Here is a 104,172-nt window from a genome sequence, read left to right as displayed (position 1 = left end):
GGCTCGGCGAAGAGCACCCGCGCGAGCACGGCGACCAGCGCGACCCCACAGGCCGACCAGACCCCGTAGGCGATCCCGACCGGCATGCCCAGCGACAGGGTCACCCAGAGCAGGGCGAAGGATGCGGAGTAGCCGACCACTGACACCAGGATCCACAGCGGCTTGCGGAACCCCTCGGAGGCGCGCAGGGCCAATGTCGCGCACACCTCCACCAGGATCGCCCCGCCCAGGGCCGCCCACGTCACGGCTCGGTCCGATGCGCTGCGTGCGAGCCGAGCTCGACCAGGAGCACGCCGGCGATGATCAAGCCGATCCCGACCACCACCGCACCGGTGAACGGGTCACCGAAGATCACCGCGGCGACCACCGCGGTGATCGCGGTTCCCAGTGCTCCCCAAATGCCGTAGGCCACGCCGACCGGCATTCCGGCCCGGAACACCTGGCTCAGGAAAACGAAGGCCGCGAGGTAGCCGGCGACGACCACCACCAGCCAGGCGCGGTGGTCGTGGGAGGCCCGCAGGGACAGGGTGCCGGCCACTTCGGTCACGATCGCGCCGAGCAGCAGTGCCCATCTCCGCATCGGCTGTGTCCCCTCATCTCGTGCCGGACCCGCTCGCGCCCGACTCCGGAGGATATCCAGAGCGGCGATCCGCCTGGCTAGACTCGGCGGCGGAGGTTCCTGTGAGTCTGCCCGCGAGTATCAGCGAGTTGGTGTCGGTGCTCCCGCCGCCGATGCGGGATCCGGTGATGTTCGCGATCCCGTTCTTCCTCGTGCTGCTTGGCATCGAGTGGACCGCGGCGCGCACCCTCGAGCATCGCCCCCGGCGTCCGGTCCGCGGGGCCTACCTGGCGCCCGATGCGCGGGCATCGATCGGCATGGGCCTGGTTTCGGTGGCGACCATGGGGGCCTGGAAGTTCCTGGGCCTGCTGATCTATGCGGGCCTGTTCGCCTACGTCGCTCCCTGGCAACTCTCGGCCAACCGCTGGTACACCTGGGTGATCGCCCTGGTGGGCGTTGATGTGCTGTTCTACGCCTACCACCGCGTGGCGCACCGGGTTCGGCTGATCTGGGCCACGCATCAGGCCCACCATTCGAGTCGCTACTTCAATTTCGCCACCGCGCTGCGCCAGAAGTGGAACAACAGCGGCGAGATCATCGCCTGGATGCCGCTGCCGCTGCTCGGCCTTCCGCCGTGGATGGTGTTCACGAGTTTCTCGATCAGCCTGGTCTATCAGTTCTGGATCCATACCGAGCGGATCGGCACCCTGCCGCGCCCGATCGAATTCGTGTTCAACACCCCCTCCCACCACCGGGTGCACCACGGAACGGATCCGCAATACCTGGACAAGAACTACGGGGGAATCCTGATCATCTGGGACCGCCTGTTCGGAACGTTCCAGCCGGAGCTGTTCCGGCCGCACTACGGCTTGAAGGACAGCCCCGCCGGGGCGAACTCCTTCAATATCTGGACGCTGCAGACTCACGAGTACGTGGCCATCGTGCGCGACGTCCGCTTGGCCGGGTGCTGGCGCGACCGGCTCGGCTACGTCTTCGGCCCACCCGGCTGGAGGCCCAACGGCCGCGGCACACACACCCGTAATCCTCTTTCCTCCAACGCGATCGGTTAGCACATGGACGTCAAAGAGACCCTGCTGCCCGGCGTGGGCCTTCGCTACGAGTTCGACAACACCGACGGCGACCGGATCGGCGTGATCGCCCACCGCGGAGGTGACGTCGAGGTCTTCGTCTGCTCGGCGGACACCGACCCAGACCGCGCCCGACGTGTCTTTCGGCTCTCCGAACGCGAGGCCGAGGCGCTGGCCCAGATACTGGGCGCCCCGCGCATGGTCGAGCGATTCGCCGACCTCACCAAGGAGGTCCCGGGACTCGACGCCGGCCAGATCGAGATCGGACCTCAGTCGCCGTATGCGGGGCGGCCGCTGGGTGAGACCAAGGCCAGAACCCGCACCGGCGCCTCCATCGTGGCGATCGTGCGCGGCGAGCAGGTACTGGCGTCACCCGGTCCCGACGAGATCCTGCGCGCCCACGACGTACTCGTGGTGATCGGCACCGACGACGGTATCGCCGGAGTGCGGCAGCTCGTCGACCGGGCTTGAGGCTGTGGCCGTCGCGTCGGGGCTGCTCCTCGAACTCGGCCTGATCCTCGTCGCGCTGACCGTTCTGGGGGCGGCTGCCCGCCGCCTCGGACTGTCCCCGATTCCGCTGTATCTGCTCGCCGGTCTCTTCCTCGGCGAGGGCGGCGTCGCGCCGATGCCCGCGGCGGCCGACTTCGTGGAGACCGGGGCGTCCATCGGAGTGGTGCTGCTGCTGCTCACTCTCGGGCTGGAGTTCTCGGTGGGCGAGTTCACCGAGAGCCTGCGCCGTCATCTGCCGTCGGCCGGCGTCGACCTCGTGCTCAACGCGACTCCCGGCGCGGTTGCGGGCTGGCTGGTCGGGCTCGACGCGACCGGCATCGTGGCGATGGCCGGTGTCACCTACATCTCGTCCTCGGGAGTGATCGCCCGGCTGCTGGGCGACCTCGGCCGGCTCGGCAATCGCGAGACCCCGGCGGTGCTGTCGGTGCTGGTGCTCGAGGACTTCGCGATGGCCGCCTACCTTCCGGTCCTCTCGGTGATGGCCAGTGGCGGCACCTGGCAGCAGGCGGTGCTGTGGACCTCGGTCGCTCTCGGCGCCCTGTGTGTGGCCTTCCTGGTTTCCTACCGCTGGGGCGATGAGGTCGGCCGGGTCCTGGGCCACCCGGAAGACGAACAGTTACTGCTGCGGATCCTGGGACTGACCCTCATCGTCGCGGCAGTCGCCGAACATCTGCACGCGTCGGCTGCGGTGGGCGCGTTCCTGGTGGGGTTGACCCTGACCGGCACGACCGCCGACCGCGCCCGCGCGGTGCTGGGCCCCCTCCGGGATCTGTTCGCGGCGGTGTTCTTCGTCGCTATCGGGTTCTCGGTGGACCCTGCGGATCTGCTTCCCATGCTGCCCTTCGCGCTGGGCCTGGCTGCGGTGACGGCCGCCACCAAGGTGCTCGCCGGCGCCTACGCCGCCCGGCGCGAAGGCGCGGGCCGCCCCGGTCGGCTCCGGGCCGGCACGGCCCTGATCGCCCGCGGCGAGTTCTCCCTGGTGATCATCGGCCTCGCCAGCGCCGGCACCGGCCTGCTGGCATCGGTGGCGACGCCCTACGTTTTCGTCCTGGCCATCGCCGGACCCCTGATCGCCAGGCTCGCCCGCTGAGGATCCCGCCCCGCGGCGTGGCAGCATGAGAACGGTGCGGACGGTATTCGATCGCGATGTCGACCCCGACCTGATCAGTCGCGCTCTGGCCCCGGCGGCGGAGGGATCGATGTGGCTGGACCCCGCGGTCGTCGGAGCCCGCCCCGAGTTCGCGCCGATGACCGGATCGGCCGACTGCGACCTGCTGGTGGTCGGCGGCGGCTACGCGGGGCTGTGGACGGCACTGCGCGCCGCCGAGCGACATCCGGGAGCGTCGGTGATGCTCATCGAGGCCGAGCGGCTGGGCTGGGCCGCCTCCGGACGCAACGGGGGATTCGTCGATGCCAGCCTGACCCACGGCGTGGCGAACGGCAAGGCCCGCTGGCCCGACGAATTCGACCAGCTGCAGCGGCTGGGCGTGGCCAACTTCAGCGCGATGGAAGCCGACATCGACCGCTACGGAATGAAAGCCGAGTGGGAACGCACCGGCATGCTCACCGTCGCGACCGAACCGCACCAGATCGAATGGCTGCAGGAATCGGCAGCCGAAGGCCACGGGCAGTACCTGGATCACGCGGCGGCGCGCACGCAGGTGGACTCACCGACCTTCCTGGCCGCTCTGCTCGACGCCGACGGGTGCGCGATCGTGCATCCGGCACGGCTGGTCTACGAGTTAGCCCGGGTTTGCGCCGAGAAGGGGGTGCGCATCCATGAGGGCACCCGCGCGGTGGGGATCCGCCGCAACCGCAGCGCGGTATCGGATAAGGCCGTCGCCGTCTCGACGTCGGCCGGAGTTATCACCGCCGCGCGGGTTGTGCTGGCCACCAACGTCTTCCGCAGTCTGCTGCGGCGAAATCGGTTCTACACGGTGCCGGTCTACGACTACGTTCTGGCCACCGAACCGCTCTCCGACGATCAACTCGATCGTATCGGTTGGCGGGGTCGCCAAGGGATCAGTGACAGCGCAAACCAGTTCCACTACTACCGGCTGTCGGCCGACAACCGGATCGTGTGGGGCGGTTACGACGCGGTCTATCACTTCGGCCGCCGCGTCGATCCCCGCTACGAGAACCGGCCCGAATCGTTCCGCCGGCTTGCCGCGCACTTCTTCGTCACCTTCCCGCAACTGTCCGACGTCCGCTTCAGTCACCGCTGGGCCGGACCGATCGATACCAACACCCGCTTCTGTGCGCACTGGGGACTCGCCGGAGGGGGACGCATCGCTTACACCAACGGCTTCACCGGCCTGGGACTGTCCGCCACCCGGTTTGCCGCCGACGTCTGCCTGGACCTGCTCGACGGTCGCCCGACCGAACGCACCGACCTGGGGATGGTGCGCTCGCGGCCGTGGCCATTCCCCCCGGAGCCGTTCGCCAGCCTGGGAATCCAGGCCACCCGGTGGTCGCTGGACCGCGCCGACCACAACGGCGGCCGACGCAACCTCCTGCTGCGCGCCCTGGACCGGCTCGGCCTGGGTTTCGACTCCTGAGGGCGGGGTTTTCCCGTAGGCCACCGCGGACCCGCGTTTCCAGTAGGCTCGCGGACGCCCGCCGGAGTGGCCGGGCGACTACATGAAGCCCAGGAGGATGGAACAGTCGTGGGAGACACACTCACCGCAGGACAGAAGCTCAGCAAGGGTGATTCGTTGACGTCGGCCAACGGGGCCTACACCCTGACCATGCAGGACGACGGCAACCTGGTCCTGGCCGCGCGCGGGGAGGCCGTCTGGGCGACCGGGACCGACGGTCAGGGCGTTGTGCGCGCCGAACTGCAGACCGACGGCAACTTCGTGCTCTACACCGCCCAGAAGCCGATCTGGCACAGCGACACCAAGGGCAAGAAGAACGTGAAGCTGGTCTTGCAGGACGACCGCAACCTGGTGCTCTACGCCGCTGACGGCCCGGCCTGGTCGTCGCGGACCGACACCGACGCCCCGCCGCCGGCGGCGGAGGCCGAGGTCGTGGAGGTCGCCCCGGTCAGCGCCGAGGAACCCGCACCGGCCCCGCGCACGCACACCGTCGTCTCTGGCGACACGTTGTTCAACATCGCCAAGCAGTACCTGGGTGACGGCAACCGCTACATGGAGCTGGCCCGGGCCAACAACATCGCCAACCCCGATCACATCGAGGTCGGTCAGGTCATCACGATCCCCTGACCAGGCCTGACCTGCCCTGATCTGTCCTGATCGGCCCCGTCCGGGTCGCCGATGCGGGCCTGTAACGATCGGCGCCGCCAGCCGATACACGGTCGACGCACAATTGCGACCGCGTCGCTGACCGGTCGCCGACCGATCGGGGTATACGGTGACCGCTTTCCGGCGATCCGTCGCAGCCGCCGCGGCGGCCGGGGCAGCCCTCTCGGCGCTCGCGCTGGCTCCCACCGCCGCCGCCCAGTCCGGCGTGCTGGTCTATCCGGGCATGGAGATCCGGCAGAACGCGACCGTGTGCACCCTCGGATTCGTGGACGTGGCGGCGCGAATCGGGTACTCCGCGGGGCACTGCCGGGGCGAGGGCCCGGTCACCGACCGCAACGGCAGGGTCATCGGTGTCGTCACCAACGCCCGCGACAACACCCCCGACGGGGCCGTGGTCCGCACCGACCAGGTGATCGCCGATTACGAGATGATCAAGCTGAACAACTCGGTGACGCTGAGCGATTTCCTGCCCGGCGGCCGGCAACTCATCGCCGCCTCCGCCGCCCCCCTCGCTGCGGGCCATCCGGTGTGCCACTTCGGCATCATGACCGGTGAGAGCTGCGGATCGGTCGAGCGGATCAACAACGGCTGGTTCACCATGGCCAACGGAGTGATCAGCCAGAAGGGTGACTCCGGCGGGCCGGTCTACGCTCTCGGGGCGGACGGCCGCGCGGTGATCGTGGGCCTGTTCAACAGCACGTGGGGCAACCTGCCCGCCGCGGTGGGCTGGAACGAGACCCGGCAGCACCTGCAGGAGGACATGCTCGCCGGCGGCCCCGGGACCGACGCGACCGACGGTAACGAGGTCATCAACGTCGCCGCCACCCAGACCGACTGACCGGCTACGTTCTGGCGGCGCTGCCGACCCGCCGATATCCTCGGGGTATGCCCCGGACGCCAGCATGAGCGGCCTGGACCTTCCCGCAGTCCTCAACAGCGCGGACGTCCGCGAGTGGTCCGACGACGTCGATGTCGTCGTCGTGGGCTTCGGGATCGGCGGTGGTTGCGCTGCGGTCACCGCCGCGGCCGCCGGAGCCAGGGTGCTGGTGCTCGAGCGCGCAGCCGTCGCCGGCGGCACCACAGCGCTGGCCGGCGGCCACTTCTACCTCGGCGGCGGCACGGCCGTGCAGCAGGCCACCGGTCATTCCGACAGCGCTGAGGAGATGTACAAGTACCTGGTCGCGATGTCGCGCGAACCCGAGCACGACAAGATCCGGGCCTACTGCGAGGGCAGTGTGGAGCACTTCGACTGGCTCGAGGACCTGGGTATCGGTTTCGAGCGCAGCTACTACCCGGACAAGGCGGTGATCCAGCCCAACACCGAAGGGCTGATGTACACCGGCAACGAGAAGGTCTGGCCGTTCAAGGACATGGCCGATCCGGCCCCGCGCGGGCACAAGGTCCCGGTGCCCGGAGACACCCAGGGCGCGGCGATGGTGATCGACCTGCTGCTGAAACGCGCCGCCGAACTCGGCGTGCAGATCCGCTACGAGACCGCCGCGACCAATTTGGTGCTCGACGGCGACGCCGTGACCGGAGTGTCGTGGAAACATTTCGACCGGACCGGCGCGATCCGGGCGAAGTCGGTCGTGATCGCCGCCGGCGGGTTCGTGATGAACCCCGACATGGTTGCCAAGTTCACTCCCGAGCTTGCTGAGAAACCCTTTGTTCTGGGCAACACCTACGACGACGGGCTGGGCATCCGATTGGGCGTGTCAGTAGGGGCCGCGACCAAGCACATGGACCAGTCCTTCATCACCGCACCGGTCTATCCGCCGGCGATCCTGCTGACCGGGATCATCGTCAACAAACTCGGTAAACGGTTCGTCGCCGAGGATTCCTACCACTCGCGCACCTCGGGTTTCGTGATGGAGCAGCCCGACCGGGTCGCATTCCTGATCGTCGACGAGGAACATCTGCAGCGCCCGGTCTTTCCTCTGATCAAGTTCATCGACGGCTGGGAGACCGTGGCGGAGATGGAGTCCGATCTGGGCATTCCGGCGGGCAACCTGGTCGCCACCCTCGAGCGCTACAACAGCAACGCGGCCAAGGGGGAGGACCCGGACTTCCACAAGCAGCCCGAATTCCTCGCGCCGCAGGATCATGGGCCGTGGGCGGCTTTCGACCTGTCGCTCGGCAAGGCGATGTACTCGGGTTTCACTGTCGGAGGTCTGGCCACCAGCGTCGACGGGCAGGTCCTGCGCGAGGACGGCAGCCCGATTGCCGGCCTGTACGCGGCGGGAGCCTGCGCGTCGAACATCGCCCAGGACGGCAAGGGCTACTCCAGCGGTACCCAGTTAGGGGAGGGGTCGTTCTTCGGCCGTCGCGCCGGCGCGCACGCGGCCGCACGCGCGAAGGCCGGCTAGACCCCGGCTGTTTCGGCGCGGCGGTCCAGTTCCCAGCCGCCGCCACCCAACAGGCGCAGGTGGTGATCGTGATGCTGCTCGACGGTGCTGCGGTGGGTGACCGACACGACGATGCACTGCGGGATGCGCTCGCGCACCAACCGGTAGAGGGCGAACTCCTGGTTCTCGTCGACCGCCGATGTGGACTCGTCGAGGAAGAGCACCTTCGGCTTCTGCAGCAGCACGCGGGCGAACGCGATGCGCTGCTGCTCGCCCGGCGAGAGCACCTTCGCCCAGTCCTGGACGTCGTTGAGCTGACGGCCCAGATGCCCCAGCGCGACGTCGTCGAGGGCGGCGAGCAGGTCCTCGTCGGGGATCGCAGCCTCGACATCGGGATAACTGAGGACCGCACGCAGGTCACCGAGCGGCAGATAGGGAGTCTGCGAGAGGAACATCGCACCGTCGTCCCCGTCGGGTCGGCGCAGCGTGCCCGAACTGCACGGCCACAGTCGGGCGATGCTGCGCAGCAGAGTGGTACGCCCGCAGCCGGATCGACCGGTGATGACCAGCGCCTCACCGGGCTCCAGTCGCAGATTCAGATCGTCGACGAGTTGCTCGCCGTTGGTCTTGCGTACCTCCAAGTCGCGCAGTTCCAGGGCGCCATCGGAACTGGTTTCGGCCGCAAGCCGGGGCAGCCTGCGCGCCTGCGCGTTGGCATCGACCAATCCATCCAGCCGGATGATGGTCGCCCGGTAAGCGGCGAACGAGTCGATGATGAAGCGGAAGAACGCCAGTGAGTCGTGGACGTTACTGAACGCGCTCGCCGACTGGTTGACGTCGCCGAAGTTGATCTGCCCGGCGAACAGCCGGGGTGCCTGCACCACGAGCGGCAGCGGGGTGATGATCTGGGTCATCGCGAGATTCCAGCCCAGCAGCGCCAAGCTTCGCGACACGTAGCCGCGGTAGTTGTCGATGATGGCCATGAATCGTGATCGAAGCACCTTTTTCTCGGCCCGCTCGCCGCGATAGAAACCGATGGCCTCCGCCGCGTCGCGCAGCCGCACCAGGGCGTAGCGGAACGCGGCGTTGGTGAGTTCGTTGCGGAAGCTGTAGCGGATCAGTGGTTTACCGATCCAGAATGCGATCACGGTGGTGGCGGCCACGTACAGCAGACAGATCCAAAACAGCGCGTGACCCAGAGTGAACCCGAACAGGGTCAGGGGTCCGGACAGGTTCCACAAGATGGGTGCGAAGGCGACCACCGAGACCACCGAGTTGATCGACCCGAACAGCAGGGTCGTCGATGTGCCGACCGTGGGCTTGTTCATGTCCGGCCCCACGCCGGCGGTGAAGATGTCGATGTCGAGTTGGATGCGCTGGTCGGGGTTGTCGATCGGTTCGTCGATGAAGCGACCGCGGTAACAGGCCTCCTCATCGACCCAGTCGCCGGTGAGTCGGTCGGTCAGCCATACCCGCCAGCGGATGATGAACCGCTGCGTGAGGTAGATGTCGATGATCTGGCGGGCGATGAACACCGCGGCGATCAGGAAGAAGACCGCGATCGCCGTCCAGAATCCCCCGATGCCAGACTGCCGCACCTCCTCGTTTCCGGCACCTGCCCCCTCGAAGGCCACCTGCAGGGCGGAGTAGAGATCGTTGGCCTGGTAGCTCAGCAGCACCAGCAGGCGCACCGAGATTATGGTGGAGAACAGCAGTACTCCCAGCCAGGCCCACACCGCGACACTGGCGCGGCCGGTGAAGTAGCCGCCGGTGACTCGCCAGAACTGGCGACCCCACGTGGTGTAGCGGGCCAGCAACACCAGCACGATCACCGTGAGCACCGCGGTGATCACCCAGGCCTTCCCCGACCACAGCAGAGAGTTGCGCATCTCGTGTGTCCAGTCCAGCGACGGCTTGTACATCTCCATGGACGTTCTCCTCCGAGTGTTTCCGCCGAGCGCGGGTGTGAGCCGGCCTCAGACGCCGGCGGGTTGGCCTTCTAGTGGCCCGAGTCGCCATGCTCCCTCGCCGAGCAACTCCAGGTGCTTCTGGTGATGGACCTCGACGGTCGGGCGGTGACTGACGCTGACCAGGATGGTGTCCGGCAATTCGGTGCGCACCAGGTCATAGACCGCGTATTCCAGTCCCTCGTCCAGTGCCGAGGTGGCCTCGTCGAGGAAAACCGCCTTCGGCTTGGTGAGCAGGATCCGCGCGAACGCGATCCGCTGTTGCTCGCCGGGAGAGAGCAGCTTGGCCCAGTCCTGCTCCTCGTTGAGCCTGCCGGCCAGATGGGGCAGGGCGACCTTGGACAGCACCTCCTGCAGTTCCTCGTCGGCGATCTCGCCGGATTCGGCCGGGTAGGACACGACCGTGCGCAGATCGCCCAGTGGTACGTAGGGCATCTGCGAGAGGAACATCGTCTCGCGTTCCTCCAGTGGCCGGCGCAGCGTGCCGGACGTGTACGGCCACATCTGGGCGAGGCTGCGCAGCAGGGTGGTCTTGCCCACCCCGGATCGCCCGGTCACCACCAGTCCGTCGCCAGGATCCAGTCGCAGATCCAGCGGATCGAGCAGTTGGCTGCCGCTGGGCGTGCGGACTTCGACCTGGTCGAGTTGCACCGACCCGTCGGCGCTGGCGACGGTTTCCAGGCTGGGCAGTTCGCGGGCGACGTCATTGGCGTCGACAAGTCCGTTGAGCCGGATGATCGCGGCGCGATAGGCGGCGAACTGGTCGTAGGCATTGCGGAAGAACGACAGCGAGTCGCTGATGTTGGAGAACGCACTCGAGGACTGCGTGACGTCACCGAAGTCCATTTCCCCCTTAAACAGCCTCGGCGCCTGCACAATCAGCGGCAGGGGAGTGATGATCTGACTCATCACCAGGTTCCAGCCGGTGAACTGAAGAGTCCGGCGCACGTAGCGCCGATAGTTGGCGATGATGCTGTCGAATCTGCCCCGCAACAGTCGTCGCTCGGTCTTCTCGCCGCGGTAGAAACCGACCGCCTCGGCGGCGTCGCGCAGACGCACCAGGGCGTAACGGAATGCGGCGTTGGTGGACTCGTTGCGGAAACTCAGCCGGATCAGCGGCCTGCCTATCCAGAATGCCACCACGGTCGCGAAGAACACGTAGACGAACGCCACCCAGAACAACGCCCGGTCGAGGGTGAACCCGGCGATGGTGACCGGGCCGGATAGCCGCCACAGAATCGGTACGAACGACACCACGGTGGCGACCGACTGGATCGAGCCGAACAGCAGGGTTGCCGAGGTCCCCACCGTCGGGCTGTTGGCATTACCCCCGACTCCGGTGGTGAAGATGTCGACGTCCTGCTGAAGGCGCTGATCGGGGTTGTCGGTCATGGTGTCGGTGAATCTGGCGCGGTAGTAGGCGCGGCCGCCCAGCCAGTCGCCGGTCAGCCGGTCGGTCAGCCAGGTTCGCCACCGGATGATGAAGCGCTGGGTCAGATAGATGTCGAGCATGGCGCGGCTGATGTAGATCGTGGCCAGGATCGCGAAGATGCCCAGCGCTGTCCAGAATCCGCTGACCGCCACCGACCGGGCTTCCTCGTTGCCGGCGGCGTTGGCCTCGAAGGCCGACTGCAGTGCCGTGTACAGGTCGTTGCCGAAGTAGCTGAGCAGCACATTGATCCGGACCGAGATCATGGTCGACAGCAGCAGCACCGCAAGCCAGATCCAGATGACGACACTGGGGCGCCCGGTGAAGTAGGCGCCGGTGATGCGCCAGTATTGCCGTCCCCAGACCGTGACGCGCGCCAGCAAAGCCAGCACCAGCACGGTGATGACCGCGCAGATCGCCCAGGCCCGCAGGATCCACCACAGCGACGGGACCAGCTCGGCCGACCAGTTCATCGACGGGGCGTACATTTCCACCGCGATCTCCTCCCTGTGGCGCCGCGTGCCGGCGCACACCGGTATCCCGGCGAAAGCTACCGCAGGGGGTTACCGGCCATCCAAGGATCGCGGTTAGGCTCAGCCGATGGGCAGCCAAGCCGCGGTGGACACCGCCTCCGGTGCGTCCGGAGATCTCCTCGGCGCCGGCCGGCTGATCGCCCGCCGGCTGCGTGCCAGCGGGATCGACACCATGTTCACCCTCTCCGGCGGCCATCTGTTCTCGATCTACGACGGGTGCCGGGCCGAGGGGATCCGGTTGATCGACACCCGGCACGAGCAAACGGCGGCCTTCGCGGCCGAAGGCTGGTCGAAGGTGACCCGGGTGCCGGGGGTGGTGGCGCTGACGGCGGGTCCGGGCGTCACCAACGGCATGAGCGCGATGGCGGCCGCCCAGCAGAACCAGTCGCCCCTGCTGGTGCTCGGCGGGCGGGCCCCCGCGCTGCGGTGGGGGATGGGATCGCTGCAGGAGATCGACCACGTGCCGTTCGTGGCGCCGCTGACCCGCTACGCCACCACCGCCCAGTCCGCTGCCGCGGTCGGGGACCGCATCGACGACGCGTTGCGCGCCGCGGTCGGCGTCCCCTCCGGGGTCGCTTTCGTCGACTTTCCGATGGATTACGTGTTCGGCGAGGCACACGATCGCGGGGAGCCCGGCGCTCTCGGCGAGCGCCAGGCCGAGACCGCCGCCGATCCGGCGGCGGTGGACCGCGCGATCGAACTGCTGGCGCGGGCGGCCCGGCCGGTGATCATGGCCGGGACGAACGTGTGGTGGGCGCATGCCGAGGACGCGCTCACCCACCTGGCCGAAAAGCTGCGGATTCCGGTGTTCGCCAACGGGATGGCGCGCGGGATCGTCGGTGCCGACCGTGAGCTGGGATTCGCCCGAGCGCGATCGACCGCTCTGGCTCACGCCGACGTGGCGCTGGTGGTGGGGGTGCCGATGGACTTCCGGCTCGGGTTCGGCGCGGTCTTCGGCGCCGACACCGAACTGATCGTCGCCGACCGGACCGCGCCGGCCGCCGTTCACCCGCGCAGCGTGGCCGCCGGACTCTACGGCGATCTCGCGGCCACCCTGACCACGCTCGCCGGTGGAACCGCCACCGCCCACGAGGAGTGGATCGGGACGCTGCGCACCGGCGAAACCGCGGCCCGGGCAGCCGAGGCCGCCGAGCTCGCCGACGACCGCACGCCACTGCACCCGATGCGGGTGTATGCCGAGTTGCTGCCGCTGCTGGACCGCGACGCGATCATCGTCGTCGACGCCGGGGACTTCGGGTCCTACGCCGGTCGGGTGATCGACAGCTACGTGCCGGGCGCGTGGCTCGACAGCGGGCCCTTCGGGTGTCTGGGCTCGGGACCCGGATACGCGCTCGCGGCCAAACTGGCCCGCCCGGACCGGCAGGTGGTGCTGTTGCAGGGCGACGGCGCGTTCGGGTTCTCCGGGATGGAGTGGGACACCCTGGTCCGGCACGGCGTTCACGTGGTGTCGGTGGTCGGCAACAACGGCATCTGGGCGCTGGAGAAGCATCCGATGGAGATGCTCTACGGCTACTCGGTGGTCGCCGAGTTGCGCCCGGGAACCCGCTACGACGAGGTGGTGCGGGCGCTCGGCGGACACGGCGAGCTGGTGTCCGCGCCCGAGGAGTTGCGACCCGCGCTACGCCGCGCATTCGACAGCGGCCTGCCCGCCGTGGTGAACACCCTGACCGACCCGTCGGTCGCCTACCCGCGCCGGTCGAATCTGGCGTGAGCACCGGCCGCCGGTACGGTTGACGGGTGGCGAAGAAATCACCGACCGAGGGCCAGGGGCGGTTGGCGCGGGGCTTCTGGCGGCTTCTCGGAGCCAGCACCGAGAAGGACACCAACCAGTCGATGACGCAGGTGGAGGCCGCGGCGCAGTTCGACGACAAGGCCCGCGGTCTCGATGACCCGCAGCTGACCAAGGCGGCGCAGCTGCTCGAACTCCGCGAATTGTCCGATGCGGCCGACATCCCGCAGTTCCTGTCCATCGCGCGGGAGGCTTCCGAACGCACCACCGGCCTGCGGCCGTTCGACGTGCAGTTGCTCGGGGCGCTGCGGATGATGGCCGGCGACGTCATCGAGATGGCGACCGGTGAGGGTAAGACGCTGTCGGGTGCGATCGCCGCGGCGGGCTATGCGCTGGCTGGGCGCAGCGTCCACGTCGTGACGATCAACGACTACCTTGCCCGCCGTGACGCCGAATGGATGGGCCCGCTCATCGAGGCGATGGGGCTGACGGTCGGCTGGGTGACCGCCGAGTCCACCGCCGCCGAACGCCGGGCCGCCTACCGCTGCGATGTCACCTACGCCTCGGTCAACGAAATCGGCTTCGACGTTCTGCGCGACCAGCTCGCGGCCGATGTGGCCGACCTGGTCTCGCCGAATCCTGACGTGGCCCTGATCGACGAGGCCGACTCGGTGCTGGTCGATGAAGCCCTGGTGCCGCTGGTCCTGGCCGGCACCACCCACCGCGAGATCCCCAAGCCCGAGATCGTGGCGCTGGTCGGTCAGCTGGTCCCGGCGGTGGACTACGAGACCGACGCCGACAACCGCAATGTCCACCTCACCGAGGAAGGCGCCCGCAAGGTCGAAAAGGCCCTGGGCGGGATCGACCTATACTCCGAGGAACACGTGGGCACCACCCTGACCGAGGTCAACGTCGCCCTGCACGCCCAGGTACTGCTGCTGCGTGACGTGCATTACGTCGTGCGCGACGGTGCCGTGCAGTTGATCAACGCCTCGCGGGGCCGGATCGCCGCGCTGCAGCGCTGGCCGGACGGGCTCCAGGCCGCTGTCGAGGCCAAGGAGGGCATCGAGACCACCGAGACCGGCGAGGTGCTCGACACGATCACGGTCCAGGCGTTGATCAATCGCTACCCGACCGTGTGCGGGATGACCGGCACCGCGCTGGCCGCCGGCGAGCAGCTGCGCCAGTTCTACACACTCGGGGTTTCCCCGATTCCACCGAACACGCCCAACATCCGCGAGGACGAACCCGATCGGGTCTACATCACCGCCGATGCCAAGAACGACGCGATCATCGACCACATCGTCGAGGTGCACGCCAGCGGCCAGCCGATCCTGGTCGGCACCCAGGACGTCGCGGAGTCCGAATACCTGCATGCCCGGCTGGTGCGCCGGGGCGTGCCCGCCGTCGTGCTCAACGCCAAGAACGACGAAGAGGAGGCGAGGGTGATCGCCGAGGCCGGCACGCTCGGCGCGGTGACGGTGTCAACCCAGATGGCCGGGCGCGGAACCGACATCCGGCTCGGCGGATCCGCCGGCGGTGACTCCGCGGAGAGCGGGCGGATCGCCGAGCTCGGCGGGCTGCATGTGGTGGGCACCGGCCGGCATCGCACCGAACGGCTGGACAACCAGCTTCGCGGCCGGGCCGGCCGGCAGGGCGACCCCGGATCCTCGGTGTTCTTCTCCAGCTGGGAGGACGACGTCGCCACCGCCCATCTGGAACCGGCCAAACTCCCGACCGAATGCGACGAGACCGGGCGCATCACCAGCCCGAAGGCCACCGCTCTGCTCGATCACGCCCAGCGGGTGGCCGAGGGCAGGCTGCTCGACGTCCATGCCAACACCTGGCGCTACAACCAGCTGATCGCCCAGCAGCGGGCGATCCTCGTCGAGCGGCGCAACACACTGCTGAGCACACCGGCCGCGCGCGAGGAACTCGAGGAGCTTTCCCCGCAACGGTATGCCGAGCTGTCCGAACGGATTTCCGAGGACGACCTCCAGCGGATCTGCCGGCGCATCATGCTGTTTCATCTCGATCGCGGATGGGCCGATCATCTTGCCTATTTAGCTGACGTCCGGGAGAGCATCCACCTGCGCGCCCTGGGCCGGCAGAATCCGCTCGACGAGTTTCACCGTCTCGCCGTGGATGCGTTCACCCATCTGGCCGCCGATGCGATCGAGGCATCCCAGCAGACGTTCGAAACGTCCGACATCATCGATGACCAGACCCATGGCGAACTCGGCCTCGACCTGTCCAAACTTGCCCGGCCGACGTCGACGTGGACCTACATGGTCCACGACAACCCGTTGCGCGACGACGCACTGTCCGCGCTGAGCCTGCCCGGGATCTTCCGCTGAGCAACGGCGAGGTCGCGCGCATGCAGCAACGGGTGTGGACGATCCCCAACGTCCTGAGCGTGGTCCGGCTGATACTGCTGCCGCTGTTTCTCTACCTGCTGCTGGTTGCGCACTCCTACGGTCCCGCCGTGGCGATCCTGATGTTCAGCGGGGTCTCGGACTGGGCCGACGGCAAGATCGCCCGGCTGGTCGACAACCAGTCCTCGCGGCTGGGCGAACTGCTGGATCCGCTGGTCGACCGGGTGTACATGGTCGCGGTCCCGCTGGGCATGGCGCTGGCCGGCGTGGTGCCCTGGCCGGTGGTGGCGCTGCTGATCGGCCGCGACGCGGTCCTGGCCGCCACCCTGCCCGCACTGCGCAGCCGCGGCCTGACCGCCCTGCCGGTCAGCTACGTCGGCAAGGCGGCCACCTTCGCGTTGATGTCGGGATTCCCGCTGGTGCTGCTGGGCCAGTGGGACAGCCAGTGGAGCCGCATCGTCGGAGCCTGCGGCTGGGCCTTCGTGATCTGGGGCCTGGGCATGTACCTGTGGTCCGCGATGCTCTACCTGGTTCAGGTCCGAATGGTGACCCGGGCGCTGCCGAAGGCGCACCCGGCGTGATGGCCACGGGGCGGACGCCCATTACGCTCAGCCCGTCAGCACCCGATCACGACCGTCGAGGAGCCCCGTGAGCGACATCCCCGCCGAACTGCGCTACACCGCCGAGCACGAGTGGGTCCGCCGCACCGGTGACGAGACCGTTCGGGTCGGGATCACCGACTTCGCCCAGTCATCCCTCGGGGACGTCGTGTTCGTGCAACTGCCTGCCGCCGGGGATCAGATCAGCGCCGGTGACACCTTCGGTGAGGTCGAATCCACGAAGTCGGTGTCGGACCTCTACGCCCCGGTGACCGCGACCGTGGCCGCCGTGAACGCCGATCTGGCCGGTGACCCGGGTTTGGTCAACTCTGACCCCTACGGCCAGGGCTGGCTGGTGGAACTACACGCCGCCAGCGACGAACTCGACCGCCAGTGGTCGGCGCTGCTCGACGCCGAGGCCTACCGGCAGACCGTGGAGTAGCCGCAGCGGACCCCCGGGACCCCACCATTCAGCCGTCACCGGCACAAGGGCGACCCCGGCGCGGTACGGTCTCCGGAGACGCGCAGGGCGTCGGCCAGCAGGCCAGTGAGGAGCGGTGGGTGACCGACAGGGACCGGCAGTCCAGCGATGACGCCTTTGACGAAGTCACGGTGGAGACGACCTCCGTCTTTCGCGCCGACTTCCTCAACGACGTGGACGCCCCTGCCGCCCCCGCCGGCGAGACGGCGGTGTCCGGGGTGGAGAGCCTGCCCCTGGGGTCGGCGCTGCTGGTGGTCAAACGCGGCCCCAACGCCGGTTCGCGTTTCCTGCTCGACCAGCCGACCACCTCGGCCGGCCGTCACCCCGACTCCGACATCTTCCTCGACGACGTCACCGTGAGCCGCCGGCACGCCGAGTTCCGGCTGGAGGGCAACGAATTCCTCGTCGTCGACGTCGGCAGCCTCAACGGCACCTACGTCAACCGGGAGCCCGTCGACGCGGCCACCCTGGCCAACGGCGATGAGGTCCAGATCGGAAAGTTCCGGCTGGTCTTCCTGACCGGCGCCAAGCCCAACCGCGGCGAACCGGGTGCCGGTGGCGCGTAACGGGGCAGCGCAAGCCCGGTGACCGCGCCCGAGAGCCCAGAACCGGTCGGGATGTCGATCGGTGCCGTCCTGGACCTGCTGCGCCCGGATTTCCCGGATGTGACGATCTCCAAGATCCGGTTCCTCGAAACCGAGGGCCTGGTCACCCCGGAGCGCAGCCCGTCGGGCTACCGGAGGTTCACCGCCTACGACTGCGCCCGGCTGCGCTTCATCCTGACCGCGCAGCGCGACCACTATCTGCCACTGAAGGTCATCAAGGCGCACCTCGACCAGCAGCCGGACGGCGAGTTGCCCCGGCAGGACCCCGCCCACGGGGCATACCGCCCGCCGCGGCTGGTACCGGTCGGCAGCACCGACACCGATGCGCCGGCCGAGCCGCTGAATCACATCCGGCTGAGCCGAGAGGATCTGCTCGAGCGGTCCGGGGTGGGCCCGGAGCTGGTGAACGCGCTGTGCAAGGCCGGCGTCATCACCACCGGCGCGGGCGGATTCTTCGACGAGCACGCGGTCGTCATCGCCCAGTGCGCCCAGGCGCTGGGCGAATACGGCGTCGAACCCCGCCACCTGCGCGCGTTCCGGTCGGCCGCCGACCGGCAGTCCGACCTGATCGCCCAGATCGCCGGACCGGTCGGGAAGGCCGGCCGAACCGGCGCCCGCGACCGCGCGGACGACCTGGCCCGCGAGGTCGCCGCCCTGGCGATCACGCTGCACACCTCGCTGATCAAGTCCGCCGTCCGAGACGTTCTGGACCGGTGAGGACTAGACTTACGGCCAGGTTCGCGTGGAGGTCGACTAATGGCTGAGGTTCGAGTGGTGGGCATCCGGATGGAGCAGCCCGCCAACCAACCGGTCCTGTTGCTGCGCGAATCCGAGGGCGATCGCTACCTGCCGATCTGGATCGGCCCCACCGAGGCGAACGCGATCATTCTCGAACAGCAGGGCGTGGAACCTGCGCGACCGCTGACCCACGACTTGTTCCGTGATGTCATTGGTGCCCTTGGTCATTCGCTGAAGGAAGTGCGCATCGTCGATCTCCAGGAGGGCACCTTCTACGCCGACCTGGTCTTCGATCAGGGTGTCCGGGTGTCGGCCCGTCCCTCGGACTCGGTCGCCATCGCGCTGCGGATGGGTGTGCCGATTTTCGTCGAGGAGGCCGTCTTGGACGAGGCCGGCCTGCTGATCCCGGACGAGAACGACGAGGAGTCGGCCGGCGCGGTCCGCGAGGACGAGGTCGAGAAGTTCAAGGAGTTCCTCGACAGCGTCTCCCCGGACGACTTCAAGGCCACCTGAACTCTGCGTCCGGTTTGGCAGATCACGGACGCGTCTCATCTGACGCTCCGGCCTCGACACGCCCGGCGGATACCGGCAAGCCGCCACGTTGGCCGCCATACTGGTTCTGCGCCGACGGACGCGACAGTTCGCCGGTGAGGCGTATGCTCAGACCTCGGCAGAACGCAGTCGGCGGGCCACCGGTTGGAACGGCGGGAGGAATCATCGTGGGCGATGAGCCGCGTGAGGATCAGCTCGGTTTCTCCTTCGGAACCTCCGCAGGCATCCCCGGGGACCACGGGACCGTCGGCAGCGCCCCGGCACCGGTGAGCCAGCCGGTGCAGGCCGGTCTGTTCCCCGACGACTCGGTTCCCGACGAACTGGTCGGCTATCGCGGCCCGAGCGCCTGCCAGATCGCCGGCATCACCTACCGGCAGCTGGACTACTGGGCCCGCACCTCGCTGGTGGTGCCCTCGATCCGCGGTGCGGCGGGCTCGGGCAGCCAGCGGCTGTACTCGTTCAAGGACATCCTCGTCCTCAAGATCGTCAAGCGCCTGCTGGACACCGGCATCTCGCTGCACAACATCCGGGTCGCCGTGGACCATCTGCGCCAGCGCGGCGTCCAGGATCTGGCCAACATCACGCTGTTCTCCGACGGCACCACCGTGTACGAGTGCATGTCGGCCGAGGAAGTGGTCGACCTGCTTCAGGGCGGGCAGGGCGTGTTCGGCATCGCTGTCAGCGGGGCGATGCGCGAGCTCACCGGTGCCATCGCCGACTTCCCCGGCGAACGTGCCGACGGGGGCGAGTCGATCGCCGCCCCCGAGGACGAACTGGCCTCCCGGCGCAAGAGCCGGGACCGCAAAATCGGCTGACACCCGGCCGGTCCATTCGGCGCTCCGGGCACCCAGCGGCTAGACTGAGCCTGCATCGACTCGCCATGGGAGAGTTCCACACCAGCCAGCTGTGGGCGCCGAAGGAGCAACACCTCTCCGTCAACCTCTCAGGCACCAGGACCGTGGCGGGGCACGATGCCTCTGGAAAGCGGCGACCCGTGGTCGCCCGCCCATGGGGAAAGGCGAGTGCCGGCCCGCTGATGCGGAATGGTGGCGCTGAATCTCTCAGGCACCGACGACAGAGGGAGGGGACACGGCCCGCCGCGGCCGCGACCGCCCGAGTCAGGAGTGCCCCGTGACCGTCACTTCCGCTGCCGGCTCTGCCAGCTCTGCCGGCTCTGCCGGCTCTGCCGGCGACTTCGCCACCCGCCACATCGGGCTCGGCGCCGACGCGATCGAGACGATGCTCGGCGTCATCGGCGTGGCGTCGCTCGACGAACTGGCCGCCAAGGCCCTGCCCGCCGGGATCCTCGACGTGCCGGCCGCCGACGCGATTGCACCGGGACTGCAGAACCTGCCCGCCCCGGCCACCGAACATCAGGCGCTGGCCGAGTTACGCGAACTCGCCGAGTCCAACACCGTCGCGGTGTCGATGATCGGCCAGGGCTATTACGACACGCTGACTCCGCCGGTGCTCACGCGCAACATCCTGGAGAACCCGGCGTGGTACACCGCCTACACCCCCTACCAGCCGGAGATCAGCCAGGGCCGGCTGGAGGCGGTGCTGAATTTCCAGACGATGGTCGCCGACCTGACGGCGCTGGACATCGCCAACGCCTCGATGCTCGATGAGGCCACGGCCGCGGCGGAGGCGATGACCCTGATGCACCGCGCGGCGCGCGGTCCGGCCCGCCAACTGGCCGTCGACGCCGATCTGTTCGCCCACACCGCCGCGGTGCTGGCGACCCGCGCCGCCCCGCTGGGTATCGAGATCGTCACCGCCGACCTGCGCGACGGACTGCCCGACGGCGACTTCTTCGGCGTGATCGCCCAGATTCCCGGGGCCAGCGGCCGGATCACCGACTGGGGGGCACTGGCCGAGCAGGCGCACCAGCGCGGGGCCCTGGTTGCCCTGGGTGCCGATCTGCTGGCGCTGACCCTGATCACCCCGCCCGCAGAGATGGGTGCTGACGTCGCGTTCGGCACGACGCAGCGCTTCGGTGTCCCGATGGGTTTCGGCGGACCGCACGCCGGTTACCTCGCGGTACGCGCCAGCCTCGCACGCCAGCTGCCCGGACGGCTCGTCGGCGTCTCAGTGGACGCCGACGGGTCGCCGGCCTACCGGCTGTCGCTGCAAACCAGGGAGCAGCACATCCGTCGCGACAAGGCCACCTCCAACATCTGCACCGCGCAGGTGCTGCTCGCGGTGGTGGCCGCGATGTACGCCAGCTATCACGGTGCCGAGGGCCTGCGCGCGATCGCGCGCCGGGTTCACGGCCACGCCCGCGACCTTGCCCGCGCGCTGCGCGCCGCGGACGTCGATGTCGTGCACGACCTCTTCTTCGACACCGTGCTGGCCAGGGTTCCGAACCGGGCCGCGGCGATCGCCGACGCGGCACGCCAACGCGGGATCAACCTCTGGTGCCCCGACGCGGACCATGTGTCGGTGTCGTGCGACGAGGCGACCACCACCGAGCACGTCGCATCCGTCGCCGCGGTCTTCGGAGCGTCGATCACCCCTGCCGCCGAGCCTGCCGGGACTGAGGAGATCACCACCCGCACCAGTGACTTCCTCACCCACCCCGCGTTCACGCGGTACCGCACCGAGACGGCGATGATGCGCTACCTGCGCTCACTGGCCGACAAGGACCTCGCCCTGGACCGCACCATGATCCCGCTGGGGTCGTGCACGATGAAGCTCAACGCCGCGGCCGAGATGGAGGCGATCACCTGGCCGCAGTTCAGCCGGCTGCACCCGTTCGCTCCGGCCGACGACAGCGCGGGGCTGCGCCGGCTCATCGCCGACCTGCACCGGTGGCTGACCGCGGTGACCGGCTACGACGCGATCTCCCTGCAACCCAACGCCGGGTCACAGGGCGAGTACGCCGGCCTGCTGGCGATCCGCGAGTATCTGACCGCACGCGGGGAGGGCCACCGCGACGTGTGCCTGATCCCGTCCAGCGCCCACGGGACGAACGCCGCCTCGGCTGCGATGGCGGGGATGCGGGTGGTCGTCATCGACTGCCGGGAGAACGGCGACGTCGACCTCGCCGACCTGCGCGCCAAGGTCTCCGACAACGCGGACAACCTTGCCGCGCTGATGATCACCTACCCCTCGACCCACGGGGTCTACGAACACGACATCGCCGAGATCTGCGCGACCGTCCACGACGCGGGCGGGCAGGTCTACGTCGACGGCGCCAACCTCAACGCCCTCGTCGGGCTGGCCCGACCCGGAAAGTTCGGCGGCGATGTCAGCCACCTCAACCTGCACAAGACGTTCTGCATCCCGCACGGCGGGGGCGGCCCCGGAGTGGGGCCGGTCGCGGTGCGCGCGCACCTGGCGGACTACCTGCCCGGTCATCCCTTCGCACCCGAGCTCCCGCACGGGCACCCGGTGTCGGGCGCACCCTACGGTTCGGCGTCGATCCTGCCGATCACGTGGGCCTACATCAGGATGATGGGGCCTCAGGGACTGCGCCAGGCGTCGCTGGCGGCGATCGCCTCGGCCAACTACATCGCCCGCCGCCTCGACGAGTACTACCCGGTGCTGTACACCGGGGAGAACGGCATGGTCGCTCACGAGTGCATTCTGGACCTGCGGCCGATCACCAAGGCCACCGGAGTAACGGTGGATGATGTGGCAAAACGGTTGGCCGACTATGGATTCCACGCTCCGACGATGAGCTTCCCGGTTCCCGGGACACTGATGGTCGAGCCTACCGAGAGCGAGAGCCTCGCCGAGGTCGACGCTTTCTGCGCGGCGATGATCGCCATCCGCGCCGAGATCGACACGGTCGGGTCCGGGCAGTGGCCCGCCGACGACAACCCGCTGTGCAACGCCCCGCACACCGCCGAGTCGCTGACGGCCGACGCCTGGGAGCACCCCTACACCCGCGAGCGGGCGGCCTACCCGCTCGGCCGGGGGTACCGGCCCAAGGTCTGGCCGTCGGTCAGGCGCATCGACGGCGCCTACGGCGACCGCAACCTGACCTGCTCGTGCCCTCCGGTCGCCGCTTTCGCGACCGCCGCGGCACGTCCGGCCCGATGACACCCGCGCTGCCGCCCGCCGTCGCCGCGTGGCAGGCCGGGGGACAGTTGGTGGCGACCGACGCCGGGCGCATCTTCGTTCGCCGCGGGGCCGGGCGCGGCACCCCGACGGTGCTGCTGCTGCACGGGTTTCCCTCGAGCTCGTTTGACTTTCGCGGGGTGACGGAGCGGTTGGGCCGACACCCCTGGCTGACCCTCGACTTTCTCGGGTTCGGCCTCTCCGACAAGCCCCGTCCGCACCGCTACAGCCTCCTTGAGCAGGCCGACATCGTGCAGCGCGTGGTCACCGAATTCGTGTCCGGGCCGGTCGTCCTTCTCGCCCACGACATGGGCACCTCGGTGGCGACCGAGCTGCTGGCCCGCGATCTGGCCGGCGAATTGCCCTTCGACCTGCAGGCGGCGGTGCTCACCAACGGCAGCGTCATCATCGAACGAGCCAGCCTGCGGGTCAGTCAGAAGATGCTGCGCGGTCCGCTGGGGCCGCTGGCGGCTCGCCTGACGAACAGGGCGGGCTTCCTTCGCGGGTTTGCCAAACTCTTCAGCGCGGATCATCCGCTGTCGGCCGAGGAAGCCCAGGCCCAGTGGGCCCTGATGGCCCGCGAGGACGGCCAGCGCATCATCCACCTGCTGTGCGCCTACCTCAACGAGCGCGTCCGCTACGCGGCGCGCTGGCACGGTGCGGTGCGGGACTGGCCCAAGCCGCTCGGGTTCCTCTGGGCCACCGGCGATCCGGTCGCCACCGTCAACGTGTTGGCCGGCCTGCGCGCGCTACGGCCCGGCGCCGAGGTGATCGAATTGGTCGGTATCGGGCACTACCCGCAGATCGAAGTGCCCGACGCCTTCACCGCGGGGGCGGCCCGACTGCTCGGACTCGAGGCGCACTGAGGCAGGGGCAGGGGCAGGGGCAGGGTCAGGAGAGCGTGCGCGACAGCGCCGCCGCCAGGTCCGGGGAGTCTGAACCGGCGACAGAGGTGTAGGTCCCGCCGGTCAGTTGCGCGACCGCCTCCCAGGTGGGCCGGTCCGGGTCGGCGCCGAAGTCGATGACGTTGACCGCGACCGGGCGGGCGGGATCGAGGGCCGAGCGGATGAAGTCCTGCAGGCCGGGTCCGTCGAGCGTCAGGTCGGTGTGCGGCCCCTCGGTGATGACCAGCACCGAGTTCGGCTGACCGGCAACGTAGCCGGCCACCGCCGCGGAGTACACCAGGCGCAGCGTCGTGAACGACACCGAGCCGCCGCCGGCGGGAGTCAGCCCGCCGAGGGTCTGGCTCAACGCATCGAGCCGGTCGGACAGCGGCCCGGGGGGAACCACCGGAGCGCTTCCGGCGCCGTCGAAGGTCCACAACCCGACGGCGGCACGCGGGGGCAGTGTCCGCAGTCGGTTGGTCAGCGCGGCGGTCACGTTCGCCAGCCGGGGCCGGCCACCCTCGTCTCCGGTGAGCGTCTGACTGAGCATGATCGTCGTCGACGCCGGCGCCGCCGGTGACAGGGCACCGGCCACCGCAACCCGGGTGGCGTCGTCACCGACCGGCAGTGGGGCGGCCAGTGCCGGGAAGGTGACGACGGCGTCACCCCGCGACGGCGTGCCCTCGGCCCGGAATCCGGCCTTGGCGAGCAGCTTGAGCTGATCGGGTTCGCGCATGAATCGGGCGAACTCGCTGGCCCCGCTGAGCTGCTCGTCGGCCAGCCACGGCCCGGCCAGCAGTACGGTCGGATAGTCCGCTGAGGCGCTGGCCCCGGCCGGATACCACGCCGCGACGGCGTTCTTCGCATCGGAAAGCGCGGTTGTGCGCTGCAGCAGCTGCTGTTCGGTGGTCGCCACGGCGTGCACCGCGGCAGCGGCCGGATCGCCCGGACTCATCAGGGCATCCCAGGCGGTGGTGGCGGCGGCGTCGGGCAGCCGGGGCGCGCCGGCGAGCATCGCGCCCAGCGCGCCCAGGCCGGCGGTGGCCGGCGCGTCCGGTGGCGCCGAGGTCACCGCGACGGCCTCCGCGGCCAGATAGCCGGCGTCGGCCGCCCCCATGGTGGGCAGCGCCAGCCGAAGTCCGCCCCACCCGGTCAGTCCGGTCGCGTCCAATCCCGCCGGCTCGGCCTGCAGAGCGGGCAGCACCGCCCAGCCCCGATCACTCAGGGCGTCCCGCAGCTCGGGCCGGACCGCCAGCACGACCGGCGTGGTGACCAGCGACCGGGCGTCGGTGACGATCTGCGGGCCGACCGCGACCTGAAGCCGCGCAGCCGGGATCGAACTGGCCGGAACCCACAGCGCGGGACGCTCACCGAGTGCCCCAGGCCAGTCGCCGGACAGCCCGCCGATCACGGCATCGGAATCCGCCTGGGTGACAGTGACTTGCACGCACTTGTCGCCGATCGGCAGGGCCTGTTTGGTGTAGCTCGCGGCGAGTTCGGTCACGCTGGCAACAATGGTCGGGTCGGCGACGACGGCGACGGTCGCGGTGCCCTGCAGACACTGCCGCGCGGCATCGGAGGAGCGCCGTGAGAGCCAGTCGGAGAAGAAGCCCCACAGGACCGCGCCGCCGATGAGCGCCACCACCACCACGGCGGCGACGACGACTCCCACGCTGACTCCGCGCGGGGCACCGTCGGCCCGGCGGCGCCGCCCACCGGTGCCCGGAACGGTCGGACCCGACTGCTCCGGTGTGCCCTCGCCGTCGGCCGACTCCGCGGAATCGCCGCGCGGCGGAATGCTATGCCTGCCCATTACCGAACCCCTTCAGCAGCCGGCGCTCGCCTTGTACTCGCGGCGTCGGCGATGCAGGATCGGCTCGGTGTAGCCATTGGGCTGCTCAGCACCGGACAAGACCAATTCCCGCGCGGCCTGGAACGCGATGCTGTTCTCCGGGTCCGGCGCCATCGGCCGGTAGTCGGGATCACCGGCGTTCTGCTCGTCGACCTTCGCTGCCATCCGGCGCAGGCTGGCCTCGACGTCCTCGGCGGTGATGACGCCGTGCCGAAGCCAGTTGGCCAGCAACTGGCTGGAGATGCGCAGCGTGGCGCGGTCTTCCATCAGCGCGATGTCGTGGATGTCGGGCACCTTCGAGCAGCCGACCCCGGCTTCGACCCAGCGCACCACGTATCCCAGGATCGACTGGCAGTTGTTGTCGATCTCCTCGTGAATGTCCGCCGGCGACCAGGCCAGTTCATGGTCGGTCAGCGGGATGGTGAGCAACTGGTCGAGGGTGGTGCGCACCTGCCCGGTCAGCTCCCGGTGCACCCCGTAGACATCGACGTAGTGGTAGTGCATGGCGTGCAGTGTCGCGGCGGTGGGCGAGGGTACCCAGGCCGTGGTGGCGCCGGCCCGGGGCTGGCTGATCTTCTGGGAGACCATGTCGGCCATCAGGTCGGTCATCGCCCACATGCCCTTGCCGATCTGGGCACGCCCGGAGAACCCGGCGGCCAGCCCGACGTCGACGTTCTGATCCTCATAGGCCAGGATCCACGGCTGAGTCTTCATCTCGCCTTTGCGAGTCATCGGACCGGCCTGCATCGAGGTGTGGATCTCGTCGCCGGTGCGGTCCAGGAATCCGGTGTTGATGAACACGACGCGGTCAGCCGCGGCCCGGATACACGCCTTGAGATTCGCCGACGTGCGGCGCTCCTCGTCCATGATGCCGACCTTGATCGTGTTGGGCGGCAGACCGAGGACGTCTTCGACGCGGCTGAACAGCTCGCAGGTGAAGGCGACTTCCTCCGGCCCGTGCATCTTCGGTTTGACGATGTAGATCGAACCGGTGCGGCTGTTGCACAGCCGCCCGTCGTCGTCACTCCCGGCAAGTCCGTGCAGCGCGATCAGGCTGGTGAAAAGGGCATCCTGAATGCCTTCGAAGACTTCGCGCCCCTCGGCCTCACCCTCCCCGAAGACGATGGCGTCGTTGGTCATCAGGTGCCCGACGTTGCGGACGAACAAGAGGCTGCGCCCGGGCAGGCTCAGCGACTCGGGACCGTCCGGGTCCGAGCCGGCGGCGGTGTAGCTGCGGTCCGGGTTGAGCGAGCGGGTGAAGGTCTTTCCGCTCTTGCTGACCTCGGCGGTGAGATCACCCCGGTTGAGCCCCAGCCAATTTCGGTAGCCGAGAACCTTATCGTCGGCGTCGACCGCGGCGACCGAGTCCTCGAAGTCCATGATGGTGGTCACCGCGGATTCCAGCAGCACGTCCTTGATCCCGGCCGGATCGGTCGATCCGATGCGGGACTGGCGGTCGATGAGGATCTCGATGTGCAGACCGTGGTTGACCAGCAGGACCGAATCGGGTGCAGCCGGCTCGCCGGTGAAGCCGACGAACTGTCCGGGATCGGCGAGGTCCCGCTCGCCGTCGGCGGTGACGGCGATCAGCCTCCCGTCCTCGACCCGGAATGCGGTGACACCGGAGTAACTCCCCGCGTCGAGGGGCACCACGTCATCGAGGAAGCGACGCGCATAGGCGATGACACGCTCGCCGCGAACGGCGTTGTAGCCGACGCCGCGGTCCGCGCCGCCATCCTCGGCGATCACGTCGGTGCCGTACAGGGCGTCATAGAGCGATCCCCAGCGAGCGTTGGCCGCGTTCACCGCGAAACGGGCGTTCAGTACCGGCACCACCAGCTGAGGTCCGGCGGTCGAGGTGATCTCCCGATCGACACCGGAGGTGGTGATGGTGAAGTCTGCCGGTTCGGGGTGCAGATAGCCGATCTCGGTGAGGAAATTCCGGTACTCATCGGCGGTGAAGCCGCCCACCACCCGTGCGCGGTGCCACTTGTCGATCTGGGTCTGCAGTTCTTCGCGGCGGGCGAGCAGCTCCTGGTTGCGGGGAGTGAGATCGGTGACGACCTTGTCCACGCCGGCCCAGAAACTGTCCGGGTCGATGCCTGTCCCGGGCAGGGCCTCGTCGGTGATGAAGTCGTACAGCGGCCGCGCCACCCGCAGATTTCCCACGGGCACCCGATCGGTCATTGTTCCTCCTGGGGGTCGCCTGATCCTAACGTCGCGGCGCGACTCACCCGCGGTGCATACCGTCGCGGACCGTTCCGACCAGGTCTTCGACGAGATCTTCCAGGGCGACAATGCCGCATACCGCCCCGCTGAGGTCGGTCACCAGCGCGAGATGGCTGTTGTCGCGCCGCAGAATGGACAGCGCCTCAGGCAGCGGCAGATCGGCGGACACCCGCGGCAACGGGCGCACCATCGCGGACTGGACCACCGAGTCGGGGTCGTCGGCAAGAGCCAGCATGTCTTTGATGTGCAGGTAACCCAGAACGGCCCCATCGGCCTGCACGACAGGGAAGCGGGAATATCCCGTCTCTGCCAGCGCACTCTCGATCGCGCCGACCCTCGGCCCCAGCCCGGGCCCGGCCACCGCGACGGTATGCACCTCGCGAAGCGGCACGGCCACGTCAGCGACCGTGCGCCCGAGGATCTGCAGAGCTCGGGTCAGTCGGGTGTGTTCCTCGACGTCCAGTAGGCCCTCGGATCGGGATTCGGCGATCATCTCCGCCAACTCGACTGTCGACACCGTCACCTCCAACTCGTCCTTGGGTTGCACCCCGAAGAGCCGCAGGGTGGAGTTGGCGGCGACGTTGTAGAACCCGATGAAGGGCCGCGCCAGCCGGATGTAGGCCAGATACAGCGGGGTCAGCAGCATCGCCGTCGACTCCGGGCCGGCGATCGCGATGTTCTTGGGGACCATCTCGCCGAGCAGAACGTGCAAGATCACCACGATACCCAGGGCGATCAGAAACGAGACGGTGTGTAACACGGCGTCGGGAACCCCGAGTAGACCGAACGGCTTCTCCAGCAGATGCGCCACCGCGGGTTCACCGACACGGCCCAGCAGGATCGAACAGACCGTGATCCCCAACTGGGCGCCGGCGAGCATCAGGGAAAGCTGTTCTCCGGCACGGATCACCATGCCGGCCCGCTTTTTGCCCTGGTCCGCCAAGGCCTCGAGCCGGTCACGGCGGGCTGAGATCAGAGCGAATTCCGAGGCGACGAAGAACGCGTTGGTGGCCAGCAGCGCCACCGTCAGCAGCACCCCGAGGATGTCAGCGCCCATCGGGCTGCCTCTCGGCGACGGGATACTCGGGACCCAGCCGGGTCAGGCAGAGCCGGTCGATCCGACGGCCATCCATCGTCAGGACGGTCGCCTGCCAGCGCACCGGCTGAGCCTGGTGGTGTTCGGGGTTGAACGCCGCAAGCTCGACGGTCTCACCGGGCTCGGGGATGTGGCCGAGCTTCTCCAACACCAGTCCGCCGATGGTCTCGTATTCGCCCTCGGGAGCGCGGAATCCGACCGCGCCGGCGACCTCGTCGATGCGCAGCAGACCGGCGACCTCCCAGTCCAGACCCCGGCGGGCGACGTCGGGCGTCGGGTTGTCGTGTTCGTCGCGCACGTCGCCGACGATCTCCTCGACGAGATCTTCCACGGTGACCATGCCGGCGGTGCCGCCGTACTCGTCGACTACCAGCGCGGCTTGCAGTCCGTTGGCTCGGACCTGGTCTATCAACGCGTCACCGTCGAGCGTGGACGGCACCATGGGCACCGGCAGCGCCAGCGCCGCCAGGCGGGTGTGCGCACGCCGGTCGGCCGGAACACCGAAGACCTGCTTGATGTGCACGATCCCGACGGCCTGGTCGAGGTCTCCTTCGACGACCGGGAAGCGCGAGAACCCGGTCCGGGCGGAGGCCGCCACCAGGTCGGCCAGGGTGTCCCCGGCCTGCAGGGCCTCGATCTCGGTGCGGGGTGTCATGAACTCCTCGGCGCTGCGCGCGCCGAACTGCAGGGAACGGTCGACCAGGACCGCGGTGTCCTCGTCGATCGCGCCCCGCTGCGCGGAGCTGCGCACCAGGGCCCCCAGTTCCTGCGGTGAGCGCGCGGAGCGGAGTTCCTCGGCGGGTTCGATCCCCATCTTGCGCAGAATCCAGTTGGCCGTGCCGTTCATCAGCTTGATCACCGGGGTGAACAGCAGCGAGAACAGCAGCTGCGGGGGAGCGCTCGCCCGGGCGGTGGGGAGCGCACGGGCGACGGCGAGATTCTTGGGCACCAGTTCGCCGAAGATCATCGACAGCGAAGTGGCCAGCAGGATCGCCAGAAACAAGGTGATGCCGGCAACGAACCGCTCCGGGGTGCCGATCGTGCGCAGCAACGGCCCGAGAATTCGAGCCAGCACCGGCTCAGCCAGAAAGCCGGTGGCCAGGGTCGTGATGGAGATGCCCAGCTGGGCGCCGGACAGCTGGAAGGACAGCGTGCGATGCGCGCGCTGGACGATCCTGTCGCGCCAGCCGCCGGAGCGCGCATTGGCATCGACGGTGCTGCGCTCCAGCGCGGTCAGCGAGAATTCCGCCGCCACGAACACCGCGGTGCCGAAAGTCAGCAGGATGAAGATCAGCAGGCTCACGACGATGGACAGCGTGCTCACCGCATCCACCTCTGATGCTCGCCGGGCTGATGGCCCGGCTGCCTAGAAAGGGGCTCGCTGTCCGGCTCGGAACCGACCCCGGCGGCGACGAGCCCGCAGCAGGATTCCTCGGGGGCCTGCGGCACACGGCACCTCTCCGCTCGGGTCCGCTCGGGTTCGGACTCTGGAATCCCCATGCTATCCGGCCGGGGTCACCAGCCGGTGGGAAGCGGGTGCCCCTCGGCGAATCCGGCGGGGGACTGGATTCCCACCAGGGCCCGTTCGTAGAGCTCATCGAGGGTTGCCGCACCGACGTAGGTGCAGGTGCTGCGCACCCCGGCGGTGATGTGGTCGAGTAGATCCTCGACGCCGCCGCGTACCGGGTCCAGGGCCATCCGAGAGGTCGAGATGCCCTCCTCGAAGAGTGCCTTGCGGGCGCGGTCGTAGGGGCCCTCACCGGCGGTGCGGGCCGCGACGGCCCGCTTCGACGCCATGCCGAAACTTTCCTTGTACGGCTGGCCGTCGCGGTCGAACATCAACTCACCCGGTGACTCGTAGGTGCCCGCGAACCAGGACCCGATCATCACGTTGGACGCGCCGGCGGCCAGCGCCAGTGCGACATCGCGCGGACTGCGGATTCCGCCGTCTGCCCACACATGGGCACCCAGCTCGCGCGCCGCGCTTGCGCATTCGAGTACCGCGGTGAACTGCGGGCGGCCGACGCCGGTCATCATCCGGGTGGTGCACATGGCACCGGGTCCGACACCGACCTTGACGATGGAGGCACCGGCGCGGATCAGTTCGTGCGTTCCCTCGGCGGACACCACATTCCCGGCCGCCAGTGGGATGCCCAGATCGGCAGCCGAAACGGCTTTGAGCGCGTCCAGCATCCGCAGCTGGTGGCCGTGGGCGGTGTCCACGACCAGAAGGTCCACTCCGGCGTCGGCCAGGGCGCGGGCCTTGTCGGCGACGTCCCCGTTGATCCCGACCGCGGCCGCGACGCGCAGTCTTCGGCCGGCGTCGACCGCGGGGGAGTAGATTCCGGCGCGCACCGCACCGATGCGCGTCAGCACGCCCGCCAGCGAACCGTCGTCGTAGGTGAGGACGGCCACGTCGACCGGGGCGTGCTCGAGCAGGTCGAAGACCTGCCGGGGATCAGTGTGCAGGGGAGCGGTCACGAAGTCGGTCACCGCGACATCGCGAATGCGGGCGAAGCGATCCACTCCGGCGGTCGCCGGTTCGGTCACCAGCCCGACCGGACGTCCGCCGTCCACGGCCACGACGACCCGGTGTGCCCGTTTGTGGATCAGCGCGACGGCATCGGACACCGAATCCTCCGGTGCCAGCGTGACGGGAGTGTCAGCGACCAGATCTCGGCTCTTGACGAACTGCACCGTTTGGCGGACAGCGGCGATCGGCAGGTCCTGCGGCAGGACCACGAGGCCGCCGCGGCGGGCCACCGTCTCGGCCATCCGCCGGCCGGCGACCGCGGTCATGTTGGCGACGACCACCGGGATCGTGGTTCCCGAGCCGTCGCCGGTGGACAGGTCGACGTCGAATCGCGAGCCGACGTCGGAGCGGCCGGGCACGATGAACACGTCGTCGTAGGTGAGGTCGGTCGTCGGCCGGTGACCGTCGATGAAGCGCACACCGAAAGCCTAGTGGGGCGAGGCCGAACCCCGGCCTAGATGCGCACCTCGGAGCGATCCCCGCTCCACAGGGTGTGAAACCGGGCCTCGGGGTCGGCGTCGATCCGTCCGTAGGTGTGGGCGCCGAAGAAATCCCGCAGACCCTGGGTCAACGCCGCGGGAAGCCTCGGCGTGCGCAGCGCGTCGTAGTAGGACAGCGCCGAGGCGAATCCCGGGATGGGGATACCGCGCTCGGTAGCCGCCACGACCACCCGGCGCCAGCCGTCGACGGCCGCCTCGACGGCGTCGCGGAAGTAGGGGGCGGCGATCAGCGTCGGCAGATCGGGGTCGGCGTCGAAGGCTTCCTTGATGCGATTGAGGAACTTCGCCCGAATGATGCAGCCTCCGCGCCAGATGGTGGCCAGATCGCCGGGACTGACGGCCCAGTCGTATTCCAGCGAACCTGCCTGGATCTGATTGAACCCCTGCGCGTAGGCGATGATCTTGGAGGCGTAGAGCGCCTGGCGGACGTCCTCGATGAATTGCTCGGGGTCCGAGACGAGTTCGCTCAGCGCACCGGAGGCGAGCCCGAGGGCGGCACGGCGCTGCGGAACCGACCCGGACAGTGCGCGGGCGAACACCGCCTCGGCGATGCCGGTGACCGGGACACCGAGGTCCAGGGCGGACTTCACCGTCCAGCGGCCGGTGCCTTTCTGCTCGGCTTCGTCGACGATGACGTCAACCAGCGGCGTCGAGGTCTTGGCGTCGATCTGGCGCAGCACCTCCGCGGTGATCTCGACCAGGAAGCTGTCCAACTCGCCGGCGTTCCAGCGGGTGAAAACGTCGGCGATCTGGGGTGCGGTGAGGCCAAGTCCATCGCGCAGCAGTTGATACGCCTCGCCGATGAGTTGCATGTCGGAGTACTCGATGCCGTTGTGCACCATCTTGACGAAGTGTCCCGCCCCGTCCGGTCCGATGTGGGTACAGCAGGGCACGCCGTCGACGTGTGCGGAGATCTCCTCCAGCAGCGGTCCCAGCGAGTGGTAGGACTCGACCGGCCCGCCGGGCATGATCGAGGGTCCGTTGAGCGCACCCTCCTCACCGCCGGAGATGCCGGCCCCGACGAAGTGCAGGCCGCGCTCCCGCATCGCCCTCTCGCGGCGGATGGTGTCGGTGTAGAGCGCGTTTCCGCCGTCGATGATGATGTCGCCGGGTTCCATCGCGTCGGCGAGTTCGTTGATGACCGCGTCGGTGGCCTCACCGGCCTTCACCATGATCAGCACGCGGCGCGGCTTTTCCAGCGCGGCGAGAAACTCGGCGACGGTCTCCGACCGGACGAATCTGCCTTCGTGCCCGTGCTCGGCGAGCAGCGCGTCGGTCTTGGCGACGCTGCGGTTGTGCAGCGCGACGGTGTAGCCGTATCGGGCGAAGTTACGGGCGATGTTCGATCCCATCACCGCCAGGCCGGTGACTCCGATCTGCGCGAGTGGTGCCTGCGAGCTCATCGGGCGCCTTTCGGGGAGTGCGCGGTCGGCCGCGGTGGCCGGTCGCACAGCAGGGTACTCGTGGTCCCGGCTGCCTGGCGCCGGTGTGGCCGGACCGATACCCCCGGGCGGGCGCGCGGGTGAGTTGGCGTGTAGACACGACTGCGTGGAACCACAGTCCCAGGCCCCGGAACTGTCCGCCCCCTTCGACGCCGAACTCGGGCTGGTCTACACCGAGGTCTCACCGGACGGCATCAAGGCGCAACTTGAGGTCAAGCCGACACTCCTGCAGCCGATGGGCATCGTGCACGGCGGGGTCTGGTGCTCGGTGGTGGAGTCACTGGCCAGTGTCTCGGCCCACGTGTGGCTGTCCGCACACGGTGGCGGCAACGTGGTCGGTGTCAACAACAACACCGACTTTCTGCGGGCCGTCACCGAGGGCACCGTGTTCGGTGCATCCGAACCGGTCCACCGCGGCCGGCTTCAGCAGTTGTGGCTGGTGACGATTCGCGACGACCGGCAGCGCCTGGTCGCCCGGGGGCAGGTGCGGTTACAGAACCTCCGGCCCGACTGACTAGAACCGACTCGGACCGACTTGCCGCGCTACTCAGTCCCGCCCGGTTAGTCGCAACACGAGTTTCGCTCCGCCCAGATCACTGGTGCCCAACGATGCGGTGCCGCCGTGCAACTCGGCCTGCTGCGCGACCAGAGCCAGCCCCAGTCCGGAGCCCGAGCGCGATGCGGTGGAGCCCCGGGAGAATCTCTCGAAGACCTGGGCGCGCTCCTCCTCGGGAACACCGCTTCCGTTGTCCTCCACGGTGACCTCGACTCCCGCGGACGAACTGATCGCGGCGAGGCGGACCTGCGTCGCGCCGCCGTGTTTGACGGCGTTGGCGATGGCGTTGTCGATCACCAGCCGCAGTCCGACGGGAAGCCCGACCATCAGCACCGCCGGCGAGGGCACCAGCGAGACGGCGAGGTCGGGGTAGGTCCGCTCAGCGTCGTGGGCGGCGCGGTCGAGCAGTTCGGTGACGTCGAAGGGAACGAAATCGTCGGCGGTGGTCAGTTCGCCCTGCGCCAGGCGTTCCAGGGCGGTCAGGGTTGCCTCGATGCGGCTCTGGGTGCGCATGGTGTCGCCGATGACCTCCTTGCGCTGCTCGGCCCCCAGGTCGAGGGTGGAGAGCACTTCGAGGTTGGTCCGCATCGCAGTCATGGGCGTGCGCAACTCGTGGGAGGCAACCGCCGCGAAGTCCCGGGCGGCTTCTAGAGCTGCGCGGGTGCGGGCCTGCTCGTCACCGATGCGTGCCAACATCCCCTCGACCGCCTCGCCGATCTCCACCGCCTCGCTGACCCCGCGGACCTGAACCTCGTCGGGCTTGGACTGGGCGTTGATGGCCCGGGCCTGCTGGGCGAGCAGCCGGAACGGATCGATCATGATCAGCGCGAAGAACCAGCCGACCAGCACCGTGCCGATGATCACGCCGCCGCAGATGAGCAGCACGCGCAGATGGAGTTCGTGGATGCGGCGCTGGGTTTCGGCCAGTGGCGCGCCCAGCGCGATCGAGGCCCCCCCGACCGTGAACGTCCGGACCCGGTACTCCACCCCGTCGATGGTCGTGTTCGCGTAGCCGTCGGACAGGCTGGGCAGCACCACGCCGGGCGGCACGGACACCGCCATCGAACCCACCCGCACCGTACGCACCAGGTTGCCGTCCGGGCTGGGTGTCCCGGGGGCGGGCGGACCGGACAGCAGGGTGCTGAAGTCGCCCAGACTGCTGACCGAGTCCAGTCGCCTGTCCAACTGGCTGTACTGGTCGTTGGTGACGCCGACCCACACCCAGGTACCCAGCGTGAGAACCAGGATCACCACCGACAGCGCGGCCACGATCACGATCGCCCGCAGCGAGAGCATCCGAACCGGCAGTCGCTGCAATACGCGGTAGACCAGTTCCTTGGGTTTCACCGCCGCGGCCATGTCACCTCAGGATGCCCCGACACCGGTCTCGGCCTCGAGTTCGGTCTCCTCGGCCGCCGCGGCGATCTCTTCGAGCTGCTCGATGCGGGTCCGCGCATAGGCCTGCTGCTCGGTGATGGTGAGCTGACCCCGATGGCTCCCGATGAACGTCGTCAGCCACGAGAACGCGGTGGTGATCCGTGCCTTGAAGCCGATCAAATACACCAGGTGCAGGAACAACCACGCCAGCCAGGCGAAGTACCCGCCGAACTCCAGCGGACCCACCTGGGCGACCGCCGAGTAACGCGACACTGTCGCCATCGAGCCCTTGTCGAAGTACTCGAACGGCTCACGGGTGGCGGCATCGGCGCCGCGCAGTTCGGCTTTGATCAGCCGCGCGACGTAGCGCGCACCCTGAATGGCACCCTGCGCCTGGCCGGGTACGCCGTCGACGGATGCCATGTCGCCGATGACGAAGACGTGGGGGTGGCCCGGGACCGTCAGGTCGGGAAGGACCTTAACCCGGCCCGCCCGGTCCAGTTCCGTGCCGGACTGCGCGGCGATGATCGCGCCGAGTGGGCTGGCGGACACACCCGCCGACCAGACCTTGGTCGCGCACTCGATGCGGTCATGGCTGCCGTCCTTGCGCTTGACGGTGATGCCGTTGCGATCGACATCGGTGACCATCGCGCCGAGTTGCACCTCGACGCCGAGTTTCGCCAGCCGCGACGCCGCCTTGCCGCCGAGTTTCGCGCCCATCGTCGGCAACACCGATTCCGCGGCGTCGAGCAGGACCACCCTCGCCTTGGTGGAGTCGATGTGCCGGAAGGTGCCGTGCAGGGTGTGGTCGGCCAGTTCGGCGATCTGGCCGGCCATCTCCACCCCGGTCGGACCCGCACCGACCACGACGAAGGTCAGCAGTTTGGCCCGGCGTTCCGGGTCGCTGGAACGCTCGGCCTGCTCGAAGGCCCCCAGGATGCGTCCGCGGAGTTCCAGCGCGTCGTCGATGGTCTTCATTCCGGGTGCCCACTCGGCGAATTCGTCGTGACCGAAGTAGGACTGCCCGGCCCCGGCGGCGACGATCAGCGTGTCGTAGGGCGTCTGGTAGGTGTGGCCCAGCAGGATCGAGTCGACGGTCCGGCGCCGGAGATCGATGGTGGTGACCTCGCCGAGCAGGACCTGGCAGTTCTTCTGCTTACGCAGGATCACCCGGGTCAGCGGGGCGATCTCGCCCTCCGAGATGATGCCGGTGGCGACCTGGTACAGCAACGGCTGAAACAGGTGGTGGGTCGTCTTGGCGATCATCTTGATGTCGACGTCGGCCCGCTTGAGTTTCTTGGCGGCCGCCAGTCCACCGAAGCCGGAGCCGATGATGACGACCCTGTGCCGATCCGATGGCGTCGCGCCGGGATGGCTCATGCTGGCTCCTCACACACGGCCCGATCACGATCAGCGGCCCGCCGCTGACGGTCAACGGCTGCCCTCAACGGTAGCCGTTCACCTGCCCACCGGCCGAGCACGGTGGACGGCCTGATCAGCTCAGCGCGGGAGCCGCACCCCGTCCCGCGTGCAACAGCTGTCCGGTGATGCGCCGCGCCGCGGGCGTGGTCAACAGCAGCGCCAGCCGGGACAGTTCGACCGCCGGCGGCGGCGGTGCCGCGGACAGTCCCGGATACCCGGGCTCCGCGCTGCGGCCGCAGGAGATCGCGTTGATCGTGACACCCCGGGAGCCGAAATGACCGGCCTGCCCAGCGGTCCAGGCGGCCAGGGCGGCTTTGACGGCGGCCTGCGGTCCGTCCTGCCCGCCGCCTTCGGCGCAGACCACGATCGACCCGCCCGAACGCAGGTTCTCGCCGACCGCGTGCACGATGAGCACCGCCGCCAACAGCGTGCGGTCGAAGGCGCCGCGCCACTCTGAGGCGACCCCGGCCAGGCCCGGCCCGGCGGCGGGGCCGGCGGGGGGGATCACCACGAGCGCGTCGAGGTGCTGGGGGAAGCGGGCACGGGCGGCGGCGAGTTCGGCGGCGTCGGTGCCGTCGCAGACGATCACGTCAGCGGAGTCTGCGGCGTCAGCGGTGGTGTCACCGAGTTCCTTGGCCAGGACCTCGAGATCGGTGCGACGGCTACCGCTGAGCACCACGCGATGCCCGGCGGTGCGGAAGTCGTGCGCGACCTGTCGGCCCAGTTCCCCGTCCGCGCCGGTGACCAGCACGTCCATCAGCGACCTCCCGGGTGTCGGGCACAGGTTACTCAACACCAATTACGGGGATCGGCGGACCTAGGGTGATAAGCCATGAGGCCGATCCCTGCGCCACGGGCGGCCCTGCCGCGATGGGTCTATCTGCCCGCCGCGGGCGGTGTGGTGCTGGTGGCGCTGCCCCTGCTGGCGTTGGCCGTCAAAGTCGACTGGCCACGCTTCGGCGCGCTGATCAGTAGTCCCACAGCGCGGGATGCTCTGCTGCTGAGCCTGCGCACCGCGACTGCCAGCACGCTGCTGTGCCTGGTGCTCGGCGTGCCGCTGGCGCTGGTTCTGGCCCGGCATCGCGGCGGACTCACCGGGGTGCTTCGCACGATGGTTCTGCTGCCTCTGGTGCTGCCGCCCGTCGTGGGCGGGCTGGCTCTGCTCTACGTATTCGGCCGGCTCGGAATACTGGGCCACTACCTCGAGGCGGCCGGGGTGCGTATCGCGTTCACCACCACCGCCGTCGTACTGGCCCAGGCGTTCGTCTCACTGCCGTTTCTGGTCATCTCGCTGGAGGGCGCCGCCCGCACCGCGGGCGCGGACTACGACATGATCGCCGCGACGCTGGGGGCGCGGCCCGCGACAGTGTGGTGGCGGGTCACCCTGCCGCTGCTGGGTCCGGGCCTGCTCGCCGGCACCGTGCTGGCCTTCGCCCGGGCGATCGGCGAGTTCGGCGCGACGCTGACCTTCGCCGGCTCCCGGCAGGGCGTCACCCGGACCCTGCCGCTACAGATCTACCTGGATCGGGAGGGCGACCCGGCCGCTGCGCTGGCGCTGTCGATGCTTTTGGTCGTCGTCGCGGCGGTGATCGTGGGCGGCCTGGGTGCGCGTCGGCTGACCGGCCGGGCGGCCCGTTGAGTACCGGGGCGCTGAGTACCGGGGAGCTGTTCGTCTCGGCCACCGTGGCCGACCGCGGGCTGCAGGCGCAGTTCACCGTCGGCTCCGGTGAGGTGCTCGCCCTCGTCGGTCCCAACGGGGCGGGCAAATCCACGGTCGCGGCGGTGATTGCCGGCCTGCTCGCCGCGGATCGGGCGCTGGTGCGGGTGGGCGGGCACACCCTGACCGACACCGACCGCGGCGTACAGGTGGCGCCCCATCGCCGCCGGGTCGGCTTGCTGCTTGGGGATCCGCTGCTGTTCCCGCACCTGAGCGTGCTGGGCAATGTCGCGTTCGCCGCGCGGCGGCGAGCCCGTCGACGGGACGCCAGGGACGCGGCGGCGCGGTGGCTGGCCGAGGTCGGGGTGGCCGACCTGGCGTCGCGCCGACCGGATCAGCTCTCGGGCGGTCAGGCTCAGCGGGTCGCGCTCGCGCGGGCGCTGGCCACCGAGCCGGAGGTGATGGTGCTCGACGAGCCGCTGGCCGGTCTCGACGTCGCAGCCGCGGCATCGACGCGAGCGGTGCTGCGCGAGGTGACGGCGGCGGCGGGGTCGCGGGCGACCCTGCTGATCACCCACGACCTGCTCGACGTGCTCGCGCTGGCCGACCGGGTGCTCGTCCTCGAGGCCGGTCGCGTTGCCGAGGCGGGCCCCACGACAGCCGTGCTCACCGCTCCACGCAGCCGGTTCGGCGCGCGCTTCGCCGGAGTCAACCTGGTGCGGGGCGTGGTCGCCGAACCGGCGGCGGTGCGCAGCGCGACGGCGCTGTGGCGGGGGGTGCCCTCCGAGCCGCTCACGCCGGGACAGCAGGCCGTGGCCGTGTTCGCTCCCGCCGCGGTCGCGGTGTACCGGGTCCGGCCGGACGGAAGCCCGCGCAACAGCGTGCGGGTGCGGATTTCCGGGTTGGAGGTGATCGGCCCGGCGGTCCGGGTGCACACCGACCCGGCGGCCGACGGGGCGCCCGGCCCGGCCGCCGACATCACCCCGGAGGCTGTGGCCCACCTCACTCTGGCGGTGGGCGACGAGGTCTGGTTCAGCGTCAAAGCCCAGGAGGTGGCGCTGCACGCCGCCGCGAGGACATCCGCCGTCAGTACGAGGCGGGAGCCTTGATCCCCGGCAGACACGTCCAACCGCACACTTGCGTCACGGCTGTAACACGGTAGGTTTCTCGCCATGACCCAGCCGGATCCGAGATTCCCGCGCCGGGCTCCGTGGTTGGCGCTGGCAGCCGCGGCAGCGGCCGCGGTGAGCGCCGTCACGGTCGCCCTGCCGCCGCATTCGGCGAGCGCCGATCCCGTGCCGCCGCCGACCACCACCGCGCCACCCCCGGCGGACCCCAACGCTCCGCCGCCGCCGGCGGCCCCGCCGCCGCCGGCAGACCCCAACGCACCGCCACCGGTGGCGGGCCCGGTCGCCCCGCCGCTGCCGGAGCAGGGACGCGTCGACAACGCCGCCGGCGGCTTCAGCTACGTCCTGCCGGCCGGTTGGGAGGTGGCCGACCCGTCGCGGCTGAGTTACGGGCAGGCACTGCTGCTCAAGCAGGCCGGGCCGGTCCTCGGTGGCCAGCCGGCACCGACGGCGAACGACACCAGCATCCTGCTGGGGCGGCTGGACCTGAGGCTGTTCGCAGGCGCGGAGGCCGACAACAGCAAGGCCGCGGTGCGACTGGCCTCGGACATGGGGGAGTTCTTCATGCCCTTCCCCGGGACCCGGATCAACCAGCAGACAACCCCGCTGCAAGCCGGGGGCTTGCCCGGCTTCGCCTCGTCCTACGAGGTCAAGTTCACCGACACCACCAAGCCCAACGGCCAGATCTGGGCCGGGGTGGTGGGCTCGACGGGGCCCGATGCGCCGCGCGAGCAGCGCAACGAGCGCTGGTTCGTGGTGTGGCTGGGCACCTCCAAGGACCCGGTCGACCCGGTGGCCGCCAAAGGGCTGGCCGAGTCGATCCGGCCCTACGCGCCCCCGCCGCCTGGCACGGCGCCCACCACCTAGGCGACGTCGGCTCGCCGGTCAACGACCCGGGATGGCGACGATGCGGGCCTGGCGGGTCCGTCGGCCCGGCCCGATGCGCAGCGGCCCGCTGGAGTTCGACGACCGCGCCGCGGTGCCCGAACCCGGTCCCGGCGAGATCCTCGTCGCCGTGCGCGCGTGCGGAGTGTGCCGCACCGATCTGCATGTCGCCGAGGGCGACCTGGCGGTGCACCGGCCCGCGGTTGTTCCCGGTCACGAGGTAGTCGGCGAGGTGGTGTCGGCCGGGCAGAATGCTGCCGCCGGCCCGGCCCGCTTCGCGGTGGGCGACCGGGTCGGTATCGCGTGGCTGCGCCACACCTGCGGCCGGTGCGGCTACTGCCGGCACGGCCGGGAGAACCTCTGCCCGCAGTCGCGCTACACCGGCTGGGACGCCGACGGCGGTTACGCCGACTTCGCCACCGTGCCCGCCGACTTCGCCCACCACCTGCCCCAGGGGTACAGCGACAGTGAACTTGCACCGCTGCTGTGCGCGGGCATCATCGGCTATCGCTCACTGGTGCGGGCGGAGCTTCCCCCCGGCGGGCGGCTGGGCCTGTACGGCTTCGGCGGCAGCGCCCACATCACCGCACAGGTCGCGCTGGCGATGGGCGCCGAGGTGCACGTGATGACCCGGGGTGCCCACGCCCGTGCGCTGGCGCTGCACCTGGGCGCGGCCTCGGCGCAGGGACCCGCCGACCCGCCCCCGGTCGCTCTGGACGCGGCGATTCTCTTCGCCCCGGCGGGGGAGCTGGTGCTTCCGGCCCTCGAGGCGCTCGACCGCGGTGGCACGCTGGCCATCGCCGGGATTCACCTCAGCGACATCCCCGTACTGAACTATCAGCGCCACCTGTTCCAGGAGCGGCAGATCCGCTCGGTCACGTCCAATACGCGCGCGGACGCCAGCGAGTTTCTCGCCTTCGCCGGGCGGCATCGCATCGACGTCACCGCGCCGCGCTACCCGCTGACGCAGGCCGACCGAGCTCTCACCGACCTGGCCGAGGGGCGGATCGCCGGAGCGGCGGTGCTGCTGCCGTGAGCTTCGTCCTGGTCCACGGCGCGATGCACGGCGGCTGGTGCTGGGCGGCCGTTGCCGGGCTGCTCCGATCGCGCGGTCACGTGGTGGCCACTCCCACCCTCACCGGGCAAGGTGAGCGGATCCACCTACTGACCCCGCAGGTCACCGTCGATACGCATATCGACGACGTCGTCAACGTGATCGGCTACGAAGATCTCGATGAAGTGTGTCTGGTACTGCATTCCTATGCCGGAGGCCTGGCGGGGCCGCTGGCACAACGGCTCTCGGGGCGCCTGAGGTCGGTTGTCCTGGCCGGAGCCTTCCTGCAGCACCCGGGGGAAAGCAATTTCGACGTGGAACCGGAGTCGTCACGGGAATTGTTCCTCCGGCTCGCGGCCGAACAGGGCGACGGCTGGCGAATCCCGGTGCACGACGCGCTGATCGCCCGCTGGGGTGTCACCGACCCCACCGTCGTTGCGCAGCTCCGGCGAAAACTCACCGACTTCTCGCTCGTGTTCTCCCGCGGCGTCGTGGACTTCGATCCCGCGCCGCTGAAACGGTTGGCGCGCACCTACATCGAACACACCGCGCCGGCCCTGCCCGCCCTGGCGCAGTCCGTCGCGCGGGCCCGGAACGAGGGCTGGACGATGCGGCGCATCGCCACCGGCCACGACATGATGCTGACCGAACCGGGGCAGACGGCGCAGATTCTCGAGGAGGCGGCGGCGTCAGGCTGACAACTGCCACACCAGGGCGGCGGCCAGCGCACCCATGCCGTTGAGCGACCAGTGCAGCGCGATCGGCGCGAGCAGACTGCCGCTGCGGCGGCGCAGCCAGGTGAAGACGAAACCGGCCGCGGCGGTGGCGATCACCGCCCCGGCCACGCCGGCCAGCACGCCGAGCGCACCTCCGCCGAAAACCCGGGTCAACCCGACATTGCCGGCGGTCAGTCCCAGCGAGGACGCCACGTGCCACAATCCGAAGAGCAGCGACCCGGCCGCGGCGACCCCGCGAAAGCCCCAGGCCCGATCCAGCGCGCCGTGCAGGACGCCGCGGAACGCCAACTCCTCGGGAATCACGGTCTGCAGCGGAATGACGACGAGCGAGGCGATCACGGCCCCGGAGACCGTGGCGTAGTGGTTGTTGAGGAACATCGGCCGCGTCCACGGCAGCAGGATGCCGACTGCGATCACCGTCAGCACCAGGCCTGCCGCCGCCAGCGCATACCGGGCGCCGGACCGCCAGTGCTCACGTCCCAGCCCCAGCTCGGCCCAGCTCAAGCCCCGCGCCCGGACCAGCAGCACCAGGCCGGCGGCCGCAGCCGGAACGATCGCGATGTTGGCCCACGGGGTGGTGAAATGGGCCACCAGATTCGTGATCACCAGCACCGCGACGACCACGGCCACGTCGAGGTAGACCCCGGCGCGGTTCATCATTTTCAGCGGAGCCAGCGCAGCGAAAGGCTGCGCGGCCACCGCGCTGCTCTCAGACATGTGCCTCCCATGATACCGGCGGGTTAGCCATGGGCCGCCCTACTAGGCTGGCGGCGGACCCGGAGGCGCCGTTGTGACCGAGATCAAGCCCCAGCCCCCTGGGCTGCTGGCCGGACTGCGGGTGCTGGATCTGTCCGCCGGCGACGCCGACCTGACCTCACGGCTGCTGGCCGACCTGGGAGCCGACGTCCTCAAGATCGAGCCCCCGGCCGGCAACGCGGGCCGGACGGCCCAGCCCGCCCTGGGCGGTGCCGGCCTGGCGTTCGCTCTGCACAACGCCAACAAAAGAGCGGCGGTGCTCGACCCGCACGACGCCGCCGACCGGCAACGGCTCCTGGCTCTGGTCGCCGAGGCCGACATCCTCGTCGACAGCGGACGTCCCGGGCAGGCCGCCGCCTACGGCAGCCCCTGCGAGGAATTGGCCGACAGGTTCGGACACCTGGTCGCGATCGCGGTCACCGACTTCGGGGCACGGGGCGCACGGTCCTCGTGGCGCGCCACTGACCCGGTGCTCTACGCGATGTCCACCGCGCTGTCGAGGTCCGGGCCGACCACCGGCACCCCGGTGCTGCCGCCCGAGGGCATCGCCTCGGCCACCGCGGCGGTGCAGGCGGCGTGGGCGGTGCTGGTCGCCTATTTCAACCGGCTGCGCACCGGAGTGGGGGACTTCATCGACTTCGCCCGCTTCGATGCGGTGGTGCTGGCCCTCGATCCGCCGTTCGGCACTCAGGGTCAGGCCGCGACCGCCCGCAACCGCCGGGAACGGTGGCGCGGACGCCCCAAGAACCAGGACCTCTATCCGATCTTCCGCTGCCGCGACGGGTACGTGCGGCTGTGCGTGCTCTCGCCGCGCCAATGGCACGGGATGCGGGCCTGGCTCGGCGAGCCGGCGCGGTTTCAGGACCCGCAGTTCGACACCATCGCCGCCCGGGTGCGGGCCTTCGGCGAACTCGGCCCGCTGATGGCCGCATTGTTCGCCGACCGGAACATGGCGGATCTGGTCAGCGAGGGACAACGGCACGGCGTTCCCGTCGCGGCAGTGCTCACCCCTGCCGAGGCCGTCGATTCCGAGCATCTCCGGACCGTCGGCGCCCTGACCGCGATCCAGGTGTCACCGGGGGTGACCACCCGCGCGCCGGCGGGGTACTGGGTGATCGACGGCGCCCGAGCCGGCTACCGGACCCCCGCACCCGCGCTGGGCAGCAGCGCACCCGTCTGGCGGGACGCACGATTCGACCCGCCGCCCACCGGGCCCACCGGGGGGCTGCCGTTCGAGGGCATCCGGATCCTCGATCTGGGGGTCATCGTCGCCGGCGGCGAGGTCAGCCGGCTGTTCGGCGACCTGGGCGCAGAGGTCATCAAAATCGAGAGCGCCGCCTACCCGGACGGCCTGCGCCAGACCCGCGAGGGCCAGGCGATCAGCGAATCCTTCGTCCGCGCCCACCGCAACCACCTGGGTCTGGGAGTGGAACTGCGGACCCCGGCCGGCGCGGCGATCTTCGAGCGCCTGGTGACTGTCGCCGATGCCGTGTTCGCCAACTTCAAGCCGGGAACCCTTGCCGCACTGGGGTTTTCCTACCAGCGGCTGCACGAGCTCAACCCGCAGCTGGTGCTCGCCGAGAGCAGTGCCTTCGGTGACAGCGGGCCGTGGAGCACCCAGATGGGATACGGTCCGCTGGTCCGCTCCGCCACCGGCGTGACCCGGCTGTGGACATCGCGCGACGCGGCGGGCGACTGCGGCAGGCACTCCTTCTACGATGCGACGACGATCTTCCCCGACCATGTCGTGGGCCGGATCACCGCTATCGGTGCTCTGGCCGGGCTGATCCGGCGGCGCCGCTGCAACCAGGGCGCCCGCGTGCACGTCTCGCAGGCCGAGGCCGTCGTCAATCAGCTCGACGTGCGCTACGCCGCACTGGCCGCTGAGCATCCCGACAATGTCCGCGAGGACGACGCCGAGCATCTCGTGCTGCGCTGCGCCGGTTGCGGAGATGGCACTGACGATGACGAATGGTGCGTGGTGTCGCTGACGTCACGGGCCGAGCGTCATGCCGCGAGCCGGGTGATCGGGGAGCCGGCCACGGCCGGCAGCGAGGCCGGACTGGCCGGCGCTCTGGCCGGGTGGGCGCGCCACCGCAGCCCCGCTGAGGTCGCCGCGCGACTGCAGGAGGCCGGGGTGCCGGCCGGTCCGATGAACCGTGCCGACGACATCCTCGCCGACCCGCAACTGCGCGAGCGGGGCCTGCTGACCGAGATGCACCACCCGTGCCTTGAGGTGGGCCTGCCCGCGGAGGCCAGGACCGCAGTGTTCCGCAACATCCCGCCGGCCCCGCAACGCGCGGCGCCCCTTCCCGGCGCCGACACCCGGCAGATCTGTCGCGACGTCTTGGAACTCGACCCGCCTGACATCGAACACCTGATCGCCGAGAATGTGTTGTTCGCCACCGCCGACACCGCCAGCCAAGGAGCCACACCATGACCGTCGTCCCTGCCGCGCAGCTGTTCATCGACGGCGAGTTCCGCGCCGCCGATCAGACCGAGCCGGTCTGGGAGGCCGCGACCGGCGACCTGCTCGGCGAGGGAGCCAGCGCCACCGAACGCGACGTGGACGCCGCCGTCGCCGCGGCTCAGGCAGCCCTGCCTGGTTGGCGGTCCACGTCACCCGATCATCGGGCCGCGCTACTCAAGGGCTTCGCGGCCGCGCTGCATCAGCGCGCCCGGAGCACCGATCAGTTGGTCACCCGGGAGAACGGCATGCCGATGTCGCTGTCCCGCGGCGCGAACGGTGCCTTCCCCGCAGCGCTTCTGACCTACTACGCGAAGCTGATCACGACCACGACGATCGAGGAGATCCGGCCCAGCGGCACCGGGCACACGATCGTGCGTCGCGAGCCGGTGGGGGTCGTCGCGGCCATCGTGCCGTGGAACTACCCGCAGGCGCTGGCCGCCTTCAAGCTGGCTCCGGCGCTGGCCGCCGGCTGCACGGTCGTGCTCAAAGCGGCACCCGAGACCGCACTGGATGCGCTGGTGTTCGCCGAGGCTGCCCAGGAATGCGGAATACCGGCCGGGGTGCTCAACATCGTGCCCGGGGGAATCACCGCGGGAGCGCACCTCGTCTCCCACCCGGGCGTGGACAAGGTGAGCTTCACCGGGTCGACCGCGGCCGGGCGGATCATCGGCGAGGTGTGCGGCCGGCTGCTGCGGCCGGTGACCCTGGAACTCGGCGGCAAATCGGCCGCGATCATTCTCGACGACGCCGATCTTGGCGCGACGATGAAGGGCCTGCGGTCGGTGTCGTTCATCAACAACGGCCAGACCTGCTTTCTGGGTTCGCGCATCCTCGCGCCACGCTCCCGCTACGGCGAGGTCATCGACGCTCTCGCCGACTTGGTCAACGGGTTCGCGGTGGGTGACCCGCTGGACACCGCGACCGACATCGGTCCGGTGGTCAGCGCCCGCCAGCGCGAGCGGGTGCTGGGCTACATCGAATCCGGGAAAAGCAGCGGGGCGAAACTCGTCGTCGGCGGCGGCGTGCCGCGTAATCAGCCGCGCGGGTGGTTCGTCTCGCCAACCGTATTCGCCGATGTCGACAACTCCGACCGCATCGCCCAGGAGGAGATCTTCGGTCCGGTGCTGGCCGTCATTCCCTACGACGGCGATGACCAGGCCGTCGCGCTGGCCAACGACAGCGAGTTCGGGTTGGCCGGCTCGGTCTGGTCGGCTGACGCCGAACGGGCCACCGAGGTCGCGCGTGAGATCAGAACCGGGACGATCGGGGTGAACGACTACCAACTCGACATCAATGCGCCGTTCGGCGGCGTCAAGGCGAGCGGGTTGGGCCGGGAACTCGGACCGGAGGGACTGGCGGAGTTCTTCGAACTGAAATCCATTTACCGGGTCGGCCCGCCCTGACACGCCGACCCGGCCACGTGAAAGGGACCCTGTGACAAGCCTGGATCCGCGCACACCGGTGCTCGTCGGGGTGGGTCAGGTCAACCAGTTCGACGAGACACCCGATGTCGAGCCCGTCGATCTGATGGCCGCCGCCGCCCGCGAGGCGGCCGACCCCAGGGTGCTGGCCGCGGTGGACTCCATCCGTGTCGTCAATCTGCTCTCCTGGCGCTACCGAGACCCGGGACTGCTGCTCGCCGGGCGCATCGGCGCGCCCAGCGCGAGGACCCGCTACACCGGAATCGGCGGCAACACTCCGCAGTCGCTGCTCAACCAGACCTGCCGTGACATCGAGCGGGGCCAGGTGTCCGTCGCGCTGCTTGCCGGTGCTGAGACATGGCGGACCCGGATGCGGTTGCGGGCCCGGGGGATACGGCCGGACTGGACCCGCCAGGACGAGTCCGTGGCGATCCCGCCGGGTGCGGAGGACGCGGTACCGATGTCGGGACCGGCCGAGGACCGCATCGGACTGGACCGGCCGTCCTTCGTCTACCCCCTGTTCGAGCAGGCCCTGCGCATCGCCGAGGGCGAGTCCCAGGATGAACACCGCCGCCGGATCGGGCACCTGTGGGCCCGGTTCAGCGCGGTCGCGGCCGCCAATCCGCACGCGTGGAACCGCGAGGGGTTGTCCGCCGATCAGATCTGGCAGCCCGGACCGGACAACCGGATGATCAGTTGGCCGTATCCGAAACTGATGAACTCCAACAACATGGTCGACCAGGCCGCGGCGGTGATCATCTGCTCGGTGGAGCGCGCAACGTACCTGCAGATCCCCCGGGAGCTGTGGATCTTTCCGCACGCGGGCACCGAGGCGTACGACACCTACTCGATTGCCGAGCGCCACGCCCTGCACCGATCGCCTGCCATCGGCATCGGCGGGCGACGGGTGCTGGAATTGGCCGGGACCGGAGTCGACGAACTCGACTACGTCGACGTGTACTCCTGTTTCCCATCAGCGGTGCAGATAGCCGCCCGGGAACTGGGCCTTCCGCTGGATGACCCGAGCCGGCCGCTGACCGTCACCGGAGGGCTGACCTTCGCCGGCGGGCCGTGGAACAACTACGTGATGCACTCCATCGCGACGATGGCCGAACTGCTGCGCCGTACGCCCGGCCGCGGACTGATCACCGCCAACGGCGGGTATCTGACCAAGCACAGCTTCGGGGTGTACTCCACGACGCCCCCGTCCGAAGGGTTCCGATGGGAGGATGTCCAACCCGCCGTCGACCGCGAGCCGACCTGCAAAGCACCGGCGCAGTGGGACGGCGTCGGCACGGTGGAGTCGTGGACCACACCGTTCGACCGGGAGGGCCGCCCGGAGAAGACGTTTCTGACCGTTCGAACACCCGACGGCGCGCGCACCCTGGCCGTCATCACCGACCCGGCTGCCGCCGCCGAGATCGCCACCGCCGACATCGCGGGCGCCCGGATCACGGTGGCCGCAGACGGGACGGCAACCCTGCCCCACGGCGACTGAACAGACAGCAGGCCTGCCGCCTTGGGGGAGCGGCAGGCCTGCTGTTTGGCGGGGCTCAGGCGCCGGATGGGGTAGCGCCGAGCACCCGTTGCATATCGGGGATCATCTGCTGCAACTGGGAGCCCCAGTAGCCCCAGCTGTGGGTTCCGTTCGTCGGGAAGTTGAATACCGCGTTACGGCCACCGGCTGCCAGGTAGTTGTCCATGAACGTCTTGTTCGTGCGCAACGTGAAGCCTTCCAGGAACTGGGCGGCCATCAGGTTGCCACCGCCGCCGGAGGTGTCCAGGTCCGAGGGCGTACCGGTGCCGCAGTAGATCCACAACCGGGTGTTGTTGGCCACCAGCTGGTTGATGTTGACCATCGGATCATTGCGCCGCCAGGCCGGATCGGAGGACGGCCCCCACATGCTCTGGGCGTTGTACCCGCCGGCGTCGTTCATCGCCAGGCCGATCAGCATCGGCCACCACCCCTCGGAGGGGTTGAGGAATCCCGACAGCGACGATGCGTAGATGTACTTCTGCGGGTAGTAGATCGCATACGTCAGCGCCGAGCTGCCCGACATCGACATCCCGACCACAGCGTTGCCGTTCGGGTCGATGCCGTGGTTTGCCTGCAGGTAGGCCGGCAGCTCCTGGTTCATGAACGTCTCCCACTTGTAGGTGAAGTTCTGACCATTGCCCTGAGAGGGCTGATACCAGTCGGTGTAGAAGCTGGACTGACCGCCGACCGGCATCACCGTCGACAGACCCGAGTTCAGAAACCATTCGAAGGCCGGGGTGTTGATGTCCCAACCGCTGTAATCCTCTTGGGCGCGCAGGCCGTCAAGCAGGAACACGGCGTGCGGTCCGCCACCTTGGAACTGGATCCGGATGTTGCGGCCCATCGAGGGCGACGGCACGTCCAGGTACAGCACCGGCAGTCCTGGCCTGGAGAAGGCTGCGGCGGTCGCGGAACCGCCGACCGCTCCGACCAGCCCTGGCAGGCACAGCGCGGCGGCGAACACTGCTGCCGCTCGGCGCCACGGGCTTCGTATCATCTCGCGGATCTTCATCGGGACTCCCATCACCTTTCGTCTGTCGGCATTAATTGCCGTGCCTGGGTAGTGAAACACCCGTCGTGACTGGTGATGGGTACGCGCAGCGGTGTGCCAAGTCGCGGTTGGACAACGATCCGATCACGCGGTCGTTCCCGGCCGAAGACCTCAGGACGCGGCGGAGTTCACCGCTGCGTTCGGGGAAATCCCGCCAGCCCGATCAGAGCCGAAATCGGACTCGGGGTTCGCTTCGGGGTCCACGTCGACCGCGAGAGCCCTGGCGATCGCCGCCTTGGCCCGGGCGCGGCGTTCCTCGATTGTCTGGCTGAGGTCTTGCAGGAGTTCGGGTCTGCCGAGCAGCAGTCGCTCCACGGTTTCCCGATTCAGCTGCAGAGCCGTCACTTCGCCGATTGCGTAAGCACTGGCGATGACCGCCTCGCGAATCAGGGCTGTCTGGCCGATGAAATCCCCCTCGTGCAGGGTCGAAACGGGGACCGCAGCACCTTTCTCGCCGGGGACAACAAGGCGGGCCTGGCCTCTGACGACGAAAATCATCCGGTCGGGTATTTCGCCGACCTTCTGCATCATCTCCTGATCGCCGTACCGGATCACCCGGACCTTTGGCAGCAGCGCTTCCATATCGGTCGTGCTGACCCGCAGTGCCGGCGCGACTTTCCGGAGCGCGGCGATGCGATGCACTGCGGTATCGAAGTCGTCGGCGATTCCGTCCAGGTGCAACCCTGCCCGTCGTGCGGCATACCAGAGCCACCGCTGAAAGACAGACCGCACAGCGCCGTCATCGGCAGGTGAGCGGACAGGGATGTTGATCGTGTATCCGGTGCTGGAGTTGATCGTGACCGCCGCTTGGGAACCCGGGCGCAGATGAGGGAGATTCTCCGCGGTCGCAATCAACAGCGCACACACCTCATCGGGCGGATCACCACCACCGAATGTCGCATTCACCGAGATGGTGTGGCTGTCAGCCGGACGGCTCAGATTGGTGAACGCCTGACCGGCCAGCACTGAGTTCGGGATGATCTCCAGGCCCGACCCGGTATCGATGTGGGTGGCACGCCAGTTCACCTCGACGACGCGTCCGCGCGCCGCCGGGGTCTCCACCCAGTCCCCGAACTGGAAGGGCTGCTCGAAAAGCAACAGCAGACCGGAAATGATCTGACCCACTGAATTCTGCAGGGTCAAGCCCAACACGATCGAACTGACGCCGAGTGCGGTAAAGAGTCCACCGACATTGGCGCCCCAGATATAGGCCAGAATCAGCGCAAGCCCGACGGCGATGATCGCGAATCGGGCGACGTCAATGAAGATCGACGGCATCCTTCGGCGCCAACTGCCCGACGGCGCGCCGGCGAAAACTGTGGCGTTGAGTCCGGAGAGCGCCATCACCAGCACCAGGAATCCGAAAACCGTGTACAGGATCCGGAAGCCAGTGGCCTCTACCGAGTAGTTCGCGCTCTTGACCAGCATCACTAGGACAGCACCCAGCGGCACGATGTAGAGCCGCAGCAGTCGCACCGGACGGGCCCGGAAACTTCCGCGGCGGGTCAGTTTGTGCTCCACTTCGGTCAGCGCGATCAGCGTCACCGGGAGGGCGACCGCGATGATGATCGACCAGTAAAACCAGGGTGCGGTCAACACCGAACTCATCGTGCGCTCCTCACTGCTGATCCTCGACAAGCCGCCATATCTGCTCGGTCCGGTCTGCAAGTTCAATGGTTGCCGCTGGCACGTAGCTCTGAGAATCGCGGGTGGCCTGGTACACCTCGTCGCTGACATAGATCCCGACGTCGGCGGAGCTGTTGCGCATATTCGCCGCAAGCCGAACCGCGGCCCCCCACAGGTCGTACACCAGGCCGGCCCGGCCCACCAGACCACTGGTCACCGTTCCGCAGTCGATACCGGCCCGGAGATCCAAGTGGTAGTCGCCCTCGCAGTTGAATCGATCAATGATGTGCTGCATTTCGATGGCGAACTCGACGGTGCGACGGATGTTGTCCAGTCGGGGTACGGTGAGCCCACAGCTGGCCAGGTAGCCGTTGTGGGTACTGCGGACCCTCTCGACGCCCAGGCTTTCGGCCGCCGCGTCGAATTGCCGCACGAGTTTGTTGATGACCGAGACGGATTCCTCCGGGGGCAATTCGGCCGTCAACTCCTCGAGTCCGACGAGTTCGGCGAAAATGACCGCTGCGTCCTGATGTTCCTGCGCGATCACCTCATGGCCCTCGCGATACCGTTCGACAACCGATTCGGGCATCAGCGAACGCAGGAGTTCATCGTTTTGCCTGCGCTGCTCCTCAAGGAGCGCGTCTTTGATCGACAGGTTCCGGCTCATCTCGTTGAACGCTGAGGTCAGGTCGCCGAATTCGTCTCCCGACTCCACCGGCAAGGCGATGTCGTAGTTGCCCGTGCTGATCTGCTGCGCCCCTTTTTCCAGGGTCCGGATGGGGCGGACGAACAGCCGTGACCACAGCATCGCCGCGAGGCACGCCACGAACACCAACGTCACGGTGGCCTGGACCAGCCTCTTGGCGAAGTTGCGCTCCGGCGCGAAGGCCTCATCGGCATCGATCAGGGCAATGATGTTCCAGTGCCCTGCCACGTCGCGCACAACAGTGTTGTCGTCCGCACCTCGATGAAGCAGGGCCGGCGCGTAGGCAATGAGCGCTCGTCGGCCCAGGTAATCGGTGCTGATCGTGGTGCCGGCCTCCCCGCGGTCCGCAGCTTGGGTCACGCTGGTATCGATCGGCTGCACGAGCACGGTCGTGCCCTCCCGAATCGCCCGGTCAGCAACTTCAGCCGGTGTGCCCGCCGCGACGACGTCGCGCCGGTAGGCCTCTGGGTCCTCCAGGAACAGTCGCGAGTCCGAGCGCATGAGATCGTCGGGACCTACCAAAAAAGTTTCGCCGGTACGGCCCATGCCGGCCTTCTCCCACTGCTTCTCAGCGGTCATCAGGAAATTGATCGCGCTGATCGGGTAGGCGATCGCGATTACCCCGATAGGTCTGCCGGGCGGGCCGATCGGCGCCACCATCCACGCAGTGGGTTTGCCCGCGGGTAAGTACTCCGCGAAGTCGGTGCTGACGACATAGTCGGTGTCGTTGGAGGCCATCGCCCTACGAAATGCCTCGGGCAGGTAGCCTTGGCCCCGGTACGGGCCGGTGAAGATGTTGGTGCCGAGATCCGCTCCTTTGCGGGCGGTGTAGACGACATCGCCGCGAGCATTGATGAGCAGAACGTCCTGCAGGTCGATCAAGCGAAGGTCTTGGCCGCTGACGGTCTTGCGGACGACGACCTCTTGGAGAAATTCGTCGTAGCGGGCATTGGCAGCCGACCACCCGCTGCCGTCGCCGGGGTCGTTGACGCGGACCGCCTGGGTGTGGTCGGCAAACGGCGCGGTGTAGTAGGCCTGCAGATATTTGGCGGCGTTGGACGTGGGCAGGAGAGCGTCGACGTCGAGGTTGCCATTATCGCCGCCGCCGAAACTCGCGGTGTAGAAGTCAGCGATCGAACGCTGCTGGGCCGGGTTGATCGTCTTATCGGCGAGCTGGTCGAAACCACCGCTGAATGCCGTAAGGGCCATCACCGCGGACTCGCCGCTCGCATAGAGCTGCACAGTTCCCATGATGTCGGCCAGCCCCAAGTCCAGAACACGGGCCTGCGCCTCACGCGCGGCGGTGAGCCGGTCGAATACCGCGGCTCGCAGCGAGGTACGCCCGGAGACGACGCCGATGGTGCCGATGATCGCGGTCGCCAGGACCGCCATCGCCAGCAGCATGAACATCAGCTTGGACTGGATGCTGATCCGCGACAGTACCCGCCACAGCGGCGACTTGCGCTGCATGAGCTCGGCGGTCGCATGCCCTCCGTGCTTGCCGGGGGCGGGCGGTGTCGGCATAGAGACCTTTCCTGCCGCGAAATCGGGTCACGCCGAGGGTAGCTTGTCCGGCGCGACCAACCGGCCTCATCTGCAGCATTTCGCAGGCACCTGGCCAGCGGTGGACGGCCGTGGCTCAGAGGCGCAGGATCAGCCAACCGTGGGGCGCCACGACAATCTCGCCGCCGAGCGTCTGCTGTGGCGGCGCACCGGTTCCGGCCAGCACCTGCGCCGGCCGGCCTCGGCTTTCCACCGCGAGGGCGACGGGCGTCTCCTCGGTGTTGAGCGCCACCAGCAGGGCGTCGTCTCCACACCGCGTCTCGTACGCGTAGCAGCGCTTGTCCAGGCGGACCGCGCTGGTACGCGCCTCATGCAGCCAGGGGTGGCGGCGGCGCAGTCCGATCAGAAAGCGGTAAAGGTCCAGTATCTGCGGCCCAGGGTCCGATTCGCCCGGGGGTGCGCCGAACTCCGGACGCACGGCATCGTCACCGCCGGCGCGGTCCTCCTTGATCGCTTCGCAGCCGAACTCGTCGCCCGCGTAAACCATGGGCACCCCACCGGTGGTGAAGAGGATGACCATCGCCAGTGCGACATGCTCGGCTCGGTGCAGGCGGCTGGCGATTCGGGTCACGTCGTGATTGCCGATGAAGGTCTGCGGCACGAAGGACTCCAAGAACCCGTTGTGACGCTGCAAGGCCCAGTCCAGTTCGTGGAAGTTACCGTCGTTGAGGCTGCTCCACACGGCTTTCCACAGCTCGTATTGGGTGAGCGAGTCCGCCCCGGAGTCGTCGATGAATCCGCAATAGTCCCCGTGGATCACCTCGGCGACGAACCACGCCTCGGGATGAGTCTGCCGGACCCGGGGCAGCACCTGCCGCCAGAAGGTTGCGGGAACGGCGTAGGCGGCGTCGAGTCGCCATCCGTCGGCACCGCGGTCGAGCCAGTGCCGCATCACCTCGACGGTGTAGTCGGCCACGGCCGGGTTGCGGTGGTTGAGGGCGATCAGATCACCGTGACCCTCGAACGTCCGGAACCGGCCGGGGCGGCCGCGAAACCACGCGGCAGCGGCAGCGTCACCGTCCTCGACAGCACGCCGGTACTGGCCGAACTCGGTGCCGACGTGGTTGAACACCCCGTCCAGCAGGATCCGAAGGCCACGGCGGCGGGCCTCGGCGACAAGCCGGTCGAAGTCCCCTTCGTCGCCCAGTCGGGGGTCGATGCGGAAATGGTCGGTGGTGTCATAGCCATGGGTCCGGGAAGCGAACACCGGACCCATGGCAACACCCGAAGCGCCCAGCCGGATGGCGTGGTCAAACCACTCGACGATGCGACTCAGCCGATGTTCGTCCGCACCGGGGGGGTTCTCGCCGGGGAACGCGCCGACGAAGCCCAGGGGGTAGACGTGCCACCAGATCGCGTGGCGCACCCAGTCCGGCATGACCGCACTGTACGCAGCCGGGGACGCGGATAGACACCGGCAACGGCACCGTGTTCTAGTTCAGGGATGCTGGAGTTCACCGTCGAGGACTGGTCGTGGGAGGACGTCGCCCGACTGCGGGCGACCTACGAGCCGCTCGCGGAGTCGGTTCGCGCGCTCGTCGACGCCGTGATTCGCAGCGAAGTGGGGCCGGAGGTTGTCGCCGGGGTGAAACGCGACGTGGACGCCGCCGTAGAACGGTTGCGTGAGCGTCAGCTCAGCGGATCCTTCGGTGTGCGCACCACCAGGACGGGGGAGAGTATCAGCTGGGGCAACGCGGTCGTCGGAATCCGCAACGCACTGGCCCCGCCGGTGGTGACCCACCGCGACGAGTCCGGTCGGGTGTGGGCGGACTTTGATCTCGGTGCGGCCTACGAGGGTCCACCCGGCCACGTTCACGGTGGGGTGTCGGCGTTGATCCTCGACCACCTGCTCGGCGAAGCCGCCAGCCCCGACCGCAAGCCGCGGTTCACCGGCAGCATCACCGTGCGCTATCTGCGCGCGACCCGACTGGGCCGACTGCACGCCGAGGCTGTCCGCACCCGCACCGACGGGGTGAAGACGTTCTGCACCGGTAGCGTCCACGACGACGAGGGCATCACGGTCGAGGCCGAGGGCGTGTTCATCACACCGCGGTGGTTGCGCGAGTGAGCAACCTGCTTGCGCAGACCTTGGGAGGCACATGGAAAAGGTGATCGTCGCCCTGCGCGCCGCCGACACCGACGACCCCTGGGTCGGGCAGATGATCGGCCCGATCAGCGAGTCGCTGCTCGACCTCGGCCTGCCCGGAGTCACGCTGAACGTCCGGGACGCCCCCGTGCGCGACGCGGTGATGACATTGACCACCCTCGACCCCGCGGTGCAGGGTTTCATCACCCTGTGGTCTCAACAGCACTACGGCGATGCGGTCCGGGCGGCGCTCGATCTGCTCAGGCCGATGGCCGAACAGCTCGCCGCCTACTTGGTGACCGAGTCCGCTCCGATGCCCCCGCCCGCTTCTCCTCCCGGGCAGCGGGCCGACGGGCTGGCCAACGTCGCGATGTTGCGCCGGCCGGACGAGCTTGACGAGGCCACCTGGGCGCGCCGGTGGCTGCACGACCACACCCCGGTGGCCATCGCGACCCAGGCGACCTTCGGCTATGTGCAGAACCACGTGGTGCGTGCATTGACTCCTGACGCACCCGCGGTGTCGGCGATCGTCGAGGAACTGTTCCCGATCGAGGCGGTCCGCAGCCTGCACGCGTTCTTCGGCGCCTCCGACGACGCCGACCTGCAGGACCGGCTGTCGCAGATGATCGCCAGCACGTCCGCTTTCGGCGCCAACGTCAATGTCGACACCGTACCCACCGGACGATATGTCATGCGTGATCCCTTCACCCACCGTCCTCGATAGGCTGGGGCCGTGACATTGATCGTCGGCGACGAGAATCGGGTCCGCACGCTCACCCTGAATCGGCCCGAGGCGCTGAATGCCTTCAATGAAGCCCTCTACGACGCGACCACCGATGGCCTCACCGCGGCGGCCGATGATCCCGGGGTCGCGGCGGTGGTGATCACCGGGGCCGGCCGGGCGTTCAGCGCGGGCCAGGATCTGGCCGAGATGCAGGCGCGAATCGCCGATCCGGGCTTCCGTCCCGGCCGTCACGGCTTTCCCGGGCTTATCGATGCCCTCGGCGCTTTCCCGAAACCGCTGATCTGCGCCGTCAACGGACTCGGCGTCGGACTCGGCGCGACCATACTGGGCTTCGCCGACCTGGCCTTCATGTCCGCTACCGCGCGGCTGAAGTGCCCCTTCACCAGCCTGGGCGTCGCGCCCGAGGCCGCATCGTCCTACCTGCTGCCGCAACTGATCGGGCGCCAGAACGCCGCCTGGCTGCTGCTCTCCTCCCAGTGGATCGACGCCACCGAGGCGCTGCGCATGGGTCTGGTCTTCGCGGTGTGCGAACCGGAAGACCTCATCGCGGAGGTCACGCGGCACGCCGAAGTGATTGCCGCCCAGCCGATCGCCAGCCTGATGGCGGTCAAGCAGTCGATGACCGAACCGGCTAGGCCCGACGTCGCCGCCGCCCGCACGCGAGAAGACGCCTACTTCGCTGAACTGATGGGCGCCCAGGCCAATGCCGAGGCCCTGGCCGAGTTCAGCAGGGGACGCTCGGACTGACCGCTCAGGCGCGCCCGACCTCGCTCAGGTCGCTGAGCCGGTAGGCCGTGACGTTGCTGTCCGTCACCGCGTAGAGCACGTCGCCGATCCGCGCCGTGCGGATGACGGGTTCGTCAGTCTGAATCTCACCGAGCACCTCGATACCGCTGGCGTCGACCCGCATCACCTTGAGGGTTTGCTTGTAGGTGTAGTTCCCGGTGGAGTCATACCCGCTGCTGAGCATCGGCACGACGAGCAGACCGTCCTCGGCTGAGTACAGCAGCGCGTGGTGGTCGTACTGCGCGTCAGACGACGACCACTGGGCGCCCTCATCGAGGAACTGCCGCTCGATCTGGATCGGGTTGGTCGCGTCGGTGACATCGAACAGCGACACGTGCAGACGCGAGTTCCAGGTGCCCGGCTCGCGTTCCTGCCCGATGCCCAGGAGCAGGCCGTCACCCACCGGCTGCAGGTAGTTCGAGAAACCGGGGATCACCAGTTCGCCCTGCAGGGTCGGCGCGGTCGGATCACTGCGGTCGATGGCGAACAGGGGATCGGTCTGCAGGAAGGTGACCAGGTAGGCCATGTCGCCGACGAACCGCACCGCGAACAACTGCTCGCCCGGGGCCAGACCGGTCAGTCGGCCGACTTCGTCGAGCACGTTGCCGGTGGTGTCGAGGGTGTACACGCCGCTTTCGTTGCGGGTGCTCCACGTGCCGACCCCGCCGTCGGCGGTCGGCGTCCAACTCGACGCCCAGGTGTGGGTGGCGACGTTGAGATACCCGTTGTACTCGTCCATCGCGAACTGGTTGATCAGGGTTCCGGGTACCACTCCGCTGGCCTGCCAGGCCAGATCCAGGCCGTCGATGGCGAACCGGTCGATGCGGGTGTTGGTGGTCGAGACGAACTCGGAGTAGTCACCCTCGCTCGTGGCGACGTAGAGCGCGTCGGGCGTCATGTAGATGGCGTTGCCGTTGGTGGCCACCAGGCCGGCCACACTGTCGGCGAAACCCGATCCGGGTGAGGCGTTGAGCGAGTCGATCGAAACCACCGTCACCACAGACTGCCGGTCATCGGCTCCCGGGCGCACGATGTCCGCCGCATCCACCACGACCCCCAGGTCGACCAGGGTGCCGTCGGGGGCGACGGTGAAGGCGTGCGGCAGGGACGCGCTGACGATGTCGTCGCCGACCCGGGCGGCGTACTCATCCCAGGTTTCGTAGGTGCGGTACCCGGAGACCGAGGGGCCGTCCCCGTCCCAGCGGATCGGCTTGGCGAACCGGCGCGCGTCCCCGGAGGAACCCAACACCAGGTCAGACCAGCCACCGGCGTCTGGCCCCGGCACCGCGGTGTAGAGCGGTTCGGGCAGATCGATCGCCCGGTCCAGAACCAGGTACACCTTGCCGTCGACGGCGCGGGCGTCATGCAGTGATCCGTCGTAGAGGGTCTCGCTGGCCACCGTCGGGGCGCTGCGGTCCGAGACGTCGAACACCGTCACGCGGGTCTGCGGATTCCAGTCCCACCACGGTCCGTACGCCATCCGCACCATCGGGCCGTACCAGCCGCCGAATCCGGTCTGGGTGATCACGGTGAGCCGGTCGCCGGACAGGAAGGCGCCCACGACGTTGTCGCGCAGCGTCGTCTCCGACGTGATGGCCGAGTCCGCGCCCAGGATCGTCAGCTTGCCGTTGCGCGCCACATAGAGGTAGTTGCCGTCGGTTTCGACGAAGTCGGCCTCATCGACCCCGTTCACCTGGGTGTTGGTGTCCGACTTGATGCCGCCGCCGGTGGCGTCGTTGATCGCAACCGGGCGGCCACCGAGCATGTAGAGGTAGTTGTAGTGCGGCAGGGTCTGGCCGAACATTCCGCCGTAGCGCTGCTTGGCCAGGGCCAGCAGGTAGTCGCGCAACTCTTGCTCGGTGAAATACGTCGAGGTGCCGGTGGTGGCGCCGGACCCGGTCCCGGTCTGGCCGCCGGTCTGGCCCGAGCCGCTGCCGGGACCGGGGTTCAGCAGCGCGCGCCGTACCAGCAGCAGCGCTCCCTGCAGGAAGTTGGTGACCGGGCTGGCCGGCAGGCCCGACAACCAGTGGGTTGCGGAGTCGAAGAAACTCGTCATGGCCGTCATGACGTCCGCCGCGACGGCCGCGGAACCGATCACCGGTTGGGCGGCGACCGGTTTGGGCGCGGCCAGTCCGCGGGCTCGCCGCGCCGCGGAGGGTTCGGTCGCAGGCGCCGCGGCCGCGGTCGCGGACGCGGTCGGCGTGGGGAGACCCGCAGTGGGCGCGCCCGGTGTGTTGCTCTGCGGAGATGTCGCACCCGAGGGCTGCGTGGCCGCAGGCAGCGGGCCCGACGGGGCGGGGGAGTCGTTCGGCGAATCCTTGCGCGGCCGGACCGATGCGGCGGGGCGCGGCGGGTTGGATCCGCCCCCCGTGGTGGTCGCGCCTGCGGTCGACGCGTCAGCGCCGCCGGTCGAATCCTCGGAGGTGCCGTGGCGGACGGGTTTGGCCGCGCGCGCCCGGGTTGCAGCGCCCGCCCGCGACGGGTTAACCGAGGAAGGGCCCGCGTTCTGGTCCGTCGCGCCGGAGGCGGCGGCGGAATCGGTGTCGCTGTCGGCCGCGGCGATCGCGATGTGCTGAGGGCCCGCCAGCGAGAAGCCCAGCGCGACGGCCGCCGCGCCGATGCGCGCTCCGCGCCGCACCGCCCGCCGACTCACCGGCCGATCCCCACGGAGTCGTCGAGCAAAGCCGCTTCGCGGATGCGCATCGTGGTCGGTTCCCCCACTTGAGCGTCGGTTCGTCAGCCGACGGACGGTGTGAATCGCTTCTGACGCTAGCACACTAATACGGGAGATCAAAGCTCTTTCTCAGCTTAGGCACGATTTTTTCTTATCTGCAGATCAGCCGGCCGGCGACGCTCCCGCCATCCCGCACACCCCCCGGCGCGCCGGGCCGGGCTTGGGCGGCGCCAGCTAACTCCCGGGGCCGCGGTGGACACCGCTGGGCCGGCTGCCCCGCGCGGCGTACCATCGCCGCATGAGCCGGATCGGTGACTTCGCCGACGACGACGTCACCGGCTGGACCACCCTGTCGCCCGCGCTGGCGGGGCCGATGGCCTCGTTCAGCAACGCCGTCTACACCCGCGGCCGGCTTCCGATGCGGGTGCGCGAACTCGCGCGCGCGGTGATCGCCCTGGACAACGAGTGCGTGGTCTGCCAGAACACCCGCGCCGCGGACGGCCCCGCCGCCGGCGTCGACGAGGACCTCTACGCCCACGCCGGTCAGTGGCGGACCTGGCCCGGCTTCAGCGACCAGGAGCGCCTGGCGGCGGAGTTCGCCCACCGGTTCGCCACCGCGCACACCGAACTCCGCGACGACGACGCGTTCTGGCGACGCGCCCGCGAGCTGTTTTCCGACGACCTGCTCGCCGACCTCGCCCTGTCGTGCGCGATGTGGCTGGCCATGGGACGGATGCTGCGCACCCTGGACTTCGGGCAGGCCTGCACGGTGACCCTGCCCCAGCAGAGCTAACCGGGTCGTGACGGCGTTCGGCTTCGGGGCGATCGACGCCGACTCGGTCATCGGCACGATCGTCAACCCGGCCGGGCTGACGTTGGCCAAGGTGATTCCCGCGGCCCGGGCTGCCGTCTTCGCCGATCCGGGACTGGGCGCCAGCCCGACCTGGCACGGGTTCGCCATCGACCAGGCCGGCATCGCGTTCACCGAGGACATCGGTGTCGTCGGCGACCAGTGCATCCGCATCGACCTCGACGCCCTGCGGGTCATCGACAGCGGCCTGGCGTGGGCACCCGGGCAGTTCTACGACCAGGCCGGCGAATCGGTTCCCGCGTGCACGCGCGGTGTGCTGCGCCGGGTGGAGTCCCGGCTCGCCCAGGCCGGTCTGCGCGCCTCGGTCGGTCATGAGGTTGAGTTCCTGCTCGTCGACCCGGCAGGCAATCGGCTGCCGGACCGGTCGTGGGCGCCCTACGGAGTGGCCGGAGTGCTCGAGCACGAGAGCTTCGTCCGCGACGCGTTGTCCGCGCTGGGCGCCGCCGGCGTCGGGGTCGAACAGTTCCACCCCGAGTACGGCGTCAACCAGTTCGAAGTGTCACTGACCGCGCAATCCCCGGTCGCCGCCGCCGACCAGCTGGTACTGACCCGGATCCTGATCAGCCGGGTAGCCCGCCGCCACGGCGTCAGAGTGTGCCTGTCGCCGGTGGCCTTCGCCGGCAGCGTGGGATCGGGCGCCCACCAACACTTCTCGCTGCTGCGGGACGACCCGACCGGCAGTCCACTCTTCGCGGGGGGACCCGGTTCACACGGCCTGACCGCCGCCGGCCAGGCCGCGATCGCCGGGGTGCTCTCCGGTCTTGCCGAGGCCGAGCTTGTGCTGTGCGGTTCGATCGTGTCCGGGCTTCGGCTGCAGCCGGGCAACTGGGCCGGGGCGTACCTCTGCTGGGGAACCGAGAACCGGGAGGCCGCGGTCCGGTTCGTGCGGGGCAGTGCGCTCAACCCCCACGGCGCCAACGTCGAGGTGAAGATCGTTGACCCCTCGGCCAACCCGTACCTGGCTTCCGCGGCGATCCTGGGATTGGCTCTCGACGGCATCGAGCAGGACGCGACACTGCCGCCGGAGATCACCGTGGACCCCCACTCCCTGTCCGACGGCCAGCGCAGCGCCTCGGGCGTCGTCCGGCTGTCCGGTCGCCAGTCGGTCGCCCTCGATGCCCTCGACCACTCCCGTCGGCTGCGCGCCATCCTGGGTGACGCAGTGGTCGACGCGGTCCTGGCGGTGCGTTCCTACGAGCAACGCAACTTCTCCGATCTGGCGCCCCAGGATCTCAGCGACCGGTTCCGGATGGCGTGGGGCCTGTGAGCCGCACCCCGCCCGATCGACTAGTGTTGCCGGACATGCGGGCTGTCGCGTTCGTGGGCCGGGTGGGCGGACTGGCGCTGGCCCTGGGCATCGGCGGCGCCGTCTTCGCGGCGCAGGCCTCCGCCGAGGAGTCACCCGCCGGCAACACGCCGGGTCCGGCCGCGACGGCGAAAGCCGCTGCCGCCCCACACGGCGCCCGCAGCGGCCGGGTGACCGCGCCGGCGTCGACCACCCCCGCAGCGGCGCGCCGGGTGAACGCTGCCGTCACGCGCGGGCCGAACCGGGCACCGGCGCGGACCGTGACGGCCGCTCAGAGGCCGGGCGCATCCATCCCCGTCCCGGCCGCTCGCGGGCCGGGCGGATCTATCGACATCACCAGCACCACACTGGCGTGGAACGACGGCATCCTCGACGGGGAGGTCGATGCCACCTCGGCACGAGACCTGCCACTGCGCTACACAGTGCTCGATCGACCCGACCTCGGCGGCAAGGTCACCCTGATCCCCCCCGCCGGTTACGGCAAGTTCTCCTACCTGCCGTACATGACCACATTGACCGGGGCGGCGCAGACCGAGCAGTTCAGCATCCTGGTCACCGAGACCACCCCCTTCGACTCCTTCCTCACCGGACTCCCGGTGGTGGGGCCGCTGGCCGAGCCATTGCTCGACTCCCTGCGGCGCATCCCGGTGGTCAGCGACCTGCTTGCACCGATCATCGGCGACGCGGTCGTGGTTCCCTTCACCGCCAATCCGTCCGAGTTGGCGAACGGACGCCCGGTGGCGTTCACCTACAAGATGCCTTCCTTCGACGGCACCTTGATCAGCCTGAACTACTTCCCGGCCGTCAACGTCGCCACCGGCGAGACGCTTTCGGCGCCGACGGTGCTCAACGGCCCCGATCTCGGGTTCCCCGGCAACACTGAGACGACCTTCGTATGGGCGCCGAGCCTGGCCCAGATCGTGCCCGGTCTGGAGCCGCTGCGGGAGGGCGCCAGCCCGTTCGCGGATGGCTATACCGCGAGCACGGGATTCAATGTGATCACCTGGGACCCCCGTGGCGAGTGGGCCTCGGGCGGAGTGATGGAACTCGACAGCCCGTTCTATGAGGCCCGCGACGTTTCCTCGATCATCTCCTGGGCCGTAAGCGCCGACAACGTCGCCGCTCGCCAAGTCGCCACGGATGCCGGTGATCCACGGGTCGGCATGGTCGGCGGATCCTACGGCGGCGGGATTCAATTCACCACGGCGGCAATAGATCCGCGTCTCGACGCGATCACGCCGTCGATTGCCTGGAACACGCTGACTGAGTCCCTGTTCCCGACGAACGACTTCAAGACCATCATCGGCAGCGAGTTGCTTCTCGCTCTGATCGCCACGCGGGCCCGGGTGAACTCGCAGGTGTATCCGGCGATCATCACCGGCGATCTGTTCAACATCCTGAGCCCGGATGCGCAGGCCGTTCTCACCAACGCCGGGCCCGCGATGCTGTCGGGCCTCATCACCGCGCCGAGCCTATTCCTGCAGGGAACCGTCGACATCCTCTTCGAACTCGACGCGGCGAGCGTCAACGCCCAGTTGATCCTGAATCAGAACCCGACGGTTCCGGTCAAGACCACCTGGTTCTGCGGCGGGCACGGGGTGTGCTTGCTGCCGGAGAGTAAACAGGAACAGCAGGGCAATCTCATCATGAACAACACCCTGCAGTGGCTGGACGCCTACGTCGCCGGCAACTCCGGTGCGGCGGACTCGATCCCGGTGTTCCAGTGGTGGGACCAGACCGGCCAGTACAACAGCTCCTCGCTGGCGCCCTTCGATCCCGCTTTCACCAACCCCGACCCGCTGACCTACGGGAGTTCCGGCGGGGGACTGGTGCTGGTTCCGCTGCTCGGCGGATCGGGCCCGTCGGCGGCAAGCGTCCCGCCGGACGTTCCCAACATCTTCAGCACAGCGTTCTCGCTGGCCAGCGGAAGTCCGGCGCGCAACGCCGTGAACCTGGACCTCACGGTGCCGGTCGGCACCCGGATCGCGGGGGCGCCGACGCTGGCCTTCAGCTACCGCGGGCTGGGAACCAGCCGCGCGGTTTACGCACAACTGGTCGACAACGCCACCGGGCAGGTGGTCGGCAACATCGTCACCTCGGTTCCGGTGACCCTCGACGGGCGAGAGCGCACCGTCGAGATCCCGCTGGCCGACATCGCCTACACCGTCTACAGCCCGGCCGACTCGCTGACCCTGCAGATCACCAGTTCGGCTCTGCCCTACGCCAACCTCACCGCGTTCGGGTTCATCGACATCTCCGACATCAGCCTTGAGGTGCCGACCGTAGCGGGAAGCGCCTAAGCGTTAGCCGTCAGATCAGCCCAGTGGCGTCGAACATCCAGCTCTGCTCGGCCTTGCCCAACTGCTCCAGCCGGTCCTCCCGTAGATCCTCTCGTTACCGCGTCTTCCAGGGCCCGAACGGGTTCGCGACCCCGGAGAGGGCGGGCGCCAGCTCCGGGTAGTGACGCAGCAGGATGTCGGTCATCGACGTCTTTTGCACCCAGTCGTAGCCGACCTGGGTGTAGACCTCGGGCCGCATATCGGTGGTCAGGAAGCGATCGCTGTTGACCCGTCGTGCCGCCATCAAGAGGAAAATCCGGGTCGCGGTGTCGGAGAATCCCTGTCCGGGGATGAGGTCCTCGGCATACATCCCGACGATCGGATCGACGTCGTCGATCTTGTCGTCGTAGACCTCCTGGATCTGACGCGCCCACTGCTTGTTCGAGGTGATGTCGTCGAACGTCTTGGGCACCGGCATCCGCAATCCCTTCCGGAATTTGGTGTAGCGGGGCACACCCCGCTCACGATCGCGGACCACGTCCAGTGTCGCCAGGTCGGTGAGTTCACCGTCGATGCGCTCAAAGTGCATCAGCGTCCTCGGATAGTTCTTGAGGCAGATCGCCCCGGGATGCTGGACTCCGAAGGAGTAGAAGAGGTCCGGCATGGAGAACTCGTCCATGAACCCGCGCGTGTATTTGCCCTGGATTTCGGTGAATTCGACCTCTCTGATCAGGTCACCGGTCTTCAGCGAGTAGAACTTCCACTCATCGGGGATCAGCGCGTGCATGCGGTAGACCGAGACGAACTCCTCGGTGAACTGGAACGGAACGCCGAAGTGATCGTGCTTGCCGCCAGCCTGGCCACTGATGAAGTCGCTGTTCACCGGGCGTGCGTTTCCGAAGCGCTGGTAGGACTCTTCGCCGGTGAGCCCCCACCAGGTATTGACCAGTCCCCATGCGGTCGCCGGGTGCGACAGGATGCCAGGCGTCCACTCGCAGAGGTGAATCTTCGCGATTAGTGCCGAGATGGCCAGCCAGCCGAGTTCGAACAGCCGCTGGTCGCCGAGATCGGGATAGGCCTTCTTCAGCTCATCGCACAACGCGTTGTGTTCCAGCGTGAACAAGGTGTGCAGGAGCGAGACACCCGTCCAGTAATTCTGGAACATGCCGGTGTGGTCGATTCCCGCATATTCGGTGTTCTCCAGCAGGCGCCGGTCGGAGCCGATCTTCAGCTTGCCATCCTCGAAGGTGCGCAGTGCGGCCTGCTTGTCATAGCCGCTGCCGTACACCTGCGAGGCGTCCCACCAGTGGGTCTCCTCGTTGCGGAAGACCGGGCAGCGCATTCCCTCGGGACGCGCCAGTTCCGGGGTGCGGCGGATCGTCATCGGGTGCTCGGGCCATGGGTCGTCGGCGGCCAACGGCACCTCGATGAGGTCGTCGGGATCGCCGCGACCGTGGAAGAACCAGTTGTGGTTCTCGAATTGGATCCACGCGGCCGCCAGGGTGTTCAGTGTCGTCGCCGGCTTGAAGACGTCGCGCGCCAGCAGCTGCTGGGCGACGATGCGCGGGTTCGGCTCGAACAGCCGTGGCGGCTGCTCAGCCTCGACGAAGTCCAGCGGGAAGTTCCTGGCGAACCGCGACCCCTGCATGCCCATCGCGGGATCCGAGAGGTCGTTCCAGCTCCCGTCGGGCATCCGGGCCCGCACCGCCTCCGGCGGCGGCTCGGCGGGGAATTCGTGCGGCGGCTCGCCGGGGGTGTCGAACAAGTTGCGGGCCCGCAGCGACTCGCGGTCGTAGTACAACTTCGCCATCTGCAGAGCCTGGGTGGGGTACTTATCCCACTCCCGGGTCAGCCCGGCACTCTTGAGCGCGTCCTCGATCTTGTCTAACACCGTTACCTCCCGCACAACGGACCCGGCCAACGCCACCGGTGAATCTCCGGGCCGCCTGCTGCGGGATTGAGCGGAACGTAGCACCGAGACCGGCACGCACTGAGCGTTTACAGCGGAAACTTGGCTAGCCGTATGTGATCGAGCGCTGTGCTCGTCCAACGGCGGTCGGCAAAGCCGTGTTGCGGCCCACCCTCAGATCAGCCCGGTGGCGTCGAACATCCAGCTCATGTCGGCCTTGCCGAGTTGCTCCAGCCAGTCCGCCGGGGCGTGGTTGGCCAGCCCGCCGAAGTCCCAGTAGTCCTTCCACAGCGTGATCGCGGCCGAACCGTGCTCCACGCGGACCTTGTGCACGGTCACGAAGCGCAGCACCGTGCTCTCCCCGGTCACCCACTTCCAGGTCTCGGAGTGCTCATACATGGCGTCGGTGCCGTTGCTCAGCAGAACACCGTCGTGGTTCTCGTATCCGGCCAGCGGCTCCAGACCGACCTTGAGCCGCTTGACGATGTCCGCGGGCCCGCGCGCGGCCGCTGTGGGGCCCAGCGGCATGTCCACATAGATGCAGTCCTCGGCGAGGAAGGCCTTCATCGCGTCCCAGTCCCGGCGCGAGAGCGCCGCCCACATACCCAGCACGGTCGAGGCCACCAGGTCGGGCGCGGCCGGATCAGCGGGCATCGGTCAGCTCCGCGGTGCGCACCCGCGGCGGCGGGATGCGCCGGTCAGCCCGCAGGAAGCTGCCGGTGCGCTCGGCACCCAGCACCGCGGTGGGCACGCCGTCGCGCACCACCGCGCGGCCGGCGATGAGCACCAGCGGGACGGCGGCATTGTTGCGGTTGACCATCCGCGGCAGACCGTCGTATTGCGGCACCGGGGCTTCGGCGTACTCATCGAGGGTGTTGTCGAGTCGCTGCGGGTCGATCACCACGACGTCGGCGCGGTCGCCGATCCGAAGGTGCCCGGCGTCGATCCGATACCAGTCGGCCAGCTCGCCGGTAAGCCGGTGCACGGCCTGCTCGACGGTCATGAAGGGCTGACCGCGCAGCTGAGCGTCGCGGACGTGACGCAGCAGCCGCAGCCCGAAGTTGTAGAACGCCATGTTTCGCAGGTGCGCACCGGCATCGGAGAAGCCGATCTGCACACCAGGGTCGCGGGCGAGTTTCTTGAGCACCTCGGGACGGTGGTTGGAGATGGTGGTGCGCCAGCGGACCTTGGTTCCGTGCTCGAGCACCAGATCGAGGAAGGCATCCACCGGGTGCAGCCCGCCGCGATCGAGGCCGACCTGGCCGAAGGACTTGCCGATGACGGTCTGATCCGGGCAGTCGACGATCTCGGCGTCGAAGAAGTCGCGATGCCACACCCGCATGCCGAATCTGCGGTCGTAGTCCTGACGGAACCGGCGGCGGTAGCCCTCGTCGCTGAGCAGGGCGTTGCGCTCGACCTCGTCGCGCAGGTGCAACGCCGCCGCGCCGGACCCGAACTCCTCGAACACCACCAGGTCGATACCGTCGGCGTACACCTCGAACGGCACCGGAAGGTGCTGCCAGCGGAAGTCGGCGCCGAAGCGGTTCACCAGCCGCGCGATCGGACCGAGTACTGCGATCGCAAGAGGGTTGGACTTGACGTCGGCGGCTGAGAGCAGACTGGTCTTGAGTGTGCGGCGCAGCACCGGAAGTGACTGCGCGATCTGGGACGCCAGGTTCAGCGGGTTCTGGATGTCGGGTCCGGACTGCAGAACCCGGCGCCGCCGCCGCAGCGCGGACTTGAGCCGGCGCAGTTCGCGCGGTCGCGCGTAGGTCGACGGCAGGGTGCGCGAACGGCAGGTCTCCCCGTCGATCTTGTCGAAGAGCAACTGCTGGGAGGACATCCCGACGAATCCGGCATCGAGCGCCTCAGCGAGCATGCTCTCCATCCGCGCCTGCTCGGCCCGGCTCGGCTGCTGGTCTTTGCGCGTCGCGCGGTCAAGACCCATCGTGGCGGTGCGCATGTCGGAGTGGCCGATGAAGGCGGCGAGATTCGGGCCCAGCGCACGGCTCTCCAGGGCACTGATGTACTGCTCGGCGGTGCTCCAGGCTTTCGCGGCGTCGATGGCGGAGATGACGTGCTCGCGGGGGATCGCCTCGACCCGCCCGAAGAGGTCACCGGCGTCGACGCCGCCCACGTGAATCGTCGACAGCGAGCAGGAGCCGAGCAGAATAGTGGTCATCCCGTGGCGTACGGACTCCTCGAGTCCGGGGCCGTCGAGCACCTCGATGTCGTAGTGCGTGTGGATGTCGACCATCCCGGGCAGCACCCAGGAGCCGGCGGCGTCAATCACCTCGGGGCAGCCGGTCTCGTCGAGTTCGTCGGGCGTGACCGCGGCGATCCGGCCTTCGCGGATACCGATGTTGCGCACCGCCGAGGGTGCACCGGTCCCGTCGAACCAGCGGCCCCCGCGGATGATGGTGTCGAAGCTCATCTGCCCATGCAACCGTGCCGCCTGAGCGGTGTCAACGACGGTTGGGCGCCGCGGCGGGCGAACCCAGGCTCACCGGCAGCCGCGCCCACCCGCGCAGCACCCGGGTGTCCCGGCGCTGCCCCGTTCCGGCGGCTCGCGCGTCGGGGAACCGATCGAAGAAGGCACGCAAGCCGACCTCGCCCTCGGTTCGGGCCAGCGCCGCCCCGAGGCAGAAGTGCCTGCCTCCGGAGAACGCCAGGTGCTTGCCGGCATTGGGCCGTCGGACGTCGAACCGGTGCGGCTCGGCGAACACCGCCGGATCGCGGTTGGCCCCACCGAGGTGGATCACCACGACCTCACCCTCGGCCACCGCCGTTCCGGCCACCACGGTGTCGGTGCGGGCCATCCGCGCGGTCAGCAGCACCGGGGAGTCCAGGCGCAGGATCTCCTCGACCGCGTTGGGCCACAGCGACGGCTCCGCCTGGAGTGCGGCGAGTTGGTCGGGGGAGTGCAGCAGCAGCCGGATGCCGTTGCCGAGCAGGTTGACCGTCGTCTCGAACCCCGCCGCGAGCACCAGACCCGCAACTCCGCGCAGTTCGGTCTCATCCAGCCGGACACCCTCCTCGGAGGCCTCGATGATCCTGCTCATCAAGTCCTCACCCGGGCAGTCGCGCAGCGTGGCCAGGTGTGCGACGAGCCAATCGCCGAATCCCTCCAGGCCCCTCTGGACCCGCTGATACTGCTGCCAGGTCAGGCCGAAATCCAGACTGGGCGCCGCCAGACCGCCGAACTCGAGGATCCGCGGCCGGTCGGCGTCGGGCACTCCGAGGATCTCGCTGATGATCGCCACGGGAAGCTGCGAGCAGTAGCGGCCGACCACGTCGACCGCACCGGTTTCGGCGGACAACTCCGCCAGCAACTGCTCCGCGGTCTGCTCGACGCCTTCGCGCAACGCCGCCACCGCGCGGGAGGTGAACACCGACGACACCGTCTTGCGGTAGCGGGTGTGCGCGGGGGGTTCGACGGCCAGCAGCGACGGGGGCCGCAGCGGATGCAGCGCCTCGGGCCGGGTGCGCTGCTCCAGCCAACCCAATGGTCCGGGCAGGTTGGAGCCCAACTCGATCACCCGGAAGTCCTCGGAGCGCAGCAGTTCGTGGGCGAGCGCGTGGTCGACGGTCAGATAGGACACCCGCGCACGCACCAGCGGACCGTGGGCACGCAGGTCGTCGTAGAACGCGAACGGATCCGCGCGGATCTGAGGGTCCAGCAGCAGACGAGCCTGGGGGTCACCTGTTTTGGCCGACCATGTGGCCAGCACGCGCAACACGCCGTGCATGGCGAGCCAGTGCAGTCGCTGCTTCACCGCGTTGTCACTTCGAGGGCGGCGTCCAACGCACCGGGAGCCTCTTGATGCCGTGGATGAACGCCGAGAGCAGCATCGCCGGCTCCTCGGTGGCGACGATGTCGGGGATGCGATTGTGCAGTTCCTCGAACACCACCGCGATCTCGCGCCGCGCGAGATTGGCGCCCAGGCAGAAATGCGCTCCGCCGCCGCCGAAACCGACGTGGTGGTTGGGGGAGCGGGTGACATCGAAGAGCCACGGGTTGGCGAACTTCTCCTCGTCGCGGTTGGCTGAGCCGTACCACATGGTCACCTTGTCACCCGCGGCGATCGTGACCCCGCTGACCTCGACGTCGCGCGTGGTGGTGCGCCGCATGTACACCACAGGCGACGCCCAGCGCACGATCTCCTCGACCGCGGTCGGGGTGTGGGCGTCGAAGTCCTGCCACCAGGTCTCGCGTTGCTCGGGATAGCGCGACAGCGCAAGCACACCGTGACTGATCGCGTTGCGGGTGGTCTCGTTGCCGGCCGCGGCCAGCAGGATGAAGAACGACGCGATCTCCGTCGAGGAGAGCTGCTCCCCGTCGACCTGCGCGGCCACCAGCGCGGTGGTCAGGTCGTCGCGCGGGTTGTCCCGCCGGTCCTCGGCCAGCGCGGTGGCGTAGGCGCCGATGTCGATGGCGACTTTCATGAACTCCTCGATATCGGTGCTCATGTCCGGGTCGCCGAAACCGAGAATGATGTTGGTCCAGTAAAAGATCTGCTGGTGGTCGTGCTCGGGCACGCCCATCATGTCGCAGATCACCTGCAGCGGAAGGGGGCCGGACAGCTCAGCTACCAGTTCGCCGTTGCCGTCGGGATGCTTGGCGATCAAGTCCGAGACCAGCCGGTGGGCGCGCTCGCGCACCGATTCCTCGGTGCGCGCGACGACCCGAGGGGTGAAGGCACTGCGCACGATGTTGCGCAGGCGGGCGTGCCGTGGATCGTCGAGGGCGATCATCGAGCCGAAGTACTCGGCCACCTCGGGTGCCTGGTCGGCGATGGTGATGTTGGGGTAGGAACTGAAGATCTCCGGGTGCCGGCTGGCGAAGTGCACGTCGTCGAACTTCGTCAGCGCCCAGTGGCCGGGTCCGGTTTCGAATCCCTCGAACTCGATCTCTCGGAAGAAGGTGATGGGCGCCTCCCGGCGAAGAGTCGCGAAGGCCCCGTCGCGGATCGAGTCGTCGAGAGCCCAGAACTTCAACGTGCCGAGATTGACGTCCGCCAGTGGGACATCGGGGGGCGCCTGACCGTTGGCGCGGGTAGCGATCGCCATAGAGAAACCCGTCGTCGTGTGATGCCGTACCTCGAGACTAGTCCGCGCGATCCCCTGCCTCGACCACCTTCTTGATCCGCTCCAGCGTGGTGCGCATGTCGCGAACGTTGCGTCGGCCGCGCAAATAGCCCGCAAACGTCCAGAACACCCGGATCGGGAGGGAGTTGTTCAGCCGAAACGACTCGGTGACGTCGGTGCCGTCGCCGCTGGGGGTGAACCGATAGTGCCAGTTGTTGACGGCCCTGTCGCCGGGGCCCAGCACCGCGAAGCCGAACTCGCGGCCGCGCTCGCAGGCGGTGACCCGGCAGGTGGTCCAGTAGACCGGGCCGATCTCGTTACGGCGGACGTGGCCGCGAAACTTCGCGCCCAGCACGGGGCCGGTGGCCCCGTCGAGCCATTCGGACTCGAACACCTCCGGCGAGAACCGGCCGGTGTTGCGAATATCGGCGACCAGGTCGAAGATCTTCTCCGCCGGAGCGGACATGTGCACTGTCACAGAGCCTTCCATGCAGCCGATCCTAGGTGGCTCAGAACGCGTAGACGTTCTCGGGCGTGAGCACCTCGGTGATCGCCCGGGCCAACGCGGTGTCCGGCGACTGGGCCTCGGGCCGCGAGATGTCGGTGTTGATCATCGCCACCAGGGAGGTCTGCCGTTGCGGCAGGTAAACCGCGACGGTCTGATACCCCGGGACGCTGCCGTTGTGACCGATCCAGCCCGCGGCGGTCATGAGCCCGATGCCGTAGGCCGCCCCGGGCGCAAGGGCGCCCGCCGAGGCGTCCTCACGCCGTTGGCGCTGCAACTCCGTGGAGATCAGCGCCCCGCGTACCAGCGCGGGCAGCCACCTGCGCATGTCGTCCAGCGTCGAGACCATGCCGCCCGCGGCCCACGTGCTGTCGGCGCTCCAGTCGGTGGCGTCGAGCGACGGACCCGGGCCGTCGAGGGGGTCGGTGTAGCCGCGGGCGTGGGGCTCGGGAAACTGGGCGCCGGCCGGCAGGCTGGTGTCTGCCATCTTCAGCGGACCCAGGACGTTCCCCCTCAGATAGTCGCCCAGAGCCTGCCCGCTGATCTTCTCGATCAGCAGACCGAGTACGACGTAGTTGGTATTGCAGTACTGCCATCGCTGCCCCGGCGGGAAGACGGGCGGTCGGGAGAAGGCCAGGGCCAACAGTTCGGTCGGGGTGAAGCCGCGGCCCGGATCGCTGCGAAACGCCGCCTCGAACGCGTCGGTTTCGGTGTACTCGGGAAGTCCGCTGCGCATCGTGGCCAATTGCCGCACTGTGATCGCCTCGCCGCCGGGTATTCCCTCGAGGTAGTCGGCGATCGGCGCGTCCAAGCCGACCTCGCCACTGTCGACCAGTTGGAGCAGCGCGGTGGCCGTGAACGTCTTGGTGACACTGCCGATCCGGCTGTAGAAATCGGTCTTCACCGGGCTGTCCGTGGCGGTATCGGCGACACCGAACGCCCTGACGTAGTCCCCGTCCGGGGACCAGATCCCGATCAGCGCGCCGGGGATCGCCTCGGCCGACATCGCCGCCTCGATCGCAGTGTCGAGTCGCGCGGCCACGGCGGTGTCGAGTGCTCGCGAATCGGCTGGTTTCGATGCCGGACGGCTTGGCGAGCACCCGGCGGCAAGGCTCACCGCTGCCACGGCGACCGCCATGGCGACCAGCGGGTGCCGACGCACAGCAGTTCTCATCGTCTCCCCGTCGGTAGCGTGTAATTCATGGTTGTCACCCTGCGCCCGCCGGTCGCGAGCGTCGACCGCTTCATCGCCGCCCCGGTGGCGACGGTGTGGCAGGTGCTCACCGATCTCGGGGCTTGGCCGCAGTGGGGGCCGTCGGTGCGCCGCGCCGCACTGAGCGACGGCGCCACCGAGCTGTGCCTGGGCACGCGGGGAACGGTGTGGACGGCAGTGGGGGTTCCGCTGCCGTTCACGATCACCGAGTTCGAGCCCCAGAGCCGGTGGACCTGGGCGGTGGCCGGGCTGCCGGCCACCGGGCACGCACTCACCGGCGCACCCGGTGGTTGCCGCGCGCGGTTCGAGGTGCCGTGGTGGGCGACGGCGTACCTGCCGGTGTGCGCGGTCGCCTTACGGCGCATCGAGGGACTCGCCGGTCAGGCGGCACAGTAGGACCGGGTCGCGGTGTCGAGGGCCTGCCGGTGGAGCGGATCGAGCTGGCGGGCGCCGGCGACGGCGGACTTGGCGGCGTCCAGGTCGGCCGGGCAGCCGGGCGAGTGAAGGACCGGCCACTGCTCGGCGATCTCCCCGACGATGCGCCGGTTGAGCGCGTCGATCTGGGATCGCGACGTGTCCAGGTCCGGTGCCACCGAGGGCGCCGCGGCGGGGTCGAGCTTCCACCAGGAGAACCTGCTGTATTGGACGGCCTCGCTGGCGTCGATCTGGTCGCCGAAGACCCTCGAGACGTAGGCCGCGGGCAGGCCTTGCGACTCGGCGTCCTCGGACACCGCGGTCAGGACCTGAGCGACCCGTTGAGGGTCGGTGATCGCGGCACCGCTGAGCCACTTGGTCGCGGCGACCGGGTCGGCGGTCTGCAGCCGCTGCGCGGCGGCATCGACCAGTTCGAAGAGCGCCTGCTCGGAGTGCCCGCCGTCGGCGAACGCTTCGGCGGGCGGGGTGGCGAGCACCGCCGCTGAGACCGTCAGACAGACTGTCAGACACACCGTCAGGCGCACGGCGGTCAGCCGACCGGCCCCTTGGCCAGCACCAGCGGGGCGCTGCGCGGAAAACCGGTGCGGTCGATCCAGGTCAGGGTGATGACGTCGCCGGGCCGGCGCTGATTCATGATGGTGGACAGATCCGCCGCCGAGTTCACCGGTATGCCGTCGACCGCGGTGATGACGTCCCCGCCGACCAGGCCGGCCTGGCGGGCGGGGGTATCCGGCAGCACCTGCCGGATGACCGCACCCGGCGGACCACCGATCGGTGCGGCGTCAGCGATCGCCACCCCGATGAACGCGGTGTCGCCGATGTGCACGGTGTCCGAGGATGCCCCGGCGCGGATCTGGTTGGCGATCCCCAGGGCCCGTTCGATCGGGATGGCGAAGCCTTCACCGCCGGTGACTCCTCCCGCCCGGTAGGTCAGAGTGGCCGCGACGGTCACCCCGACCACCTGACCGGCCCGGTTGACCAAGGGTCCGCCGGAGTCGCCCGGGCGGATGTCGGCGGCGACCCGGATCAGGTCGAACAACTCACGCGCCCCGCCCCCGGATTCGTCGGAGGCGCGCACCGAGGCGCCGATCTGGGTGACGGTGCCCGGGGCGAAGGTGGGGTTGCCGGGGGCCCCGTCGGCGTTGCCGATGGCTGCGATCGGCTCGCCGATGGTCAGCGCGGCAGCGCTGCCGGTGATCGCGGTCGGCAGGCCGACGGCACCGCGCAACCGGATCAGGGCGATGTCGTTGGCCCGGTCGAACCCGACCACATCCACCGGGTAGGAGCGGCTGTTGGCCAGACTGACGGCCTCGATCTCGGTGGCACCCTCGATGACGTGGTTGTTGGTCAGCACCTCGCCGTCGGGGCTGAGCACGATCCCGGTTCCCAGGCCGATCGCACCCTGGTAGCCCAGCACGGTCCGGATGTCGACCAGACCGGGGACGACCTGGCCGAGCAGGGCCGACTGGTCCAGAGGGGTTCGCGGCAGCGCGGGACTGGCCGCGGCCGGCGCGGCGACACCGACTGTGGCGCCGGCGAGCAACGTCGAGACAGCCAGGACCCCGCAGATTCCCCGACGCATCCGTCCGATGCGCCGACGACCCGCCCGTTGCGGCTCCACCACGTCCATACCCCCAACTTTGCCTGAAACGGCGACCGAATCCCATCAGGCGCCCCCGCGCAACGCCGGGTGCGTCGCGTGGGCCGTCCCGAAAACCCCCGATCGGCCTGCCGTGACGTCTCCAGTCGCACCTCCCAGAATACGACGGGCACCGACAGCGGCGGAGCGCCGAGCCCGCGCCGGTAGGATTCGCTCAACGTATGGCACTCGCAATCCGGCGCTCACGGCCCGTCATCGCCCTCACCGCAGCCGCTCTGGGACTGTGCCTGGTCCTCGGTGTGGGGTTCATCACGCTGCACCGACTCGACCAGCGCGGCGTCGCACCGGACCCCGCGGCCCAGCCGCTCTCCGACGACCAGGCCCGCCAGCAGGTGGTGGACGCCGCTCGCCAGTTCGTCGGGGCGGGTGAGTTGCCCGCGGCCACCGGTACCTATGCCCTGACCTCCTGTTCGGCCGAGGACGCACCGCCCTACCAGGGAGCGGTCTACCTCAACTTCGACATACCCCGCATTGCCGAGACGCAGGCGCTCTTCTCCGACATCGCCCAGGCGATGACCGAGCGCGGCTGGACCGAGGGGATGCAACCCAACCGCCACCCCGACGGTCGTGTGCTGACCAAGGACGGCCTGGTCGCGGTGTACCACCGCGACCCCGAACAGCCCGGCCGGGGCGTGCTGCAGATCCACGGCGAGTGCCGCACCGTCACCGACCACCGGGCGGACACCACCGGGTTCACCGATATCAGCGCTCAGCTGTACCCCTGAGGTGCACCGGATCGCGCACCGGATCGCGCACCGGATTGAGGACTTTAGTCCCCGGCACGCCGGGCGTAAGGCCATGTCTGATACCAGCCGTCACAGATAGGCTGCTCAACCATGACCTATGTGATCACCAGCGCATGTGTGGACGTCAAGCACAAGGCGTGCGCCCAGGAATGCCCGGTCGACTGCATCTACGAGGGCGACCGGACCATGTACATCAACCCCGAGGAATGCGTCGATTGCGGAGCGTGCCGGTTGCTCTGCGAGGTTGACGCGATCTACTACGACGGTGACCTGCCCGACGAACAGCGCAGGTTCCTCGCCGACAACGCCGCGTTCTTCAACGAGGTCCTGCCCGGCCGTTCGGCGCCGTTGGGAGCCCCGGGCGGAGCAGCGGCGCTGGGCCCGCTCGGCGTCGATACCCCGATGGTTTCTGCCCTGCCGGGCAGGGGGGTGTGACCCGCCCGAACTGCTCTGTTCGCCCCGGTTGTAACGCAAGCCCTTAAACTTGCGACTTGTCCTACAGCTAGAGGGCAGGGAGCAATGACCGGAATTTCTCGACGCGCACTCGCCGCCGCGGGTGCCGCGATGGTCGGTCTGCTCGTGTCGACCTCGGGCAGTCCGGTTTCCGTCGCGGCGTCGGGCTCACAGTCGGTGGCCGGCGAAGTGCTCGCGGTGCGCCCGGTCAACGGTCAGACCGTCGGCGTCGCACACCCGATCATCGTCACGTTCACCGGATCGGTCCGGGATCGCCGGGCCGCCGAACGGACTATCACCGTCACCTCCCCGGACACCATGACCGGGCGCTTCGAATGGCTCTCCGATTCCGTCGTGCAGTGGCTACCCGACCAGTTCTGGCCGGCACACTCCCGGATCACGCTGCTCGCCGGCGGGGTGCGGCGCAGCTTCGGCACTGGGGCCACCGTGCTGGGGGTCGCGAGCATCTCCAACCACACGTTCACCGTGAGCATCGACGGCGAGGTCATCCGACAGATGCCGGCCTCGCTGGGCAAGCCCCGGTTCGCCACGCCGATCGGCTCCTTCAGCGTTCTGGAGAAGTACAAGTCGATCGTGATGGACTCGCGGACCATCGGTATCCCGCTGACCGATCCGGAGGGCTACAAGCTCACGGTCGCCGATGCGGTGCGGATCACCTGGGGCGGGGTCTACGTGCACTCGGCTCCCTGGTCGACGGGCTCGCAGGGGTATGCGAACGTCAGCCACGGCTGCATCAACCTCAGCCCTGACAACGCGCTCTGGTACTACAACCAGGTCGGTATCGGCGACCCGGTCGTCGTCAACGGCTGAGCAACCCGGGACTACACCCGGGCGTGCAGGTTCTTCGCGGTCGGGGATGAGGACACCGCCGCAGGATCCGGATAGGTGCCCAATACCCGGTCGGCGGTTCCCGGGGTGGTGACCGCGTACCAGAAGTGCTCGTTCTTGTAGTGATGCAGCCGGTGGTTACGCCAGATGAACCGGTAGACCGCGCCTTTCGGCTTGTAGTCGGTGTGCACCAGGTAGTGGGTCCACTCGTAGACCAGACCGACCGCCATCACCAGCGTCAGGAACGTCAACCCGAGCCCGATGCGCGGGAAGGCGAACACCGCCACCAGCGTTGCCGACACGATCGCGCCGATCAGCGACGGCAGCGGAATGAAGACCAGAGCGGTGTGCCTCGGATCGACGTGATGTTCCCGATGCTTGCGGGCCAGCAGCGAGTCCAGGGTGACACCGGCCACCCGACGTGGCCGCCAGTGCAGCACGCACACATGAACCAACCACTCGACAAAGGGGAAGGCCGCCGCGATCGCCAAGGGGACGACGGCGTCCGACAGATGCCACCCCCCGACCGTCACACGGGCCGTCAGTGCGGCGATCAGCGCCGCGCTGAGCAGCCACGGCGAGGGGTAGCGCCAGAATTCGGCCGCCGCCTGCGCCAGGTTCGGGACTTTGCGGTTGCGCCCCCGAGATTCCCGGATTGCATCCTGCGTCATTTCCTGTGCATCCCCTCGAACGCCACGAGCACCTCGTCGGCGACGCGCATCGTGCCCATCAGCAGCGAGTACGGCTTGATGCCGAACTCGGCCTGGCTGACCGAAGCTTGCAGCGCCATCGCCCACGAGTCTCCGTTATCCCCGACCCTCAGGTCAACGGACCGGGGGCGCCTCGTGCCGTGGATCTCCAGAAACCCGGTCAGGCGGTAGCCGTCGGCCGTCGTGCTGATTTCCTCTGCGGTGAAACGAATCTCCGGGTACTTCTTCGCCTCCAGCGTCTTGAGCGCATTCATCCGCGCCACCGCCTTCTCGGGCCCGCTCAGTGGCGTGACACCGCCCTCGCCCCCCAGCACCTGGATCGAGTCCACCGGCACGGTCAGTTCGACGGCGACGGGTTTGTCCTGACCCCACACCACGCGCGCGCGCCAGGAGGTGACACCGATCGTCAGCCGATGGCCCATCTTGGCCGCCGGGCCGGCGACCCCGGTGTGGATGCGCAGATCGCCGTCGGACGGGCCGAGTGACCACGTCGCCTTGGTCATTCTTCGATGGTATCGCCGCCCGCGACTCCGGCTTGTGTCCCCACGCCACCGGCGTAGTCGACATTCCAGTGCTTGATGCCGTTGAGCCACCCCGACCGCAACCGCTGGGGCTTGCTGAGCGGGGTGAGATCGGGCATGTGGTCGGCGATCGCGTTGAACATCAGGTCGATGGTCATCCGCGCCAGGTTGGCACCGATGCAGTAGTGCGCTCCGGTTCCCCCGAACCCGACGTGCGGGTTGGGGTCGCGCAGGATGTCGAAGCAAAACGGGTCGACGAAAACGTCTTCGTCGAAGTTGGCCGACCGGTAGGACATCACCACCCGCTGACCCTTCTTGATCGTGACTCCGCCAAGCTCGGTGTCGCGCAGTGCGGTGCGCTGAAACGAGGTAACCGGTGTCGCCCACCGGACGATCTCATCCACCGCGGTGAGCGGTCGCGACCTGCGGTACAACTCCCACTGGTCGCCGAATTCGGTGAACGCGACCATGCCGTGGGTGATCGAGTTGCGGGTGGTCTCGTTGCCGGCGACCGCAAGAAGAATCACGAAGAAGCCGAACTCGTCGTCGGAGAGCCTGTGCCCCTCGACGTCAGCTTGCACCAATTTGGTGACCAGGTCATCGCGGGGATGAGCCGACCGGTCGGCGGCCATCTGCATGCTGTACATGATCAGCTCGATTGAGGCGCCGACGGCGTCGTTGCCGGCGAATTCCGGATCAAGATCGCCGACCATCTGGTTGGACCAGTCGAAGATCTTTTTCCGCTCGTCTTGAGGCACCCCCATCAATCCGGCGATGGCCTGCAGCGGAAGCTCACACGCGACCTGTTCGACGAAGTCGCCCGAACCCCGCTCCGCCGCGGATCTCACGATGGCGTCGGCGCGCTCGCGCAGATCCTCGCGCAGCGCCTCCACCGCCCGCGGGGTGAACGCACGCGAGATGATCTTGCGGAGATGGGTGTGGTGTGGGGCGTCCATGTTGAGCATGACGAAGCGGCCGCGCTCGATCTGCTCGGCGACGGTGCCCTCTTTGTAGCGCGGCAACGCGGTCTTCTCCAGACTGGAGAAGACGTCACTGCGCCGGGAGATCTCCTTGACGTCGCGATGCTTGGTGACCACCCAGTACCCGCCGTCGTCGAAGCCGCCCACCCCGTAGGGCTGCTCGTTCCACCAGATGGGTGCCACTTTGCGCAGCAGGGCTAGTTCCTCGACGGGCAGTCGGGCGGCATTGAGGTCGGGGTCGGTGAAGTCGAACCCGGGGGGCAGATCGGGACCGGCCACGTCAGGCACCTCCCTTCACTCGCGCCTGCACTCGCGGCGGTGTTCTCTGCCTACACCGCCGCCGGATACTCCGTGGCGAGTTGCCGCAACTTTCGGCCCGATCAGCCGCCGGCGGTCGAGGTCGGCCCGGCGGTGGTGGTCACGGTGACCGTCGTGGTCCGCACCGTGGTGGTCGCGGCGGTGCCGCCGTCCTGGTCGGCGGGGGACTCCGCGGGAGATTCCGCCGGGGGGGACTCCGCGAGGGAGGCCTCGCCGAACTCCGCCCACGAGTCGCGGTAGAGCACCGAGTCACCCTCGGAGACCAGCAACATCGTGGGGGAGATCGAGTAGGTGACGCCCTCGTTGGTGGCGACGATCGATCCGCCGGAGGTCCGCCCCGCCGGAATCGCCAGCGAGGCCTCGTCGCTCAGCCGGACCCCGCGGTACTCCAGTTCCCCATCCCCGTCCTCGCAGACCACCACCAGGGCACGGGCCGTGCGCCCGAAGACCGCCAGCGTCTGGCCCTGGTCACAGCGGGCGGCCGAGTCGGTGAAACCCTGGGCGTCGCGCGGATACTGCGCACCCGCCGCGGGCGTGGCGGGTTTGGCCGCCGAGGTCTGTGGGGCGGTACTGGTCGAGGTCGCCGAGGTCGCCGAGGTCGTCGAGGTCGCCGTGGCCGGCGCCGCCGCCGCCTCCGGCGGTGCGGGCTGGGAACCGACTGCCAGGCTCACCGCCACCGCCGCCGCAGCGAGGGCGCCGGCGAGAAGGACGGGCCGGGCTTTGGGATTGTCGTGGTCGGGCATCGCGCTCCCCTCCAGGGTTTGGGTCTTCTCAGCGAACCACCTCGGGCGCCGAATCCGGCGCTGCCGACCCGGCGTTTCCCGGATCGGTTCGGGCCAGCGTGTGACGACCACGATCGATCTGCCCCGCGGGACCGGCATCTGAGCGTTTCAGCCGGTCTGGCCGGTGCCAGCGGCTAGGCTCGATGCGTTCCCGACCGACGACCCCCGAGGACGTGAGATGCTCCGCGAAGCCCTCATCACCACACTCGCCGCCGGCGCTGCGCTCGCCACCGCGGGTCCCGCCCTCGGCGACGACCACAATCCCTCCTACACCGGCGATGTGCCCGGGATCAACTACCAGGCAAGGCTGAGCGCTCCGTGCTACCAGTGGGACCGGTTCATCTTCGGCCGCGGTATCGGCGGCGAAGCGATGGCCTGCCACTGGATCGCCCAACAGAACACCACCGTCGGCTGGGATCTGCCGCCGTCGGGAACCGGCTTCTGGGTGATCTCGCCGAAGCTGTACGGCGTCCAGGAGGTCGGAGCGCCGTGCCCCGGATCGCAGGCCGCGGCCCAGTCCCCGGATGGCCTGCCGATGCTGTGCCTGGGCGCCCAGGGCTGGCAGCCCGGGTTCCTCAAGGTCGGCGACTGGGGCAACGGGAGTTCGTTCGTCCCGGCCCCCTGACCGGACCCTGAGCGGCCGGCCCGCGCGGGCGACTCACACCGCGGTGGCGGCCTCGTTGATCTCCTCGAGGCGGGTGCTCGCCTCGAGGTACTCCCGCACCCAGCGTTCGATCACGGCGGCGCTCTTCTCGACCTTGGTCAGCTGACCCACCACCTGGCCGACCGGGTTGAACGCCACGTCCACGGTCTCGTTGGGGTACCGGTTGGTGGCGGCGACGGCCATGCCGGAGACCATGTACTGCAGCGGCATCCCCAGCGGCTCGGGATTGCCGGGTGTCTGCCACGCGTCGGTCCAGTCGTTGCGGAGCATGCGGCACGGTTTGCCGGTGAACGACCTGCTGCGCACGGTGTCGCGGCTGGTCGCTTTGGCGTAGGCGGCCTGCTGGACGGGGGTGTTGTGCGCCTCCTCGACCATCAGCCACTGCGAACCCGACCAGGCTCCCTGGCATCCCAGCGCCAGGGCAGCCGCGATCTGCTGGCCGCTACCGATGCCGCCGGCGGCCAGCACCGGCAATGGCGCGACCTCCCGGACGACCTGCGGCCACAGCACGATCGATCCGACCTCACCGCAGTGGCCGCCGCCTTCGCCGCCCTGGGCGATGATGATGTCGACGCCGGCCTCGGCGTGCTTGCGGGCCTGCGCCGGCGAACCGCACAGCGCGGCCACCTTGCGACCGGCCTGGTGGATGTGATCGATCATGTCCGCGGGCGGCGTGCCCAGCGCGTTGGCGATCAGCGTCATCTTCGGATGCCGCAGCGCCACATCCACCTGCGGGGTCGCAGTCGCCTCGGTCCAGCCCAGCAGTTTCAGCGCGTTCGAATCGGCGTCCTCGGTGGGCACCCCGTGGTCGGCGAGGATCTTCTTGGCGAAATCCAGGTGCTGCTGCGGGACCAGCTTGCGCAGCATCTCGGCGAGTTCCTCACCGTCCATGCCGGAGTCCATGCCCTCGTATTTGTTCGGGATCACGATGTCCACCCCGTAGGGGTGATCCCCGATGTGGGCGTCGATCCAGTCCAGTTCGATCTCGAGCTGCTCGGGGGTGAACCCGACGGCGCCCAGCACGCCGAAGCCGCCGGCTTTACTGACGGCGACGACGACGTCGCGGCAATGGGTGAAGGCGAAGATCGGAAATTCGATCTCCATGGTCTTGCACAGCTCGGTGTACATCGGCTCCATCCCCTGACGTGCGGGCACTCGGATGCAGACGAATCTACTCCGGTGGCCGCAGTCCGGGGCTAGGGCGTCCCGAGCGGCGTGAACGAGTTGAGCACCTGGGTCGCGACCTCGAGGTCGTTGTTGCCCTCCGGGAGCACGGCGGCCCAGATCTCGGCGATCGAGGTGGGGCCGAGGAAGATCATCGCGGACACGAACTTGACAGCGTTGCCGTCCTTGTCCTTGCCGTTACCGGCGAGCTGCACTCCGGGCCGCCCGTTGATGGTGACTTCCGCGGGATCGTCGAGTGTGATGTCGGTGTAGGTGTCCTTCAGGAAGTTGGTGGTCGAGTCAGCGATGGCGTCGATTTCCTGATTGGCTTGAGCGTCGGTGTCGTAGGTCTGCGCGCGGAACTGCAGGATCGCTCCGTTTTCGCTCTCCACCGACCCGAAATCGCCGACCTGATCAATCGTGCCGACTTTCCAACTGGCGGGGGCCTCGATGCTGAACAGTGCTCCCTGCTGCTGGGGATAGTAGAGCGTCGTCATCCCGGTCGCACTGTCCGGTGCGCCGCTTACGGCGCTGCTGGCGGCACTGGCGGCAGACGAGCCGATGCTGGTCGCACTCGACGCGGCCTCCTTGGTGGCCTCCTTGGTCTGCGAACAACTCGCGGCGGAGACCGCCGCCAGAGCGATGACTGCGGTGACGACGGCGGTGCTCACTGCTCGGGTGCTCATCACAACTCCTGACTTTGCGGCCTGACTCTTCGGCGAACACGCGAACACTAGCCGACGGACGGCCCCGGACACCAGCGTTCGGGCGAGCCGGGCGGCTAGTTTCGCGGGACCAGTTCCTGACCCGTCCACAGCAGCAGGAACATGGTCATACCCGCCAGGCAGAGCAGGTGATCGCGATAGATGGACCGGGCCAGCCGGCTCTGTCCGGCCGGGTCGTCTCGCCGCGAACCGAGCCGGACCGCGTTGGGAAAGGTGCGCACCCGCGCCAGCAGGATGGGGCCGCCGGCCAGTACCGCCGACGATGCCAGCAGCCACGCCGGCCTGGCTCCGGTCACCGCCTCGAATCCCAGCAGCCCGAGCAGGGTGAGCATCACCGCCGCGATCAGCGCCCCGCGCGGTCGGCTGGTGGTGGTCACCCGGTGGTAGTAGCTGGCGAGGGAAGCCAGGGTGGGCTCCTCGAGCACGCCGCCGCGACGGCGAACCTGGCTGTCGAACATCAGGTCCATCCACAGCACGGCCAGCAGAAAACCCGTACACGCCGTCAGCGCGGCATCGACCACGGTTTCTGCCCACTTTCCACGGCACAAGGGCGTAAGCTCAAGATGCTCAGCGTAGAGCGCGGACGGGTAGATCATGACGGTAGGCAGATGGCGACGGGCCGCAACCGGGTTCGCCTTCGTCGTGACGGCGTCCACGGCCGGGCTGGGCGTGGCGTCCGCGGACCCCGGAGTGCCGCAGAGTCCCGATCAGCCGTGCGTGCCGGGCATCTGGGTGTACAACCCCTACGTGGTCAACTGCGGGCTGCCGCCGCGCGGCACCCGGGTGCTCGGCCAGGCGCCCGACGCCGGTGCCCTGATCGCCTGCCGGGGAAACAAGCAGTGCCTTTCGCTGTATGTCAACGGCGGGTACGGGTGGTACCCGGGCGCGACCCTCGCGCCCAGCTACCACCCTTAACCACCAAAGAGGTTGACCGGGCTCGTCAGCGGTAGGTCCAGCGTGGTGCGGATGCCCGGCGGGGCGGCGATCACCGCCGGGATCGCGTTGACGATCCGGCCTGCCGCGCCAGAGATCGCGGCGTGGTTGTGGTCACCCAGGCGGCTGGTGGGACAGATCTCGACGGTGTAGGACGGCTCGCCGGTGATCTGCACCCGGTAGGAGCCGCCGGGCTGGGCGGGCTGGGCCCAGTCCGGACGGAGGTCACCGCGCAGACGCGTGACATGCTCGACCACGATCGCCGGGCGTCCCCCGGACATCCCGACGATCTCGAACCGGACTGCCGCGACGCCGCCACGGCGGATGCGCCCGGCGGCGATGTCGAAGTCCTCGGGTGCCGGTTCGCGTTCGTAGCTCTCGGCGATGGAGTCGATGCCGACGTTCAGCCCCGCCGCCAGTTGGCGGATGGCGCAGCCCCACGCGATGCTGAGCACTCCCGGCTGGAAAAGGATCGGCAGGTCTTCGAGAGGTTTTCCGAATCCCATCACGTCGAACATCACGATGGCGCCGTCATAGGTGGCATAGTCGGCGATCTCCATGCACCGGACTTGTTCGATGCTGCGGCAGGTGCTGGCCAGGGCCAACGGGAGCAGATCGGTGACGAAGCCGGGATCCACACCGTTGACGTAGATACTCGCGTTGCCCTGCCGCGCCGCGTCCTGCACCCCCTCGATGTACATGTCGGGCATCACCTGCCAGGGGAACTGCAGTACGCCCGGGGCAGAGCCGACCACGTTGACCCCGGCTGCCAGGATCGTGCGAACGTCGGCCATCGCTTCGACCAGGCGGGTGTCGCCCATCGCGCAGTAGACCGCGCAGTCGGGCTGAGAGGCCAGGATCGAGTCCAGGCCGGCGGTGGCCCGCACGCCGGTGACCACGTCCAGCCCGGCGAGTTCACCGGCGTCCCTGCCGACCTTCTCGGGGGTCGACACGCACAGTCCGGTCAGCTCGAAAGCGGGATTGGTGATCAGCTCCGCGAGCGCGAGCCGACCGACATTCCCGGTTCCGATGTGTGCCACTCGAATCGCCATGGGTTCAAGGTAGCCTGACGCCCCATGGGACGTGTAGCCGACAAAGTGGCACTCATCAGCGGCGGGGCGCGGGGGATGGGCGCTGCCGACGCCCGGATGCTCGTCGCCGAGGGCGCCAAGGTCGTGATCGGCGACATCCTCGACGACGAGGGCACCGCACTCGCCGAGGAGCTGGGCGACTCGGCCCGCTACGTGCACCTCGACGTCACCAGCGCCGAGGACTGGAAGGCGGCGGTCGACACCGCGGTGGATACCTTCGGCAAGCTCAACGTGCTGGTGAACAACGCCGGGATCGTGCAGGCCGCCCCACTGCGCACGCTGGACGTCGCGCGCTGGCAGAAAGTCCTCGACGTCAACCTGACCGGACCCATGCGGGGCATCAAAGCCGTCATCGATCCGATGGTCGCCGCCGGCGGCGGGTCGATCATCAACATCTCGTCGATCGAGGGCTTGCGCGGGGCGCCGTGGGTACACAGCTATGTCGCCTCGAAGTGGGGTCTGCGCGGGCTGACCAAGTCTGCCGCGCTGGAGCTGGCCTCGGAGAACATCCGGGTCAACTCGGTCCACCCGGGCTTCATCCGCACCCCGATGACCAAGAACCTGCCCGACGACATCGTGCAGGCGCCGATGGGACGGCCCGGAAACCCCGACGAGGTCGCCAGCCTCGTGCTGTTCCTGGCCAGCGACGAGTCGTCGTTCTCCACCGGATCGGAGTTCGTGGTGGACGGCGGTCTGGTAACCGACGTGCCGCATCGAGCTATGTGAGCCGGCGGCCCCGCGCGGCGACCCGCAGCACCGGCCAGCCGTTGGCCCGGGCAAGACGGGCCAGGCCCCGCCGCGGGTTGACCGGACGCGGATTGCCGACCAGCAGCATCAGCGCGGTGTCCTCGTCGCCGTCGGCGTAGAAGAAACTCTTCCCGAGCTCAACGCCACGGGTGCGGCAGAATCCCTGCACGGCGGCCGCTTTCTGCGCACCCCAGATGACCGGGTGCCGCACGTGGCCGGTGAGCACTCCGTGCGCATCGACTTCGAGTGCGTTGCAAACCAACTCGGAGATACCCAGCGCGCGCGCGACGGGGGCGGCGTGGATGGTCAGTGCCGAGGAACTCAGCACGATGGTGTGGCCGCGCTGGCGATGGGCCGTGAGGATCTCCTGCATCGCCGGGTAGAGGCGCCCGGCGTGATGGACGGCGAAGAGTCGGTCGCACACCGCGGTGACATCCCGCAGCGAGACTCCGCGCAGATAGACGGCTGCCCGTTCCAGCAGCCGCTCGAAGTGGACGCGTCCCACCTTGTAGCGGACGGCGGCCTCGAGGACACCGAACATCTCACCGAGCTGCGCCTGGCCGCGGCGCATCCGCTCACGCGCGTGGGCGGTCGCGGTGATGCCGGCCACCAAGGTGCCGTCCAGATCGAAGAAGGCGCCCACGTCCGGCCCCGACGGCGCTGCGGCGATCACGGCGAAGGGGTCGGAGGCGGCCACGCCAGGAACGGTAGCCGTCCGGCGCGAGCGGTGAGTCAGCTGGGACGGGCCAGTCCCCGGGCGGCTGCGTCCAACTCGTCCTCGTAGGCTCCCTCATCGCGGCCCAGCGCGACGGTGGCCAGGGCCATGACCGCCAGGGCGATCCCGAGGATGACGGCGCTCGGGGTGCTGACGTCGAGGTGCTCGCCGAGTACGACCTGACCGAGGAATACGGCCACGACCGGCTCGAGCACGAGCATCGCCGGCACGGAGGCCTTCAGCGAGCCGGCGTGAAACGCCGACTGCTGCAGCAGTGTGGCGGCGACCCCGATCGCGATCAGCAGGTAGGTGATCGGCGAGGTGAGCAGTTGCTGCCACTCCCCATGGGTGAGCAGATGCATCTCGATCTTGGTCAGCACCGCCACCACGCCGAAGAGCACCCCGACGCCGATCGCCAGCAGGATCGCGCGATGCCAGCCGCTGCTGCGTCCGGCGAGGGCCACGCAAGCGGCGACCAGTGCGACGCTGGCCACCGCCACCGCCACCGCGGTCACCTCCGAGCCCTCGTAGTCGCCCGCCCGGGTCCGGGTCAGGGCGACGAACACCGCCAGCGACATGGTGAGCACCACGGCCCAGCCCCACTCGGCGCGGCTGACCCGCCGGTGCGACAGCCACGCGCTCAGCGGCAGGGCGAACAGCAGAGCGGCGACCAGCAGCGGCGCGACCAGGATCAGCGACCCGTAGGCCAGCGCCAGCGCCTGGAAGGCGTACCCGGTGACCGCGCACGCCGTTCCCGCCCACCACAGCGGCCGCGCCAGCAGCGTCTTGATCATCAGGGTGCTGACACCCCGGTCGGCCGGAACGTCCATGGTCGCCCGCTGGCGCACGACAATCCCGATCGCGGTGAACACCGCGCCCGCCAGCGCCGCACCCACGACCAGGCCGTGCTGGAGCAATGTCGGTCCCTTCCGGTGCCCGCGTTCTGCCACCACCGTAGGCCACCTGGCCCATCACCTGGCCCATCACCTGGCCCATCACCTAGCCCATCACCTAACCCATTACCTGGGCCGCCATCAGGGCGACCGGCGATCAGCGCACCGGGACGACCACCGGCGCGCTGTTGTATCCGGTTGTCCGGACCCAGCCGGGAACGGCGTCGCCCGACAGCGCCCTGGCCCGGATCTGGACGGTCTCGCCGGGGAACACGGTGACGTAGTTGTCGTCGTACTCGACCGGCAGAGTCTCGTCGCCGTCGGGATTCTCAAGCAGCTCGGCGCGGGCGAAGAACGCGATCCGCGGTGTCTGGTTGCTCAGGCTGATCAGCACCCCGTCGCCGTCGCGGCGGGCGTCGACCCGGATCGGGGTCTTGGCCATCGTGTTGAGCGCGGTCATGTCGGCCCAACTGACCTGTTTGGAGTCGAACGCGGCGTCGTTGGCCGCAGGCCCGACGTCGTCGGCCCGTTGGGACTGCCAGTAGACGTTCTCGGCGACGCGCCCGGCGGCGTCGAACAGTTCGCAGCGCACGAAGAACACCGGGGAGTCGGCCGGCCCCGGCGGCAGCGACAGCACGGGAGCGGCACCGCCTGCTGCGACATCGATTCCCTCGGCTGCGCGCTCGGCGCGAACCCGGCCGGCCACATCGTAGACGCGCACCCGCACCCGCAGACCCCTTCGCTCCTCGGGACTCTGATTGACCACGGTCACCCGGGCTTGCCCGGGGTTGGTCGCATACGAGTCGAAGACCACCGACACCGGCCGCAGGCCCTTCTTGGCGCCGAAGTAGGCCCCGCCGGGGCGCAGGTAGTAGTCGAAGATGTTGCCGAAGAACGACGGCCAGTGGCTGTTGAGCATCCAGTAGATGGTCATCTTGTGGCTGTCCCAGCCGCCTGCGGCGAACGACTCGAACTGTGCGCGGGTGGCTTCGTAGTGGGCGAGTTGGGCTTTGTCGGCGAACATCTGCGCGCTCGAGGACGCGCCGTAGCGCCGGTCGATCGCGCGGCGGACATTGGTCAGGGTGGAGTTCTGCGGCGCCGCGCCGGCGTGGAAGAACCAGGTCGCGTTGATCGGCCAGAGCTTGTCCGGCGGGATGAACCGGCGCAGGCTGGCAAACGGCGGGATGTGCTCGTTGTCACCCTGCTCAGCCGAGGAGCCGCGCGCCGCCCGGTAGCGGCCGCTGAACCAGTAGGTCGGCGGGCGCCAGCTGTAGGGGCCGGCCATCTGGATTCCGTCCCACAGCGGCTCTCCGGACGCGTCGCGGGCGAAAGCGGACACCGTGTCGACCACGGCATTGGGCCAGTGCAGCTCATCGAGGATCGTGCGGTAGGCGGCTCGGACCGGCTCCGGCGGGCGCCCGTCGCTGCCGTTGGCCCAGATGAACACCGACGGGTGAGAACGCAGCATCTCGATCTGCGAGCGCAGGCTCTCACCCGCCACGCGGTGATCCTCGTCATCCCACTGCGACCAGCGCTCCCACTGGTTGCAGCACATCCAGCCGTACATCAGCGGGATGCCCACCTCGTCGGCCATCTCGACGAACCGCGCCGAGGCGATCTTGGACTCCAGCCGCAGCATGTTCAGACCCAGATCGCGGGCGTAGTGCAGCACGGCGGCATCGCGCTCGGGGTCATACCGGTAGAGCAGGTCTGGGGCGTAGGTCGCGCCGCGGACCGGGAAGTCGCGGCCGTTGACCTGAAGGTAGAAGTCGCCGCCGCCTCCGGGCAGTGCACCGCCGTCGGGATCACGGCCCTGGGTGACGGTGCGGATACCGAATCTCAGTGCCGCGGTCGCGGTGACGGTCCGGCCCTGGATGAAGTCCAGCCTGAGATCGTAGAGATCGGGGCGCCCCAGGGTGTAGGGCCACCACAGGTCGGGGTCGCTGACCGTCAGCGCGCTGAAGTCCTGCGGGGTGAAGCTGATGTCGCGTTGCTCACCCGGTTCCAGTCGCACCGGTGCCGCCACCCGGATCGCCGCGCGGCCGGGTCGGCTGATGATCGCCTGCAGCACTCCGCGAACAGGGTCACCGGAGTAGTTGCGCACGGCGGAGTGCACGGTGAGTCGGGCGGTCGAGGTGTCGGGCAGCGGCAATTCGGTGCTGACCGAGGACGGTCCGATGGCCGCGGGTCCGCTCATCCGCAGATGGACCGGCTTGAAGATTCCGGCGTTGCGGTCCGGCACGAACGAGACCGGAACCTTGCCGGAAGCCGTTGCGCCGGGTCCGCGGTAGCCGAGGTAGCGCCCGTTGATCCAGTCGTACCAGCTGTCGGCCAGCTCCACCCCGTCGACGTCCTGGATGGCGCGCTCGGGGGTGACCTTGACCGCGAGCGTGTTCGGCCCGCCGGGGTTGACCCAGCGCGTCACGTCCAGTTCGTGGTCGACGTACATCCCCACGATCTGGCGGTTGTCGGCAATACGGTGACCGTTGAGCCAGATGTCGGCGCGGTAGTTGATACCGGGGAAGTCCAGCCGGTAGGTGGAGAATCCCGCGGGTGCGGAGAACGTGGTGCGATACCACCAGTCCTGCTTGTACAGCTCGCCGACGGAGAGCATGTTCGTGCCGTAGTACAGATTCTGGTAGACCCCTGCGGACTGAAGGATGTCCAGCACCGTGCCTGGCATGCGTCGCACCGGCACCCATGCGCTGTCGTCGTAGGTGGCGGTCGATATCGCCGCACCGTCTCGGCCGCCGGCACCCAGCTTGTCGGCCGAGCTGAGTGTCCAGCCCGCGGCCAGTTCGACATCCCCCGCCGCGGGCGCAGACAGCGTCGAGGAAGGGGCTGGGAAACCCCGGTAGTCGCCGCCGCACAGCAACACCAGCAGCACCACGACCGCGACGATCCGCACAGGGATCTTCCCGACGTGGTGGGCCATGCTCGGCGGCTCCTCGCACATGCACGGACGACGGTCGGCCGGCACGTCGATCTTGGCAGAGTCGACCGGCCTGCAGGCGGGGCCGGGATCTAGGCTTACCGTATGACCGATCAAGACCGCGCCGTGACCCGCCGCGCCATTGCCGACGCCCTGCTGACCGCCCTGGAGCGACGTCACGAGGTTCTCGACGCGATCGTCGCCTCGGGCGATCGCGACTCCGCGGTGGACGCCATCACCGAGTTGCTCGGCACCCCCAGGATCGGCAGTGAGGCGGTGATGGCCATGTCCTTCGACCAGCTGACCAAGGAGTCTCGCCGCCGGATCGCCGCCGAGCTGGAGAATCTGGACAGCCAACTGAGCTTCTCGGTCGCCGAGCGCCCGGCCAGCGCTGATGACAGCCTGCGGCTGCGGCCGTTCTCAGCCGATTCCGACCGCGACATCTTCGCGGCCCGCACCGAGGACATGGGGGCCGCCGGTGACGGCTCGGGTGCACCGGCCGGTCCAGTCGACGACGAAATCCGCTGGGCGCGTGAGCGAGTGAGGACCGAGGACGCCGCCTGGTTCGTGGCAGTCGACGGCGAGGACAAAGTCGGCATGGTATTCGGCGAACTTGTCGGCGGCGAGGTCAATGTCCGGATCTGGATCCACCCCGCCCACCGCCAGAAGGGCTACGGGACCGCGGCGCTGCGCCGGTCGCGATCCGAGATGGCCGCGCAGTTCCCGGCGGCGCCGCTCGTGGTGCGGACACCGGGCGCCGCCCGCTAGGTGCGCGGTGGCCACCCGGGACTCGTCAATCCCCGCCGTTCCGCTGGCATTTCGCTACCCGGCGGCGATGTCCGCCGGTCCGCACGCGCGCCTACGGGAGCGGGTGTTGCGGCGGAGCGGTATCGACCTGTTTCCGCCGGACCGGACGGCCGCTGCCTTCAAGGCGGGCCTGACCGCGGGCGATCCTGTCGCTGAGCGCTTCGTCGCCGAGACCTACCACGGCGAGCTCGGCGCTCGCCGGTCGCGTGAACTGGTCGAGGAGGCGCTGCGGGCCGGTGTCGACAACGTTCCCAGCGCGCCGGACTCGATGCGGTCGCTGTTCGAGGAATTCGAGAATGTACCGGACTGGGCTGACGCCGGCCTCATCGAAGAGGGCGCCGCAGTCTGGCGGCGGTGGGCCTACGCACTGGGTGCGGTCGGCAACGCGGGCACGATGGACACCTACACCGAAGCGTGGCTCGCGCTGCCGCTCTCGCTGTCGGGGGGCTACGCGGGGGCCAGGGCACTGCATCGCTATCTGGAGACCTCGCGCTGGTGGATCGAGGTGAGCAAACCGGGGGCGGTCCTGCGGCCGGGCTCACCGGCCCGCAGCATCTCGATGCACGTGCGGATCATGCACGTGAGCGTCCGGGCCCGGGTGCGCCAGCACCCCGAGTGGGACTTCGAACGCTGGGGCCTTCCGATCAGTCAGTCGGCCATGCTGCTCACGCTGCTCGGCGGAAGCGTCGCACCGGCACTCGGCCTGACCGCACTGGGATATCTCACCTCGCCCCGCGAGGTTCGCGCGGTTCTGCACTTCAACCGCTACTGCGGTCACCTCGTCGGGGTGCGGTGCGAGGACTATTTCCCCGAGTCGGCGCGAGACGCGTGGCGGATTCTGTTCATGGCCGACGCGGCACGCAGCTACGACTCGGCGGAGACCGGCACCGAGTTGGTCGAGTCGTTCGTCCCGGCGTTCGCGCCCAAGGCGGAACAGCACGGGGTGGCGCGGATCCGGGCCGCCTACCACTACCGGCTGCAGGCGGGATACGCGGGCTTGTTCATGCTGCCGAAAAACCGGCGACGCTACCGGTTGCCCGCGGCGGGTCCCGGCATCGCGCTGCTGCTGGCGCGCGCACCCCTGATCGCAGCGATCGAGCTGGCCCGTCGGCTGGTGCCCGGCGTCGACCGGCGGTGGCAGCGCTGGGCGATGCGGCGCTGGGAACGTTGGCATGACTGGCAGGCCGGGGGACGGGCGGCGGAGTTCGCCGCTGCGACCCCGCTGCGACGCTAGCGGCACAGCCGCTGCGCTGCTGCGTAGGCTGAGACCCGATGAGCGCCCGCGCAGGAATCGTGGTCACCGGTACCGAGGTGCTGACCGGCCGGGTGAGCGACCGCAACGGCCCGTGGGTGGCCGACCGGCTGCTCGAACTGGGCGTCGAATTGGCCCACATCACGATCTGCGGTGATCGCCCCGCCGACATCGAGGCCCAGTTGCGTTTCCTGCGCGCCGAGGCAGTGGACCTGATCGTCACGACCGGGGGACTGGGCCCGACCGCTGACGACCTGACCGTGGAGACCGTCGCCCGGTTCTGCGGAGTGGACCTCGTGGTCGACGCGGCGACCGAGGCCAAGATCGCCGCGATCGTGCAGAAGTGGATGGCCCGGTTCACCGATGTGAACCTCGACGCGGTGCACGCGGCGACCCGCAAGCAGGCGACGGTGCCGGCCGGCGCCACCGTTCTCGACCCGGTCGGCACCGCACCGGGGGTGGTGGTGGGAAGTGGCCCGACCGTCGTCGTACTGCCCGGGCCGCCGCGGGAGTTGCAGGGCATGTGGCCCTCGGCGATGCAGACTGCCGCGGTGCAGAAGGCGATCGCCGGGCGCACCGCATACCGCCAGCAGACGGTGCGGATGTTCGGCTTGGCCGAGGCGGGACTGGCCGACACCCTGCGGGAGGCCAGCGCCATTCCCGGTTTCGAGACGCTGGAGATCACCACCTGCCTGCGGCGCGGTGAGCTGGAAATCGTCACCCGCTACGAACCGGACAGCGCGCCCGCCTACGACGCGCTGGCCGAGCTGATGCGGCAGCGCCACGGGCCGGCGATTTTCTCCGAGGACGGGTCGAGCGTCGATGACCAGGTGGCCGCCCTGCTGGCCGGCCGACGCATTGTCACCGCCGAGTCGTGCACCGCGGGACTGCTGGCCGCGCGGCTGACCGATCGGCCGGGGTCGTCGGAGTACGTCGCGGGCGGGGTGGTGGCCTACGCCAACGAGGCCAAGACCGCCCTGCTCGGTGTCGACCCCGAGCTGATCGCCAGCCACGGGGCGGTGTCCCAGGAGGTGGCCGAGGCCATGGCCACCGGAGCACTGCGCCGCTTCGGGGCCGACACCGCCGTCGCCATCACCGGGGTGGCCGGACCGGGCGGCGGGACGCCGGACAAGCCGGTGGGCACCGTGTGGTTCTGCGTGGCGTTGGAGGGCGGCGCGCCCGCCGCCCGCTGCATTCGGGTACCCGGTGAGCGCGCCGACGTGCGCGAGCGTTCGACGACGGTCGCGATGCACCTGCTGCGCGGTGCGCTACTGGGCCGGCGAGAGTGATTGCGGGTCGACGGGGAAGTCGAAGAAGGTGTCCGGGTAGGGCTCGGGGTTGAAGGTGAAGTGCCACCACTCCTTGTCGTAGTTCACGAACCCCTCCCGCGCAAGCCCCTCCACCAGCAGCAGCCGGTTCTTGGCCTGGTCGCCGCCGGTCCTGGGGTCCAGCGTGTGGGCGAGGGTGTCGAAGCAGTCGAAACCGGTGCCCATGTCGATCGAGTTGTCCGGGAACCGATCCGCCTGGGGCACAGCGCAATCCACCAGCGGCTGGCCCGGGACGTAGGGCGGGGTCTGCGCAGCCGGCAGTGGCACCAGCGTCACGTCGAAGGTGCTGCCCCGGCTGTGGCCGGAGCGCTCGGCGATGTAGCCGTCGGCGAACAGCGTCGACTTGTCCACCCTCGGGTAGAACTCCGCCTTCATCCTCTGGTCGATCAGGTTCGCCGCCCATCCGACGAAGTCGTTGACGGCCCGCTGCGGCCGATAGCAGTCGTACACCTTGAGGGTGTAGCCGCGCTCGAGGAAGTCCTGCTGGGCGCGGGACAGCGCCTCGGCGGCCGGGCGGGTCAGGATGCACATCGGTGCGAGGTACCCGTCGACGGGATCGCCGGTGAAGTTGTGCGGTGTGATGTAGCGGATCTCCTGCAGAATCGTCGGATCGACGTCGGAGAGCGCGACGAAATCACCGGGTGCCGCGGGCTCGGCGGCAGCCGGCGGGGCGCACAGGATCAGCGCGCTCAGCACAATCGCGGCGCGGCGCATCATGTGGCCATCGGCGAGGGTGGTCCCGGCTTGGCCTTGGCCGCATCCCGGCGACGGGCGGCCATCCCCGCGAGCGCCTCGAAGACCACCCGGTGGGCGGCGTTGACGGTCAGTTCGGCGTGGTCGTAGGCCGGCGCGACCTCGACCACGTCCACACCGGCGACGTCGTGCTCGTAGCACAGTTGGCGCACCATCCGAAGCAGGTCGGCACTGGTGATCCCACCGGGTTCGGGGGTGCCGGTTCCCGGGGCGTGCGCGGGGTCGAGCACGTCGATGTCGACCGAGACGTAGAGCTTGTCGGCTTTGGCTAATGCCTCGGACACCGCCTGACGCATCACGTCCTTGAACCCGCGGTCCCAGATCTCCTGCATGGTGTGCCACGTCATGCCCTGCTCGAGCATCCACTCGAAGGTGTCCTGCGGAGGCCAGTAGCCGCGCAGGCCGACCTGAACGAAGTGGGTGCCCGGTACGACGCCGGACTCGATGAGCCGGCGCATCGGGGTGCCGTGGCTGGCCAGGTTGCCGTCGATGATGTCGGCGGTGTCGGCGTGGGCGTCGAAGTGCACGATCCCGACATTGCCGTGCCCGTGGAAGTCCGCCACGGCGGTGGCGGCCGGCCAGGTGATCGAGTGATCGCCGCCGAGAATCACCGGAACGATGCCCCGGGAGGCGACGGTGTGCACCCGTTCGCGGATGTTGGCGTGGGACTTCTCGGTCTGCCCGTGCGGGCAGTGCGCGTCGCCGAAGTCGACCACTTCGAGCCAGTCGAAGATCTCCAGCCCCAGATCCATGTGGTAGGTACCGGGCTCATAGGCGGTCGCCCGGATGGCGCGCGGCCCGAACCGGGCTCCGGGCCGGTTGGATGTGGCGATGTCGAAGGGTGCCCCGACGATCGCGACGTCGGGACGCCACGCGTCGAGCTGCTCGGGTTCGGTCAGGAAGGGCAGCTGACCGAAGGACACCATCCCGGAATAGGCCAGATCGAGTTGCTCGGCCATCCCCGGTGCCACGTCACGTCGGGGTGGGTGCTCGCCCTCGCTCACCGCAGTGACACTACCGGCAGCGGGGAGAGCGGCGCGGGGCAATCAGTACGGCGGCAACTGGCCGTTGCCGGACTGCCCGGCCAGCCCGTTGAGCATGTCGAGGTACTGCCGCAACTGCAGCTGGGACAGCCAGGGCGGATTGTCTGCGGGCGGCACCGCGCCGTCGGTGAGCTGCCACGGCTGGCACCCGCTGGTCTTGAAGGCGACGTCGGTCACCTCGATCCGCACCACCTGGGCCTGTCGCGACAGCGCGTTGGCGAGCGTGGTGTCGTCGGCACCGATTCGTCTCCAGTAGCAGCTGGTGCCCTCGGCCGGGCCGGCACTGGTGTAGGTCCCGGGCAGGATGTCGGTTCCGACGCCGTAGATGCCGTCACCATCAAGGACGGTCGCGGGTCCGGGCGGTCCGGGAGCCGGGGGGTCTGCGGCCGCGCTGCCGGCACCGGGGACCAGTCCGAGGATCAGTGCGGCGACGCCGGCGAAAAGCGCCGCGGTGCCCACCGCCGTCCAGCGACCCATGACTGCCAAGCTACGCCCGGCGGGATGGGCCGGGTACTCAGGCCGTCTTCTTGCCGACGAGCGAGAGCAGGGCGCGGCGCCGGCCCAGGATCGCCTCGTCGAATTGGTGCTCGGCCTCCGCGAGCGTGCCGACGAGGGGCATTTCAGCGAGTTCGGCCGCGTCGAGGGCGTCGGTCAGCAGTTGGTTGGCGGATTCGCCCGCCACCAGGGCCCAGGCCGTGCCGGCGGCGGCGCACCGGTCTGCCACCCCGGTGAGCAGTCGGGCCGCGCCGGGGGTCAGCGAGGTCGATCCGGTGAGATCCAGGACGAACGGCCGGTCGGCGGTGACGAAGCGCAGGGCGTAGCCGGTGAGGCTCTCGGCGTTGGCGGCGTCGATCCGGCCGCTGATCGCCACGACGGTCGCTGCGTGACGGCAGTAGGCCCACGCGTGGGCGCCCTGTTCGTCCACGGCGAGATCGCCGTAGCGTGAGGTGAAGCTGGTCATGATCGCCCCTCGGTGCCGGGTTGCCGTCCGACCGGTGCGCCGGCGGACGTTTGCTCCGATGCTATGCCGCAAATCTAAGGCTCCGGGGAGCAGCCTCTAAAACTCCGGTGAGAAAGGCCTCACACGCAGTCCGAGCCGCCGTCGACGACGAACACCGACCCGGTGGTGTAGCTACTTTGCTCGGTGCACAGGAAGGCGACGGTGGGAGCCACTTCGGCGGTGACCCCGAACCGCCTCAGCGGGATGTGCCGCAACTCCGCGTCGAGGATGGCGGGCAGCGACTGCATCGGCGCCGTCATCGGGGTGTCGATGGTGCCGGGCGCCACGGCGTTGACCCGGATGCCGTCCCGGGCCCACTTCACGGCGAGGTTTCGCGTCAGGTTGATGATCCCGGACTTGGCCGCGCTGTAGCCGGGAACCAGCGTGACCGCGCGCAGCGCCGACAGGGACGCGAGATTGACCACGCTCGCCCCGCCCGGCGCGACCGAGGCCTTCAGCGCGCGGTGCAGCGCCACGGTCAACCGGTAGGGGCCGATCAGGTTGAGTTCGACCGACGCCCCGAAACCGTCCGGATCGGACTCGTCGAGTCCGCCGGGGAAGTTCGCGCCGGCGTTGTTGACCAGCACATCCAGAACGTCGGCGTCGGCCAGTTCGCCGACTGAGTCCGGATCGGTCAGCACCAGGCGCCGATAGGCCATGCCGGACAGGTCGGCCTCGTACTCGCCGGGATCGGCCTTGGTTCCGGTGATCGTGACCTCGGCACCGGCGTCACGGAAGAGCAGCGCCACGGTGAGGCCGATCCCGCTGGTGGCCCCGGTGACGAGCACCCGCGTCCCGGTGAAGTCGAAGCTGACCCGAGCAGTCATGAGTACCTCGCGATCTGGTGGCGCAGCCAGGCGGTCTCCCAGAAGTTGACGCTATCGGCCAGCAGCGCCTCATGCGCTGCCAGCAGGACCGCCCTGGCTTCGCGGTGCTCCGGTTCGGAAGCGGTGACGATTTCGGCAAGGTGGATGGCCTGCAGCGGCCGGCCCGCCGCGAGGTGGTGGTGTGCCCTGGCCGCCAGCGCGTCCGGCCCGGCCAACTCGACGAGGTCCGCGCTGATCGCATCGGGGCCGACCGGGTAGAGCTCGGTGGTGGAACGGTGGTGGAACCAGCCCGAGTAGTTCTCCCAGATGGCCCGGACGTTCCACGGCACCTTCCCGTAGCCCTGGCCGACTTCCAGGGCGGGCGGCAACGTCACCTCGGCCATCAGGGTGCGGACGTCCTTGCCGGCGTTCATGCCGGCGACCGTCTGGTCATGGACGGAGCGGATCGCGTCGCGCAGGCGGGTCAGTTCGGCATCGATGCGCTCGGCCCCACCGATCGGCGCGAAGTGACCGGTGAGCAGCAACTCGGGCTGCAGGCTCCGGACCCGCTCGACGGTCTCGAGGACCGTCAGCGCATCCCGGTAGCGATCTCCGCGCACCGTCACCAGATTCGGGATGTGGCCGAACAGAGGTCCGAAGGTGTTGCCGGACAGACAGATTCGCTCATCGGGAAGCCACACGACCATCGAGTCGGTGGTCTCACCGCCGGGAGTCGCGATCAGCTCCAGCCGCCGGCCGCCGACCTCAAGGCTGAGCGTGTCGGTGACTTCGATATCCACCGCCGGGACGCTCTGGGCAGGCAGCTTCCTGCCGAAGCGGCGCTGGATGGCCGCAATTCCCTCGGCCAGGGTGCTGCTGAACGCGAAGGCGCTGCGGCTCACGCGATAGTCCATCAGGCGCTCGTTGTCGTCGCGCCAGAGGCGCCAGTTCGCCTGGGCGATCACGTCGGTGCCGGGGTCGCGCAGCGTGTCGATTCCGCCGACGTGGTCGTAGTGGCCCTGGGTCACGATGATGTAGCGCACCGGCGCGGAGTCCACCGCGTCGAAGTTGGCCCGGTGCACCGGCGCCTCGAAGCCCATCCCGGTGTTGACCACGACGCGGCCGTCCCCGGTGGTCAGCAGATAGGAGTTGGACAGTCCGGGGGAGCACCAGATTCCGGGCGCCACCGGTTCGGCGTGTTCGGCCGATGCCGGGCGCATCGCGTCGGCGCCCGGCCTGCTGCGCCAGATCGGCTCCTCGGCGCCCGACGTCATCCGTCCTCCCCGGGTGGCGTCACGGATCTTCCGTTCGCACATCGAAGCGGTCGAGGTAGAAGCCGAACCGTGCGCGCAGATCCTTCGCGGAGACCCCGAAGTGACCGGTGAGGTCGTAGCGGATCGCGCCTTTCTTGCCGCGCGGGTTCGCGTCGAGGTAGCGGCGGAAGCGGTCCGCGACCGAGGACGGGATGTCGACGCCCGCACGGTCGTAGAGCGCCCGCAACTGGCCCATCTCGTCGCCATTGAGCTGGTGAAAACCGATGTCGATGCTGCGGTCGGCGGGCACCAGGGCGCGATCGCGGACGCAGGCGCTGAGCAGCCGGTGCACACGGTCGGTCCAGTACTCGATGAGCCACTGCGGTTCGATACTGTTGCGGCGCAACCGATCCGAGTAGGCCATCATCGTCGCCGCGGACTGGATCACCGCGACCGGATCGCGATGGGTGAACGCCACGGTCGCGTCGGGAAAAGTGGCCATCAGTGGGCCCAATTGTTCGGCGTGCTGGGGTGACTTCAACACCCAGGTTCGCGGACCGCGCAGGAATGTCAACGCCTGCAGGACCGTCTTGAGGTAGCGGTAGTGCCGGTAGTGGTCCAGGCCGAGGTAGGTGTCGCGCCACGACGGCACCCGGGCATGCCACTCCAGCACGTAGGCGGCCAGATCCAGGTCCAGCAGCTCGACTTCCTCCTCGATGGCCTCGGGGAACTGGTCGTGCATCGCGGCCACGTAGGGCGCACTGGCCATCAGCGCGTCGTGCTCGGCCTTCGCGCGGGCGAAGCGCGGATCGATCCCGGCGGTGTCGGGACCCTGGCCGCGGGCGGGGATGGGCTCCTGGCTCTCCCAGTAGGGAAGCGCGCGGCGGCGCGGATCCTCGGCGATCAGGTTGACCAGATGCGTGGTTCCCGAGCGGGGCATCCCGACCACGATCAGCGGTCTTTCGATCTCGATGGCGGTGATCTCCGGGTAGCGCTTGAGCAGATCGGTCAGCGAGAGCCGATTGCGCAGCAGCCGCACAATCCTCGACCGCAACGTGCGCCGGGCCAGCTGGCGCAGCCCGGTGTCCGCCTCGATCGCCGCGACGTACGCCGAAAGCCGCCCCCGCAGGCCGCCACCGGACTGATCGTCGGGCAGGTCGTCGGCCAGATCATCGGCACCGGCGTCGGCGATCGCTTCGGCGAGCATCCGGTCGGGATCCAGATCAACCGGGTGGGACTCGGTGTAGGCCAGGATCTGGCGCTGGACGTCGGTCAGCACCGGATCGGTCAGATCACCCAGGTCGAGCTGCTGCGCCCGCATCCACCGTCCCTCGCACCTCGTGTGTCCGCCGCTTGCCCGCACTGACCGCTCGACATAGTGTCCGGGGAAATGACGCCGAGCGCAGCCGATACCGCCATCCGGCAGGTGCGCGTCCACGCGCCCGGCACGGCCGAGCTGGATCGGGTGCCGATCCCGCCCTGCGGACCGCGGGACGCGATCGTCGACGTCCGGGCCTGCGGGATCTGCGGCAGCGACCTGACCTATCTCCGCCTCGGCGGCCTGGCCGGACCCGGCGGTGCGCCGATGGCGCTGGGCCACGAGTTCGCCGGCGTGGTGCGCACCGTCGGCGCCGAGGTCACCGGCGTGACCGCCGGACAGCGGGTCGTGGTGCACCCCGGCGACGACGCACTCGGCCGGATCGGCGGGGGAGCGGCCGAGGGCGGCCTGGCCGATGCGGTCCTGGTGCGCGAGGCCGCCCGCGGGGACCGGCTGGTCGCGGTCCCCGACGGCATGCCGCTGGAGGTTGCGGCGCTGGCCGAGCCGGTGGCGGTCGGGATGCACGCCGCCGAACAGGCCGCCGTCGGGCCTGGCGACAAGGTCGCGGTGTTCGGCTGCGGCCCGATCGGCCTGGCCGCGATTGCCAGCATGGCCGATCGCGGCGTCACCGATGTCGTCGGCATCGACCCCTCGGCGACCCGGCGCGGCCTGGCCGAATCCCTGGGCGCGGCCGCGGTGATCGACCCGGGGCGCACCAGCGTCTGGCGCGAACTCGGTCAGCTGCACGGCAGGCAGTCCCTGGCCTACGGATGGGCGCCGGGGACCGACGCCTTCATCGAAGCGTCGGGCTCCGACGACGTACTCGGGTCCATCATCGACCGCGCCGGACGGCACTCCCGGGTCAGCGTCGTCGCACTGCACTACAACCCGGTGCCGGTGAACTTCCTCAGCGTGCTGATGAAGGAGCTCACCATCCGCGGCTCCATCGAGTACCCGGACCGCTTCGCCGACGCCGTCGACCTGCTGGCCCGCCGCGACCTGTCCGCCCTGATCACCGATCGCTTCCCGCTCAGCCGGATCGGCGACGCCCTCGAGTTGCTCGCCGCCAGCAAGGAGTGCGGGAAGGTGATGATCGAGACGGGGGATTCAGGCTGAGCCAGGCCCGCAACCCGTCCTGCCGCCAGTCTTACGCGTTTCTTACCCAAGCCGGAATTCGTGGCAGCCCGGGCGCGACCCCCCTAGCCTCGGTGTTACCAATGATGACGGAGGTACGCATGAAATCGCTGCAGGCGGTCATCCGCTCGCTGGTCCTGGTTCTCGGGGCTGTCGTGCTCACCATGGGTCTCGTCCGGCCGGCTACTGCCGCCGCCGCGGACCTGAACTTCACCGGCACGACCCTCAACGGGGGAACCTTCAACGGCGCCAGCCTCCAGGGCAAGCCCGCGGTGCTGTGGTTCTGGACGCCGTGGTGCCCGTTCTGTAACCAGGAGGCTCCGGGGGTCAGCGCCGTCGCAGCCGCCAACCCGGCGGTGACGTTCGTCGGGGTCTCGACGCGGGCGGACGTGCAGTCGATGCAGAATTTCGTCGCGCGGTACGGCCTGAACTTCACCAACATCAACGACGCCGACGGGTCGATCTGGGCCATGTTCAACGTGCCCTGGCAACCCGCCTACGTGTTCCTGCGTCCCGACGGGACGTCGACATTCGTCAACAACCCGGTGTCGGCGATGTCCCAGCAGGAACTCAGCGACCGGGTCGCAGCACTGACGTCCTAGCCCCGTCGGCAGTTCGACAGACGTGAACGAGCAACTTCTTGGTCTGGCGTTCGCCGCGGGCATGGTGGCCGCGTTGAATCCGTGCGGCTTCGCCATGCTCCCGGCCTACCTGACGCTGGTGGTCAACAGAGACGGGGAGTCGCAGACCTCGGCGGTGGCTCGCGCGTTGGCCGCCACCGCCGTGATGGCCACGGGCTTCCTCACCGTGTTCGGGTTGTTCGGCCTACTGACGGTGTCGGTGGCGTCGACGGTGCAGCGCTACCTGCCCTACGTCACCCTGGTCGTCGGGGTCGCTCTCGTCGCGCTCGGAATCTGGCTGCTCCGCGGCCGCGAACTGAAGGTCGACTGGGGCACTCGCTGGGGGCGCAGCGGCCGGTGGGCGCCGAGCGCTCAGTTGGGGTCGATGTTCGGCTACGGCGTCGGGTACGCGATCGCCTCGCTGTCGTGCACGGTCGGCCCCTTCCTCGCCGTGACCGGCAGCAGCCTGCGCGGCGGGCCGGTCAGCGGCCTGCTCGCCTACGCCGCCTACGCGGCGGGCATCGCCCTGGTGGTCGGCGCGCTGGCGGTCGGGGTCGCGCTGGCGAGTTCGACGTTCATCGGCCGGATGCGACGGATGCTGCCCTACGTCAACCGGGTCAGCGGCGCGATCATGGTGGCGGTGGGCGTGTACGTCAGTTACTACGGATGGTTCGAGTTGCGGTTGCGCACCGCCGACGGAGCCCTCGACGATCCGGTCATCGCGGTGGCCGGTCGCGTGCAGCGGGCAGTTGCGGGCTGGGTCTACCAGCACGGTGCGTGGCCCTGGCTGCTGGCACTGGTGGGGCTGACCGTCGCCGCCCTGTGGGCGCGGCGACGGCACCGGCGCACGCCGACGGATGCCGAACCGCACGCCGCAGCGCCCTGAGGTTGCGCGGAGCCCCTGGGTAGGGTGAAGAGTCGTGCCCGCCCACCCCGTTCAGACCGTCCGCTCCGGCGCCTTGCGCACGGTCGCCTTCGAACTCGTTCCGCCCAATGCCGACCGCGGTCCGGTGGAGCGCCTCGAGGAGGCACACAAGGTCACCCGGCTCGCAGGGGAGTCCGGGATCGCGATCGGCCACGTCATGATCCCCGGCATGATCGACGAGGACGCCGATCGCCCGGTCGACATGAAGCCCAAGCTCGACGTGCTCGAGTACTGGTCGCTGATCGCCCCGGAGATGCCGGGCGTTCGCGGCCTGTGCACCCAGGTCACCTCGTTCTCCGACGAATCGGCACTGCGGCTCCGGCTGCGCGCCCTGCTGGATGCCGGTATCGAGGGCATCGCCTTCGTCGGGGTCCCCCGAACCATGAACGACGGCGAGGGATCCGGCGTTGCGCCCACCGACGCACTGACGATCTTTGCCGACCTGGTGCCCAACCGGGGAGCGATCCTCATCCCGACCCGGGCCGGCGAGGTCGATCGGTTCGGATTCAAGTGCCGCCAGGGCGCCACCTACGGCTTGACGCAGCTGCTGCACTCCGACGCCATCGTCGGGTTCCTGAAACAGTTCGCCGCGACCACCGAGGAACGCCCGGAGATCCTGCTGTCGTTCGGGTTCGTGCCCGGGATGGAAACCCGGGTCGGACTGATCAACTGGCTGATCCAGGACCCCGGGAACGCCGCTGTGGCCGAGGAGCAGGACTTCGTCCGGCGACTGGCCGCCGCCGAGCCCGCCGACCGACGCCGACAGATGGTCGAGCTCTACCAGCGCGTCATCGACGGCGTCGGGTCCCTGGGTTACCCGCTGAGCATCCACTTCGAGGCCACCTACGGCTACTCGCCGGCCGCATTCGACATGTTCGCCGAGATGCTGGCCTATTGGTCGCCGTACGCCGCGCGATGACTCCCGCGTGAAGACCTGGATCGACTTCGACACCGCTCCGGTGTTCGCCATTCCGCTCAGCGATCCGCTGGACGGGACGGAGCACTGCGAGGGCATGCTGATCGAGGGTCCGCAGGGGTGGGGCGAGTTCAGCCCGCCCGCCGGATGTGACGACCGGGTCGCCGCCCGTTGGCTGACGGCCGCCATCGAGGTGGGGACCGTCGGATGGCCCGATCCGCTGCGGGGCCGGGTGCCGATCGCGGTGACCGTCCCCGCGGTCGAGGCCACGCGCGCCGGGCAGATCGTCGTCGCGTCCGGATGCGCCGCCGCCACCGTGCGCGTCGCCGCCCACCCGGGCTCCCTTCCCGGGGACCTCGCCCGGGTGGCGGCAGTGCGCGAGGCCCTCGGACCCACCGGGGCCGTCCGCTGCGACGCCACCGGCAACTGGAGCCTCGATGAGGCGACGGCGGCGATCCCGGCGCTGGACCGGGCCGGCGGGGGCCTTGAGTTCGTCGTCCAGCCCTGCGCGACCCTTGCGGATCTGCGGTCCCTGCGCGCGCGGGTCGACGTGCCGATCGCCGCGTGCCAGTCGATCAACGATGCCCCCGACCCGTCGCACGTGGAGGTCTCCGGTGCCGCCGACGTCGCGGTGCTCTCGGTTGCCGCACTCGGCGGGGTGCGCCGCGCGCTGCGGGTCGCCGAGCAGTGCGGGCTGCCGTGCGCGGTGACCTCCCCGGTGGCCAGCAGCATCGGAATCGCCGGCGGGCTGGCGCTGGCGGGCGCCCTTCCGGGAACCGGGTTCGCGGCCGAACTGGGCCTGGCGGCCCTGCTGGCCGGCGACGTGGTGAGCGCGGGCCGCACGCTGCGGCCGGTGGACGGGCACCTGCCGGTGGCGCCGATGCCGGCCGCCCCCGA

General features: G+C 69.1%; 93 protein-coding genes and 2 riboswitches. Of the genes, 47 read left to right on the top strand and 46 right to left on the bottom strand.

Features of this window, described 5'->3' with window-relative positions; all coding sequences use genetic code 11:
- The coding region (locus ACKOB8_RS12205; protein WP_526377553.1) for a DMT family transporter at positions 1 to 245 on the bottom strand (245 nt) is incomplete at its 3' end.
- Positions 242 to 580, bottom strand: a complete 339-nt coding sequence (locus ACKOB8_RS12200) for a DMT family transporter (protein WP_526377551.1) — start codon at positions 578 to 580, stop codon at positions 242 to 244. The genes ACKOB8_RS12200 and ACKOB8_RS12205, both read right to left, overlap by 4 nt.
- 152 nt (positions 581 to 732) lie before the next feature.
- On the opposite strand from ACKOB8_RS12200, the gene ACKOB8_RS12195 reads away from it, so the two are divergent.
- The 7 genes from ACKOB8_RS12195 to ACKOB8_RS12165 all read left to right on the top strand — a co-directional run bounded on the left by ACKOB8_RS12195 (position 733) and on the right by ACKOB8_RS12165 (position 7,786).
- A complete protein-coding gene (locus ACKOB8_RS12195; protein ID WP_526377569.1) occupies positions 733 to 1,629 on the top strand; it encodes a sterol desaturase family protein in 897 nt (298 codons plus the stop codon).
- A gap of 3 nt (positions 1,630 to 1,632) precedes the next feature.
- Positions 1,633 to 2,118: a cation:proton antiporter regulatory subunit gene (locus tag ACKOB8_RS12190; protein ID WP_526377549.1), complete on the top strand. Its 486-nt coding sequence runs from the start codon at positions 1,633 to 1,635 to the stop codon at positions 2,116 to 2,118.
- 4 nt (positions 2,119 to 2,122) lie between these two features.
- A complete protein-coding gene (locus ACKOB8_RS12185) occupies positions 2,123 to 3,247 on the top strand; it encodes a cation:proton antiporter (RefSeq protein WP_526377547.1) in 1,125 nt (374 codons plus the stop codon).
- A gap of 34 nt (positions 3,248 to 3,281) precedes the next feature.
- A complete protein-coding gene (locus ACKOB8_RS12180; RefSeq protein WP_526377545.1) occupies positions 3,282 to 4,715 on the top strand; it encodes an NAD(P)/FAD-dependent oxidoreductase in 1,434 nt (477 codons plus the stop codon).
- 108 nt (positions 4,716 to 4,823) lie between these two features.
- A complete protein-coding gene (locus ACKOB8_RS12175) occupies positions 4,824 to 5,381 on the top strand; it encodes a LysM peptidoglycan-binding domain-containing protein (RefSeq protein ID WP_526377543.1) in 558 nt (185 codons plus the stop codon).
- A 148-nt stretch (positions 5,382 to 5,529) separates the two neighbouring features.
- Positions 5,530 to 6,258, top strand: a complete 729-nt coding sequence (locus ACKOB8_RS12170) for an Rv1815 family serine proteinase (RefSeq protein ID WP_526377541.1) — start codon at positions 5,530 to 5,532, stop codon at positions 6,256 to 6,258.
- A 64-nt stretch (positions 6,259 to 6,322) separates the two neighbouring features.
- On the top strand, positions 6,323 to 7,786 hold the full coding sequence (locus ACKOB8_RS12165; RefSeq protein WP_526377539.1) for an FAD-binding protein: 1,464 nt from the start codon (positions 6,323 to 6,325) through the stop codon (positions 7,784 to 7,786).
- Here ACKOB8_RS12165 and ACKOB8_RS12160 read toward each other — a convergent pair.
- Both ACKOB8_RS12160 and ACKOB8_RS12155 read right to left on the bottom strand, forming a co-directional pair.
- The gene (locus tag ACKOB8_RS12160; RefSeq protein ID WP_526377537.1) at positions 7,783 to 9,693 is read right to left on the bottom strand and encodes an ABC transporter ATP-binding protein/permease; all 1,911 of its coding nucleotides are present in this window, start codon (positions 9,691 to 9,693) and stop codon (positions 7,783 to 7,785) included. The genes ACKOB8_RS12165 and ACKOB8_RS12160 overlap by 4 nt on opposite strands.
- Before the next feature lie 48 nt (positions 9,694 to 9,741).
- Positions 9,742 to 11,661, bottom strand: coding sequence for an ABC transporter ATP-binding protein/permease (locus ACKOB8_RS12155; protein WP_526377567.1), 1,920 nt, complete (start codon positions 11,659 to 11,661; stop codon positions 9,742 to 9,744).
- 100 nt (positions 11,662 to 11,761) lie between these two features.
- Between ACKOB8_RS12155 and ACKOB8_RS12150 the strand changes: the two genes are divergently transcribed.
- The 10 genes from ACKOB8_RS12150 to ACKOB8_RS12105 all read left to right on the top strand — a co-directional run bounded on the left by ACKOB8_RS12150 (position 11,762) and on the right by ACKOB8_RS12105 (position 23,725).
- Entirely contained in the window at positions 11,762 to 13,426 is a 1,665-nt protein-coding gene (locus ACKOB8_RS12150; protein WP_526377535.1) for an acetolactate synthase, read from the top strand.
- A 26-nt stretch (positions 13,427 to 13,452) separates the two neighbouring features.
- Positions 13,453 to 15,801: an accessory Sec system translocase SecA2 gene (secA2, locus tag ACKOB8_RS12145; protein WP_526377533.1), complete on the top strand. Its 2,349-nt coding sequence runs from the start codon at positions 13,453 to 13,455 to the stop codon at positions 15,799 to 15,801.
- Positions 15,802 to 15,821: 20 nt separating this feature from the next.
- On the top strand, positions 15,822 to 16,400 hold the full coding sequence (locus ACKOB8_RS12140; protein WP_526377531.1) for a CDP-alcohol phosphatidyltransferase family protein: 579 nt from the start codon (positions 15,822 to 15,824) through the stop codon (positions 16,398 to 16,400).
- A 67-nt stretch (positions 16,401 to 16,467) separates the two neighbouring features.
- Complete coding sequence (gene gcvH / locus ACKOB8_RS12135; RefSeq protein ID WP_526377529.1) at positions 16,468 to 16,860, top strand: glycine cleavage system protein GcvH; 393 nt, start codon at positions 16,468 to 16,470, stop codon at positions 16,858 to 16,860.
- 119 nt (positions 16,861 to 16,979) lie between these two features.
- Positions 16,980 to 17,465 carry a glycogen accumulation regulator GarA gene (gene garA, locus ACKOB8_RS12130; protein WP_526377527.1) on the top strand — a complete coding sequence of 162 codons (486 nt, stop codon included), beginning with the start codon at positions 16,980 to 16,982 and terminating at the stop codon, positions 17,463 to 17,465.
- Positions 17,466 to 17,483: 18 nt separating this feature from the next.
- On the top strand, positions 17,484 to 18,221 hold the full coding sequence (gene ftsR, locus ACKOB8_RS12125; protein ID WP_526377525.1) for a transcriptional regulator FtsR: 738 nt from the start codon (positions 17,484 to 17,486) through the stop codon (positions 18,219 to 18,221).
- 39 nt (positions 18,222 to 18,260) lie between these two features.
- Positions 18,261 to 18,755, top strand: a complete 495-nt coding sequence (locus ACKOB8_RS12120) for a bifunctional nuclease family protein (RefSeq protein WP_526377523.1) — start codon at positions 18,261 to 18,263, stop codon at positions 18,753 to 18,755.
- A gap of 206 nt (positions 18,756 to 18,961) precedes the next feature.
- Positions 18,962 to 19,609, top strand: coding sequence for a MerR family transcriptional regulator (locus ACKOB8_RS12115; RefSeq protein ID WP_526377521.1), 648 nt, complete (start codon positions 18,962 to 18,964; stop codon positions 19,607 to 19,609).
- Positions 19,610 to 19,665: 56 nt separating this feature from the next.
- Positions 19,666 to 19,763: riboswitch (glycine riboswitch) on the top strand.
- Positions 19,764 to 19,882: riboswitch (glycine riboswitch) on the top strand.
- Positions 19,883 to 20,003: 121 nt separating this feature from the next.
- Positions 20,004 to 22,841 carry an aminomethyl-transferring glycine dehydrogenase gene (gcvP, locus tag ACKOB8_RS12110; RefSeq protein ID WP_526377565.1) on the top strand — a complete coding sequence of 946 codons (2,838 nt, stop codon included), beginning with the start codon at positions 20,004 to 20,006 and terminating at the stop codon, positions 22,839 to 22,841.
- The gene (locus ACKOB8_RS12105) at positions 22,838 to 23,725 is read left to right on the top strand and encodes an alpha/beta fold hydrolase (protein WP_526377519.1); all 888 of its coding nucleotides are present in this window, start codon (positions 22,838 to 22,840) and stop codon (positions 23,723 to 23,725) included. The genes gcvP and ACKOB8_RS12105 overlap by 4 nt, the downstream gene beginning before the upstream one ends.
- A 25-nt stretch (positions 23,726 to 23,750) precedes the next feature.
- On the opposite strand, the gene ACKOB8_RS12100 is transcribed toward ACKOB8_RS12105, so the two are convergent.
- The 6 genes from ACKOB8_RS12100 to gnd form a co-directional block, all read right to left on the bottom strand.
- Positions 23,751 to 25,556, bottom strand: a complete 1,806-nt coding sequence (locus ACKOB8_RS12100) for a hypothetical protein (RefSeq protein WP_526377517.1) — start codon at positions 25,554 to 25,556, stop codon at positions 23,751 to 23,753.
- A gap of 12 nt (positions 25,557 to 25,568) precedes the next feature.
- Complete coding sequence (locus tag ACKOB8_RS12095; protein WP_526377515.1) at positions 25,569 to 27,782, bottom strand: malate synthase G; 2,214 nt, start codon at positions 27,780 to 27,782, stop codon at positions 25,569 to 25,571.
- 43 nt (positions 27,783 to 27,825) lie between these two features.
- Positions 27,826 to 28,881: a CBS domain-containing protein gene (locus tag ACKOB8_RS12090; protein ID WP_526377513.1), complete on the bottom strand. Its 1,056-nt coding sequence runs from the start codon at positions 28,879 to 28,881 to the stop codon at positions 27,826 to 27,828.
- On the bottom strand, positions 28,871 to 30,244 hold the full coding sequence (locus ACKOB8_RS12085) for a CNNM domain-containing protein (RefSeq protein ID WP_526377511.1): 1,374 nt from the start codon (positions 30,242 to 30,244) through the stop codon (positions 28,871 to 28,873). The genes ACKOB8_RS12090 and ACKOB8_RS12085 overlap by 11 nt, the downstream gene beginning before the upstream one ends.
- 191 nt (positions 30,245 to 30,435) lie before the next feature.
- Positions 30,436 to 31,872: a GuaB1 family IMP dehydrogenase-related protein gene (locus ACKOB8_RS12080; RefSeq protein WP_526377509.1), complete on the bottom strand. Its 1,437-nt coding sequence runs from the start codon at positions 31,870 to 31,872 to the stop codon at positions 30,436 to 30,438.
- A gap of 35 nt (positions 31,873 to 31,907) precedes the next feature.
- Positions 31,908 to 33,356 carry an NADP-dependent phosphogluconate dehydrogenase gene (gnd, locus tag ACKOB8_RS12075; RefSeq protein ID WP_526377507.1) on the bottom strand — a complete coding sequence of 483 codons (1,449 nt, stop codon included), beginning with the start codon at positions 33,354 to 33,356 and terminating at the stop codon, positions 31,908 to 31,910.
- 145 nt (positions 33,357 to 33,501) lie between these two features.
- Between gnd and ACKOB8_RS12070 the strand changes: the two genes are divergently transcribed.
- Positions 33,502 to 33,909, top strand: coding sequence for a PaaI family thioesterase (locus tag ACKOB8_RS12070; RefSeq protein ID WP_526377505.1), 408 nt, complete (start codon positions 33,502 to 33,504; stop codon positions 33,907 to 33,909).
- A gap of 33 nt (positions 33,910 to 33,942) precedes the next feature.
- On the opposite strand, the gene ACKOB8_RS12065 is transcribed toward ACKOB8_RS12070, so the two are convergent.
- The 3 genes from ACKOB8_RS12065 to ACKOB8_RS12055 all read right to left on the bottom strand — a co-directional run bounded on the left by ACKOB8_RS12065 (position 33,943) and on the right by ACKOB8_RS12055 (position 37,507).
- On the bottom strand, positions 33,943 to 35,310 hold the full coding sequence (locus tag ACKOB8_RS12065; protein WP_526377503.1) for a sensor histidine kinase: 1,368 nt from the start codon (positions 35,308 to 35,310) through the stop codon (positions 33,943 to 33,945).
- A gap of 6 nt (positions 35,311 to 35,316) precedes the next feature.
- A complete protein-coding gene (ndh, locus tag ACKOB8_RS12060) occupies positions 35,317 to 36,708 on the bottom strand; it encodes a type II NADH:quinone oxidoreductase Ndh (RefSeq protein WP_526377501.1) in 1,392 nt (463 codons plus the stop codon).
- A 115-nt stretch (positions 36,709 to 36,823) separates the two neighbouring features.
- Entirely contained in the window at positions 36,824 to 37,507 is a 684-nt protein-coding gene (locus ACKOB8_RS12055) for an SDR family oxidoreductase (protein WP_526377499.1), read from the bottom strand.
- A 75-nt stretch (positions 37,508 to 37,582) separates the two neighbouring features.
- On the opposite strand from ACKOB8_RS12055, the gene ACKOB8_RS12050 reads away from it, so the two are divergent.
- The 5 genes from ACKOB8_RS12050 to ACKOB8_RS12030 all read left to right on the top strand — a co-directional run bounded on the left by ACKOB8_RS12050 (position 37,583) and on the right by ACKOB8_RS12030 (position 42,171).
- Positions 37,583 to 38,389, top strand: a complete 807-nt coding sequence (locus tag ACKOB8_RS12050) for an ABC transporter permease (RefSeq protein WP_526377497.1) — start codon at positions 37,583 to 37,585, stop codon at positions 38,387 to 38,389.
- Positions 38,386 to 39,516: a sulfate/molybdate ABC transporter ATP-binding protein gene (locus ACKOB8_RS12045; protein WP_526377495.1), complete on the top strand. Its 1,131-nt coding sequence runs from the start codon at positions 38,386 to 38,388 to the stop codon at positions 39,514 to 39,516. The genes ACKOB8_RS12050 and ACKOB8_RS12045 overlap by 4 nt, the downstream gene beginning before the upstream one ends.
- Positions 39,517 to 39,579: 63 nt before the next feature.
- Positions 39,580 to 40,401 carry an APA family fibronectin-binding glycoprotein gene (locus ACKOB8_RS12040; RefSeq protein ID WP_526377493.1) on the top strand — a complete coding sequence of 274 codons (822 nt, stop codon included), beginning with the start codon at positions 39,580 to 39,582 and terminating at the stop codon, positions 40,399 to 40,401.
- Between the two features lie 31 nt (positions 40,402 to 40,432).
- Positions 40,433 to 41,455 carry a zinc-binding alcohol dehydrogenase family protein gene (locus tag ACKOB8_RS12035; protein ID WP_526377491.1) on the top strand — a complete coding sequence of 341 codons (1,023 nt, stop codon included), beginning with the start codon at positions 40,433 to 40,435 and terminating at the stop codon, positions 41,453 to 41,455.
- Positions 41,452 to 42,171: an alpha/beta fold hydrolase gene (locus tag ACKOB8_RS12030; protein WP_526377489.1), complete on the top strand. Its 720-nt coding sequence runs from the start codon at positions 41,452 to 41,454 to the stop codon at positions 42,169 to 42,171. The genes ACKOB8_RS12035 and ACKOB8_RS12030 overlap by 4 nt, the downstream gene beginning before the upstream one ends.
- On the opposite strand, the gene ACKOB8_RS12025 is transcribed toward ACKOB8_RS12030, so the two are convergent.
- The gene (locus tag ACKOB8_RS12025) at positions 42,163 to 42,927 is read right to left on the bottom strand and encodes a CPBP family intramembrane glutamic endopeptidase (protein WP_526377487.1); all 765 of its coding nucleotides are present in this window, start codon (positions 42,925 to 42,927) and stop codon (positions 42,163 to 42,165) included. The genes ACKOB8_RS12030 and ACKOB8_RS12025 overlap by 9 nt on opposite strands.
- A 73-nt stretch (positions 42,928 to 43,000) precedes the next feature.
- On the opposite strand from ACKOB8_RS12025, the gene ACKOB8_RS12020 reads away from it, so the two are divergent.
- From ACKOB8_RS12020 to ACKOB8_RS12010, 3 genes are read left to right on the top strand one after another with little or no spacing between them, the layout of a single operon-like run.
- A complete protein-coding gene (locus tag ACKOB8_RS12020; protein WP_526377485.1) occupies positions 43,001 to 45,406 on the top strand; it encodes a CaiB/BaiF CoA-transferase family protein in 2,406 nt (801 codons plus the stop codon).
- Positions 45,403 to 46,839, top strand: a complete 1,437-nt coding sequence (locus ACKOB8_RS12015; RefSeq protein ID WP_526377483.1) for an aldehyde dehydrogenase — start codon at positions 45,403 to 45,405, stop codon at positions 46,837 to 46,839. Before ACKOB8_RS12020 ends, ACKOB8_RS12015 begins: the two co-directional genes overlap by 4 nt.
- Before the next feature lie 40 nt (positions 46,840 to 46,879).
- Entirely contained in the window at positions 46,880 to 48,355 is a 1,476-nt protein-coding gene (locus ACKOB8_RS12010) for an acetyl-CoA acetyltransferase (RefSeq protein WP_526377563.1), read from the top strand.
- A 55-nt stretch (positions 48,356 to 48,410) separates the two neighbouring features.
- Here the strand turns inward: ACKOB8_RS12010 and ACKOB8_RS12005 are convergent, their stop codons facing one another.
- The 4 genes from ACKOB8_RS12005 to ACKOB8_RS11990 all read right to left on the bottom strand — a co-directional run bounded on the left by ACKOB8_RS12005 (position 48,411) and on the right by ACKOB8_RS11990 (position 54,718).
- Positions 48,411 to 49,391 carry an alpha/beta hydrolase gene (locus ACKOB8_RS12005; protein ID WP_526377481.1) on the bottom strand — a complete coding sequence of 327 codons (981 nt, stop codon included), beginning with the start codon at positions 49,389 to 49,391 and terminating at the stop codon, positions 48,411 to 48,413.
- Between the two features lie 165 nt (positions 49,392 to 49,556).
- Positions 49,557 to 51,053, bottom strand: coding sequence for a mechanosensitive ion channel domain-containing protein (locus ACKOB8_RS12000; protein ID WP_526377479.1), 1,497 nt, complete (start codon positions 51,051 to 51,053; stop codon positions 49,557 to 49,559).
- A 10-nt stretch (positions 51,054 to 51,063) separates the two neighbouring features.
- A complete protein-coding gene (locus tag ACKOB8_RS11995) occupies positions 51,064 to 53,301 on the bottom strand; it encodes an adenylate/guanylate cyclase domain-containing protein (RefSeq protein ID WP_526377477.1) in 2,238 nt (745 codons plus the stop codon).
- Between the two features lie 115 nt (positions 53,302 to 53,416).
- Positions 53,417 to 54,718 (bottom strand): alpha-amylase family protein, encoded by a 1,302-nt coding sequence (locus ACKOB8_RS11990; protein WP_526377475.1) that lies wholly within the window; start codon positions 54,716 to 54,718, stop codon positions 53,417 to 53,419.
- Between the two features lie 66 nt (positions 54,719 to 54,784).
- Here ACKOB8_RS11990 and ACKOB8_RS11985 point away from each other — a divergent pair, with 66 nt between their 5' ends.
- The 3 genes from ACKOB8_RS11985 to ACKOB8_RS11975 are packed head-to-tail and all read left to right on the top strand — an operon-like array spanning position 54,785 to position 56,918.
- The gene (locus ACKOB8_RS11985) at positions 54,785 to 55,408 is read left to right on the top strand and encodes a PaaI family thioesterase (RefSeq protein WP_526377473.1); all 624 of its coding nucleotides are present in this window, start codon (positions 54,785 to 54,787) and stop codon (positions 55,406 to 55,408) included.
- 31 nt (positions 55,409 to 55,439) lie between these two features.
- Complete coding sequence (locus tag ACKOB8_RS11980) at positions 55,440 to 56,150, top strand: EthD domain-containing protein (RefSeq protein WP_526377471.1); 711 nt, start codon at positions 55,440 to 55,442, stop codon at positions 56,148 to 56,150.
- A 9-nt stretch (positions 56,151 to 56,159) separates the two neighbouring features.
- Entirely contained in the window at positions 56,160 to 56,918 is a 759-nt protein-coding gene (locus ACKOB8_RS11975; protein WP_526377469.1) for an enoyl-CoA hydratase/isomerase family protein, read from the top strand.
- Between the two features lie 4 nt (positions 56,919 to 56,922).
- Here ACKOB8_RS11975 and ACKOB8_RS11970 read toward each other — a convergent pair whose 3' ends face one another.
- The gene (locus tag ACKOB8_RS11970; protein WP_526377467.1) at positions 56,923 to 59,610 is read right to left on the bottom strand and encodes a beta-propeller domain-containing protein; all 2,688 of its coding nucleotides are present in this window, start codon (positions 59,608 to 59,610) and stop codon (positions 56,923 to 56,925) included.
- 319 nt (positions 59,611 to 59,929) lie between these two features.
- Between ACKOB8_RS11970 and ACKOB8_RS11965 the strand changes: the two genes are divergently transcribed.
- Genes ACKOB8_RS11965 through ACKOB8_RS11955 form a run of 3 tightly spaced genes read left to right on the top strand, consistent with a single transcriptional unit; the run spans position 59,930 to position 64,108 of the window.
- A complete protein-coding gene (locus ACKOB8_RS11965) occupies positions 59,930 to 60,424 on the top strand; it encodes a carboxymuconolactone decarboxylase family protein (RefSeq protein WP_526377465.1) in 495 nt (164 codons plus the stop codon).
- Between the two features lie 7 nt (positions 60,425 to 60,431).
- Positions 60,432 to 61,769 (top strand): type I glutamate--ammonia ligase, encoded by a 1,338-nt coding sequence (locus tag ACKOB8_RS11960; RefSeq protein WP_526377463.1) that lies wholly within the window; start codon positions 60,432 to 60,434, stop codon positions 61,767 to 61,769.
- Between the two features lie 35 nt (positions 61,770 to 61,804).
- Entirely contained in the window at positions 61,805 to 64,108 is a 2,304-nt protein-coding gene (locus ACKOB8_RS11955; RefSeq protein WP_526377461.1) for a CocE/NonD family hydrolase, read from the top strand.
- A 94-nt stretch (positions 64,109 to 64,202) separates the two neighbouring features.
- Here the strand turns inward: ACKOB8_RS11955 and ACKOB8_RS11950 are convergent, their stop codons facing one another.
- The 7 genes from ACKOB8_RS11950 to ACKOB8_RS11920 form a co-directional block, all read right to left on the bottom strand.
- Complete coding sequence (locus tag ACKOB8_RS11950) at positions 64,203 to 65,978, bottom strand: peroxidase family protein (RefSeq protein WP_526377459.1); 1,776 nt, start codon at positions 65,976 to 65,978, stop codon at positions 64,203 to 64,205.
- Between the two features lie 192 nt (positions 65,979 to 66,170).
- Positions 66,171 to 66,650 carry a nuclear transport factor 2 family protein gene (locus tag ACKOB8_RS11945; protein ID WP_526377457.1) on the bottom strand — a complete coding sequence of 160 codons (480 nt, stop codon included), beginning with the start codon at positions 66,648 to 66,650 and terminating at the stop codon, positions 66,171 to 66,173.
- Positions 66,640 to 68,430, bottom strand: coding sequence for an N-acyl-D-amino-acid deacylase family protein (locus ACKOB8_RS11940; protein WP_526377455.1), 1,791 nt, complete (start codon positions 68,428 to 68,430; stop codon positions 66,640 to 66,642). Before ACKOB8_RS11940 ends, ACKOB8_RS11945 begins: the two co-directional genes overlap by 11 nt.
- Positions 68,431 to 68,461: 31 nt before the next feature.
- Positions 68,462 to 69,772, bottom strand: coding sequence for a cytochrome P450 (locus ACKOB8_RS11935; protein ID WP_526377453.1), 1,311 nt, complete (start codon positions 69,770 to 69,772; stop codon positions 68,462 to 68,464).
- Positions 69,773 to 69,779: 7 nt separating this feature from the next.
- Positions 69,780 to 71,066 (bottom strand): cytochrome P450, encoded by a 1,287-nt coding sequence (locus ACKOB8_RS11930; protein ID WP_526377451.1) that lies wholly within the window; start codon positions 71,064 to 71,066, stop codon positions 69,780 to 69,782.
- A gap of 37 nt (positions 71,067 to 71,103) precedes the next feature.
- Positions 71,104 to 71,574, bottom strand: coding sequence for an SRPBCC family protein (locus ACKOB8_RS11925; protein ID WP_526377449.1), 471 nt, complete (start codon positions 71,572 to 71,574; stop codon positions 71,104 to 71,106).
- Positions 71,575 to 71,593: 19 nt separating this feature from the next.
- Positions 71,594 to 72,763, bottom strand: a complete 1,170-nt coding sequence (locus ACKOB8_RS11920; protein WP_526377447.1) for a serine hydrolase domain-containing protein — start codon at positions 72,761 to 72,763, stop codon at positions 71,594 to 71,596.
- 27 nt (positions 72,764 to 72,790) lie between these two features.
- Between ACKOB8_RS11920 and ACKOB8_RS11915 the strand changes: the two genes are divergently transcribed.
- Positions 72,791 to 73,198: an SRPBCC family protein gene (locus ACKOB8_RS11915; RefSeq protein ID WP_526377445.1), complete on the top strand. Its 408-nt coding sequence runs from the start codon at positions 72,791 to 72,793 to the stop codon at positions 73,196 to 73,198.
- On the opposite strand, the gene ACKOB8_RS11910 is transcribed toward ACKOB8_RS11915, so the two are convergent.
- A complete protein-coding gene (locus ACKOB8_RS11910; RefSeq protein ID WP_526377443.1) occupies positions 73,183 to 73,761 on the bottom strand; it encodes a chorismate mutase in 579 nt (192 codons plus the stop codon). The two genes, ACKOB8_RS11915 and ACKOB8_RS11910, sit on opposite strands and share 16 nt — an antisense overlap.
- 5 nt (positions 73,762 to 73,766) lie before the next feature.
- Positions 73,767 to 74,819 (bottom strand): S1C family serine protease, encoded by a 1,053-nt coding sequence (locus tag ACKOB8_RS11905; protein ID WP_526377561.1) that lies wholly within the window; start codon positions 74,817 to 74,819, stop codon positions 73,767 to 73,769.
- 239 nt (positions 74,820 to 75,058) lie between these two features.
- Between ACKOB8_RS11905 and ACKOB8_RS11900 the strand changes: the two genes are divergently transcribed.
- The 3 genes from ACKOB8_RS11900 to ACKOB8_RS11890 all read left to right on the top strand — a co-directional run bounded on the left by ACKOB8_RS11900 (position 75,059) and on the right by ACKOB8_RS11890 (position 76,927).
- A complete protein-coding gene (locus ACKOB8_RS11900; RefSeq protein WP_526377441.1) occupies positions 75,059 to 75,622 on the top strand; it encodes a lipoprotein LppJ family protein in 564 nt (187 codons plus the stop codon).
- Positions 75,623 to 75,733: 111 nt separating this feature from the next.
- Positions 75,734 to 76,078 (top strand): ferredoxin, encoded by a 345-nt coding sequence (fdxA, locus tag ACKOB8_RS11895; RefSeq protein WP_526377439.1) that lies wholly within the window; start codon positions 75,734 to 75,736, stop codon positions 76,076 to 76,078.
- 84 nt (positions 76,079 to 76,162) lie between these two features.
- On the top strand, positions 76,163 to 76,927 hold the full coding sequence (locus ACKOB8_RS11890) for a L,D-transpeptidase (RefSeq protein ID WP_526377437.1): 765 nt from the start codon (positions 76,163 to 76,165) through the stop codon (positions 76,925 to 76,927).
- A gap of 11 nt (positions 76,928 to 76,938) precedes the next feature.
- On the opposite strand, the gene ACKOB8_RS11885 is transcribed toward ACKOB8_RS11890, so the two are convergent.
- From ACKOB8_RS11885 to ACKOB8_RS11870, 4 genes are all read right to left on the bottom strand, one after another.
- Positions 76,939 to 77,616: a sterol desaturase family protein gene (locus tag ACKOB8_RS11885; RefSeq protein ID WP_526377435.1), complete on the bottom strand. Its 678-nt coding sequence runs from the start codon at positions 77,614 to 77,616 to the stop codon at positions 76,939 to 76,941.
- Complete coding sequence (locus ACKOB8_RS11880; RefSeq protein WP_526377433.1) at positions 77,613 to 78,158, bottom strand: YceI family protein; 546 nt, start codon at positions 78,156 to 78,158, stop codon at positions 77,613 to 77,615. Before ACKOB8_RS11880 ends, ACKOB8_RS11885 begins: the two co-directional genes overlap by 4 nt.
- On the bottom strand, positions 78,155 to 79,435 hold the full coding sequence (locus ACKOB8_RS11875) for a cytochrome P450 (protein ID WP_526377431.1): 1,281 nt from the start codon (positions 79,433 to 79,435) through the stop codon (positions 78,155 to 78,157). Before ACKOB8_RS11875 ends, ACKOB8_RS11880 begins: the two co-directional genes overlap by 4 nt.
- A 101-nt stretch (positions 79,436 to 79,536) precedes the next feature.
- Positions 79,537 to 80,217: a hypothetical protein gene (locus tag ACKOB8_RS11870; RefSeq protein WP_526377429.1), complete on the bottom strand. Its 681-nt coding sequence runs from the start codon at positions 80,215 to 80,217 to the stop codon at positions 79,537 to 79,539.
- Between the two features lie 217 nt (positions 80,218 to 80,434).
- Here ACKOB8_RS11870 and ACKOB8_RS11865 point away from each other — a divergent pair, with 217 nt between their 5' ends.
- Positions 80,435 to 80,881, top strand: a complete 447-nt coding sequence (locus tag ACKOB8_RS11865) for a hypothetical protein (RefSeq protein WP_526377427.1) — start codon at positions 80,435 to 80,437, stop codon at positions 80,879 to 80,881.
- A 33-nt stretch (positions 80,882 to 80,914) separates the two neighbouring features.
- Here ACKOB8_RS11865 and ACKOB8_RS11860 read toward each other — a convergent pair whose 3' ends face one another.
- From ACKOB8_RS11860 to ACKOB8_RS11850, 3 genes are all read right to left on the bottom strand, one after another.
- Positions 80,915 to 82,048 carry a nitronate monooxygenase gene (locus tag ACKOB8_RS11860; RefSeq protein ID WP_526377559.1) on the bottom strand — a complete coding sequence of 378 codons (1,134 nt, stop codon included), beginning with the start codon at positions 82,046 to 82,048 and terminating at the stop codon, positions 80,915 to 80,917.
- 68 nt (positions 82,049 to 82,116) lie between these two features.
- Positions 82,117 to 82,770 (bottom strand): hypothetical protein, encoded by a 654-nt coding sequence (locus tag ACKOB8_RS11855; protein ID WP_526377425.1) that lies wholly within the window; start codon positions 82,768 to 82,770, stop codon positions 82,117 to 82,119.
- A gap of 95 nt (positions 82,771 to 82,865) precedes the next feature.
- A complete protein-coding gene (locus ACKOB8_RS11850; protein ID WP_526377557.1) occupies positions 82,866 to 83,276 on the bottom strand; it encodes a hypothetical protein in 411 nt (136 codons plus the stop codon).
- A gap of 127 nt (positions 83,277 to 83,403) precedes the next feature.
- Between ACKOB8_RS11850 and ACKOB8_RS11845 the strand changes: the two genes are divergently transcribed.
- Positions 83,404 to 83,724, top strand: coding sequence for a hypothetical protein (locus ACKOB8_RS11845; protein ID WP_526377423.1), 321 nt, complete (start codon positions 83,404 to 83,406; stop codon positions 83,722 to 83,724).
- Here the strand turns inward: ACKOB8_RS11845 and ACKOB8_RS11840 are convergent.
- Entirely contained in the window at positions 83,721 to 84,794 is a 1,074-nt protein-coding gene (locus ACKOB8_RS11840) for an NAD(P)H-dependent amine dehydrogenase family protein (protein ID WP_526377421.1), read from the bottom strand. The two genes, ACKOB8_RS11845 and ACKOB8_RS11840, sit on opposite strands and share 4 nt — an antisense overlap.
- Before the next feature lie 24 nt (positions 84,795 to 84,818).
- Here ACKOB8_RS11840 and ACKOB8_RS11835 point away from each other — a divergent pair, with 24 nt between their 5' ends.
- Positions 84,819 to 85,559: a glucose 1-dehydrogenase gene (locus ACKOB8_RS11835; RefSeq protein ID WP_526377419.1), complete on the top strand. Its 741-nt coding sequence runs from the start codon at positions 84,819 to 84,821 to the stop codon at positions 85,557 to 85,559.
- Here ACKOB8_RS11835 and ACKOB8_RS11830 read toward each other — a convergent pair.
- The 3 genes from ACKOB8_RS11830 to ACKOB8_RS11820 all read right to left on the bottom strand — a co-directional run bounded on the left by ACKOB8_RS11830 (position 85,552) and on the right by ACKOB8_RS11820 (position 90,123).
- Positions 85,552 to 86,277 carry an HAD family hydrolase gene (locus ACKOB8_RS11830; protein ID WP_526377417.1) on the bottom strand — a complete coding sequence of 242 codons (726 nt, stop codon included), beginning with the start codon at positions 86,275 to 86,277 and terminating at the stop codon, positions 85,552 to 85,554. The two genes, ACKOB8_RS11835 and ACKOB8_RS11830, sit on opposite strands and share 8 nt — an antisense overlap.
- A 35-nt stretch (positions 86,278 to 86,312) precedes the next feature.
- On the bottom strand, positions 86,313 to 87,212 hold the full coding sequence (locus ACKOB8_RS11825) for a DMT family transporter (protein WP_526377415.1): 900 nt from the start codon (positions 87,210 to 87,212) through the stop codon (positions 86,313 to 86,315).
- Positions 87,213 to 87,345: 133 nt separating this feature from the next.
- Entirely contained in the window at positions 87,346 to 90,123 is a 2,778-nt protein-coding gene (locus ACKOB8_RS11820) for a glycoside hydrolase family 2 protein (protein WP_526377413.1), read from the bottom strand.
- Positions 90,124 to 90,225: 102 nt separating this feature from the next.
- Between ACKOB8_RS11820 and ACKOB8_RS11815 the strand changes: the two genes are divergently transcribed.
- The 3 genes from ACKOB8_RS11815 to ACKOB8_RS11805 all read left to right on the top strand — a co-directional run bounded on the left by ACKOB8_RS11815 (position 90,226) and on the right by ACKOB8_RS11805 (position 93,468).
- Positions 90,226 to 90,888 carry a GNAT family N-acetyltransferase gene (locus ACKOB8_RS11815; RefSeq protein ID WP_526377411.1) on the top strand — a complete coding sequence of 221 codons (663 nt, stop codon included), beginning with the start codon at positions 90,226 to 90,228 and terminating at the stop codon, positions 90,886 to 90,888.
- Positions 90,889 to 90,955: 67 nt separating this feature from the next.
- Positions 90,956 to 92,161, top strand: a complete 1,206-nt coding sequence (locus tag ACKOB8_RS11810) for an oxygenase MpaB family protein (RefSeq protein ID WP_526377409.1) — start codon at positions 90,956 to 90,958, stop codon at positions 92,159 to 92,161.
- Positions 92,162 to 92,199: 38 nt separating this feature from the next.
- Positions 92,200 to 93,468: a competence/damage-inducible protein A gene (locus ACKOB8_RS11805; RefSeq protein WP_526377407.1), complete on the top strand. Its 1,269-nt coding sequence runs from the start codon at positions 92,200 to 92,202 to the stop codon at positions 93,466 to 93,468.
- On the opposite strand, the gene ACKOB8_RS11800 is transcribed toward ACKOB8_RS11805, so the two are convergent.
- The 7 genes from ACKOB8_RS11800 to ACKOB8_RS11770 form a co-directional block, all read right to left on the bottom strand.
- Positions 93,448 to 94,224 carry a M15 family metallopeptidase gene (locus tag ACKOB8_RS11800; protein WP_526377405.1) on the bottom strand — a complete coding sequence of 259 codons (777 nt, stop codon included), beginning with the start codon at positions 94,222 to 94,224 and terminating at the stop codon, positions 93,448 to 93,450. The two genes, ACKOB8_RS11805 and ACKOB8_RS11800, sit on opposite strands and share 21 nt — an antisense overlap.
- A complete protein-coding gene (speB, locus tag ACKOB8_RS11795; RefSeq protein WP_526377555.1) occupies positions 94,221 to 95,219 on the bottom strand; it encodes an agmatinase in 999 nt (332 codons plus the stop codon). Before speB ends, ACKOB8_RS11800 begins: the two co-directional genes overlap by 4 nt.
- Positions 95,220 to 95,306: 87 nt before the next feature.
- Positions 95,307 to 95,780 carry an Rv1352/Rv1906c domain-containing protein gene (locus ACKOB8_RS11790; RefSeq protein WP_526377403.1) on the bottom strand — a complete coding sequence of 158 codons (474 nt, stop codon included), beginning with the start codon at positions 95,778 to 95,780 and terminating at the stop codon, positions 95,307 to 95,309.
- 37 nt (positions 95,781 to 95,817) lie between these two features.
- Positions 95,818 to 96,264, bottom strand: a complete 447-nt coding sequence (locus ACKOB8_RS11785; protein ID WP_526377401.1) for an STAS domain-containing protein — start codon at positions 96,262 to 96,264, stop codon at positions 95,818 to 95,820.
- Between the two features lie 119 nt (positions 96,265 to 96,383).
- Entirely contained in the window at positions 96,384 to 97,130 is a 747-nt protein-coding gene (locus ACKOB8_RS11780) for an SDR family NAD(P)-dependent oxidoreductase (RefSeq protein ID WP_526377399.1), read from the bottom strand.
- Complete coding sequence (locus tag ACKOB8_RS11775; RefSeq protein ID WP_526377397.1) at positions 97,127 to 98,383, bottom strand: MBL fold metallo-hydrolase; 1,257 nt, start codon at positions 98,381 to 98,383, stop codon at positions 97,127 to 97,129. Before ACKOB8_RS11775 ends, ACKOB8_RS11780 begins: the two co-directional genes overlap by 4 nt.
- Before the next feature lie 19 nt (positions 98,384 to 98,402).
- Positions 98,403 to 99,683: a sulfotransferase gene (locus tag ACKOB8_RS11770; RefSeq protein ID WP_526377396.1), complete on the bottom strand. Its 1,281-nt coding sequence runs from the start codon at positions 99,681 to 99,683 to the stop codon at positions 98,403 to 98,405.
- Positions 99,684 to 99,752: 69 nt separating this feature from the next.
- Between ACKOB8_RS11770 and ACKOB8_RS11765 the strand changes: the two genes are divergently transcribed.
- The 5 genes from ACKOB8_RS11765 to ACKOB8_RS11745 form a co-directional block, all read left to right on the top strand.
- Positions 99,753 to 100,796 (top strand): zinc-dependent alcohol dehydrogenase, encoded by a 1,044-nt coding sequence (locus ACKOB8_RS11765; protein WP_526377395.1) that lies wholly within the window; start codon positions 99,753 to 99,755, stop codon positions 100,794 to 100,796.
- A gap of 119 nt (positions 100,797 to 100,915) precedes the next feature.
- Positions 100,916 to 101,416 carry a disulfide bond-forming protein DsbE gene (gene dsbE / locus ACKOB8_RS11760; RefSeq protein WP_526377394.1) on the top strand — a complete coding sequence of 167 codons (501 nt, stop codon included), beginning with the start codon at positions 100,916 to 100,918 and terminating at the stop codon, positions 101,414 to 101,416.
- Positions 101,417 to 101,438: 22 nt separating this feature from the next.
- Positions 101,439 to 102,320, top strand: coding sequence for a cytochrome c biogenesis CcdA family protein (locus tag ACKOB8_RS11755; protein WP_526377393.1), 882 nt, complete (start codon positions 101,439 to 101,441; stop codon positions 102,318 to 102,320).
- A 34-nt stretch (positions 102,321 to 102,354) separates the two neighbouring features.
- On the top strand, positions 102,355 to 103,278 hold the full coding sequence (locus ACKOB8_RS11750; RefSeq protein WP_526377392.1) for a mycobacterial-type methylenetetrahydrofolate reductase: 924 nt from the start codon (positions 102,355 to 102,357) through the stop codon (positions 103,276 to 103,278).
- A gap of 7 nt (positions 103,279 to 103,285) precedes the next feature.
- Positions 103,286 to 104,172 (top strand): enolase C-terminal domain-like protein (locus tag ACKOB8_RS11745; RefSeq protein WP_526377391.1); only part of this gene is annotated, 887 nt, incomplete at its 3' end.

It is taken from the genome of Mycobacterium sp., from assembly GCF_046091765.1.
Classification (GTDB): Bacteria; Actinomycetota; Actinomycetes; order Mycobacteriales; family Mycobacteriaceae; genus Mycobacterium.
The sequence above is the reverse complement of the archived record's forward strand: the minus strand, read 5'-3'. Positions and strand labels throughout refer to the sequence as shown.

Coding starts and splice junctions, on each gene's coding strand:
- ACKOB8_RS11865 (WP_526377427.1), top strand. CDS start 80,435: ATGCTCCGCGAAGCCCTCATCACCACACTCGCCGCCGGCGCTGCGCTC.
- ACKOB8_RS11820 (WP_526377413.1), bottom strand. CDS start 90,123: ATGGCCCACCACGTCGGGAAGATCCCTGTGCGGATCGTCGCGGTCGTG.
- ACKOB8_RS11880 (WP_526377433.1), bottom strand. CDS start 78,158: ATGACCAAGGCGACGTGGTCACTCGGCCCGTCCGACGGCGATCTGCGC.
- ACKOB8_RS12140 (WP_526377531.1), top strand. CDS start 15,822: ATGCAGCAACGGGTGTGGACGATCCCCAACGTCCTGAGCGTGGTCCGG.
- ACKOB8_RS11965 (WP_526377465.1), top strand. CDS start 59,930: ATGAGCCGGATCGGTGACTTCGCCGACGACGACGTCACCGGCTGGACC.
- ACKOB8_RS11860 (WP_526377559.1), bottom strand. CDS start 82,048: ATGTACACCGAGCTGTGCAAGACCATGGAGATCGAATTTCCGATCTTC.
- ACKOB8_RS12100 (WP_526377517.1), bottom strand. CDS start 25,556: ATGGGCAGGCATAGCATTCCGCCGCGCGGCGATTCCGCGGAGTCGGCC.
- ACKOB8_RS11785 (WP_526377401.1), bottom strand. CDS start 96,264: ATGACCAGCTTCACCTCACGCTACGGCGATCTCGCCGTGGACGAACAG.
- ACKOB8_RS11920 (WP_526377447.1), bottom strand. CDS start 72,763: ATGAGAACTGCTGTGCGTCGGCACCCGCTGGTCGCCATGGCGGTCGCC.
- gnd (WP_526377507.1), bottom strand. CDS start 33,356: ATGAGCTCGCAGGCACCACTCGCGCAGATCGGAGTCACCGGCCTGGCG.
- ACKOB8_RS12160 (WP_526377537.1), bottom strand. CDS start 9,693: ATGGAGATGTACAAGCCGTCGCTGGACTGGACACACGAGATGCGCAAC.
- ACKOB8_RS12150 (WP_526377535.1), top strand. CDS start 11,762: ATGGGCAGCCAAGCCGCGGTGGACACCGCCTCCGGTGCGTCCGGAGAT.
- ndh (WP_526377501.1), bottom strand. CDS start 36,708: ATGAGCCATCCCGGCGCGACGCCATCGGATCGGCACAGGGTCGTCATC.
- ACKOB8_RS12120 (WP_526377523.1), top strand. CDS start 18,261: ATGGCTGAGGTTCGAGTGGTGGGCATCCGGATGGAGCAGCCCGCCAAC.
- ACKOB8_RS12000 (WP_526377479.1), bottom strand. CDS start 51,053: ATGAGTTCGGTGTTGACCGCACCCTGGTTTTACTGGTCGATCATCATC.
- ACKOB8_RS12040 (WP_526377493.1), top strand. CDS start 39,580: ATGACCCAGCCGGATCCGAGATTCCCGCGCCGGGCTCCGTGGTTGGCG.
- ACKOB8_RS11855 (WP_526377425.1), bottom strand. CDS start 82,770: ATGAGCACCCGAGCAGTGAGCACCGCCGTCGTCACCGCAGTCATCGCT.
- ACKOB8_RS11980 (WP_526377471.1), top strand. CDS start 55,440: ATGGAAAAGGTGATCGTCGCCCTGCGCGCCGCCGACACCGACGACCCC.
- ACKOB8_RS11815 (WP_526377411.1), top strand. CDS start 90,226: ATGACCGATCAAGACCGCGCCGTGACCCGCCGCGCCATTGCCGACGCC.
- ACKOB8_RS11870 (WP_526377429.1), bottom strand. CDS start 80,217: ATGCCCGACCACGACAATCCCAAAGCCCGGCCCGTCCTTCTCGCCGGC.
- ACKOB8_RS11925 (WP_526377449.1), bottom strand. CDS start 71,574: ATGGAAGGCTCTGTGACAGTGCACATGTCCGCTCCGGCGGAGAAGATC.
- ACKOB8_RS11990 (WP_526377475.1), bottom strand. CDS start 54,718: ATGCCGGACTGGGTGCGCCACGCGATCTGGTGGCACGTCTACCCCCTG.
- ACKOB8_RS11915 (WP_526377445.1), top strand. CDS start 72,791: ATGGTTGTCACCCTGCGCCCGCCGGTCGCGAGCGTCGACCGCTTCATC.
- ACKOB8_RS11770 (WP_526377396.1), bottom strand. CDS start 99,683: ATGCGGGCGCAGCAGCTCGACCTGGGTGATCTGACCGATCCGGTGCTG.
- dsbE (WP_526377394.1), top strand. CDS start 100,916: ATGAAATCGCTGCAGGCGGTCATCCGCTCGCTGGTCCTGGTTCTCGGG.
- ACKOB8_RS12025 (WP_526377487.1), bottom strand. CDS start 42,927: ATGTCTGAGAGCAGCGCGGTGGCCGCGCAGCCTTTCGCTGCGCTGGCT.
- ACKOB8_RS11805 (WP_526377407.1), top strand. CDS start 92,200: ATGAGCGCCCGCGCAGGAATCGTGGTCACCGGTACCGAGGTGCTGACC.
- ACKOB8_RS11890 (WP_526377437.1), top strand. CDS start 76,163: ATGACCGGAATTTCTCGACGCGCACTCGCCGCCGCGGGTGCCGCGATG.
- ACKOB8_RS12090 (WP_526377513.1), bottom strand. CDS start 28,881: ATGGGCGCTGACATCCTCGGGGTGCTGCTGACGGTGGCGCTGCTGGCC.
- ACKOB8_RS11790 (WP_526377403.1), bottom strand. CDS start 95,780: ATGGGTCGCTGGACGGCGGTGGGCACCGCGGCGCTTTTCGCCGGCGTC.
- speB (WP_526377555.1), bottom strand. CDS start 95,219: ATGGCCGAGCAACTCGATCTGGCCTATTCCGGGATGGTGTCCTTCGGT.
- ACKOB8_RS11885 (WP_526377435.1), bottom strand. CDS start 77,616: ATGACGCAGGATGCAATCCGGGAATCTCGGGGGCGCAACCGCAAAGTC.
- ACKOB8_RS12005 (WP_526377481.1), bottom strand. CDS start 49,391: ATGATACGAAGCCCGTGGCGCCGAGCGGCAGCAGTGTTCGCCGCCGCG.
- ACKOB8_RS11945 (WP_526377457.1), bottom strand. CDS start 66,650: ATGCCCGCTGATCCGGCCGCGCCCGACCTGGTGGCCTCGACCGTGCTG.
- ACKOB8_RS11985 (WP_526377473.1), top strand. CDS start 54,785: ATGCTGGAGTTCACCGTCGAGGACTGGTCGTGGGAGGACGTCGCCCGA.
- fdxA (WP_526377439.1), top strand. CDS start 75,734: ATGACCTATGTGATCACCAGCGCATGTGTGGACGTCAAGCACAAGGCG.
- ACKOB8_RS11775 (WP_526377397.1), bottom strand. CDS start 98,383: ATGACGTCGGGCGCCGAGGAGCCGATCTGGCGCAGCAGGCCGGGCGCC.
- ACKOB8_RS11765 (WP_526377395.1), top strand. CDS start 99,753: ATGACGCCGAGCGCAGCCGATACCGCCATCCGGCAGGTGCGCGTCCAC.
- ACKOB8_RS12195 (WP_526377569.1), top strand. CDS start 733: ATGCGGGATCCGGTGATGTTCGCGATCCCGTTCTTCCTCGTGCTGCTT.
- ACKOB8_RS11900 (WP_526377441.1), top strand. CDS start 75,059: ATGGCACTCGCAATCCGGCGCTCACGGCCCGTCATCGCCCTCACCGCA.
- ACKOB8_RS12190 (WP_526377549.1), top strand. CDS start 1,633: ATGGACGTCAAAGAGACCCTGCTGCCCGGCGTGGGCCTTCGCTACGAG.
- ACKOB8_RS11810 (WP_526377409.1), top strand. CDS start 90,956: ATGTCCGCCGGTCCGCACGCGCGCCTACGGGAGCGGGTGTTGCGGCGG.
- ACKOB8_RS12200 (WP_526377551.1), bottom strand. CDS start 580: ATGCGGAGATGGGCACTGCTGCTCGGCGCGATCGTGACCGAAGTGGCC.
- ACKOB8_RS12055 (WP_526377499.1), bottom strand. CDS start 37,507: ATGGACGTGCTGGTCACCGGCGCGGACGGGGAACTGGGCCGACAGGTC.
- ACKOB8_RS12050 (WP_526377497.1), top strand. CDS start 37,583: ATGAGGCCGATCCCTGCGCCACGGGCGGCCCTGCCGCGATGGGTCTAT.
- ACKOB8_RS11905 (WP_526377561.1), bottom strand. CDS start 74,819: ATGCGTCGGGGAATCTGCGGGGTCCTGGCTGTCTCGACGTTGCTCGCC.
- ACKOB8_RS11800 (WP_526377405.1), bottom strand. CDS start 94,224: ATGATGCGCCGCGCCGCGATTGTGCTGAGCGCGCTGATCCTGTGCGCC.
- ACKOB8_RS12035 (WP_526377491.1), top strand. CDS start 40,433: ATGGCGACGATGCGGGCCTGGCGGGTCCGTCGGCCCGGCCCGATGCGC.
- ACKOB8_RS12165 (WP_526377539.1), top strand. CDS start 6,323: ATGAGCGGCCTGGACCTTCCCGCAGTCCTCAACAGCGCGGACGTCCGC.
- ACKOB8_RS11840 (WP_526377421.1), bottom strand. CDS start 84,794: ATGGCGATTCGAGTGGCACACATCGGAACCGGGAATGTCGGTCGGCTC.
- ACKOB8_RS12105 (WP_526377519.1), top strand. CDS start 22,838: ATGACACCCGCGCTGCCGCCCGCCGTCGCCGCGTGGCAGGCCGGGGGA.
- ACKOB8_RS11845 (WP_526377423.1), top strand. CDS start 83,404: ATGACGGTAGGCAGATGGCGACGGGCCGCAACCGGGTTCGCCTTCGTC.
- ACKOB8_RS11995 (WP_526377477.1), bottom strand. CDS start 53,301: ATGCCGACACCGCCCGCCCCCGGCAAGCACGGAGGGCATGCGACCGCC.
- ACKOB8_RS11850 (WP_526377557.1), bottom strand. CDS start 83,276: ATGGACCTGATGTTCGACAGCCAGGTTCGCCGTCGCGGCGGCGTGCTC.
- ACKOB8_RS11930 (WP_526377451.1), bottom strand. CDS start 71,066: ATGGCGATCGCTACCCGCGCCAACGGTCAGGCGCCCCCCGATGTCCCA.
- ACKOB8_RS11955 (WP_526377461.1), top strand. CDS start 61,805: ATGCGGGCTGTCGCGTTCGTGGGCCGGGTGGGCGGACTGGCGCTGGCC.
- ACKOB8_RS12015 (WP_526377483.1), top strand. CDS start 45,403: ATGACCGTCGTCCCTGCCGCGCAGCTGTTCATCGACGGCGAGTTCCGC.
- ACKOB8_RS11780 (WP_526377399.1), bottom strand. CDS start 97,130: ATGACTGCTCGGGTCAGCTTCGACTTCACCGGGACGCGGGTGCTCGTC.
- ACKOB8_RS11940 (WP_526377455.1), bottom strand. CDS start 68,430: ATGAGCTTCGACACCATCATCCGCGGGGGCCGCTGGTTCGACGGGACC.
- ACKOB8_RS12095 (WP_526377515.1), bottom strand. CDS start 27,782: ATGACCGATCGGGTGCCCGTGGGAAATCTGCGGGTGGCGCGGCCGCTG.
- ACKOB8_RS11835 (WP_526377419.1), top strand. CDS start 84,819: ATGGGACGTGTAGCCGACAAAGTGGCACTCATCAGCGGCGGGGCGCGG.
- ACKOB8_RS12065 (WP_526377503.1), bottom strand. CDS start 35,310: ATGGCCGCGGCGGTGAAACCCAAGGAACTGGTCTACCGCGTATTGCAG.